The sequence below is a fragment of the Pseudomonas sp. WS 5011 genome, assembly GCF_012985775.1.
Classification (GTDB): domain Bacteria; phylum Pseudomonadota; class Gammaproteobacteria; order Pseudomonadales; family Pseudomonadaceae; genus Aquipseudomonas; species Aquipseudomonas peli.
Genome location: NZ_JAAQXA010000005.1, coordinates 54,786 through 167,518 on the forward strand (window position 1 = coordinate 54,786; position 112,733 = coordinate 167,518).

Genomic DNA, 112,733 nt, shown 5'->3' on the forward strand with positions numbered 1-112,733 from the left:
CACGATGGCCATCATCGCTTCAGCGATTGGTGTAGCGCGGATGCCCACGCACGGGTCGTGACGACCCTTGGTGATGATATCCACCGGGTTGCCGTGAACATCGATCGAGCGTCCCGGCGTGGTGATGCTCGAGGTCGGTTTGAGCGCCAAGTGCGCAACAATCGGCTGACCGCTGGAAAGCCCGCCGAGAATGCCACCGGCATTGTTCGAGAGGAAACCTTCAGGGGTCATCTCGTCACGGTGCTCGGTGCCGCGCTGCGCCACGCTGGCGAAACCCGCACCGATTTCCACGCCCTTGACCGCGTTGATGCTCATCAGCGCATGGGCCAGTTCGGCGTCCAGGCGGTCGAAAATCGGCTCGCCCAGGCCGGGCATCACGCCCTCGGCAACCACGGTGATCTTCGCCCCAACCGAATCCTGATCACGGCGCAGCTGGTCCATATAAGCTTCCAGCTCCGGCACTTTGTCCGGATCGGGGCTGAAGAAGGCGTTCTGTTCGACGCTGTCCCAGGTCTTGAACGGAATTTCAATCGGGCCGAGCTGGCTCATGTAGCCGCGAATCACGATGCCCTGAGTCGCTAGGTATTTCTTGGCAATGGCCCCGGCGGCCACACGCATGGCGGTCTCGCGCGCCGAACTGCGGCCACCACCGCGGTAGTCACGCACGCCGTACTTGTGGTGATAGGTGTAATCGGCGTGGGCCGGGCGGAAGGAGTCCTTGATCGCCGAGTAGTCTTTGGACTTCTGGTCAGTGTTGCGGATCAGCAGGCCAATCGAGCAACCGGTGGTCTTGCCCTCGAACACCCCGGCAAGTATTTCCACCTCATCGGCTTCCTGGCGCTGGGTGGTATGACGGCTGGTGCCCGGTTTGCGCCGATCAAGATCGCGCTGCAGGTCTTCCGGGCTAATCTCCACCCCCGGCGGACAGCCATCGACAATGGCGACCAACGCTGGGCCATGGCTTTCGCCGGCGGTGGTGACAGTGAACAGCTTGCCGTAGGTATTGCCGGACATGTGCAAAACGCTCCGCGAAAATCAGCTCCGAGGCTACGCCAGCCGGCGCAAAGCCTCATTTGGATAAAGGCGGCGAGTATACCCGTGGCGTCCGCACAGATCATCCTCGAACCTTCAGGGCAGATAAACGTCCAACATGCTCACCCCCGGCAGTTCTTTTCCATGACCCGAGCTCTTCTGTTGCCCCTTCTTCTCTGCAGCGCCCTGCTAAATGCAGCGCCCAACGCCGCCCACACCACCACCGCACACAGCAGCGTGCAGCAACCCATGCGCCTGCAGACCGGCCAAGGTACGCTGCATGGCACGCTGCTCAAGCCAAGCAGCACCAAGCCGGTGGCCGTGGCGTTGCTGATTGCCGGCTCAGGCCCCACCGACCGTGACGGCAACAACCCCGAAGGCGGCCAGAGCGACAGCCTCAAACGCCTGGCGCAAAGTCTGGCCAAACAGGGCATCGCCAGCCTGCGCTATGACAAACGCGGTGTAGCCGCGAGCCGCGCCGCCACCCCGGATGAACGCGACCTCAGTGTCGAGGGGTATGTCAGCGATGCCGTGAGCTGGGCACAGCTGCTCAGGGCTGATCCGGCGTTTGACCGACTGATTCTGATCGGCCACAGCGAAGGTGCGCTGATTGCCAGCTTGGCGGCCGAACAGGCCCAGGCCGATGCCCTGGTGGCGATTGCCGGCAGCTCGCGGCCGATTGATCAGTTATTACGTGAGCAACTCGCCGCTCGCTTGCCCCCACATCTCATGGCGCAGAGCAATCACCTGCTTGACCGCCTATTGGTCGGGCAACTCACCCCGCAAGTGCCCAAAGACTTGCAGGTGCTGTTTCGCCCCAGTGTGCAGCCCTATTTGATTTCGCTGCTGCGGCAGAACCCCGATCAGGTCTTTGCTCGCTTGCAGATTCCTGCGCTGATCGTACAGGGCAGCCACGACATTCAGGTCAGTGTCGCCGATGCCCATGCCTTGCAGGCGGCCAAGCCTGATGCCGAGTTGCTGATCATCCCCGGGATGAACCATCTGCTGCGCATCAGCGCGCTGGATTTACCGGCGCAACTGGCCAGCTACGACAATCCTCGGCTACCGTTGGCACAGGGGCTGGGCGAGCAGATCGCCCAGTTCATCCAGCGCAGCGGCAAAAAGCCAGCCTCCAGTTAGCCGAGCGGCGGCCGATAAGCGCATCAGACGACACCTGAAGATGTCGCGCACAGGATCGCCGTGTATGACTGACAACCCAGAACAACAGAACGATACCGACGCCGCTTCGCAGGAGGTCGTCGAGCAAGCCCACCCGTGGGCCGATCTTGCGCCCGAGCACTTTCGCCTCTTGCGCCTGACCGCCTTGCCCACCGACCGCCACACTGGCGCACGCCCCTTGCGCTTTATCCAGTTCGGCCGCGTCGAGCGGCTGGGCAAGCAACACAGTTTGCTGCGTTTAACCTTGCAGCTCCCCGGACAGCGGGTGCGCAAGGAGCAGAATATTCTCGAAGTCTGGGCCGATCACGAACAACGCCTGCTCAGTTTCGGCCCCGACAGCGCACTGCAGGTGCAGCCGGAAAACCGAGGTTTAGGGCGCTTTATGCTGGCCCAGGGGATTAGCTGGGCACGTCAGCACTTCGCCCATTATCAAGTGGCCAACACCACGCTGCCCAGCAAGGACGCCTTCAGTGAAGAAGCCCGTGCGCGGCGCGACCACTGTCTGCAGGCCCAGGGCTTTGTCGTCGAGTACCTCGACCCACTGAAGATCAAGGCGCATTGCGTCGCACCACGGGTCAGCTCACTGCATGGCGACTGGCATACGGAAAAAGTGCAGATCGTCGAATTGCTGGACGCCGCCAGCATGCTGCAGCAGGCTGACCAGAGCCTGCGCGAGCAAGAGGTGAAAGTACGCAAACTGGAAGAGCGCATTGAGGTTTTCAAACGCGAAGACAACGGCCTGCGCTTCACCATTACCTGCCTGGTGGCCTTCTGCGTGTTTCAGGCGGGGTTGCTGATCTGGATTGCCACGCGCTAGAGGATGGCGCGGGCCTGGCGATACTGCCCTGGCGCCACGCCATAGGCCTGTTTGAACTGCCGGCTAAGATGGCTCTGGTCGGCAAACCCCAGCTGCATCGCCACACTCAGCGGCGCACAGCCATTCCTTAATAACGCCCGAGCCTGTTCCAGGCGGCGCTGCATCAGCCAGCTATGCGGCGGCAGGCCGGTGGCGCGGCGGAATACGCGCGCGAAATGAAATGGTGACAAGCCCACCGCCTGCGCCAGCTCCTCCAATGACGGGGGCGACGCCAGCTGGCTGCTGAGTAATTCCTTGGCGCGGCTGACCGCATGCGGCTCATGGCCTGGTGCCAGGACCTCAGGCAGACGCGCATGGCGCTGAAACAGCAGCAGAATCGCCTCACGCCAGGCAGTTTGCAGCTGCAGCGCCGACGCCTGGCTGTCCAGTAATTGATGCAAGGTGACGAACTGGTGATGCAGCTGTGGATCATGCAGCACGCTGAGCGCGAATGACGGCATGCCCTGCTGACCCCACTCCAGCTCCGCGAGCACGCCGCATACCTGCGTATTGTCCGGGTAAAAACCGCGGTAGTGCCAACCCAGATCATGGGCTTTGGAGCCGGTGTGCAGCTCGTCCGGGTTGATCAGTACCATGCTGCCGGCCGGCGCAAGATGATCGCTGCCGCGATGACGAAAGCGCTGCGCACCATGTTCAATCACGGTAAAGACAAACCCTTCATGCACATGCGGGGAAAAACGCTGCTCAACATAATGCGCCTGCAACAGCTCTACCCCGCCCAACTCGCGTGATTGCCAGAACCGTGTCTGCTCGCTGCGTGCCTGCGCCATGAGTCAACCGCTGAAACGCGCCTCCAGCTGCTGCTTGATCGCCGGCCAGTCGTGATCCGTGATGCTGTACAGCACGCTGTCATCCAGTCGCCCGTCGGCAAGGCGGCGATGGTTTCGCAGCAGACCTTCGCGCTGCGCGCCGAGCTTTTCGATGGCACGTTGCGAGCGTAGGTTACTCGCAGCGGTTTTTAGCTGAACGCGGACCAGCCCCCAGTGCTCAAAAGCGTGCTTGAGCATCAGGTACTTGATGGTGGTATTGAGGCCCGTGCCATGCTGGCTGCGATCCAGCCAGGTCCAGCCAATCTCCGCGGCGGGCAAGCTGTTCATAAAGTCGCCGAAACGGGTAGTGCCCACCAGCTGGTCGCCCAGGCGAATCACAAAGGGCAAGGCCCGCCCTTCGCGCTGATCAAGCAACCCTAGGCGGTACCAGTCCAATCGCTGGCTGCCACTCATGTAGATCAATTCTTGGCGATTGGCTTCGGCCAGGCTGATCAAAGCCGGGATATCGGCATCGACCATTGGCTCGATGCGCAAACCACCACGTTGCAGGGTAATCAGTTGCGGCTTGAACATAGGGTCCCTCCTCGGACAGAGTCGCAGGCGCGACACGCTAACAGGGCCAACACGTGTGCACAATCCACAACAGCAACAGGTTCTACGCCAGTGCGACCTTGGTCGTGCCTGACGCATCGCGACTTTGCTGCGAGACTGACACCCATCATCTGCCGTCGACGCTGATGCGGTAGGCTCTGGGCAGCCGCTGCGCTGCCAGATAAGACCCCGGCAGCCCCCTATAGTTTGTTTTCGGAGTTTGCATGACCCTGTCTAGCGGGCTGATCGCCGCGGTTGCGCTGATTTACATGGCCCTTCTGTTCGCCATCGCCTTCTACGGCGACCGCCGCGCCACGCCCATGCATCCGAAGGTTCGCGCCTGGGTGTACAGCCTGTCGCTGGCGGTGTACTGCACCAGCTGGACGTTTTTCGGCGCGGTAGGCCAGGCCGCTGAGCAGCTGTGGTCATTCCTGCCGATTTATCTGGGCCCAATCATCGTTCTGGTCTTCACCCCCTGGGTGCTGCAGAAGATGGTGATGATCAGCAAACAGGAAAACATCACCTCGATTGCTGACTTTATCGCCGCGCGCTACGGCAAATCCCAGACGTTGGCTGTAGTAGTGGCACTGGTTTGCCTGGTGGGCGTATTGCCCTATATCGCCTTGCAACTCAAAGGCATCGTGCTCGGGGTCAACCTGCTCAGCGGCGCAGGCGCCGGCGCCAATGGCACCGGCGCTCAGGACACCGCGTTGATCGTCTCACTGGTGCTGGCACTGTTCACAATATTGTTCGGCACTCGCAACCTGGATGTCACCGAACACCACCGCGGCATGGTCCTGGCAATTGCCTTCGAGTCACTGGTCAAACTGCTGGCCTTCCTCGCCGTCGGCACGTTTGTGACTTACGGTTTGTACAACGGTTTTGGCGACTTGTTCAGCCAGGCCAAAGCCAGCACTGAACTGGCGGGCTTCTGGGCAGAAACCGTGAACTGGCCGGCGATGATGACCCAGACGGGGCTGGCGATGATTGCTATCATCGCCCTGCCGCGTCAGTTTCATGTGGCCGTGGTGGAAAACATCGAGCCCAAGGATCTGCGCCTGGCGCGCTGGGTGTTCCCCGCCTACCTGATCCTCGCCGCGTTGTTTGTGGTGCCTATTGCCTTGGCCGGGCAGATGCTGCTGCCGGCCGGTATCACCCCCGACTCCTTCGTGATCAGCCTGCCGCTGGCCGAAGCCCATCCAGCGCTGGCCATGCTGGCCTTTATCGGCGGCGCATCGGCGGCCACCGGCATGGTAATTGTCGCGTCAGTGGCGCTGTCGACGATGATTTCCAACGACATGCTGCTGCCTTGGCTGCTGCGCCGGCAGAACACCGAACGGCCCTTTGAAGCCTTCCGTTACTGGATGCTCACCGCGCGACGGGTAAGCATCGTAGTGATTCTGCTGTTGGCCTATGTGTGCTACCGCCTACTCGGCTCCAACGCCAGCCTGGCAACCATCGGCCAGGTCTCCTTCGCCGCCATCGGCCAGCTGGCCCCGGCGATGTTCGGCGCACTGGTGTGGAAGCAGGCTAACCGCCAGGGCGTATTCGCCGGTCTGCTCGTGGGCGCGCTGATCTGGTTCTACACCCTGGTCATGCCGCTGGTATCGCGCAGCCTGGGCTGGCCGGTGGATGCCTTACCGGGCATACACACCCTGCTGTACGGGCCGATTGGTTTTCAGGTCGACCCGCTGACCCGTGGGGTGGTGCTGTCCTTGGCCGGCAACTTCCTGCTGTTTGCCTGGGTTTCCTACTTCTCGCGCACCCGCGTGGCCGAGCACTGGCAGGCCGGGCGCTTTATCGGCCATGACCTGGGCAACAAACCGAGTAACCGCAGCATGCTCGCGGTGCAGGTCGGCGACCTGTTGCTGCTGGCCAACCGTTTTGTCGGTGAAGACCGCGCGCGGCAAAGCTTTATGCGGTTTGCCTACCGCCAGGGCAAGGGCTTCGACCCCAACCAGACCGCCAACAGTGAATGGATCGCCCACACCGAACGCCTGCTGGCTGGTGTGCTCGGTGCCTCATCGACCCGCGCGGTGGTCAAGGCGGCCATCGAAGGCCGCGAGATGCAGGTCGAGGATGTGGTGCGCATCGTCGACGAAGCTTCGGAAGTGCTGCAGTTCAACCGCGCACTGCTGCAAGGCGCCATCGAGAACATCACCCAGGGCATCAGCGTGGTCGACCAATCGCTGCGCTTGGTGGCCTGGAACCACCGTTATATAGAGCTGTTCAATTACCCCGAGGGCCAGGTGTATGTCGGCCGCCCGGTGGCTGAACTGATCCGCTTCAACGCCGAACGCGGCCTGCTCGGCGGCGGAGATATCGAGGAGCACGTCAGCAAACGCCTGTACTGGATGCGCCAGGGCACGGCGCACACTTCAGAGCGACTGTTCCCCAATGGCCGGGTGATCGAGCTGATCGGCAACCCCATGCCTGGCGGCGGTTTTGTCATGAGTTTCACTGATATCACCGAGTTCCGTGAAGCCGAGCGCGCACTGAAAGACGCCAACGAAGGCCTGGAACAACGCGTTAGCGAGCGCACCCAGGAGCTGTCACAACTGAACCAAGCGCTGACCGAAGCCAAGGGCGTAGCCGAAGCCGCCAACCAGTCGAAAACCCGCTTTCTGGCCGCCGTCAGCCATGACCTGATGCAGCCGTTGAATGCTGCGCGGTTGTTCTCCGCCGCCCTGTCCCATCAGGACGACGCCCTGCCCGCCGATGCCCGTGAACTGGTGCGCCACCTAGACAGCTCGCTGCGCTCGGCCGAAGACCTGATCAGCGACCTGCTGGACATCTCGCGCTTGGAAAACGGCCGCATCACTCCGGACCGTCATGCCTTTATGCTGAACAATTTGTTCGACACCCTGGGTGCGGAGTTCAGGGTGCTGGCTGCCGAACACGGCGTGGACTTCCGCCTGCGCGGCAGCCGCCTGCGGGTCGACAGCGATATCAAACTGCTGCGGCGCATCCTGCAGAACTTCCTGACCAACGCCTTCCGCTACGCCAAAGGCCGTGTGCTGCTCGGCGTACGCCGTCAGGGGCAGCAACTGCGTCTGGAAGTCTGGGATCGCGGGCCGGGCATTCCCGAGGATAAGCGCAAGGTGATTTTCGAGGAATTCAAACGCCTGGACAGCCACCAGACCCGCGCCGAAAAAGGCCTGGGCCTGGGCCTGGCGATTGCTGACGGCCTGTGCCGAGTGCTCGGTCATCAGCTGGAAGTACGCTCTTGGCCAGGCAAAGGCAGCGTATTCAGCGTCACCATCCCCCTGGCCTTGCACGCCGAACCGCCGGAGCTGCTCAGCCAACCCGAGCAGAATGGACAAGCACTGGCCGGCATCCAGGTGCTGTGTATCGACAACGAGGACAGCATCCTCGCCGGCATGCACAGCCTGCTGTCACGTTGGGGGTGCCAGGTGTGGACGGCACGCAATCGCTTGGAGTGCGAGCACCTGCTGAGTGAAAACGTGCGGCCGCAGCTGGCACTGGTGGACTACCACCTGGATGACGGCGAAACCGGCACCGAGCTGATGGCCTGGCTAAGAACGCGCTTGGGCGAGCCGCTACCGGGTGTGGTGATCAGCGCCGACGGCCGCCCCGAGCTGATCGCTCAGGTGCATGCCGCCGGCTTGGATTACCTGCCCAAGCCAGTCAAACCGGCCGCTTTGCGCGCCCTGCTCAGCCGCCATCTAGCGCTGCGCTGAGAACCGGTTCTTAACCTTGCAGGCGCTGACGGAACAGCGCCTGATGCTCACGGCATTGCGCAGCAGCGAGCAGGAATACGCCGTGACCGCCACGCTCGAATTCCAGCCAGGTGAAATCGACTTCCGGGTACAGCGCCTCCACATGCACCTGGCTATTGCCGACTTCGATAATCAGCACGCCCTTTTCGGTCAGATGATCTGCCGCCTCGGCGAGCATGCGCCGCACCAGGTCTAGGCCATCGTCACCGCAGGCCAGGCCCAGCTCAGGCTCGTGCTGGTATTCGGCCGGCATGTCGGCGAAATCCTCAGCATCCACATAAGGCGGGTTGGATACGATCAGGTCAAAACGCTGGCCTGGCAGCCCAGCAAAACCATCGCCTTGCACGGTGTACACGCGGTCCTCAAGGCCGTGGCGCTCGATGTTCTGATTGGCCACTTCCAGCGCCTCAAACGACAGATCACCCAGCACCACTTCGGCCTCGGGAAACTCGTAGGCACAGGCAATGCCAATGCAGCCCGAGCCGGTGCACAAATCGAGAATCCGTGCCGGCTCCATCGCCAGCCAGGGCTCGAAGTGCTGCTCGATCAACTCGCCAATCGGTGAGCGTGGAATCAGCACACGCTCATCAACAATGAACGGCATGCCGCAGAACCAGGCCTCACCCAGCAGGTATGCGGTCGGTACGCGCTCATCGATGCGCCGTGCGAGCAAAGCATGCAGGTGCGCATGTTCGGCGTCTTCCAGGCGGCAATCGAGGTAGCTGTCGGCAATTTCGTAAGGCAGGTGCAGGGCACCGAGCACCAGCTGGCGGGCTTCATCCCAGGCATTGTCGGTGCCGTGGCCGAAGAACAGCTCCTCGCCATGAAACCGACTGACTGCCCAGCGAATGTAGTCGCGCACGGTACGCAGGCGGGTTGGGTAGGCATGTGTAGCGTCAGTCACGGCAGCTCTCCACAAAAAAAGAGCGCCATTCTAGCAGCCTGACGCGCGCACTCGCGCCGGGTGTAGCGCTAGTTAAGCCACGCGACGCATTAATGACTAGATAGGCCGCCACAGTCACAAAGTAGGCCTGCCCAAGCCTCATACGCATCAGTATAATTTTGTTACCAATTCCAAACCCTTCCCCTCCCTTCTCAAGACATTCCTAAAAATGGTCATAGATCCGTTCTCGATCACGGGCTTGCTCGTGCTGGCGATATTTTTGATTGGCATGACGCTAATCGTTTTTGAAGCACAACTGGAGATGGATAAGTTCAAACCGGCGATGTTCATGATGTCCGGCTTGATCGTTATCGGTGCCCACTACGCGCTTTACGACCCCAATGGTTTTCAGTTCTTTCTGCATGCGCAGAGCGAGATCAAGGAAGAACTGTTCGGTCTGATCGCCTTTATGGCGTTTATGTGGATGGTGGTCGAGCTGCTCAACGAGAGGAACGTCTTCACCGCGCTCAATGGCTACCTGATGCGTAAGGGCCTCGGTGCGCGCGGTATGTTCTGGGCCACAGGCGCGCTGTCGGCGCTGCTCTCACCGTTTCTCAATAACATCACCACGGCGATGATCTTCGGCAAGACGGTGAAAAACATATCGACCAATCAGCGCTATACCCATATCTCGCTGTGCAACATCGTGGTCGCCTCCAACTCCGGGGTGTGGTTCCTTGGCACCTCGACCAGCTTGATGGTGGTGCTGGCCGGCAAGATCAGCATTGCCGGCCTGCTGTTGCTGATCCCCTCAGCCTTGATCGGCTGGTTGCTGTTTGCCGCGACCCTGCATTTCTTTTACCTGCGCAAACTCACTGGCCAGGACTTGATTCAAGTGGCTGACCAGGCCGAATCCGCACTCAAACCCGGCGGCGCAGGCCTGGCGATAGTCGGTTTCTTCGCCGTGTTTGGCGCGGTGCTGTGCAATATCGTGCTGAAAGTCAGCATCGAGTTTGCCATCGGCATCGGCCTGGGCATCGTCGCCCTGTATGCCTGGCTGCTGATGCGACGCGGGATTGAATTGCCGTGGCAGGATCAGCTGCAAAAGGTCGAGTGGAACGCGCTGCTGTTCTTTATCGGCATCATCACTTCGGTGGCCTGCCTTAACCACGTCGGCTGGCTGTCATATATCTCGCGGCTGTTCGAAGTGCTGCACCCCACCGCCGTTAACGTGGTGCTAGGGGTCGCGTCCGGTGTTATGGACAACGTGCCTGTGGAAGCGGCTGCGCTGATGTCCAACCCGCAACTGGGGCTCAATCAGTGGGCGCTGAATGCGCTGATGGTGGGGATTGGCGGCTCGCTGACGGTGGTCGGCTCCGCTGCGGGAGTCATGGCGATGTCTCTGGACAAGACCTACAGCTTCGCCGTGCACCTGAAGTTTCTGCCGGCCATTCTGGTCAACTTCTTCGGCTCGCTGGGTATCTGGTACCTGCAGTTCGAACTGTTTGGCCTCTATTAAAACGAAAGCGCCAGGGCATGCCCTGGCGTTTGTCGATGAATGCGGCGTTGGCGCACACCACCATTAGTCTCGTTTAAGGTGCAATTCGCGCAGCACAGCGATGGAAATCGCCACGGCAAACAACAGCCAGAAATGTTCGGAAAACAGTGCAATCAGGCTCATATTGCAGCTCCTTTGCTTGAAATCGCCGTTCCTCGGCAGCCCCTCGATTCTGCTCGCCGTATAGGTAGTACGCAAGATCATCGACCACAAAGGTTCACAGCAGCGCAGCACAGGCGGACAATAGACCCACTGTCCATGCCAGCCTGGAGTTCCTGCCATGTCCGCCCCTAAAACCATGTTCGCCCTCACTGGCCGCGGCCATGCCCCCGCCAGCCTGAGCAATGCGACCTTGCTGATCATTGATGCGCAAGAGGAATACCGCAGCGGCGTGTTGCAACTCCCGGGGCTGGATGCCGCGTTGGAAGAAATCGCCAAGCTGCTCGCAGCCGCTCGCGCACAAGGCAGTGCCATTGTTCACGTCAAACACCTGGGTATTCCTGACGGCCTGCTCGACCCACGCGGCCCACGTGGCCATCACCTTCCGGAAGCTGCTCCGCTGCCGGGGGAGCTGGTCATTGAGAAACGCATGCCCAACGCATTCAACGGCACCGACTTGCACGAGCGCCTACAGGCCTTGGGGCATCTGGACCTGATCGTCTGCGGCTTTATGACTCATTCGAGCATCAGCACCACCGTGCGCGCCACCAAGGACTATGGTTACCGCTGCACCGTAGTCGATGCCGCCTGTGCCACCCGTGACCTGCCAACCCCAGACGGCCACGTCATCAGCGCGGCCGACATGCACCGTGCCGAGATGATCGCCCTGGGCGACAATTTCGCGGCCGTGGTGCCGCGCGCCAGTGCGCTGATCTGATTCACCGCCAGCGCGCAGCAGTTCGCAACTTGCACAGCGGCTGAACGGCGAAGTTGAACCCCGCCAGCCCGGGCCGGTCATACCGCCGATAGCCACCGAGGAACTTGGCATGAGGAAATCGGAATGAAACACTCCGATGGTTTTGATGCACGCCGCCTGCGCCCACGCAATGCCAGCAACTGGCGCCTGCGCCTCGGCGCTGGCCTAGCAGCGTTGTTTGCCACATTCGGCATACTGTTGAGCATGGCGGGCATCGCCACCCTGCTCGGCCAACCTGCTGCGCTCGGCCCCCTGAACGAATCGCCAGCCGCCGCCAGCGTTTTTGTAGTGATTGGGCTGCTGTTGCTGACCTTCGGCGTGCTGCTCTGGCGCCGCTGCCGACGCCGCCTGCGCCGTCCCAGCGACCTGAGCATGGCCCCGCATCTGATGAAAAAGCGCGACTGAGTACCGGGCAGCTTGGTTACACTAACGGCCTTCGCGGAGATCTAGGGTCTGTTACCGTTTTGTCGCGAGCCGCGTTGCCGCGTAAAATCTCGCCAGGCTAGGCGGAGGACGCAGGTAATGGTCGCTCCCTTGCCAAGACCTCCAACACCGCATGGCGAGATTTTTCGCGCAACCCGAAGGGCCGGGCCTGTTTTAGCGCGATACTGCGTTTCTCGACACTCATTTGGAACACCAAACTTCGCGTCTCGTGCCTTGCCTCGCGCTAAAACAGGCTCCGGCGCAGCCACGACAAAACGGTAACAGACCCTAAATGCAAGACGACGATTTTTCCCTATTCAAAGCCGAGTTGCGCGGCGTCAAACCGATCAAGCATGACCGCGCCGACACCGGCAAACCAAAACCTAACCGCGCCCAGTTGGCCACCCTGCGCCAGGCGGCTACGGCGCGCGTGGATTCAATCAAGGTCGACGGCCTGTCCGACCAGTTCGTAATCGACGTCGGCGCCGAAGACCCGCTGTACTGGGCCGGCAACGGCGTACAGGACGGCCAGATGCGCAAGCTCAAGCTGGGCCAGATCAGCTTTGAGGGCAGCCTTGACCTGCACGGCATGAGCGTGGAAAAAGCCCGCGACACCCTATGGGAGTTTATCGCCGAGGCCAACAAACTGGAGGTGCGCTGCGTGCGCATTACTCACGGCAAGGCGGTGCGCATGGACGGCCGTAAGCCGATGATCAAAAGCCACGTCAACACCTGGCTGCGCCAACACCCACAAGTGCTCGGTTTCACCTCCTGCCTGGCCAAACACGGCGGCACCGGCGCGGTGTATGTGATGCTCAAGCGCACCATGATGGATGGCCGCGACGAATAAGCCACTGCGGCTGGCAGCCTGCGCACTTGCCAGCCCGACCCTCGCGGCCTAACCTGCGCCCTTCAGAAAGACCTACGAGATTGTCCATGTCCCTGGAACAGCAATACACCGAGATCCTTGGCCAACTTGGCGAAGACGTATCCCGCGAAGGCCTGCTCGATACGCCCAAGCGCGCCGCCAAAGCCATGCAGTACCTGTGCAAGGGCTATCAGCAAACGCTCGAAGAAGTCACCAACGGCGCGCTGTTCAGCTCCGACAACAGCGAAATGGTGCTGGTAAAGAACATCGAGCTGTACTCGCTGTGTGAACATCACCTGCTGCCTTTTATCGGCAAGGCCCATGTCGCCTATATCCCCAACGGCAAGGTGCTCGGCCTGTCGAAAGTCGCCCGCATCGTCGACATGTACGCACGCCGCCTGCAGATCCAGGAAAACCTCAGCCGGCAAATCGCCGAAGCCATCCAGCAGGTCACCGGCGCCCTCGGCGTTGCAGTGGTGATCGAAGCGCAGCACATGTGCATGATGATGCGTGGCGTGGAGAAGCAGAATTCCTCCATGGTCACCTCGGTGATGCTCGGCGAGTTCCGTGAAAACGCCGCCACACGCAGTGAGTTCCTCAGCCTGATCAATAACTGATCAAGCTCTGAGTCAGAAGAAACCGGCCCCACGCCGGTTTTTTTCTGCCTGCACATCCTCAAAGCAAGCGGCGAGATTCCGCCAAAAGTCGCAATAAATCCGCCCGAGCATGGCGAGATCACGCCACCTAGAGCCGTCGAGCAACCCAGTGCAACTGCGGCAGCGCGCCGCAGTCCAACGCTTTGCAGTGGCGGGCATGCTTCTTGCGATTAGCCCAGGCAACGCCAGTCGCCGCGCCTTGGGCCGCTGCCGTTATGCACACGACGCCCTGCACACCCTGCCCCGCGCCTGTCGCTCGCCGACGGGCCAGCACGCTATTGCCACACGCCTGATCCCGTGTCGGCGCAGGTCGTCACTTTGACTTCACCGATTGAAATGGTTGGTTTAATGAAAAAGCTCCTATTGACCCTGCTGTGCCTGAGCGTGATCGGCTGCGCCAAGCACCCAGAGCCGGAAAAATCCGTGGATGTTCTGCTGATTGGCGGCGGCATCATGAGTGCCAGCCTGGGCACCTACCTCAATGAACTGGAGCCCGGCTGGAGCATAGACATTTACGAACGCCTCGACCGCGTCGCTGATGAAAGCTCCAATGCTTGGAATAACGCCGGCACCGGCCACTCGGCCTTCTGCGAGCTGAACTACACCCCCGAGCTGGCCGATGGCAGCATCGATATCAGCAAGGCGGTGGCAATCAACGAATCCTTCGAGATTTCCAAACAGTTCTGGGCCTATCAGATTGAACGCAAGGTGCTGAACAATCCGCCTTCGTTTATCAACAACGTGCCGCACATGAGCTTTGTCTGGGGTGATGACAACGTCGAGTTCCTCAAGAAGCGCCATGCCGCCCTGCAAGCCAGTTCGCTGTTCCGTGGCATGGAATATTCCGAGGACCCGCAGCAGATCAAGCAGTGGGTGCCGCTGGTGATGGAAGGCCGCGAGCCTGGGCAAAAGCTTGCTGCCACCCGCGTCTCGATCGGCACCGACGTCAACTTTGGCGAAATCACCCGCCAGCTGTTCGATTCGCTGAGCCAGCAGGACAACGTCAGCCTTAACCTGCAGCATGAAGTGCGCGGTATCGAGCGCAATGCCGACAACACCTGGAACGTGCTGGTGGCCGACCTGGCCAACGGCGGCGCCGAGAAAACCATCAACGCCAAGTTTGTGTTTATCGGCGCCGGCGGCGCCGCACTGAAACTGCTGCAAATGTCCGGCATCAGCGAGGCCGAAGGCTATGCTGGCTTCCCGGTCGGCGGTTCGTTCCTGGCCACCAGCAACCCGGAAATCGTCGCGCAGCATCAGGCCAAGGTTTACGGCAAAGCTTCGGTCGGTTCGCCGCCGATGTCCGTACCGCACCTCGACACCCGTGTAATCGAGGGCCAGAAGGTGCTGCTGTTCGGACCGTTCGCCACCTTCTCCACCAAGTTTCTGAAAAACGGCTCGCTGCTCGACACCTTCAGCGCCCTGACCACCGACAACATCCTGCCGATGACCCACGCCGGCATCGATAATTTCTCGCTCAGCACCTACCTGATGGGCCAACTGATGCTCAGCCAGGAAGACCGCATGGATTCGCTGCGCGAGTACTTCCCCAATGCCAAATCGGAGGATTGGGAACTGATCCAGGCGGGTCAGCGCGTGCAGATCATCAAGAAAGACGCCGAACACGGCGGCATTCTGCAGTTCGGCACCGAAGTGGTCAGCGCCGCTGATGGCAGCATCGCCGCGCTGCTCGGTGCCTCGCCAGGCGCCTCGACCGCCGCACCGATCATGCTCTCGGTGCTGGAGAAGATCTTCAAGGACGAGATGCAGAGCCCAGAATGGCAAACCAAGCTGAAAGAAATCATCCCGTCCTACGGCCAAAAGCTGAATGACGACCTGGCGCTGACTAATCAGACCCGCGCCTGGAGCAGCGAACGCCTGCAACTGGAGTTCGTTGAAGTGCCACCGCTGGCCCTCACCCCAGAGGTCAGCCAGGCGCAGTAAAGCGCCTGCTGGGCAATGCAGATTGCCCGAAGCACTGTTTACCGTCGCTACGGCGACACACCCTGCCGCCATGGATGGCGCGCAATAAAAAACCGGCCAAAAGCCGGTTTTTTATTGCGCTGTGAAAGCCTACTGGCCCTTGAACGGCACCCGTGGTTTGGTGCGTAAAGGGTCGAGCAGACCCGACAGGCCGTTGTGGTCGATCTCCTGCATCAGCGCCAGCAGCCGGCCGATTTCACCCTGGGGGAAACCTTCACGGGCAAACCAGTTGAGGTAGTTACCAGGCAGATCGGCGAGCAAACGGCCTTTGTATTTGCCGAACGGCATTTCGCGGGTCACCAGCAATAACAGGTCTTCGGGTTTCATCGCAGGCTCGGCAGGGTCAGGCAATCGAGCGCAAATTATGCCGTTCGACCGGGAGCACGGCCAGCGCCGGGCCAATCGCAGCAAACTCGGGTAAGCTGCGCGCCCGTATTTAGCAACCCAAGGTTTGCCCCCGCATGATTATCAAGGCACTGCGCATTGGCCTCGGCCAGTTGATCATCCTCCTCGACTGGATCAGCCGTCCGGCCAAGCTTAAACGTACTCCAGAAGCTCAGGCTGCGGTCGAGCAAAGCGCCAGCAACCTCGCGCTGTACCAGTTCCACGCCTGCCCGTTCTGCGTAAAAACCCGCCGCACCCTGCACAAGCTGAATGTGCCGGTGGCCCTGCGCGACGCCAAGAACGACGCCCAGGCACGTAGTGAGCTGGAGCAACAAGGCGGCAAGATCAAGGTGCCGTGCCTGCGCATCGAAGAAAACGGCCAGAGCACCTGGCTGTACGAGTCCAAAGCGATCATCGCTTATCTCGATGAGCGCTTCGCTGCAGTCTGAACAAACAACCGGGGCCGCTTAGCGGCCCCGGTTGTTTGCGCACTATGGCTGATCACTCAGCCCAACGTATTCAGTTCGCCAGCACTCTTACCTTGCCGACCATTCCGGCCTGGTAGTGGCCGGGAATCAGGCAGGCAAAGTCGAATTCACCGACACGGTTGAAGGTCCAGATAACCTCCTCGCGCTGTCCAGGTGCCACATGCGTCATATCCGCTGATTCATGCTGCATGCCAGCAGATGTCGCCATCATCGCAGCATGCGCCTGTAACTCAGCCTGGGTGCCGAGCACGAACTCGTGCATAACCTGCCCCTCGTTGCGATGAACAAAGCGGATGGTTTCGCCCTGCTTGACGTCAAGCTGATCGGGGCTGAAACGCATCTGATCGTTCATGCTGATCTCGATGGTACGACTGACCTGCTCCGGCTCGCCGGCAATCCCCCAGGCCTTCTGCTTCTTGGCCGGCGCTGCTGCGTGATGCCCGCCGTGATGCTCGCCAGCGGCCCACGCAGCGCCGCTGTCCAACAGCAGCCCCAGACTCAACAGCAAGGCAACGGAATTTGAAGATGTACTCATGGTTACTTTCTCGAACTAAAAACTGAATAAACGCTGTGAGCAGGCCGCGCAACAGAGCAGGCCACACACAACAACACGGTGTTCAGACGAGAAATAACCGAGGCGGACGTTCGAGGGGTTCGCTGATAAAGCCGACAAACTGATCCAGTCGCGCCAGGGACGGCTCGACTGCTTGCAGTGGAGAATTACTGACAATAACCGTGCTCAGGGCCACCGCACCGACACAGAATACGCAAAGGCTGCACAGGCTGTTATCGGCGGCAGGTAGGGACTTGCTGGAGTTGTCGCCGGCGTGATGTTGGCCATGGGCAGACGCCTCAGCCGGCTGAGCCATGGCCATCGCGCCCGGGTGGTGCGCCGCCATTTGCGCATCAGCCTTGGCCATCGCCCCGATCTGCGGGGTTACCGCGCATAACTGCATGCTGAGAGCGGCCATGCTCTGCGCTGGCAAGGCGAGCATCAGCATGCAAATCAGGGCAGTTCGCAGTGAGCGCATGGCGTTGGATGTTGTCGTAGGCAAAGATATGGAGACGGATTATCCGCCCAATAACAGCTTTGTCCATGCCTGAGCATGGGCAAAAGCCCCCGCAGCTGGCTATGATCGGAGCCCATGACCAGCACCCTACCCTTGCGCCAACCCTGCCCACCCGGTGCCTGCGATTGCGGGCGCGAGCAACTGTTGCAGCAAGCCAATAGCGATTTGCGCATTCTGTTGCTCACCCGCACCGAGGAAAAGCGCCTGCTAGAGCGCCTGGAAAATCTCGAGAGCCTGGCGGACCTGGAGAAGCTGCAGCGGCGCATCTACGAACAACTCGGCGTGCGTGTCGCGGTTGCCCCAGGCTTCAATGAAGTACGCAGCATGCGCGGCATTGCCATTCAGATCGATGAGTTGCCAGGACTGTGCCGCAAAACCCGTCAATCGATCCCCACGGCCATCCGCAGAGGTCTGGAGAAACGCCCACAGATCGCCTACGACTTGCTCAACACTCATGACCTGCTGCGCGATACCTGACAGCGTCTATCATTTGCGCCCCGCCAAAACCAGCGTTGCGCCCTGAGTCTTCTGGCAATACCAGAACACCCGGCTTACCCCACGGGTGATCGCCACATAGGCCAGGCGCAAGCTTTCATCCTGCATGGCCTGGTCGTAGCTGTTGCTGAAGAAGCCCGAGTAGGCGTACAGCGCATTGCGCAGCGGGTGCGGCTCGGGTGGTTGGCAGTCATCGAGGATGATCGCAACTTCGGCCTGCAGGCCCTTGGCGCGGTGGATGGTGTAGGCCTTGACCGGCAGCTGCTTGTCCAGCTGCGCGGTAATGGCTTGCAGTGGCTCATTCCGCCGGCTCAGTAGCAGCACGGCATTCCGTTCGCGGCTGTTGCGCTCGGCGGCGTAAGCGCACTGCGCGCTGATCTGTTTGAGCAGCTCCGGCAGGCGTGCCTTGCTGTCGAAACGCTGAATCAGGCGCACGCCATGATCGCCCGGCTGCGCGGCTTTAATCGCCTGGCTGGCCTTTGCCTGTTTGTGCTGCACGTCGCCCAGCAGCGCTTCAGCGTCACGAATAATCGGCTCAATCGAACGGTAGTTGTTGGCCAGGGTCAGCACGGCGCTGCGCTTGGCTTTACCTTTCCCGGGAAAGTGCCGATCAAAGTCGATAAATAGCTCCGGCGAACTGCCGCGCCAGCCGTAGATCGACTGCCAGTCATCGCCGATGGCCATCAGACTGACCGCAGCCCCCTGCCCGGCCAGCGTGCGCTGCACGGCCTGCAGCCACTGAACGATCTGCGGCGAGATGTCCTGAAACTCATCGATCAGCAGATGGCTGAACGGCGCAAGCAGTGACGCGGCCACGCCCTGCCCGTCTGCATTCAGCCTTGCCGTCAGCTGGGCAAAGGCGGCGTTAAAGGTCAACAGCCCCTGCTCCTGCAAAGCGCGCTGGAAATAGGGCCAGAACAGCAGCAATGCCTCAAGAAACTCACGCACTGGTATTGCAGTGTCGAGGCGTTGCGGCTGCATAGTCGACAGCTCAACGCCGATGCTTTCGGCAAACCCGGCCTGGGCGTAGAACGCTTCATAGAGCGGCGCAGCACTGAATTCGCCCGACAGCTTGTAGGCATCCAACGGCGCCTTCGGCAGACGCTTACTCTCAGCCGGCGGCAAGGGTAATTGCAGCAGGCTATGCACCCGCTTGCGAAATTCCGGCTGCTCGGCATAGCACTGCTGGTAAGCCTGCTTGAGCAGACGCTGTTGGGCAGGGCGCAGCCGTCCGGCGCTCAGTGGGTTATCCAGTTCGCGGCTCGCCGCCTGCGGGTCGTCCAGCTGTTCGAACCAGCGTGGATTGTTCAGTACGCCCTTGGCCACGCTGCCCATGGCCGAGTGAAACGTACGCACAGACTGACGCGCCTGGGCGGCATCAAAGGGGTAGTTGAAGAAGCCCAACACCTTGAGCAACTGCTCACGCAGCTCGGCACAGGAGGCATTGGTAAAGGAAATCACCGTCAGCTGCTCGGGCTTGATGCCCAGGTGACAGAACATAAACACCACCCGCAGCACCAACGTGGTGGATTTGCCCGAACCGGCCCCGGCGAAGATGCGCGTAAGCGGATGATTGCTGAGGATCATCGCCCACTGTTCATCCGATGGCGCACTGAGCAGCCCCGCCGTCACCGCCTGCGCCACCTGCTCGCGCATAGCCTGAGCTTGCGCGGCATCAACTGTCAGCATGGCCGGCCCGTAAATGCCTTGAGAGCGTGGTTTACTCGCAGCGCGGCGCGGATTTGCCGGCGGTCTCGTGCCAGCAGATTGACCCTTGCTAGCGGCTTTTTTGGCCCTTGGTGCAGGCTTTTTTAACTGCGCCGCCGCCTCACGCTCGGCACGCAGATAAGCTGTGGTATGGGGAAAGTAGCGCGCCAGTGCAGCGGACAACAGCCGCTTATAGCGCTGAACAGCAGATGGCATTAGCGATCCAGCCAGAAGATAGATCGTTGAATGATAAGTGCTTTTTACGTCGAGCTGGCGACTGAGCAGTGAGAAAGCGCAGCGCCTCTCACCTCTCAGCTGATCCGACAGCTATCAGTCGAGCATACCGACATAACGCGGATGGCTGGCAACCCGCTCCAGCCAAGCGCGAATGGCCGGATAGGGCGTCAGATCAAAGCCGCCTTCATCCGCCACATGGGTGTAGGCGTACAGGGCGATATCGGCAATCGAGAAATTCTCGCCAACCAGATACGGCGTGCGCTGCAGCTGCTTCTCCATCACCTTGAGTGCCTTATGACCGCGCACATGGCACTCTTCGTACTCGCTGCGGCGCGCTTCGGGCAGGCCCTGATACAGCTGGATGAAGCGTGCCACCGCGACGTAAGGCTCGTGGCTGTATTGCTCGAAAAACTGCCACTGCAGCACCTGAGTGCGCAGACGCGGCTCGCTGGGTAGAAACGCGCTGCCGTCGGCGAGGAAGTTGAGGATGGCATTGGACTCCCACAGGCAGGTGCCGTCGTCCAGCTCAAGCACCGGGATCTTGCCGTTGGGGTTCTTGGCCAGGAAGGCGTCGCTCTGGGTTTCGCCCTTGAGGATATCAATCGGGATCCACTCATAGGGCTGATCCAGCAGGTGCAGCATCAGCTTGACCTTGTAGCAGTTGCCCGAGCGGTAATCGCCATAGACCTTATACATATCGCCCTCCTCCTAACCTGCTTAACGCGTGGACTAGCTTGCTTGTGCCTGGCGAATCACCTCGGCCAGGCGCTTGAGGCCTTCACTCAGGCGCTCCGGCGCAACGTGGCTGAAGTTAAGCCGCAAATGCCCGGGGTTAGCGTCCGGATCAATAAAGAACGGTTCGCCCGGCATAAACGCCACGTTCTGCGCCAGCGCCGGCGCCAGCAGCGTACGCGTATCCAGCGGCTGCTTGAGGGTCAGCCAGAAGAACAGCCCACCTTGAGGAATCTGCCAGTCGGCCAGGTCGCTGAAATGCTCAACCAGCACGTCCTGCATGGCATCACGGCGCACCCGGTAGAAATCACGCAATTCGGCCAAGTGTTCGCGGTAATGCCGCGTGCCCAGCCATTGCAGCGCCTGCCACTGACCAATACGGTTGGTGTGCAGGTCAGCGGACTGTTTCAACCGCAGCAAATAGGGGTACAGGTCTGGAGTGGCGATCAGGTAACCGACGCGCAGGCCAGGCAGCAGGGTTTTCGACACGGTGCCGGTGTAGATCCAGCTGGCCTGCTTAAGGCGGCTGACAATCGGCGTGGCGCTGCCATCATCAAACACCAGTTCACGGTAAGGCTCATCTTCGATCAGGGTCACGCCAAACTCATCGAGCAAGGCTGCCACCGCATCGCGCTTGGCTTCGCTGTAGCGCACCGCCGAAGGGTTCTGGAAAGTTGGGATTAAATAGGCGAAAGCCGGCTTGTGGTTCTGCAGCCGCTCGCGCAACGCATCGATCTGCGGGCCATCGGCTTCCTGCGGCACAGCGATGCAATCGGCGCCGAACAACTGAAAAGCCTGCAATGCCGCGAGGTAAGTCGGCGCCTCCAGCAACACCTCGGTACCCGGATCGATAAACAGCTTGCTGGCCAGATCCAGGGTTTGCTGCGAACCGCTGACGATCAGTACCTGGCTGGCGTCGCAGGGTACGCCCAAGGCGCGCGCCTCTTCAGCAATCGCTTCACGCAGCTCAGGCTCGCCTTCGCTGGTGCCGTATTGCCCCATGCTGGTGGGCATATCCGCCCATTCCACCCGCGGTAACATCGGCTCGGCCGGCAGACCGCCGGCAAACGACATCACTTCTGGACGCTGCGCGGCAGCCAGGATTTCACGGATCAGGGAGCTTTTCAGGCGGGCAACACGTTCGGAGAAGGCCATGGATACACCGGTAGCGAAGGCAAATAAAAATAGGTCAAACTGTTTGACCAAAGCTCTGTTTGACAGAAGCTACGACGATCAGCCTGGATACGTCAACATGCTTGACCTTAAAAATCCAAACACTCAACAGACCGCCATGGAAGCGTTCTTCTTCGGTTACCAGGCGTTTACCGCCAAGGCCGATGAGATGCTGGCGCGCCGCGGCCTGTCGCGCGTGCATCACCGCATTCTGTTCTTTATCGCCAAGTACCCCGGCCTGAGCATGAAAGAGCTGCTCGGCTACCTGGGTGTAAGCAAACAGGCGCTGAATACCCCGCTGCGCCAGCTGCTGGAAATGAACCTGGTGCAGAGCCTTGCCGCTGAAGACGACAAGCGCAAACGCCTACTCGGTTTTACTGCTGAAGGCGCCAAGCTGGAACAGGCTCTGCGCCGTGAACAGGCCAAGCTGCTGCAACGGGCGTTCAGTGAAGCCGGAGAAACAGCCGTGAGCGGCTGGTTGCAGGTCAACCAAACCCTGCACAACAGCGCAAATGAAGGCTGAGAGAGCATCCTCGGCAAAACTGTACTGACGCTGCAACCGAGCCAACTAAAACTGTACCGCCCATTGCCTGCATCGCTGTACCGCGACGCTCTGAGCATCTCCCCCTAGGCTGATCAGCACTGCTCCTGAGTGCTGCGCCATGACCACCGAACTGTTGCTCGCCTTTATCGCCTTTGCCTTTGTCACCTCGGTGACGCCGGGCCCTAACAATATGATGCTGCTCGCCAGCGGGGTGAATTTCGGCCTACGCCGCAGCCTGCCGCACATGTTCGGCATCAGCCTGGGCTTTATGCTGCTGGTGGCTTCGGTCGGTCTCGGCTTGGGCCAGCTGTTCGAACAAGTGCCGCTGCTGTATGACGTGTTGCGCTATCTGGGCGCGGCCTACCTGCTGTACCTGGCCTGGAAGATTGCCGGCTCCGGTGCACCGCAGGATGGCGGAAAGCCGGTGGGCAAGCCGTTTACCTTTTTGCAGGCAGCGGCCTTTCAGTGGGTCAACCCGAAAGCTTGGATCATGGCCATCGGCGCTATCACCACCTACACCCCGCAGGAAAACTTCGTAATCAATGTGCTGCTGATCGCGGCGCTGTTCGCCCTGGTCAACTGCCCTAGCGTCGGCCTGTGGACGGTGGCCGGCAGCCTGCTGCGCAACTGGCTGAGCAACGCCCGAGCGCTGCGCATCTTCAATATCGGCATGGCCATGCTGCTGGTAGCCTCGCTGTACCCCATCTTCGCCGACACCGGACTGCTCTGATGCACGACCTGCCGCAAACCCGCCTACGGCCGCTGGCCGACACCTCGACCTCGGCGGTAGTCGCCGGGTTTATCGCCATGCTCACCGGCTACACCAGCTCGCTGGTGCTGATGTTCCAGGCTGGCCAGGCCGCAGGGCTGACCAACGGGCAGATTTCATCGTGGATTTGGGCGCTGTCGATTGGTATGGCGATCTGCTGCATCGGCCTGTCGCTGCGCTACCGCGCGCCGATCATGATCGCCTGGTCCACCCCTGGCGCGGCCCTGCTGATCACCAGTCTGCCCGGCGTGCCGTATAGCGAGGCAATTGGCGCCTATATCTTCGCCTCCGGGCTGATTGTGCTGATCGGCCTGACGGGCACGTTTGACCGCCTCATGCGGCGCATTCCCGGTTCAATTGCGGCAGCGCTGCTGGCGGGCGTGCTGTTCAAAATCGGTCTGGAAATCTGCGTGGCCGCCGAACAGCAGCCGCTGCTGGTGGTGGCGATGTTGCTCGCTTACTTGTTGGGTAAACGGCTGCTACCGCGGTATGCGGTGCTTGCGGCACTGATTGTTGGCAGCGTGCTGGCTGCGGTCTTCGGCCTGCTCAATTTCGAGCACTTCGAGCTGCAACTGGCGGTGCCGGAATGGACCACACCGAGCTTCTCCCTGGCAGCGGTCATCAGCATCGGCATTCCACTGTTTATCGTCGCCATGGCCTCGCAGAACTTGCCGGGCATGGCTGTGCTGCGCGCCAATGGCTATGACGTTCCAGCCAGCCCGCTGCTCACCACCACCGGGCTGACATCCATGCTGCTGGCGCCCTTTGGCAGCCATGGCATTCATATGGCCGCTATCAGCGCAGCGATCTGCGCCGGCCCGGAAGCCCACGAAGACCCGAAAAAACGCTACACAGCCGCCATCTGGTGCGGGGTGTTCTACGGCATCGCCGGCATCTTCGGCGCCACCCTGGCGGCGTTGTTTGCCGCGCTACCGAAAGCCCTGATCCTGTCCATCGCAGCACTGGCGCTGTTCGCTTCAATCATCGGCGGCCTGACTCAGGCCATGAGCGAGCCGAAAGAGCGTGAAGCGGCGCTGATCACCTTTCTGGTAACCGCCTCGGGCATGACCCTGTTTTCGGTGGGCTCGGCGTTCTGGGGGATTGTTGCGGGCTTGCTGACCTTGGCGATTCTTAACTGGGGCAAGCAAGACGCGTAATTAGCAGGTATAAAAAACGGGCTTATGCATACACATAAGCCCGTTTTTGTTACAGCCGGTGCAATCAGCCGCGCTGACGCTTAGGCAGCACATCCTTAAGCTTGGCGTGCATGCCGCGCAGGGTTTTCTCGGTGCTTTCCCAATCGATGCAGGCATCGGTAATGGACACGCCGTACTTGAGCTGGCTGAGGTCCTTGGGAATCGACTGGTTGCCCCAGCCCAGGTGGCTTTCCACCATCAGGCCGACGATCGACTGGTTGCCTTCAAGAATCTGGTTGGCGACGTTGTCCATCACCAGCGGTTGCAGGGCCGGGTCCTTGTTGGAGTTGGCGTGGCTGCAATCGACCATGATGTTCGGGCGTATGCCGGCTTTGGTCAGTTCCTGCTCACAAACGGCAACACTCACCGAATCGTAGTTCGGCTTGCCGTTGCCACCGCGCAGCACTACGTGGCCGTAGGCATTGCCTTTGGTGGTGACGATGGACACGCCACCTTCCTGGTTGATGCCGAGGAAACGGTGCGGGCTGGAAACCGACTGCAGGGCGTTGATCGCTACGGTCAGGCCGCCATCGGTGCCGTTTTTGAAGCCCACCGACGAAGACAGGCCTGAGGCCATCTCGCGGTGGGTTTGCGATTCGGTGGTGCGCGCGCCGATGGCCGACCAGCTGATCAGGTCCTGCAGGTACTGCGGGGAAATCGGGTCGAGGGCTTCGGTCGCGGTCGGCAGGCCCATTTCAGCCAGGTCACGCAGCAACTGGCGACCGATATGCAGGCCATCCTGAATCTTGAACGAGTCGTCCATAAACGGATCGTTGATCAGGCCTTTCCAGCCGACAGTGGTACGCGGCTTCTCGAAATACACCCGCATAACCAGATACAGACTGTCCGAAACCTCGGCAGCCAGCGCCTTGAGGCGCTCGGCATACTCGTGGGCGGCCTTGATATCGTGGATCGAGCACGGCCCGACCACCACGAACAGGCGATGATCCTTGCCATCGAGAATATTGCGGATCACCTCACGACCGCTGGCAACCGTGCGCAGAGCAGCATCGGTCAGCGGAATTTCACGCTTGAGCTGTGCGGGGGTTATCAGGGTTTCGTTGGAGGCAACGTTCAGGTCATCAATCGGTAAATCAGCCATCGTGCTATTCATCAGTCAGAGTCATCAGGTCACGGGTGCCGGCCGCCAGCGATCCCCGTGTGGCGGAGCACAGCAATATGAGCACAGCGGGGAAGCCGAACCTTAGCGCGTATAGGCCTGGCTCGACAATGGGCTTTGCGGCTTAAGCCGCGCCGAGTGGACGATTCAACTAATTCAGGCTGGCGCGGGAAAATTCGGCGGCATGCTGGCTGATCCACTCCTGCGCCACCACCTCGACCGGCAAGCTGCAGCCCAGTTCCTGCTCGCGTTGATGGCGATAATGCTCAATCTGGCAGACCTGTTCGACCATACGCGCGCGAAACAGCGTGTCCTCATCGACAAAGGCGATACCCACCAGGTATTTGTCTTCCTGTTTGCGGCACCACGCCACCAGGCCTGGGTAACGCGCATGCTCGCCGAACAGCGGAATACGCAACTCGATGGCCGTACCGCGGCGAAAAGCACGGTTGGAGTTGCAAGCCACACCGCCGAGACTGATATTGTTCAGCCGCTGCTTGGGCACGAACGCCTGTTTACGCAGCACTAACTCAACGGGCATATCACTGGGATGACGCAAAAAGTGACGCATCTTATGACTACCTCGGATGCCATCAATTTGATACCACATTGGCCAGTATAGTGACTGAGCTGGAACTGACCGATTTAGATGCAGATCGCTATCTACTCGACTTGCCTGGCACTTCACTGCTGATATTTACCAGCATAGGTTGTGCCAGTTGCCGTTGGGCGCGACGTGAGCTGCCTAATTTGCCCCTGCCGATACAGCGCCTGGCCTGGGTCGACGCGGCCAACAGCGGCGGTTTAGTGACGCGTTATGAGGTATTTCAGCTCCCCGCGCTATTCGTAGTGCGCGATGGCCAATTTTATGGCGCACTGCAGAGCAGCCTGCAGCCCGCCGCACTTATTCAGGCGCTGGACACTGCCCTGTCGCGCCCCGCAGAGGACTTACCCTGATGACCCCAACTCCCCGTATCGGCATTATCGGCTCCGGCGCCATTGGCGGCTTCTATGGCCTGATGCTGGCCCGTGCCGGCTTTGATGTGCATTTTCTGCTGCGCAGCGAGTTCGCCGCAGTCGCCAGCCAAGGCTTGCACGTCAACAGTGCCCTACACGGCAACCTGCACCTGGATAACGTGCAGGCGTATCAGTCAGCGGCTGATATGCCGCCGTGCGACTGGCTGCTGATCGGCGCTAAAACCACCAGTAACGCCGACCTCGCTCCACTGATCAGCCAGGCCGCTGCGCCCGGCGCCAAGGTGGTGCTGATGCAGAACGGCCTGGCCGTGGAAGACGAACTGCGCCCACTGCTGCCGGACTCGCTGCACCTGCTGGGCGGCCTTTGCTATATCTGCGCCCATCGCAGCGCACCGGGGGTGGTCGAGCATCAGGCGCTGGGCAGCGTCAATCTGGGCTATCACTCAGGCCCGGCTAGTGATGCCGAGAGCCGTCAGCAGATCCTCGAACAAGGCAGCGCTCTGTTCCAGGCTGCTGGCCTTGACTCCACCGCCATGGCCGAACTGAACCAGGCACGCTGGCAGAAACTGGTGTGGAACGTGCCCTACAACGGTCTGGCCGTGCTGCTGAACAGCGCCACCACGGCGTTGATGGGCAACACCGACAGCCGCGCGCTGATCGAGGCGATCATGCAGGAAGTGGTGGATGCGGCCGGCGCCTGCGGCTATCAGCTACCTGCCGGGTTTGCCGGCAAGCTGCTGAGCGCCACCGACCGCATGCCGGATTACCTGCCGAGCATGTACCACGACTTTGCCATGCAGCGCCCACTGGAGCTGCATGCCATCTACGCCGCGCCGTTGGCCGCTGCGGCGCAGGCCGGCTGCGCCATGCCGCGCACCGAGATGCTTTATCAGACCCTGCGGTTCCTCGAACAACGCGCGCAATAGGACACAGCAATGAGCAAGGGATTAGGCGACAAACTGGTGCTGGCGATCTCCTCGCGGGCGCTGTTCGACCTGCGCGACAGCCACCAGATTTATGAAAGCCAGGGCGTCGAGGCCTATCGCCAATACCAGATTGAGCATGAGGACGAGATACTCCCGCCTGGCGATGCCTTTCCCCTGGTCGAGAAGCTGCTGGCGCTGAACACGGCCCTCAATCAGCAGCGCGTTGAGGTGATCCTGGTTTCGCGCAACAGCGCCGACACCGGTTTACGTGCGTTCAACTCAATCCAGCACTACGGGCTGGGCATATCCCGCGCAGCCTTTGTTGGCGGGCGTAGCCCCGACCCTTATCTGGCCGCATTTGGCTGCCATCTGTTTCTCTCCACCCATGCCGAAGATGTGCGCAGTGCGCTGCGGGCCGGCTTCGGGGCGGCGACCATTCTCTCCGGCGGTGCTCGGCGCGCGGCAAGTAACGAGCTGCGCATCGCCTTCGACGGCGATGCCGTGCTGTTTTCCGATGAATCCGAGCGGGTTTATCAGCAGGCCGGCCTGGAAGCCTTCCAGAGCCACGAACGTGAATCGGCCCGCGAGCTGCTCGGCGGCGGTCCATTCAAACCCTTCCTTGCCGCCCTGCACCGTCTGCAACAGGAATTTCCCGAAGAACAGTGCCCGATTCGTACCGCATTGGTTACAGCGCGTTCGGCGCCGGCCCATGAGCGGGTGATTCGCACGCTGCGCGAGTGGAATATCCGCCTGGATGAGTCGTTCTTCCTCGGTGGTCTGGAAAAAGCCGCAATTCTGGAAACCTTCGGCGCCGACGTGTTTTTCGACGACCAAACCGGCCACTGCGAAAAAGCCAACAAGGTCGTACCTACCGGCCATGTGCCACACGGCATCAGCAACGAACCGCAGCTCTAGTTCCCGCGCGAGGGCGGTCAATCGCCCTCGCCGCTAAGCACTCTCTATCTCCCTGCCTATATAACCATTCGTCCTCAAAACCTCGGCTTTCTTTGACTTATCGAGGGCACTGCTAAGCTCAGATCAGGCCTGCCAGTCTGGCAGTCAAGGAGGCCGAATGATTCGCTCGATTCTCTATGCAACCGACCTAGGCCTTTACGCCCCCTACATCCTGCAGCATGCGCTGGCACTCACACGTTCCTTCAACGCCAGCCTGTATGTGGTGCACGCCGTGGAGCCCATGGGTCTGTTTGCGGAATCAGTGCTGCAAACCTACCTGGATGAAGAGCGCCTTAAGGACCTGCGCACCAACGGCCTCAGCACAGTGATGGCGAGTATCGAGCAGCGGGTGTTAGAGGGCTTTCGCGATGAGATTGGCGAAGCGTTGCATGACTTGGATCTGATCAAGGCGGTACGCGTGGTACAGGGCGATCCCCCCTTGGTGATACTCGATGAAGCACAGCAACTCGGTGTGGATTTGTTGGTCCTAGGTAGCCACAGCCACGGCACGGATATGGACATTCCACTGGGTCGTACCGCGTCGCGCCTGGTGCAGTTGTCAGAAGTACCGGTGTACTTGGTGCCGATGCTGCAGCATCGCAGCCGAGGTGATCTTTAGAAGAAGCGCAGCACATTTCTATTTTTGGTCTAGATTTAATGCTTCAATCATCATTATGGTTATATAGAACGCCGGTAACCTGAACGGCCGTCTTTTTGCTTTGAGGGATTTTTATGAAGCTCCAGCAACTGCGCTACATCTGGGAAGTCGCGCATCACGACCTCAACGTTTCTGCCACGGCACAAAGCCTCTACACCTCACAACCCGGCATCAGCAAACAGATCCGCCTACTCGAAGACGAGCTGGGGGTTGAAGTCTTCGCCCGCAGCGGCAAGCACCTGACCCGCATCACCCCCGCCGGCGAACGCATCATCAACACCGCCGGGGAAATCCTGCGCAAGGTCGAAAGCATCAAGCAGATTGCCCAGGAGTTCTCCAACGAGAAGAAAGGCACCCTGTCCATCGCCACCACCCACACCCAGGCGCGCTATGCCCTGCCGCCGGTGATCAGTGCCTTTATCAAGCAATACCCGGATGTATCCCTGCACATGCACCAGGGCACGCCGATGCAGATCGCTGAAATGGCGGCCGACGGCACCGTCGACTTCGCCATCGCCACTGAAGGTCTGGAGCTGTTCAACGACCTGATCATGATGCCCTGCTACCGCTGGAACCGCTGCGTCGTGGTACCTCAGGGCCACCCGCTGACCAAGCTGCCGAAGCTGACCCTGGAGGCCCTGGCCGAATATTCCATCGTCACCTACGTGTTCGGTTTTACCGGCCGTTCCAAACTCGACGAAGCCTTCAGCCATCGTGGTCTGACGCCGAAAGTGGTGTTTACCGCCGCCGACGCTGACGTGATCAAAACCTACGTACGCCTGGGCCTGGGCGTGGGCATCGTGGCCAAGATGGCCGTCGATCCCAAACTAGACCCGGACCTGGTGGTGCTGGATGCCGAGGAGCTGTTCGAAGCCAGCGTGACCAAGATCGGCTTCCGTCGCGGCACCTTCCTGCGCGGTTTCATGTGCGACTTTATCGAGAAATTTGCCCCGCACCTGACCCGCGACATGATGGCCAAAGCCGTGCAGTGCCACAGCAAGGTCGAGCTGGAAGAGCTGTTCGAAGGCGTTGAACTGCCGCTGCACTGAGCCAACCTGCAGATATGAAAAAGCCCGTCCAAGTGACGGGCTTTTTCATACTCGGCGATACCTATTCAGTGGCTTTCAATTCTTTGCCATGAGCAAAGTTCACCCACCAGCCGAAGGCCGCTGCGGTAAAGAACATGATGATGCTGTAGATCGCTGCGGGGATCGACATGGTGGCGTTATTCAACAGCATCGGGCTCAGTGCCAGGGCTATCGCCAGGGTGCCGTTGTGGATGCCGATCTCCATGCCGATGGCAACCGACTGACGCAGGCTTAGCTTAAACAAACGCGGCACCCAGTAACCTACCGCCAGGCTGATCAGGTTGAACGCCAGCGCCGCACCACCCACCAGCGGCGCGTAGTCGACAAAGGTCTGCCAATCCTTGACCACCGCCAGGATGATGATGATCAACAGAAACAGCGCGGAGATGATCTTCACCGGCTTCTCCATACGTGCGGCAAACCCTGGGAAGCGGCTGCGTATCCAGATACCAATAGCCACCGGGCCGAGGACGATGACAAACACCTGCACCACCTTGGTGAACTGCAACGGCAAGGCCTGATCACCTTCCATAAAGTAGGCCAGCGACAGGTTGACGATCAGCGGCATGGTCAGCACCGCAATCACCGAATTGACCGCCGTCAGGGTGATATTCAGTGCCACATCACCATGCGCCAGGTGGCTGTACAAGTTGGCAGTGGTGCCGCCAGGCGAGGCGGCCAAGAGCATCAGACCAACTGCCAGCGCCGGGGCCAGACCAAAGGCCTTGGCCAGGAAGAAACACACTACGGGCAGCAGCAACAGTTGACAGCTCAAGCCGATCAGCACCGGTTTGGGAAACTTCACCACCCGGGTAAAATCGGCCAGGGTCAGCGACAGGCCCAGGCCAAGCATAATGATGCCCAAGGCGATGGGCAGGAACAGGGTCAATAACGGGTCAGCAGTCACGGCTTTCTTACTCCTTGATCAAAGCGCTGGGCGATCTTGAACAACGACTTAGAACACTGCAGTGACTTTAGTGGCCAACTTGGTGAAAGAAATGGCGAGGTATAAAAAAAGCGCCCAGATGGGCGCTTTTTTTATTACTGAAGGAAATCAGATGGCGGTGGCCCCGCCATCCACCGCCAGCGCGTGGCCGGTTGTGAACGCCGCATTATCGCAGCACAGGTACAGCACGGCAGTAGCGATTTCCTCGACCTTGCCAATGCGCCCGACCGGGTGCATGGCGGCGGCGAACTCGCCCTTCTTCGGGTCGGTTTCATAGGCGCGACGGAACATATCGGTGTCGATCACTGCCGGGCATACGGCGTTGACCCGCACTTTCTTCTTTGCGTATTCAACAGCAGCGGACTTGGTCAGGCCGATCACCGCATGTTTGGATGCGCTGTAGATGCTCATCTTCGGCGCAGCGCCCAAGCCGGCGACCGACGCTGTGTTGACGATGGCGCCACCTCCCTGAGCCAGCAGCAGCGGGATCTGGTGCTTCATGCACAGCCACACGCCTTTAACGTTGACGCCCATGATGGCGTCGAACTCGCTTTCGCTGCCCTCGGCCAGCTTGCCCTTCTCGATCTCGATGCCCGCATTGTTGAAGGCATAGTCCAGGCGGCCGTAGGCGCCCAGCGTACGCTCCATCAACACCTTGACCTCAGCATCGCGGGTCACGTCGCAACGTACAAACAGCGCATCGCCGCCCGCTTCACGGATCAGCGCGGCAGTTGCTTCGCCACCGTCGACATCAACGTCGGACACCACCACCTGCAGGCCTTCGTTGGCGAATGCCAGTGCCGTGGCACGACCAATACCCGCTGCACCACCGGTGACCAGGGCAACCCGGCCGGAAAAGCTCAAGCTCATCTGCGTGTCCTCGCAAGGATTAAAAACTGCATTGAGTCTAATCAGCTGCTGCGTACCAAGGCAGCACTATCAAATTGCTGGTGATAGCCCCATCGAAATGAGTGATTAACACCCCAGCATGGCTATCACTCGAATGGATTTACAAGCATTCGGCCCACGGGCAAACCTTGCCCCGCTGACCAGCACGGGCTATCAACAGGCTTTCCGTTCAGTGAGTACCTGCCATGACTGCCCCACTCAACCGCCAATTCCTGCTTGCCCAACGCCCGGTCGGTCTGCCCAGCCGCGAAACCTTCAGCTATGTCGAAACCAGCGTCGGCGAACCCGGCCCCGGCCAAATTCTGGTGAAGAACGCCTACCTGTCTCTGGACCCGGCCATGCGTGGCTGGATGAATGATGCCAAGTCCTATATTCCGCCAGTCGGCCTTGGCGAAGTGATGCGCGCCCTCGGCGTGGGTGAAGTGGTGGCCTCGCAGCACCCGGACTTTGCCGTGGGTGATCATGTAAATGGCGCCCTTGGTGTGCAGGATTATTTCCTCGGTGAGCCCAAAGGCTTCTACAAGGTCGACCCCAAGCGCGCGCCGCTGCCGCTGTACCTGTCGGCACTGGGCATGACCGGCATGACCGCCTACTTCGCTCTACTGGATGTCGGCGCGCCGAAAGCGGGTGAAACGGTGGTGATTTCCGGTGCAGCCGGCGCGGTCGGCAGCGTCGCCGGGCAGATTGCCAAGCTCAAAGGCTGCCGTGTAGTCGGCATCGCCGGCGGTGCGGACAAGTGCAAGTTCCTGGTTGATGAACTGGGCTTCGACGGCGCCATCGATTACAAAAATGAAGACGTGATCGCCGGCCTCAAGCGCGAGTGCCCGAAAGGTGTGGATGTCTACTTCGATAACGTCGGCGGCGACATTCTGGATGCCGTGCTCACCCGCTTGGCCTTCAAGGCACGTGTGGTGATCTGTGGCGCGATCAGCCAGTACAACAACAAACAGGCGGTCAAAGGCCCGGCTAACTACCTCAATCTGCTGGTCAACAGCGCACGCATGGAAGGCATGGTGGTGATGACCTACGCTCCGCGTTTTGCCGAAGCAGCGGCGGAGATGGGCGGCTGGATGGCCAGCGGCAAGCTGAAATCCAAGGAAGATATCGTCAGCGATCTGACTACCTTCCCGGAAACCTTGCTCAAGCTGTTCAGTGGCGAGAACTTCGGCAAGCTGGTGCTGAAAGTCGACTGAGGCAATTTCGTAGGAGCGGCTAAGCGCCGCTCCTACGAAAACCAGGCATCAGGCGACTGCCATTGCCTCACTGTCCTGCTTTATCGGCCGCCAGCGGCGCAGCAGCATGTACAGGGTCGGGATTACAAACAGGGTGAAGAAGGTGCCTACCAACAGGCCGCCGACAATCACCATACCGATCTGCTGACGGCTTTCCGCCCCTGCCCCGGTGGCAATCGCCAACGGCAGCGAACCCAGCACCATCGCCCCGGTCGTCATCAGAATCGGCCGCAGACGCTGCACCGACGCTTCAATCACCGCCCCTCGCAACTCATGCCCTTGTCGCAGCAGCACGTTGGCGAACTCGACGATCAGGATGCCGTGCTTGGTAATCAAGCCAATCAACGTCACCAAGCCGATCTGCGAGTAGATGTTCAAAGTGCCGCCGAACATCGTCAGGGCCAGCAAGGCGCCAGCCATCGACAGCGGCACGCTGAACAGGATGATCAGCGGGTCAGTAAAGCTTTCAAACTGCGCCGCCAACACCAGGAAGATAAACGCCAAAGCCAGCGCGAAGATCAGTGCAATGCCCGCACTGGACTCCTTGAAGTCTCGCGACGTGCCGGTGTAGTCGTACTGCGTCTCTGCCGGGAATACCGTGCGCGCTGTGCTTTCCAAGTGTGCCAGGGCTTCCCCCAGGGTGTAGCCGGAGCCCACGTTGGCACTCACAGTTACCGCACGCAGCTGGTTGAAGTGGTTGAGCTCGCGCGGCGCCACGGTTTCGCGCACCTCAATCAGATTGGACAGCTGCACCATGCTGTCATCGCGGCCGCGCACATAGACGCGGTCGAGATCCTGCGGGTTGCTGCGATCCACGTCCTGCAACTGCACCAGCACGTCGTACTGCTCACCGTTCTGCTTGAAGCGCGTCACCTGGCGGCTGCCGAACAGGCTTTCCAGGCTGCGGCCGATGGTGGCCACATCAGTGCCCACGGCTACGGCCTGTTCGCGGTTAACCGCGACCTTGAGCTGCGGTGCGTTGAGCTTCAGATCGCTGTCCAGACTTTCCAACCCAGGGTAATCGCGCAGTTGATTGAGCAACTGATCGACATAGCCCTGCAACTCGCTGTACTCCATGGACGAGCGAATCACAAAGTTCACCGGCTGGTTTCGCGCGCTCTGGCCGAGCGGTGGACGGTTGACCGGGAAAGCGCGCACCCCGGCAATATCCTGCAGTTTGGGCAGCAGCTCATTACGAATCTCGAACTGGCTGCGCGAGCGGTCCGCCCAGTCCTCCAGTTTCATAAAGGAAATGCCCTGAGCCACCGTCGGAAAGCCAGCGATGACCATGTAGCGATTGGTTTCCGGGATGCTGTCGTAGGCCGCTTCGATCTCGCGGGCATAACGCCCGGTGTAGTTGATAGTGGCGCCGTCAGGGCCGTTGAACACACCGACAATGGTGCCGGTGTCTTCGGTCGGCGCCAGCTCGGATTTAAGCCCTGAGAACAGCAGCACGCAGGCCACAATAGTCAGTAACAACACGCCCACCACCAACACCCAGGCACTCAGTGCTTTGGCCAATAGATGCTTGTAGCTGTAAGTCAGGCCATTGAGGAAATTCTCGATCAGGTTGTACACCCGGTTGTGCCGCTCACCGGCCTGATGCGGCTTAAGCAACAGAGCGCACATCATCGGCGTCAGGGTCAGGGCGACAAAACCCGACACCAGCACTGCGCCGGCCAGGGTCCAGGCGAATTCTGTAAAAAGTTTGCCGGTGGTGCCCTGCATAAAGCCGATGGGGGCAAATACGGCGGCCAGGGTCAGTGTCATGGCGATGACCGCAAAGGCAATCTCGCGACTGCCCTTGAGCGCCGCCTGCAGCGGCTGCATGCCCTCCTCGATATGCCGGTGGATGTTCTCCAGCATCACGATGGCATCGTCCACCACCAGGCCGATGGCAAGCACCATTGCCAGCAGCGTCAGGGTGTTGATGGTGAAGCCCATCAGGCTCATCAGGGCGAAGGCGCCGATCAGCGACACCGGGATGGTCACCAGCGGAATGATGGTGGCACGCAGCGAACGCAGGAAGATAAAGATGATTAGAATGACCAGCCCCACCGCTTCCCAGATGGTGATAAACACGTTGTCGATCGACTCGCGAATAAACTGCGAGTTGTCGTTGGCCACCGCCATTTCCATGCCTTCCGGCAGCAGCGCTCGTACATCGGGCATGGCCTCAGCCAGGCCGTCGGAGATATCCAACGGGTTGGCGGTAGCCTGCTTGATCATGCCCATCGACACCGCCGGCTTGCCCTTGTAGCGAACAATACTGCGTTCGTCCGCCGCGCCGATTTCGGCATAACCAACGTCAGCCAGGCGCAGCAGGTAACCGCGCGAGTCATCGAGAATCAGCTGATTAAACTGCTCCGGGGTATTCATGTCGGTTTCAGAGAGCACGGTGAATTCGCGCTGCTGCGACTCAATACGCCCCGCCGGAATCTCGACGTTCTGCCGGCGCAGGGCGTCTTCCACGTCTTGCACGGTGAGGTTGTGCGCGGCGAGCTTCTCCGGGTCGAGCCAGATGCGCATGGCAAAGGTGCGCGCGCCGCGAATCTGCACTTCGGAGACGCCAGGGATGGTCTGCAGGCGATCCTTGATCACCCGCTCCAACACGTCGGTGATCTCCATGGCGCTGTAGCGTTCGCTGTAGAAGGCGATCCAGATCACCGGCTGGGCATCGGCCTCGACCTTCTGCACAATGGGCTCGGCGATTTCATCCGGCAGCAGGCCACGCACCCGGCCCAGGCGGTCGCGTACATCGTTGGCAGCTTCATCGGAGTTGCTGCCCAGGCGGAACTGCGCGGTGATCTGGGTGTTTTCCGAACGGCTGATGGAGCTGACGAAGTCCAGCCCGTCGATGCCCGACAGCACGTCCTCGATCGGCTGGGCGACCTGGGACTCCATGATCTCCGGGCTGGCGCCCGGATAGGTAACGTTGACCGTGACAATCGGCACGTCGATATTCGGGTACTCACGCACGGCCAGGCGGTCATAGGCCATCAAGCCAAGCAGCACCACAATCAGCGACAGTACGGTGGCGAATACCGGCCGCCGGATGCAGATGTCCGACAGGGTCATGACGCTTGCTCCACCACCTTGGTGCGTACCGGCGCGCCGGCCCGAACCTTCTGCCAGCCGGCGCTGATCAGGGTTTCATCACCCTGCAGGCCTTCCAGCACCTCGACCTTGCCAGCCAGACGCTTGCCCAGTTTGACCTCACGCAGCTCGACCTTGCCCTCCACAACCAGATTGACCAGCAGCTTATCGCCCACCGGCATGATGGCTTCTTCTGGAATCACCAGAGCATTCGGCCGCTCGGCGAGGATCACCGAAACCCGCACGAACTGCCCTGGGCTCAGGCGACCATCGCTGTTGCTGATATGCGCGCGAATCGCCTGGCTGCGTCCAGCTTCGTCCAGGCGTGGGTTGATGGCGAAAATCTCACCGTTAAACCGCTCACCCGGGTAAGCATCCAGGCTGACTTCAATGAGCTGCTTGAGGCGAATCTGGCTGACGGCTTTTTGCGGAATGCGGAAATCTACCTTGAGCGGATCGAGCACTTCCAGGTTGACGATGTCCTGGCCTTCGCTGAGGTAATCGCCGGGGCTGACGGCGCGTAAACCCAGTACGCCGTCGTAGGGGGCGAGGATGCGGGTCTTGTCCAGGCGCGCCTGAGACAGCGCCAGGCTGGCGCGCGAAGCCTGTTGTTGCGCACTGGCCTCATCCAGCGCTTGAGCGTTACTGGCGCCGCGCTTGAATAGCATCTGCGCGCGCTGAAAGTTCTTTTCTGCCAGATTCAGGTTGGCTTGCGCCTGGGCCAGCTCGGCGCGGGTAATCGAATCATCCAGGCTGATCAGCAACGCACCGGCCTCAACGCGTTGGCCTTCACGAAAATGCAGCTGCGCCACTCGCCCGGCGATTTCCGGTCGGATCATCACCGACTCATCAGGGCTCAGCGAGCCAAAGGTCACCAGCTCATCGCGCACCAGGCTTCGCTCGGCCTTGACCACCTCGACCAGTGGCCCTTCGTTGGCGTGCGCGGGCACACTGGCAAGCGAACACAGCCAGAAAACTGTACCGAGAAGAGCAGGTGCGCGGGCAAACATATACAACCCCTAATTCTTTGTAGAGGCTGAGTCTAACGGCCGAGCCGCGCAGATCAGCCGTTAAAAATGTTTCCCGATGTTGGCTGCCCGGTTACTGGCGCATGCCCCGACCGCTAACCAGCAAGCGGATGCACACGCCATACAGCACAGCAGTAGCGACCAGCATAAAACCGATGGCCACGCCGATGCGGATATCGGACACCCCGAGAATGCCGTAGCGGAAGGCGTTGACCATATGCAGCACCGGGTTGGCCAAGGACACGGTTTGCCAGAACTGCGGCAGCAAGGTAATCGAATAGAACACCCCGCCCAGGTAGGTCAAAGGCGTCAGCACAAAGGTTGGAATGATCGAAATATCATCGAAGTTGCGCGCGAACACCGCGTTGATAAAACCGCCCAGGGAGAAGATGGTCGCGGTCAGCAACACCACCAGCACGGTCACGCCGAGGTGATGCACCTGCAGCTTGGTGAAGAACAGCGAAAGCAGAGTGACGATAAAACCCACCGCCAGGCCGCGCAGCACACCGCCGACCACATAGCCGGTGAGGATGATATGCGGCGACACCGGCGAGACCATCAGCTCCTCGATGGAGCGCTGGAACTTGCTGCCGAAGAAACTCGACACCACGTTGCCGTAGGAGTTGGTGATCACCGACATCATGATCAGCCCCGGCACGATGTACTCCATATAGGTGAAGCCACCCATGTCGCCGATTTGACTGCCGATCAGGTTGCCGAAGATCACGAAGTACAGAACCATGGTGATTGCCGGCGGCAGCAGGGTCTGCGGCCAGATGCGGGTAAAGCGGCGGATCTCGCGGTAGACGATAGTGCGCAGCGCTACCATGTTGGCGGTGAATTCGGAGTTCAGATAAGCCGTGCTCATACCGCCACCTTCGCCAGATTCTTCTCGACCAGGGAAACAAACAGCTCCTCCAGGCGGTTGGTTTTATTGCGCAAGCTGAGCACCTCGATGTTCTGCAAGGCCAGCTGACGGAACAGCTCGGTAATGCCCTGAGCCTTGTCCACCTGCACTTCCAGGGTATGCCCGTCGAGCAACTGCGCCGGGTAGCCGATCAGTTGCGGCGCTACTAGCAGCGCCTCTTTGAGGTCGAGAAGGAAGGTTTCTACATGCAGCTTTTTCAGCAGGTCCTTCATGCTGGTGTTCTCGACGATCCGCCCGTGGTCGATGATGCCGATATTGCGGCATAGCTGTTCGGCCTCTTCCAGGTAATGGGTGGTGAGGATGATGGTGATGCCCTGCTCGTTGAGTTCGGTGAGAAAGCTCCACATCGAACGGCGCAGTTCAATATCAACCCCGGCCGTTGGCTCATCGAGAATCAACAAACGCGGCTGATGCACCAGCGCGCGGGCGATCATCAGGCGACGCTTCATCCCGCCGGACAGTTCACGCGACGGCACATTGTGCTTACCCCACAAGCCGAGCTGGTTGAGGTACTGCTCAGCGCGCTCCTTGGCGATTTTTGCCGGGATACCGTAATAGCCGGCCTGGGTCACGACGATGTCGAAGGCCTTCTCGAACTGGTTGAAATTGAACTCCTGCGGCACCACGCCTAGGCAGCGCTTGAGTGCAGAGGGCTGTTTGTCCAGGTCGTGACCGAAGACGTTCACCGTGCCGCTGCTTTTGGTCACCAAGGTGGAAAGGATGCCGATGGTGGTGGATTTGCCGGCACCGTTGGGGCCGAGCAAGGCGAAGAAATCGCCTTCAGCCACGTCCAGGTCGATGCCATGCAGCGCCTGGAAGCCGTTGCCATAGGTCTTGGTCAACTGGCGAATGGACAGAGCAGTACTCATAAAAATGCGCACACCTGATCAGATAAAAAGAAATTCGAGAGGGGCTGCGCCTGCAGCGCGAAGTGGGCCAAGTCTAGCGCCTGGAAGCTCCCCACCACAGCATCTTTGCGCAAAACTGCCGCCCCCACAGCTAGGCAGCAGCCTACCAGCGCCAGGCGCAGATTAAACCCGGCCGTTTCCGATGGTGCTTATCAACCCTGTCGATAAATCATCCAGGCACGACCTCAGCGGCGAAGTCGCCACTGATCGACAACGCGTCATCGGCAAACAGATGTGGGTAACACGTAGCCAGATGACCGAAGAACAGCGGCTCCGGCACATCGGCAAACTGGCCGTGGTCATGCAGGTATTCCATGTACCGCTCGCCCTGCTGGTTGAACGGGTGAAATACGCTGTCGCTCAGGCCATCGAATTCCAGCGGCGCGACCTTGAATACCCGACACAGCGCCAGGTTGAACGCCGGCGTGGCCTTGACCCAGCGGTCCTCAAGGTACAACTCGGTGTAGCCGTGCATGGCGAACACTTCACTGCGCAGCATTTCCAGCAGTCGTGGAGTGGCCAGATGATTGCGTACATCGGCCAGGCCGATGCGTGCCGGGATGCCGCAATGGCGGGCGCAGGCAGCCAGCAAAGTGGCTTTGGGCACGCAGTAACTTTCGCCCGCCTGCAGTGCGTGACTGGCCTTCAGGGTGTCGGGGTCGCGGCTGAACACATAGGGGTTGTAGCGAATTTCATCGCGCACCGCGTAGTACAGATTGATCGCCTGTTGACGCGGGTCACGACTGGCCCCGCGAAACTTTTCTGCGAACTCCACCAGCGCAGGGTGGTCACTATCGATGAAGCGGCCGGGCTCGAGGTATTCACGCATCAGGGTTTCTCCATGACAGAGACCCAGTCTAACGACACGGCTCCGGCCAATGTAACGACGATTCGGCCAAGCTCACCGCTCTTGTCGCAATCAATGACGACTACGCTCGTGATGGTGCGTAACAACGCATTGTCATCATGGAGGATTCTGCATGCTCGCTCTCTGGTTACTCGCCCTACTGCTCGGCACGGCTTTTCTCGCTCACCGGCGTACCGCCCCCCTACCCGCACTTGGCCTGGTGGCCGGCTTTCTGATTCTGATGAGCACCTTCAGCCACGCTCCCGCCTGGTTGATGGGTATTTTCTGGCTGCTCCTGCTGGCCGTGGCCTTGCCACTGCTGCTGCCCGAGCAACGCCGCAATCTGTTCACTGCGCCGCTGTTTGCCTGGTTCAAGCGCGTACTGCCGCCGATGTCGGCCACCGAGCGCGACGCCATTGAAGCCGGCACGGTGTGGTGGGATGGCGAGCTGTTCAGCGGGCGCCCGGACTGGGACACCCTGCTCGCCTACCCCAAAGCCCAGCTCACTGAAGAAGAGCAGGCGTTTATCGATGGGCCCACCGAAGCGCTGTGCGCCATGGTCAGTGACTGGCAGATCGGCCAGCAGATGGACTTGCCCGCTGAGGCCTGGACGCATATCAAGCAACACGGTTTCTTCGCCCTGATCATCCCCAAGCAATACGGCGGCAAGGGCTTTTCCGCCTATGCCCACTCCCAGGTGGCGATGAAGCTGGCTACCCGCTCCGGCGACCTGGCCTCCACCGTGATGGTGCCCAACTCCCTGGGCCCGGCCGAGCTGCTGCTGCACTACGGCACCGACGCCCAGCGTGACCATTACCTGCCGCGCCTGGCCAGCGGTGAAGACATCCCCTGCTTCGCCCTCACTGGCCCCCTGGCTGGCTCTGATGCCGGCGCCATGCCGGATACCGGAATCATCTGCAAAGGCCAGTGGCAAGGCGAGGAAGTGATCGGCCTGCGTCTGAACTGGGAAAAGCGCTATATCACCCTCGGCCCGATCGCCACCCTGCTTGGCCTGGCCTTCAAGGCTTATGACCCCGAGCATCTGCTGGGTGAAGAGGAAGACCTGGGCATCAGCCTCGCTCTGGTGCCCACCGAAACGCCTGGTGTCGAAATCGGCCGCCGTCACCTGCCACTCGGCGCCGCCTTTATGAATGGCCCGAACTCCGGCAAGGATGTGTTTATCCCACTGGATTACTTGATCGGCGGCCAGGAGGTGCTCGGCAAGGGCTGGATGATGCTGATGAACTGCCTGTCCGTGGGCCGCTCCATCTCCCTGCCGGCCGTCGGCACCGGCGCTGCCAAGTTCACCAGCCTGACCACTGGCCAGTACAGCCAGGTGCGTGAGCAGTTCAACGTGCCGCTTTCAGCCTTTGAAGGCATTCAGGAAGCCCTCGCGCGTATCGGCGGCAACGCCTGGCTGATGGACAGCGCGCGCATCCTTACTGCCAATGCGGTGGATCTGGGCGAAAAGCCCTCGGTGCTCTCGGCCATCCTCAAGTACCACCTGACCGAACGCGGCCGCGAATGCATCAGCCACGCCATGGACGTGCACGGCGGCAAGGGCATCGTCATGGGCCCGAACAACTACCTGGCGCGCTCGTGGCAAGGTGCGCCGATCTTTATCACCGTGGAGGGGGCCAATATTCTCTCGCGCAACCTGATGATCTTTGGTCAGGGCGCGATTCGCTGCCACCCCTACGTACTCAAGGAAATGGCCCTGGCCAGCCGCGAAGACCAGGACCAGGCGCTGCAGGAATTCGATGAACTGCTGCTGCAACATATCGGTTTTGCCGTGAGTAACGCCGCCAGCAGCCTGCTGCTCAGCCTCGGCTTTGGCGTTTTCAGCCAGGTGCCGGGTGATCGCATCAGCCGCCCTTATTTCCGCGCGCTCAACCGCTTGGCAGCGTCCTTCGCCCTGCTCGCCGACACCAGCATGATGTTGCTCGGCGGCGAACTGAAACGCCGCGAACGCCTGTCGGCGCGGCTCGGTGATGTACTCAGCCACCTGTACCTGGCCTCGGCGGCGCTCAAGCGCTACCACGACCTCGGTTATCCCGAGCATTCACAGCCCATGCTGCGCTGGGCCGTGGAAGAAAGCTTGGGCAAGGCCGAACAAGCACTTGAAGAGCTGCTCAGCAACTTCCCCAGCAAACTGCTCGGCTGCGCTCTGCGCGTACTGGTATTGCCGCTGGGCCGCCGTCACAAAGGCCCAAGCGATGAACTGGACGCCGAAGTGGCTGGTATTATCGGCCGCAACAGCGGCGATCCGGCGCTGGAGGAACTGCTCGAAGGCTGCTATCGCCCACAAGCCGAACAGGACCCGGTGGGTGCTCTGCAATATGCGATGAATCTGCTGCAGGATGTACAGGGCCTGCAGAAAAAACTGCACAAGGCCGTCAAAGCCGGCCAGGTCCAGGAACTACCAGGGCAAAGCCTAATTGATGCCGCGTTGGCTGCTGGGGTTCTCAACCCGGAAGAGGCGCACAGCCTGCATCAGGCCGAAGCGGCGCGCCGGGTGGTGATCGATGTCGACGACTTCGCCAAGGAAGAACTGACTCTAGGCTCCGGCAAGGTGCGTTAAACCGACAGGACAGCGGGCGACGCGAGCCTTATACTTGCGCGCCCGTTTTACCTACAGGATTGCCCCATGGCCAACACCCACATCGACCATCACCTCGCCCTGCTGCAGCACCTGCGCACCATTCTGGTCGCCTTGGGCGAAGCCGAGCAGATTCTCGATGACAGCCACGCCATGTACCTGGAGCGCTACGACGAATTGCTCAGCGACCTGCCGAGCGATCCGGAAGCCAGCCTCTACCTGGGCCAGGACCTGATCAGCCAGATCTTCCAGCGCTACCCGCAAATCGCCCACCTGGTGCCGCGCGACCTGCTGTGGTTCTTCGGCGGCGACTGTTTGCACTTCATGCCGGACGAAGAAATCGAGATGTACCAGACCCTCGAAGAACGCCGCTTCTACGCCGAAGAAAACGACGAACCCTTCGACTGGAACCAGGAAAAGCAGCTGCTGGCCATGCCCGCACAAGGCAGCAAGCACTAAGCCTCAGCCAGAAACAAAAAAGCCCGCACGGCATAACCGGCGGGCTTTTTTACAGGCTTCAAAAACAGCAGATACAAAAACGCCGCTCAGTGAGCGGCGTTCTTGATTATTTGGAGCGGGAAACGAGACTCGAACTCGCGACCCCGACCTTGGCAAGGTCGTGCTCTACCAACTGAGCTATTCCCGCATACAACTTGGTACAACAAAAATGGCGTCCCCTAGGGGACTCGAACCCCTGTTACCGCCGTGAAAGGGCGGTGTCCTAGGCCACTAGACGAAGGGGACCTTGGAACTTTTCGGCTACCTGCCTGGGCAGATGACCTGAATCTGGAGCGGGAAACGAGACTCGAACTCGCGACCCCGACCTTGGCAAGGTCGTGCTCTACCAACTGAGCTATTCCCGCATACAACTTGGTTTTAAGCAGCACACTTCATAAAGAAGTGGCGTCCCCTAGGGGACTCGAACCCCTGTTACCGCCGTGAAAGGGCGGTGTCCTAGGCCACTAGACGAAGGGGACGCAGCCCGGAAACTACAACTTCTATCCGGCTTCTACACGTTTTGCCGTGAGGCATTGCGCTACGAAGTGGCGCGCATTCTATGGAGCCTTGTAAGGTCCGTCAACCTCTGTGTAAAAATTTTTATAAATCAACGACTTCAGCTCCGAATGTGAGGCAGCTCTATCAGCCTCCCGGCTAACGCACTACACTCGGACGAAAAACCGGTGATCGAGAGGCTCCACCCATGTCCCCACTCGTGATTACCATATTGATTGTTTCTGGCATCGTCGTATTGATCGCCATTGCTTACATCAATCATATGGTCGAGAACAACAAGCTGGAGAAGGCACGCATCAAGGCCGACCTCAATGATCGCCTGCGCCGCTGCACGGACCTCGCCGAAGCCCTCCCTGGTCAACTGATGTCTCCAGCCTTGAAGCTGATGCTCAGTCGCCTGCAGTTACACTTCAGTGAGCGCATGCTGCTACTGGACAAACGCAACAACGCCCTCAAGGCGCGCATTGAAGAGCTGCGCAAGCTGATCGCCCTGGGCGAGTCGATTGCCGTAAGCAACCCGCCGCAACCCATTGCCAATGAAGCCAAGGCTAAAGAAGTACGTTTCCAGCTGGAAAACCTCCACGGCCAACTGACCCGTTGCGCCAAAGACGGGATTATCCCGGCCAACGAGGCCAAGCACTGGCTCAAAGAAGTGCGCCATATGCTGACCCAGGTGCATATCGAGTTTTTCGGCAACCTCGGCCAACAGGCCTTGCAGCAGAACCAGCCGGGCCAAGCGCGCCTGGCGTTCGAGCGCGGCGTGCAATACCTGCGCAAACAACCCGATCCAACCCCTTACCAGAACGCCCTGAAGAAATTCGAAGAGCAGCTGGCACGCGCCAACGCCATGGTTCTGGAAAGCAGCAAGCCCGTCCCCGACCAGCCCAGCGAACTGGACGCCGGCCTTGAATCTCTCGGCGGTGACGACGAGTGGAAGAAGAAGAATATCTACGACTAACCCCTCCAGCGCGCAGTTTGCGCGCTACCGCCCTGCCCACGAGTGCCGCGCATGAGCCTGACCGTTTACGGTGCCCCGCTGTCGCCCTTCGTCCGTAAAGTCCGCCTGTTTCTGGCTGAAAAGAATCTGGACTACCAGCTGGAAATCATCCTGCCGTTCGGCCAACCGGCCTGGTATCGCGAGCTGAGCCCGCTGGGGCGTATTCCAGCCCTGAGGGATGGCGACTTCACCCTCGCCGACTCCAGCGTGATCTGCCAATACCTGGACGATAAGTATCCGACCCAGAGCAGCCTTCTAGGCCAGAGCGCTGAACAGCGCGCACAGGTACGCTGGCTGGAGAAATATGCTGATTATGAGCTGGCGCCACTCTGTACCTTCACGGTATTCCGTAACCGGGCACTGAAGCCCAGCATGGGGCAAGAATGCGACGAGGCGGCCGTGCAGAAAGCCCTGCTTGAAAAGCTACCGCCACACTTTGACTACCTGGAAAAATGCCTAGGCTCGGCCCATTACCTGGTGGGTGACAGTCTGACCCTGGCCGACCTGGCCCTGACTTGCCAGCTGATCAACATGCAGCATGGCGATGAGCAGGTGGACGCCCAGCGCTGGCCTAATCTGAGCGCGCACGCTGCACGCATCATGGCGCGTGATTCAGTGCAGGGCGTATTGCCCGGTGAGTTGAAAATGCTCGCCAAAATGGCCAGTAAGTCCTGAAAAACCAGTCCCATCCACTAAAAAGCCCGGTCACACCGGGCTTTTTAGTGTTTTGTGTTTGCTCATCCCTTCAGCATTCGGTCAGCTCAACGAACACCTCGACCAAGCGTTCAATACCGGCCTGATCTGCGGCACTAAAACGCGCCAGCGACGGACTGTCCAAATCCAGCACACCCAGCAGACGGCCATGCTTAAAAAACGGCACCACCAACTCACTGTTGGACGCACTGTCGCAGGCGATATGCCCGGCAAAAGCATTCACATCGTCAACCCGCTGGGTCTGCCCAGTCGCCGCGGCGGCGCCGCAGACACCGCGACCGAAAGGAATGCGCACGCAGGCTACTTTGCCCTGGAAAGGCCCGAGCACCAGCTCCTCACCACGGGCCAGGTAAAAACCTGCCCAGTTCAGGTCGCTCAGCTCCTGAAACAGAAACGCTGAGAACTGCGCTGCATTGGCAATAAAGTCGCGCTCCCCGGCCAACAGCGCCTGCAGTTGCGCCACCAGCAGTGGGTAGCCGTCGAGCCCCTGCCCGCTCTGTTGTAGATCAATCATCGTGCTTACTCAGTAGTTGCAGACCCACCCAGTCGCGGGCGAATTGATAGGCGCAGCGCCCATTACGATTACCACGCCCCAAGGCCCAGCGTATGGCCGCCTTTTCCAGCTCGTCATGCCATTGCCAAGCCAAACCGGCCTGCGCGGCATGCACCTCGACCCAGTGCCGGACCACGTCAAGGAAGTGTTCCTGGGTGAATGGATAGAACGACAGCCACAGGCCGAAACGATCAGACAGCGCGATCTTGTCTTCCACCGCCTCGTTGGGGTGCAGCTCGCCATCCACCCGTTGCCAGCTTTCGTTGTCGCTTTGTTTTTCCGGCAACAGATGGCGACGGTTGGAGGTGGCATACAGCAACACATTGTCCGGCGCACGCTCCAGTGAGCCATCGAGCACGGTTTTCAGCATGCGGTAATCACCCTCGCCGGCCTCGAACGACAAGTCATCGCAGAACAGCACAAAACGCTGCGGCAGATCGCACAACTGCTCGACGATGCGCGGCAGATCGGCCAGATGGTCACGCTCGATTTCAATCAGGCGCAGCCCCGCCGCCGCATGCTCGGCCAGCAGTGCCCGCACCAGCGATGATTTACCCGTACCACGCGCGCCCCAGAGCAATGAATGGTTGGCCGGCAGGCCCTGGATAAACTGCTGGGTATTGCGCGCCAACTGAGCACGCTGGCGATCCACACCGATCAAATCAGCCAGCTCCACATCCAGACTGACCTGCAGCGGTGCCAAATAGCCGCTGCGCCCCTCACGCTGCCAGCGGGCAGCCAAGCTTTGCTGCCAGTCGATAACCGGGCGCTGCACCGGCAGCAAAGGCTCCAGACGCGCCAACACAGCCTCAGCACGCAACAAAAAATCACTTAAACGCGAATCCACAACACACTCCAGGGTTTTCGAGTTGTTCTGCCACTGCCGTCCGGCAAAACAGATGGGCTATGCTTGGCAAGCGATTCAACATGAGATCAACCGGCCAATATGGATATAGCGCTTACCCAACGCCTGTCATTCAAACAGGCCGGTTTGACCGTATTGGTAGCCTTCATCCTCGGCACTGCGCTCAGCTTGATACAAGTGGGCATCGATTATGCCAGCGAAGATGCCTCCATCAACCGCGAGATCAACGCACTGATGGAGATCAGCCACAACCCGGCTGCGCGCATCGCCTACAACATTGACGCTGAACTGGCGCAGGAACTGGTACTGGGCCTGCTGCGCTCACCGGCCGTGATCAGCGCGCAAATCATCGACAACAATCAGCTCACCCTGGCCAGCGTTAGCCGCCCGGCCATGGAAAGTCGCTACCGGGTGCTCAGCGATTTCATGTTCGGCGAGCGCCGGCACTTTGAAACGGCCCTGTTCGTCAGCCATTCCCCCGAAGAGCCGCTGGGCAAACTGAGCCTGGAAGTCGACACCTACGCCTTTGGCAGCCACTTCCTCAATCGCTCACTGCTGACCTTGTTGACCGGTTTTGCCCGTAGCCTGCTGCTGTCACTGATCTTGCTGGTGCTCTTCTATTTCATGCTGACCAAGCCACTCACTGGCTTTATCCGTGCCCTCAGCGAACGTGACCTGCGCAGCCCCAACAACGCCAAGCTGCCCTACCCGCCCAACCATGAACGCGATGAAATCGGCGTATTGGTCGATGTCACCAACCGTCAGCTGAGCAGCATCGCCAGCGAGATCGAGCAGCGTCAGCAGGCCGAAGCCCGCCTGACTCGCTACCTGGCCGAGCTGGAAGACATGGTCTCGGCACGCACCGAACAACTGGAAGCCGCCAACAGCCGCCTGCTCGACTCCAACCGCGAACTGGAGCAGGCCAAACGCACGGCATTGGACATGGCTCAGGCGCGTTCAGCCTTCCTGGCCAATATGAGTCACGAGATCCGCACCCCACTCAATGGCCTACTCGGCATGCTCGCACTGTCATTGGACGGGCCGCTGAATAACGAGCAGCGCCAACAGCTGTCGATCGCCCATGACTCCGGTAAGGTGCTGGTCGAGCTGCTCAACGACATTCTCGACCTGTCGAAATTCGAGGCTGGGCAGCTGGAGCTGGAACACATTCCCTTTGACCTCGGCAGCATGGTCGAAGACACCGCCAACCTGCTTTCGCAGAACGCCGCACCCGGCGTTGAACTGACCTGCCTGATTGATCCCCAGCTGCCCAACCAGCTGCTCGGCGACCCAACTCGGGTTAGGCAGATTGTCAGCAACCTGCTGTCCAACGCGCTGAAATTCACCCGCTTTGGCCGCGTAGACATCAGTGTCAGCACGCATAACGATGGCGTCAGGATCATTGTGCGCGACACTGGCATCGGTATTGCCGAAGAGGCTCAAGCACGGATCTTCCAGCCGTTTGCTCAGGCCGGCGTTGGTATCACCCGGCAATTTGGCGGTACCGGCCTGGGCCTGGCCCTTACCCGCCGACTTTGCGAAGCCATGCGCGGCCAACTGAGCCTGGAGACACAGGAAGGCTTCGGCAGCACCTTCTGCGTTGACCTGCCGCTGCCCAGCCAGAACTACACCCAGCCACTTCCCGTGTTGCACGGACGCGTTATTGGCCTCAGCCCAGCGAGCTCAGGCCTGAGTGAACAGCTGAGCCGATTGCTGCCCGCTTGGGGCCTGCACTATCAGCATCAGGATGCCGACAGCGTGCTGGGCCCACTTGATGCGGACGTGCTGATCAGCGACAGCCCGCAGCGCTTGAATGAGCTGCGCGCGCACTCCAGCCTGCCCATTCTGGTGGTCAGCGCCTACGGTAATTTTCTCAGCAGCGAACAGGTGGAGAACCTTGCGCCTATCGAGCAACTGGCCCGACCGCTGTCACGCCAGGTGCTGCTGCAGGCCTTACGCCGCATTCTCGGCCAGGGCACTGCACATGCCGCCGAGCAGCACAGCGAACCGCAACGCAGCCGCCAGGCGCGCGTCTTGCTGGTGGAAGACAACCCAGTCAATCAGCTGGTAGCCAAGGGCATGCTCGGCAAGCTCGGCTGCGAGGTGTTATTGGCCAATCATGGTGGCGAAGCGCTGACCTTGCTGGAAACCCAGACGGTCGATCTGATTCTGATGGACTGCAACATGCCGGTCATGGACGGCTATGAAACCACCCGACAAATTCGCCAGAAAAGCGAATTCGCCGAGTTGCCAATCATTGCCCTCACCGCCAACGCGCTGTCCGATGAACGTGAGCGCTGCCGTGCTGCGGGGATGGACGACTACCTGGCCAAGCCCTTCCGTAAAGACGAGCTAGCGGTGCTGCTCGATCAGTGGTTAAGCGCCATAAACTGATCCAGCAACACGCCCACCTGACCGCGCAACGCCGCGACCTGATCCAGGTCAACACCGCGCTCGCACAACAACTGGCTTTTCAACGGCAGCACCTGCGCACGCAAGGCGCCGCCGGCCGGGGTCAGCGCCAAGTGCACCTCACGTTCATCACTGACAGAACGCTTGCGCATCAACAAGCCTTGCTGCTCCAGGCGCTTGAGCAGCGGCGTCAACGTGCCGGAGTCGAGCAACAAACGCTCACCCAACGCCTTGACTGTTGGCAGCGCCGGCGGTTGCTGCTGCCACTCCCACAGCACCAGCATCGCCAGGTACTGCGGGTAGGTCAGACCGAGCTGATCAAGCATCGGCTTGTAGGCGCGGATCACCGCCCGTGAAGCGGCATAGAGTTTGAAACACAGCTGGTTGTCCAGCTGCAGCTCCTCGTCCACGTGCTGACTGGCCTGGATCATTTCAACAATGCTTCGATCTCGGCAGTCAGCTCTTCAGGCTTGGTGGTCGGGGCGAAACGCTTGATCACCGTACCGTCGGCGCTGAGCAGAAACTTGGTGAAGTTCCACTTGATACCCTGACTGCCGAGCAGGCCCGGCGCGCTCTTCTTCAGGTTGACGAACAGCGGGTGGGCATCGCTGCCGTTCACATCGACCTTCTTGAACAACGGGAAGCTCACACCGAAGTTCAGCTCGCAGAACTCACTGATCGCGCCTTCATCGCCCGGCTCCTGCTTGCCAAACTGGTTGCAGGGGAAGCCCAGCACCACCAGACCTTGATCCTTGTACTGCTGCCAGACGTTTTCCAGGCCCTTGTACTGCGGGGTGAAACCGCACTTGCTGGCAGTGTTGACCACCAGCACGGCCTTGCCGCCGAAATCGGCCAGGGTTTTCTGCTCGCCCTTGATGGTGGTAACCGGAATATCGAAGAGTGCGTTGCTCATGCTGGTCATCCTGATGAGTGGGAGTTAACGCAAGATAGCGAGCAATTAAATTGCATGCAATTTAATTAAAGCAAAATAAGGCCCGCTGATAGCGGGCCTGTGCAATAGCATTAAGCCTTCGGTACTAGCTTGAGCGACGCTGAGTTGATGCAATAACGCAGCCCCGTCGGCGCCGGCCCATCAGGGAACACATGCCCCAGGTGAGCATCGCACTTGGCGCATTTGACTTCGATACGGTGCATGCCGTGATTGAAGTCATCCAGACTGGCGATGGCCTCGCTGCTGACCGGCTGAAAATAACTCGGCCAACCGCTACCAGAGTCGTACTTGGCGTCCGAATCAAACAACTCAGCCTGGCAGCAGGCGCAGTGGTAAATACCTGGCACCTTACTGTCGTGGTATTGGCCAGTAAACGCGCGCTCGGTGCCGCCCAGGCGACAGACATGAAACTGCTCCTCGGAAAGCTCTTCGCGCCAGGCTTCCAGGGGTTTTTCCAGCTTGTCCACAGGCAAGTCTCCTCTACATGAAAAAATCGCCGGGAGCGATTTTTAACGTCGCGCAGCGACGGCCCAAAGGGTGGCGGCCATGGATGGCACGCCATAAAAAAGCCCGACCAGTACCTTTGCCAAGGTCGGACTGCCACGTATCATTCGACCCCAGTCTGTCACCGGCGTTACAACCTGCCAAGGCTCGTCAGATCGCGTCTTTTTGCAGGGTAATTCAGCGGCGTCCACCATTCGGGATCACATACATGCAGTTCAGCAAATCGAACAAGCTTGCCAACGTCTGCTACGACATCCGCGGGCCGGTGCTCAAGCACGCCAAACGCCTGGAAGAGGAAGGCCATCGCATCCTCAAGCTGAACATCGGCAATCCGGCACCGTTCGGTTTTGAAGCGCCTGAAGAAATTCTGCAGGATGTGATCCGTAACCTGCCCACAGCCCAGGGCTACAGCGACTCCAAGGGTCTGTTTAGTGCGCGCAAGGCGGTCATGCAGTACTACCAGCAAAAGCAGGTAGAAGGTGTTGGTATCGAAGACATCTACCTGGGCAACGGCGTATCCGAGCTGATCGTGATGGCCATGCAGGCGCTGCTGAATAACGGTGATGAAGTACTGATCCCGGCACCGGACTACCCGCTGTGGACGGCGGCAGTGGCTCTTGCCGGTGGCAAGCCTGTGCATTACCTGTGCGACGAGCAGGCGGGCTGGTTCCCCGATATCGCCGACATGCGCGCGAAAATCACACCAAACACTAAAGCCCTGGTGCTGATCAACCCGAACAACCCGACCGGCGCGGTGTATTCCAAAGAAGTGTTGATGGACATCGTCGAACTGGCCCGTCAACACAACCTGGTGCTGTTCTCCGACGAGATCTACGACAAGATTCTCTACGACGAAGCCCAGCATATTTCTACCGCATCGCTGGCCCCAGATGTGCTCTGCCTGACGTTCAATGGCCTGTCCAAGTCCTACCGCGTGGCGGGTTTCCGCTCCGGTTGGGTGGCGATTTCCGGGCCCAAGCACCGCGCACAGAGCTACATCGAAGGCATCGACATCCTCGCCAACATGCGCCTGTGCGCCAACGTGCCAAGCCAGCATGCGATTCAGACAGCGCTGGGCGGCTACCAGAGCATCAATGACCTGGTGTTGCCGCAAGGACGCCTGCTGGAGCAGCGCAACCGCACCTGGGAACTGCTCAACGACATTCCCGGGGTCAGCTGCGTCAAACCGATGGGCGCGCTGTATGCCTTCCCGAAGATTGACCCGAAGGTCTGCCCAATCCACAACGACGAAAAGTTTGTGCTGGATCTGCTGCTCTCGGAAAAACTGCTGATCGTTCAGGGCACCGCGTTCAACTGGCCGTGGCCGGATCACTTCCGCGTGGTCACCTTGCCGCGCGTGGATGAGCTAGAAATGGCCATCGGCCGTATCGGCAGCTTCCTCAAGACTTACCAACAGTAATCGGAGCGCACATGAACCAGAGCAAACGCTACCTGCTAACCGGTGCCAGCTCTGGTATCGGTGCCGCTCTGGCCCGCGAATTGGCGGCCAAGGGTTATGACCTGGCCCTAGCCGCACGCCGCGAAGACAGCCTGCACCTCTTAGCCGCCGAACTGCAGGCGCGCTTCAAGCGCAAAGTGGTGGTCTTGCCGTTGGATGTGACCGACTACGACGCATGCCAGGACGCCGTAGGCCTGGCCGCAAACCTGCTCGGTGGTCTGGACGGAATTATTGCCAATGCCGGTATCGCACTAACCGGTAAAGCCGGCGGTGGACATTTCAAACGCGCACGTTTGACCGTGGAAACCAACCTGATCGGCGCGATTGCCTGCCTGGATGCCGCCTGCGCACTGTTTCGCCAGCAAGGCCACGGCCACCTGGTTGCCGTCGCCTCAGTCGCCGGCAAACGCGGTTTACCGCATACGGCGGCCTATTCGGCGAGCAAAGCTGGCCTGATCAGCTACATGGAAGCCACCCGCGCCGAGCTGCTGGGTAAGAACATCGACACCACCCTGCTGCTGCCGGGTTTTATCGACACCCCACTGAACAGCGATATGGCCAGCCGGCCATTTCTGATTGATGTAGAACGCGGCGCGGCGCTGATCGCCAAGCACATCGACAAACGCCATGTTAGCGCCTACGTGCCTGGCTGGCCCTGGGCGCTCCTGGGCCGCGTGCTGCCTTATCTTCCAACCTCAATGATTGGCAAATTCTGATGGACCTGCAGATCGACGACTTCTACAAGGATGCCGCCGCCGGCATGCTGACTCTGTACCAGGCGTTTCCGAGTAAATCCGCACTGTATGTCGAAGACCTGATCGGCCGCGAAGAGCCGGATGAGTTCGGCCTGCCCACACCACGCCATCAAAGTTGCCTGGGCGCCCTGCTGTGGCTGGCCGAGGAAGGCTATATCCGCTTTGACTCCACCATCGGTTACGACGCACTGGATCAGGCCGTGCTCAGCGAAAAGGGCTTTCTGCGCCTGACCCGCGGCGTGCCTCACGCCCTGCCAGAGGGTGACGCCCTGCCGCCCAGCGTGCGCCGCGTGCACGCCACCCTGGCCTTTCAGCTGCGCGAAGCGCTGGGCCAAAGGCATGGCGAGCGCATAGCCCGCCTGACTCGCCTGCTGTTCGAATCCAGCCTAAACGGCGCAAGCGACATAGTTTGAAATAGTCGCCAGGTTGAAGTGCCTGGGGGTGCGCCCTTATATAGCCGTCATATCCAAGAGTGGTCGTTGAAAACCCGGCGAAACAGCCAAAACAGGGTTTCAACGACCTTATAGAACGTTCTCGTGAGGAGTCTCAATACACCATGATGCGCATTATGCTGTTCCTGGCCACCAACATTGCGGTGTTGATCATCGCCAGCATCACCCTGAAGTTGCTCGGGGTTGACCGCTTTACCGGCCAGAACTATGGCAGCTTGCTGGTTTTCTGCGCCGTGTTCGGTTTTGCCGGCTCGCTGGTCTCGCTGTTCCTGTCCAAGTGGATGGCGAAGATGAGCACCAAGACCGAAATCATCACCCAGCCACGCACCCGCCACGAACAGTGGCTGATGCAGACCGTGGAAGAACTGTCCCGCGAAGCCGGGATCAAGATGCCAGAAGTGGGTATCTTCCCTGCCTACGAATCCAACGCCTTCGCCACCGGCTGGAACAAGAACGATGCCCTGGTAGCCGTCAGCCAGGGGCTGCTGGAGCGCTTCTCGCCTGACGAAGTACGCGCGGTACTGGCCCACGAAATCGGCCATGTGGCCAACGGCGACATGGTTACCCTGGCGCTGATTCAGGGCGTGGTAAACACCTTCGTGATGTTCTTCGCACGGATCTTCGGCAACTTTGTCGATAAGGTCATTCTGAAAAACGAAGACGGCCCAGGCATCGGTTACTTCGTTGCCACCATCTTCGCCGAGCTTGTTCTGGGCATCCTGGCGAGCATCATCGTTATGTGGTTCTCGCGTAAGCGCGAGTTCAAGGCCGACGAAGCTGGTGCACGCCTGGCCGGCACAGGTGCCATGATCGCCGCTCTGCAGCGCCTGCGCGCCGAACAGGAAGTGCCGGTCACCATGCCTAACAGCATGACCGCGTTCGGCATCAACGGTGGCCTCAAAGGCGGCCTGGCTGGCCTGCTGATGACCCACCCGCCACTGGAAGTCCGCATTGAAGCCCTGCGTCAGCGCGGCTAAGTAGCAAAAGCAAAAAGGGCGACTCTTGAGTCGCCCTTTTTTGTGGCTGTGATTCAGTCTTTACGCAGCTGATAGACCCGCTCATCCAGGCGCTCAAGGCCGCGCTTTAAAAACTTCCAGTTATCGCCCAGCACATCGCCGCACATCAGCTCCTGCAACTGCCATTCAGGCGTATACAAGCGCTGCACCTCCTCATCTGCCACAGCGAAGGGCGGGCCGTCCATCCGCGCCTGGTCATAGTCCAAGCTCACCAGTAGCCCCTGGCAGCCGCTAGGTAAGACTTGCGTCAAATGCGCCACATAACGCGCGCGCATTTCTGGCGGCAATGCAATCAGTGCGGCGCGGTCATACAGTGCGGAACAGCCATCAAGCTGCTGAGCCGTCAGGGCGAAGAAATCACCGCAGTAGATTTCCACAGCGCCAGCCCGATACAGCCTGAGCGCGCCGACCTCACTGACCTCCGGCAGCAGCTTATGCTCGTCGAAGAAATCTTCCACTGCACGCTGCGCCAGCTCAACACCGACGACGTGATAACCCTGCCCCGCCAACCAGGCCAGATCCAGGCTCTTGCCACACAGCGGCACCAGCACACGTGCGCCCTCCGGCAAACCCAGCGCCGGCCAATACTGCTGCAGATAGGGATTGACCTCAGGTAGATGAAAACCGATTTCACTGCGCGCCCAACGTGCCTGCCAAAATTCTGCGTGCATACCCACTCCTGAAAAGACTCAACGAAAGATCGTGACGCACACAGCCCATAAGGCCAAGAAGCTCCCCCGCGAAAACCATCGATTTAAGCGATTTAAATACCCAGTCTTTTACGCTTTTATGTACAGATTGGCTGATAGAAGATGCAGGAAACCGATCAGGAGCCTGTCATGTCACTGCCCAGTATATTTATCTCCCACGGCTCACCCATGCTGGCCCTGCAACCCGGCGCCAGCGGTCCAGCCCTCGCCAGCCTGGCCAGCCAACTACCAAAGCCGCGCGCGATTGCGCTGGTTTCGGCGCACTGGGAAAGTCGTGAGTTGCGGGTTGGCAGCGCCGTACACCCACAAACTTGGCATGACTTTCACGGGTTTCCCGCTGAACTGTATCAGGTGCAATACCCAGCACCAGGCGAGCCCGAGCTGGCCGCCGAGATCGCCAATCTGCTGGAGCAAGCCGGACTTCCGGCCCAGCTGGATCCTGAACGGCCGCTGGATCACGGTGCCTGGGTGCCCCTGGCGCTGATGTACCCACAGGCAGATATACCCGTGGTGCAAATCTCCCTGCCCAGCCACCAGGGTCCTGCCCTGCAGCGCCGCGTCGGCCAGGCACTGACCAGCTTACGCGCGCAAGGCGTGCTGCTGATCGGCTCGGGCAGCATCACTCACAACCTCGGCGAACTTGACTGGCATGCAGGTTCAGATGTCATCAAGCCCTGGGCGCAGGCTTTCCGCGACTGGATCGTGGATAAACTGACGAGACAGGACAACGCCACCCTCGATGATTATCGCCGGCAAGCTCCCTATGCTGCGCGCAACCACCCCAGCGATGAACACCTGCTGCCGCTGTTTTTTGCCGCAAGTGCTGGCGGGCAGTTCAAGGTCGAGCACAGCGGCTTCACCCTGGGCGCACTGGGGATGGATATCTACAGCTTCACCTAAGCCCTATGCCCACAGAGTTACAGCCATAAAAAAGCCCCGCATTGAGCGGGGCTTTTTTATTCAGCGAAGTATCAATCTTCGCGATAACGACGCAGTTTCAGCGGCTTGCCACCGACGCGGGTGTCTTTCAACTTACCCAGCAGACGATCAAGGCCTTCTTCCGGCAGCTCGACCAGGCTAAAGCTCTCGCGCACCTGAATGCGACCGATGTCTTCACGGGTCAAACCACCTTCGTTGAGGATCGCACCCAGCAGGTTCTTCGCGGCAATCCCGTCACGCGCACCCAGGGCGGTGCGGCAACGCGCGCGGCCTTCGGCCAACGGCACCGGTGCACGGCGCTCGCGGCTGACTTCACGATCAGGACGCTCACTGCGCTCGCTGCGTTCACGCGGAGCGCTGCTACCACTACCCGGAACCAACGGCTGATCACGTTGAACTTCAGCCAGGGTAAGAGCTTGGCCATTGGTGGCCTTGCGCAGGAGTGCTGCGGCCAGAGCACGTGGGCTGCAACCGATATCGGCCGTCAAGCGATCCAGCAGATCACCGTGACTGGCTTCGGCATCGGCCACCAGTGGCGCCAAGCTGTTGGTCAACTTCTTGATGCGTGCGTCCAGTACTTGCTGAGCGTCCGGCAGCTTCACCTCACCCACTTTCTGCCCGGTTACACGCTCAATCACTTGCAGCATGCGGCGCTCACGTGGCGTTACCAGCAACAGGGCGCGACCGGTACGACCCGCACGGCCAGTACGGCCGATACGGTGCACGTACGATTCTGGGTCATATGGCATGTCCACGTTCATAACGTGGGTGATACGCGGCACATCGAGACCGCGAGCAGCAACGTCGGTAGCGATGACTATGTCCAGACGGCCATCCTTCAACGACTCGATCACGCGCTCACGCTGGTTCTGGGCAATGTCACCGTTCAGTGCAGCAGCCTTGTAACCCTTGGCTTCCAGCGCAGCTGCCAGGTCCAGGGTGGCTTGTTTGGTGCGCACAAAACCGATCAGCGCGTCGAACTCTTCGACTTCCAGCAGACGCAGGACAGCCGCGTGCTTCTGGTCGGCGTGGACCATCAGGTGCGCCTGCTCAATCGCAGTCACGGTCTGGGTCTTCGAAGCGATTTTGATGTGTTGCGGATCGCGCAGGTGTTTTTCTGCGATGGCGCGGATCGAATGCGGCAGGGTCGCGGAGAACAGCACGCTCTGACGGCTGGCTGGCATGGCTTCGAAGATCACTTCGAGGTCATCCATAAAGCCCAGTTTGAGCATTTCGTCAGCTTCGTCGAGGACCAAGTACTGAATGGTCGACAAGACTTTCTCATCACGACGCAGGTGGTCAACCAGACGACCCGGCGTAGCCACGATGACCTGTGCACCCTGACGGATAGCCTTCAGCTGCGGCCCCATTGGCGCGCCGCCATAAACGGCCACCACATTCAGACCTGGCATCTGCTTGGAATAGGTTTCAAACGCGGTGGCCACTTGCAGGGCCAGCTCGCGGGTTGGCGCGAGGATCAGCGCCTGCGGCTCTTTCTTGGCCGGGTCGATTTTCGACAGGATCGGCAGCGCAAAAGCAGCGGTTTTACCGGTACCGGTCTGGGCCTGACCGATCATGTCCTGACCGGACAGAATTACGGGAATGGCCTGCGCCTGAATCGGCGACGGCTCTTCGTAACCAACGGCGGTCAGTGCAGCGAGAATATTGGAGTTGAGTCCGAGTGCGGCGAAGCCGCCGGTTTCCTGGGTCATGGGTCTGCCTCTAGTGCATCCGCAAAGACCCATGTTCCAAAGCTGCGCATGCCGTGTAAGACCCGAGAGTCACCCTGGCAGCCATGTCGGCGGGGATTTGCGAAAACGTGTGATAAATGAATCGTCAAGGATAGTCCGCAAAACGGACTAACTGCCAAAGTAAACCTTCGGGCGAGTTGTACTACCTGAACGTGGCCAAGAATTGACCGGCGCGCACTATACCGGAAAACCTGGCCGATGTGCCTGTTTTTCCATCAACCAAGTATAAAAAATGCATAAGCAGCACCTATAACGTGCCATACAGCCATCCTCTGATAGCCTGCAACTGCCATGCTGTAACGGCCTCAACCCCAGCTCACCTACCTGCGCACAAGGACTCCCAGCCATGACCCAAAGCACCAGCGGCCGCGTCAGCCGTGAAAAACGTGGCCAGATCATGTTGATCGGCCTGGACCGAGCGAGCAAACGCAACGCCTTCGATATGCCCATGTTGGATGATCTGTGCCGGGCTTACGGCGAGTTCGAGCGCGACAGCGATGCGCGTGTGGCGCTGGTATTTGCCCATGGTGAACACTTCACCGCTGGTTTGGACCTGGCAAACGTAGCGGCGCAATTTGCCGCCGGCTGGAAGATCCCTGACGACGGCTGTGACCCTTGGGGCGTGTTCGGCGGGCCGCGAGTGAGCAAACCTGTGATCGTCGCTGCTCAGGGTTACTGCTATACGATCGGTATCGAACTGATGCTGGCCTCGGATATCAACCTGTGCGCCAGCAATACCCGCTTCGCGCAGATGGAAGTGCAGCGCGGGATCTTTCCGTTCGGCGGCGCCACCTTGCGCATGCACCAGAGCGCGGGCTGGGGCAATGCCATGCGCTGGCTGCTGACCGGCGATGAGTTCGATGCTCACGAAGCCTATCGCCTAGGGTTGATCCAGCAGGTGGTAGCCAGCGAGGAGCTGCTGCCCAAGGCACTGTGGCTGGCTGAACGCATTGCCGCACAAGCCCCGCTGGGTGTGCAGGCTACCCTGGCATCGGCGCGCCAGGCGGTGGTCGAAGGCCCGGCTGCCGCAGCCGCCAGCCTGCACCCGACCGTGACTCGCTTGATGGCCAGTGAAGATGCGCAGGAAGGCGTGCGAGCGATGCTGGAACGCCGTCCGGGCGACTTTAAAGGGCGTTGAACGTGATCAGGTCGCAGGACGTACCGCTTTGATCAACGACTCCAGCGAATAACCGAACCGCGGCGCCAGCAGCTCATTGCGGCGCCGCAGTTCGGTAAAGTCGATGTTCTGCTCAAGATCCGCCGGCACCAGCAACACGACATTGCCCTCCTTCACCGGGCACTCCCAGTAATGCCGGTGGTAGAGGCCGCGCAGCAGCGGCGCACCCAGTGGTTTGCCGTCGTTGCCGGCCCACTGGTTGATGATCAGCCAGCCGCCAGGGTTAAGCTGCTTTTGGCAGTTTTCCAGAAAACGCCAGGCCAGATGCCCAGTCGCCGGGCCATGGTCGGTGTACAGATCGACAAACAGCAGGTCGGTCTTTTCCGCGCTTTCCAGCAGTTCCAGCGCATCGCCGATACGAATGGTCAGGCGCGGATCATCGGTCAGCCCCATGTGCTCCATGGCCAGGCGCGGCACATCGGCGCGCAGCTCGATCACCTCAACATCGTCCAGCGGCAGAAACTTCAGGCAGGCCTGGGTCAGGTTGCCGGCGCCAAGGCCCAGAAACAGAGCACTTTCCGGGTGTTCATGGCACAACGCGCCAAGCAGCATGGCGCGGGTGTAGTCGTACTCCAGCCAGCTGGGGTCCGGCATATAGACGCAGCTCTGCTCAATCGCCTCACCAAATTCGAGAAAGCGATACGCGCCCATTTCGACCACCTGAATCACCCCGAAGGCATCGTGCACTTCAGCGATCAACAGCGGGTCCGGCATCTGTCCAACCGGAGGTAAACCTGGCATCCCGCACACTCCACCGTGACATCCCCGACCATTTCGGCCAGAGGAAAGGCGCTAATTGTCATTGAGGCACCCTCCCCCGGTCACGCGATAATTTGCCGCAGTCGGGAGCGCCGAGTTCGTCGTTATGCGGCTACAACAATAAAAACAAATATCGAGGTTTGCCATGTACGCCATTATCGGTGCCGGCCCCATGGGGCTGTGTACAGCACGTCAACTGCACAAGTACGGTATCGACTTTGTCGGTTTCGAACTGCACGCGGATGTTGGCGGCTTATGGGATATCGATAATCCGAACAGCACCATGTACGACTCGGCGCACCTGATTTCCTCCAAGGGCACCACCCAATTCACTGAATTTCCGATGCGCGACGAGGTGGCCCCCTACCCGCATCACAGTGAGATGCGCCGCTATTTCCGCGACTACGCCGAGCACTTCGGCCTGTATGCGCACTACCAGTTCAATACCTGCGTGGTGGAAATCCAGCGCCTGGACAAAGGCTGGAAGCTGATCAGCGAGCAGAATGGCGTGCAGCGTGAATGGCTGGTCGACGGTGTGCTGATGGCCAACGGCACCCTGCACACACCCAACCAGCCGGCATTGCCGGGCGAGTTTACGGGTGAGCTGATGCACTCCAGCGACTACCGCTCAGCAGCGGTGTTCGACAGCAAGCGCGTGCTGGTGATCGGCTGCGGCAACTCGGCCTGCGATATCGCCGTGGACGCTGTGCACCGCGCCGTCTCGGTGGACCTGTCGGTGCGTCGCGGTTATTACTTCCTGCCCAAATTCACCCTGGGCCGGCCGACCGACACGCTTGGCGGCGCGATCAAGCTGCCGCGCCCGTTCAAGCAATTCCTCGATGGCCTGCTGATACGCGCACTGGTCGGCAAACCTTCGCAATACGGCCTGCCCGACCCGGATTACAAGCTCTACGAGTCACACCCGGTGATGAACTCCCTGGTGCTGCATTACCTCGGCCATGGCGATATCAAGGCGCGCCGTGATGTGGCCAAAATCGACGGTTTGCAGGTGACCTTCAGCGATGGCGAACAAGCCGAGTACGACCTAATTCTGCAAGGCACCGGCTACAAGCTCGACTACCCCTTTATCGACCGTGCGCACCTTAACTGGCCGAGCAACGCCGGCGCGCCGCAGCTGTACCTGAATGTGTTCCATCCCGAGTACGACGATCTGTTTATGCTGGGCATGGTCGAAGCCTCAGGCCTTGGCTGGCAGGGCCGTGACGAGCAGGCTGAGCTGGTGGCGCTTTATATCAAAGGACTGCAAGCCGGCAGCCAGGCGGCCAAAGACTTCCAGGTGCTCAAACGCGAACGCGCCGGCATACGCCTGGACGGCGGCTACCAGTACCTGCAACTGGAGCGCATGGCCTACTACGTGCACAAGGACAGCTATCGTCAAAGCATCGCGCAGCACAGCAATAGCCTGCGCGCCGGCCTGGCTGCGCTGCCTGCTACCGCCAGCCGCACTGTTGAAGGAAGCCTGTGATGGAGCCGGTGAATATCCAGTTCGACCCCAGCAGCCTGGTGCTGATCAACATCATCCTCGCGGTGATGATGCTCGGCGTCTCGCTGGACCTGCGCCTGGATGACTTCAAACGCATCGTCCGCGAGCCCAAGGCACCGCTGATTGGCCTGTTCGCGCAATTTGTCCTGCTGCCGGCGCTGACCTGTCTGGCCTGCTGGGCGCTGCGCATCGAGCCGATGCTGGCCCTGGGCATGATGCTGGTGGCGGCCTGCCCCGGCGGCAGCTTCTCCAACATCATGACCTGGATGGCGCGGGGCAACGTCGCGGTCTCGGTGAGCATGACGGCGGTATCCAGCCTCGCGGCCAGCGTGCTGACGCCACTGAACTTCGGCTTCTACGCCTGGCTTAATCCGCTGACCCGACCACTGCTGACGCAGATAGCCATGGATCCAGTCAGCCTGCTGCTCCTGGTATTGCTGGTGCTCGGCCTGCCGCTGATCGCCGGCATGTGGATCGGCCGGCGCTTTCCCAGCCTGTCGCTCAAGGTGGAAAAGCCGCTGCGGATCTTTGCCCTGCTGGTGATGCTGGCCTTCGTCACCCTGGCCTTCAGCCGCAACTTCGACCAATTCATCGCGCACTTCCATCTGTTCTTCTGGCTGGTGGTGGCGCACAACGCCCTGGCTTTGGCGGTGGGTTACGGCTGCGCGCGGCTGTCCGGGCTGCCGGCAGCGGATCGCCGGGCGATCACCCTGGAAGTGGGTATCCAGAACTCGGCCCTGGGCCTGGTGATCATCTTCACCTTCTTCCCGCAGGCCAGCGGCATGTTGCTGATCGCCGCGTTCTGGGGCTGCTGGCATTTGGTCAGCGGTCTGACCCTGGCCTTTATCTGGTCGCGCAGTGCGCCCATCGCCGCCTCACCCGCACCTACAGCCCTAGCCAGCGCTGGAGAAAAATAATGCCCACCATCATGATCACCGGGGCCGCCAGCGGCCTCGGCTGGCAGCTTGCGCGCGCCTATCACGGCCAAGGCTGCAACCTGCTGCTCACCGATATCAATGCAGACGGCCTGACCGCGCGGGTAAATGAGCTGGGCGCCGAGCGGGTAATCGGCCTGGCCGGCGATATCACCGACCCGCACCTGCATCAGCAATTGCTGCAAACCTGCCGCGAGCGCTTCGGCGGCCTGGATGTGCTGATCAACAACGCCGGCATCACCCACCGCTCGCCGGCCATGCAGACAGACCCAGCCGTGCTGCGCAAGGTCATGGCCGTCGATTATCAGGCGCCCGTGGAGCTGACCCTGAGCGCCCTGCCGCTGCTGCGCCAGAGCCGTGGGCAGATCATCGCCATTGGCTCCATGGCCGGCTGGATGCCGGTGCTCGGCCGTGCCGGCTATTGCGCGGCGAAAAGCGCCCTCGGCCAGTTCTTCGAGGTGCTGCGCGCTGAGGCCGCCCGCGACGGCATCAAGATGCTGCTGGTGTACCCGAGCTTTCTCGATACACCTATCGAAGAGAACGCCCTCGGCGGCGATGGCCAGCAGGCGCAGCACGGCCGTTCAACCATCGGCCAGGTACGCGGTGCCGATTGGATGGCCGCGCAGATTCTCCAAGCACAAATGCAAGGCCGCGAGCGCCTGTTCCCCGACCGTGGCAGCTGGTTGGCCAGCCTGCTCTGGCGCATCGCCCCTGGTTTCTACTACCGCAAGATGAGCGCGCGCTTCGTCGGGGAGATGGGCTGATGGAGCTTATCTGGCTGACCCTGGCCGGGTTTATCCTGCTGGCCTACACCCTGGAGGCGATCACCGGTTTCGGCAGCATCGTGATTGCCCTGTCACTGGGCGCCCTGCTGCTGCCCATCGACCAGCTGCTGCCGGTGCTGGTGCCGCTGAATATCTGCATGACCGGCTACCTGGTCTGGCGGCATCGGCAGATGATCGACCACCGCCTGCTGCTGGGCATGATCCTGCCCGGCATGCTGCTCGGCACGGCTCTCGGCTATGCCCTGCTGCCCTTTCTCGATGCTGCCCTGGCCAAGCGCCTGTTTGGCGCATTGGTGCTGTGGTTTGCCGCTCGCGAACTGTGGCGCCTGCGTCATGCGGTCGTGCAACCCGTGCGGCCCATGTGGCTTAGCCGCCTGCTCAGCCTGTGCGCGGGCATCAGTCACGGCCTGTTCGCCTCCGGCGGGCCGCTGCTGGTATTTGCCCTGGCCGGTACGCAACTGGATAAAGCGCGCCTGCGCGCCACCCTGGTCACGGTGTGGTTCACCCTCAACAGCCTGCTGACCCTGGCCTTTCTGCTCGACGGCCGCCTGCTGCCCGCCCTGCCGCAAGTCGCCAGCTACGCGCCGCTGCTGCTGGTCGGCGTGTGGCTGGGTGAACGCCTGCACCAACGCTTCAACGAACAACATTTCCGCATTGCCATCTACCTGTTGCTGCTGGTCACCGGCGGCCTGCTACTCGCGCCCTGGAGTCTGCTATGAGCCACGACATCATCATCAAGAACGGCCTGTACTTCGACGGCAGCAACCAGCCAGGGCAGCTGCGGCATATCGGCATCAAGGACGGACGCATCGATGTACTCAGCCTCAGCCCGCTGGATGAAAGCGGTTGCCCCGAGGTGCTGGATGCTGCCGGCAAGTGGGTCACCCCGGGCTTTCTGGAAATCCACTCGCACTACGACGCCGAAGTGATCGCTGCGCCAGCATTGAAGGAATCGGTGCGCCACGGCGTGACCAGCGTGACCATCGGTTCCTGCTCGATCAGCATGGTGTTGGCCGATGCCGAGGACTGCTCGGACCTGTTCACCCGCGTCGAAGCGGTGCCGCGTGAATACGTGCTGCCGATTCTTAAAGAGAAGAAAACCTGGCGCGACGCCGCCGGCTATCGCGCGTTCTACAACCAGCAGCCGCTGGGACCGAATGTCAGCTCCTTCCTTGGCCACTCCGAACTGCGCGTGGCGGTAATGGGCCTGGAGCGCGCCACCAGCCAGGTCAAACCGACCGAAGCCGAACTTGCACGCATGGAGCAACTGCTGGAAGAGGCGCTGGACGCCGGCTGCATCGGCCTATCGGTGATGACCACGCGCCTGGACAAGATGGATGGCGACCGCGCCTGGTCCAGCCCACTGCCCTCGACCTTCGCCAGCTGGACGGAGTTCTCCCGCCTGTTCGCCATCCTGCGCCGGCGTGGTGCGGTGATGCAGGGCGCACCGAACGCGGTGACCAAGGTCAATGTGTTCGCCTTCCTCTGGCAGGCCCACGGCTGGTTCCGCCAACCGCTGAAGTGTTCAATGCTGACCGCCCTGGACCTGAAATCCCAGCCGCTGCTGCATTATTTCACCCGCCTCTCTGGCTGGCTGGCCAACCGCGTGCTGGGCGGCCATTTCCGCTGGCAGACTCTTCCAGCGCCCTTCACCCTGCGCCTGGAAGGGCTGAATGTGAACGCCTTCGAGGAGTTCGGTGCGGGCGAGATCCTGCGCAACATCAAAGACCCGGACGAGCTGTACGCCAAGGTGCTGGAGCCGGAGTTCCGTGCGCTGTTCAAAAAGCAGGTCAAGGCCGTGCTGACCAAGGGTTTGTGGCACCGAGACTTCTCCGACTGCTGGGTAACCGAATGCCCGGACGCCAGCATGGTCGGCAAGAACTTCAAGCAACTCGGCGCCGCCCATGGCCTGGACCCGGTGGACGCCTACTTCGAGCTGGCCTGCCAGTACCGCGAGGCACTGAAGTGGACCACCTGCTATGGCAACCAGCGCGAGGCAGTGATGCATAAGCTGCTCTCCAGCCCCTGGACCCAGCCGGGCTTCGCTGACTCGGGCGCACACCTGCGCTCGATTGCTCAGTACAACTTTCCGCTGCGCTTCCTTAAATACGTGCGCGATGCCGAACTGGCCGGTACGCCGTTTATGGACATGGGCAGCTCCATCCACCGCCTGACTGGCGAGCTGGCGGACTTTATCGGGGTCGACGCCGGCACTATCCGCGTTGGCGACCGTGCTGATGTGGTGATCGTTAACCCAGCCGGGCTGACCGATGAGCTGGACGACATCCATGAAGCGCCGATGGAGGTGCTCGGCCTGGAGCGCGTGGTCAAACGCAATGACGCAGCGGTGGACGCCACACTGATCAACGGTCGCATCGCCTACCGCCGCGGCGCCGAGTTCCCCGACGCGCTGGGCAAGCAGCCCGGCTTTGGCAGCTTTCTGCCGGGGCGTGACGTTGCGCCGCGCACAATGCCAGCAGCAGGGTTCAAACCCACCACGGCCTGAGCCGCACGTCACCATGCAGCGGCTCTATCGCGCCTATCGGCTTGCCGGCCATGGCTTATCGGTTACCATGCCCGTCCGCCTAAATTGACTTAAGCCGAGAGCCGCAATGTCGCAACCCTGGAGCCCTGAAAGCTGGAGAGCCAAGCCGATCCAGCAACAACCGCAGTACCCGAACGCCGCGCAGCTGGCCCAGGTCGAGCAGACCCTGGCCGGTTATCCGCCGCTGGTATTTGCCGGTGAAGCCCGTGAACTGCGCCGCCAGTTTGCCGAAGTCACCCAGGGGCGCGCGTTTCTCTTGCAGGGTGGCGATTGCGCCGAGAGCTTTGCCGAGTTCAGCGCGGCAAAAATCCGCGACACCTTCAAGGTGCTGCTGCAGATGGCCATCGTCATGACCTTCGCCGCCGGCTGCCCGGTGGTCAAGGTCGGGCGCATGGCCGGCCAGTTCGCCAAGCCGCGCTCGGCCAATGATGAAACCATCGACGGCGTGACCCTGCCCGCCTACCGCGGCGATATCGTCAACGGTATCGGTTTTGACTCGGCCAGCCGCGTGCCAGACCCGGAGCGCCTGCTGCAGGCCTACCACCAGTCCACGGCTTCGTTGAACCTGCTGCGCGCCTTTGCCCAGGGCGGATTCGCCGACCTGCATCAGGTGCACCAGTGGAACCTCGACTTTATTGCCAACTCGGCGCTCGGCGAGAAGTACAGCCAGCTGGCTGACCGCATCGACGAAACCCTGGCCTTTATGCGTGCCTGCGGCATGGACGGCGCGGCGCAAGTGCGTGAAACCAGCTTTTTCACCGCCCACGAAGCATTGCTGCTGAACTACGAGCAAGCGTTTGTGCGCAAGGACAGCCTTACCGGCGGCTGGTACGACTGCTCGGCGCACATGCTGTGGATCGGCGACCGCACCCGTCAGCTGGACGGCGCGCATGTCGAGTTTCTGCGCGGCGTGGGCAACCCGATTGGGGTGAAAGTCGGCCCGAGCATGGACAGCGAAGACCTGATCCGCCTGATCGATATCCTCAACCCGGACAACGATCCCGGCCGCCTCAACTTGATCGTGCGCATGGGCGCCGACAAGGTCGAAGCCGGTCTGCCGCGCCTGATCCAGACCGTGCAACGCGAAGGTCGCCAGGTGCTGTGGAGCAGTGACCCGATGCACGGCAACACCATCAAGGCCTCAAGCGGCTACAAGACCCGCGACTTTGCGCAGATCCTTGCCGAAGTGAAGCAGTTCTTCGCCGTGCACCAGGCCGAGGGCAGCTACGCTGGCGGCATTCATATCGAGATGACCGGGCAGAACGTCACCGAATGCATCGGCGGCGCGCGGCCGATCACCGAAGACGGCCTGTCAGACCGCTACCACACCCACTGCGACCCTCGGATGAACGCCGACCAGTCGCTGGAGCTGGCCTTCCTAATCGCCGAAACCCTCAAGCAAGTCCGCCGCTAACGGCTGTCGTTCACGGACATGGGCCACTCCTACAACCTCTGTATGGCGTAGGAGCGGGCCATGCCCGCGAACAATCTCTGATCCAATCAGGCAATCAGGCGTTCACGCAAACGCCCGAGCATGCCGAGCAAACTGCCAACCTTCTCCCGATCCCGCTCTTCACGCGGCTGCTGCGCCAGGCGGGTGACGACCTGCGCCGGCTGTGCGCGCCAGATCTGCGCCTGTTCGGCCGCTGCCAACAAGCCCTTGTCGAACAGCCCGCGACGAATCGGCTTGGGCAGGTAACGGAAAATCTGCGCTTCGTTGATCAATTTGAGCAGCGCCTGGGTATCGCAGAACGGCGTAACCACCAGGCTGAGCAGACGTGGATGGGCCTGGGCTAGGCTTTTCAACAGTGGTGCAGTGTCTTCTCCAGCCACTTGCAGGTCACTGACCAGCAGATCAATCGGCTGGCTGTTAAGCAGCATCACGGCGTCGCTCAGCGAAGCCGCGCGCAGCAGACGATGACCGCCGGCCACGCAGAACTCGGCCACCACATCCAGAGTCGACGCATCCTCATCCAGGAGCAGCACATTGAGCGCCGCCGGCGGTATGACTGCCGAGACTTTCGGTGCCTGCAACTGGCGTGCAGCAATCTGCGCGGCCTGGCGCAGGGTGAAGGCCATTTCCTGCTGATCCCAGGGCTTGGTCAGGTAACGGAAGATACCGCCACTATTGAGCGCCTCTACGGCGGCATCCAGGTCTGAATAGCCGGTCAGCAGAATGCGCAGGGTATCGGGGGCAATCTCACGCGCCTGGGCCAGCAGCTCGGCACCGCTCATCTGTGGCATGCGCTGGTCGCTGACGATGATCTGCACATTCTCGCTTTTCAGCCGCTCCAGGGCGCGACGCGGGTTGCTCTCGGTCAGCACTTCATATTCACGGCGAAACTGCAGGGCCAGGCTGCGCAGAATGCGCTCTTCATCATCAACAAACAGAATACGAATCGGCTCACTCATATCAGGCACTCCGTTGTAGTGGAAGCGCCTGCGGGCGCGGCAGGCGGATCAGAAAGCGCGTACCGCGCCCAGGCTCGGACGCTGCGCGGATCTGCCCGCCGTGGTCCTGGATGATCTTGTAGCTGATCGATAGCCCCAGGCCGGTGCCCTGGCCCACCGGTTTGGTGGTAAAGAACGGATCGAAGATGCGCGCCAGCACTTCAGGTGGCATACCACGACCGGAATCCTGCACGGAAAGGCACACGGCACTGTCGTCGGCCCAGGTTTTCACCAGGATCTGACCGAAGCCGTCGATGGCCTGGGCGGCGTTGTTGAGCAGGTTGAGCAGCACCTGGTTGATCTGCGACGGCGCACAGGGAATGCGTGGCAGTTCACCCAATTGCAAGATGGTTTCGGCCTTGTCCTTGATGCCGTTACGGGCAATCACCAAGGCGCTGCGGATGCACTCATTGAGATCGACCTCCTCGCTCATGGCGCGGTCCAGGCGGGCGAAATCCTTCAGCCCGACCACCAGCTCGGCAATCTGCTCCAGGCCATAGAGGGTGTCGCTGAACAGCTGGGTAAAATCCTCCAACAGCAGTTCCGGAGCAGCTTTAGTGCGGGCTTCGGCGGCAACCTCCAGGGCCATGGCCATGTGTGCCTCATCACAGGTCGGATCGTTCAGGCAATCGCCCAGAGCAGCCTGCGCCTCGGCCAGTTCAAACAGCGGCGCACTCAGTTCGCGCAGTAGCTGCACATTGTTTTTCACATAACCCAGCGGGGTATTCAGCTCGTGGGCGACGCCGGCGACCATCTGCCCCAGGGATGCCATCTTTTCTGACTGTACCAGTTGAGCCTGCGATTCCTTGAGCTCAACAAGCGCCTTGCGCAGCACCAAATTGCGCTGGGCGATGCGCGCCTCCATGGCCTTGAGCAGATCGAGCACAGTGCCCAGACCGCGATACAGGCCTTGGGCGTCGACCAGGATAAAGTCCTCAGTAATCGGGTACTGCAACTGCCCGGTGATCTGCTTGGCCGCATCCTCCAAACTAGTCTCCAAGCTGACCACCAGCGGTGCCGCATTCATCACCTCTTGCACCGCGTGACGGCCGCGCAAATCGCGACCGAAGCGCTGCATAAAGATGTCCTGCAAGGTGGTGCGACTGACCAGGCCCAGTGGCCGGCCGGCGCTATCTACAATGGGCAGCGAGAGAAAAGCTTTGAGCTCCGGCGTCAGAAGACGATCCGCCACATCGGCGATGCTCATGTCTGCAGCCAACGGCGTAACCGGCTTGAGCAAGCGCGTGAGCGCGCTGGCAGTGGTCATGGGCAGACTCCCTGTGCGTTGGAAAGCCGCCATTCAACCAGCGCCAAGTTGCCGCCATGTGACAGTCATCACATTTAACCCCGCACGCCAGAGCCTTGCGCGCCTCCCTTCGAAACGCTGTTGCCGTTTAATTACCGACTGCCGCGCGCTATGGTGGCTGCTCAACTCTGCAAGGATGGTGTTATGACCTGGTATATCTGGCTGTTCATACTTCTGGTATTGGGCTCCATCGTGGGCGGCTTGATGGTGCTGCTGCGCACCGCCAAACCACTGCCCTTGAGCGAGGAACAGCTGACAAAGATTCACCAGCGTGAACGCGAACAGGCAGCCAAGGACGCTGACCAGCGCTAACCCCCTCACAAGGATGTTTCATGCCACTGCATCTGCGCCTGCTGCTCCCCGCCCTGTGCCTGGCAAGTGGGTTTGCCCTGGGTTATATCCACCTGGCGGGGTTGGCCGCTGGAGCCGCACTCGGTGCATGGCTGTTGTATGCCGAAAAGCACCTACACCCAGCACTGTGGACCGGACTGAGCCTGCTGGCCTGCATCGCCTTTGCCGCACACCTCGTTCCAGGCTTTAGCGCCACACCGTTATGGTCGCCACGCCAACTCAGCGTCGATGCCGCGCCATACGTACTGCGCCTGTCCTGGGACAAGTTGCTGGTCGGTGTCACGCTGCTGGCCTGGTGGCTGGGGCAGAAAACGCCGAGCAAGCCACTGTCCAAAAACGTCTGGCTCACCGCCGCACTGACGTTGCTCGGTGTACCGCTGATGGCGTTGGCGCTAGGCTTGGTGGGCTGGCAGCCGAAATGGCCAGACGGGCTTTGGCTGTGGTTGGCGGTCAACCTGGGAGTGGCCGTGCTGGCCGAAGAATTACTGTTTCGCGGCTTGTTGCAGCGCCACCTGGTCAGTTGGCTCGGTGCCTGGGCGGGGATCGGCCTAACGACGCTGCTGTTTGCCGCGGTGCACCTGCCCTTCAGTCCTTTATTCGCTGTGGTCGCCGGGGTCGCCGGACTGGGCTATGGGTTGATTTTTCACTTCAGCGGACGCATCAGCCTGGCCATCGCCCTGCATGGTGCAGTTAATGTGCTGCACCTGCTGCTGCTGAGCTATCCGTTGCGCGCGGCATGACCGCAACCTGATAGCGGCTAAAAATCGCTTCCAACTGGCCGCTATCGCGCAGCGGCTCATACAGCGCCACAAACTGCTCAGGCGTGATCGGCGACTGCGGGCGTAACAGCACGTGATGGCGATAGCGCTGGTCGGCACGCTCGGAAATTAACAACTGCCCTGCATATTGCCGATTACGCTCCAGAAAATCCCCAATGTAGGAGCGCGTGACCAGGGCGATCTCCGCCCGTTCGTGCAATACCATCAACAGATTGCTTTCGTGGGAATGGGTCAAGGTGGCGTTAAAGGTCTTGGTCAGGTGTTCAGGCGAGGAATCAAAGCCGGCAAAGGCATAGTGATAGCCATGATAGAGGGCCAAGCGCTTGTCTTTGAGCGAGTCAAAATAGTCTTGACCACGTTTCGCCTTTACGCGGGCGACAAACACTTCAGAGTCTTCCAGCCCCATGTCCAAGGCAACATGTGGGACGTTCTGCCAGCCCCAACCGGGGTTCTCGAAAATCGCCAGGTCGATACGCTGCTGCTTGAAATCACGAAAGCGCCGCTTAACCGCGGTTGGCACCATGACAAAGTGGAAATCCGTTTGGGCCTGATTCAGTGCCACGACCAACTCTTCGAGCAAGCCGGTGGAGCGCGTCTGCTCGGCTTTGAACACATAAGGTGGGAAGTACACAGAGGCCACGCGCACTTCCTGCGCGGCCATAAGTGGCCCGGCGAGCAACAACGCCAAACCCGTGCCCAGCACTCTGATTACTCTGCGTCCTAAGAACCCCATTTGACGACAACTTCCTTATTTTTTGAGTATCCGCAGCCTACCCCAGGAAAATCTGACCGAACAGAGCGTTTTCAGTCATTTATAAGTGCTGATGCGTCACGCAGATGGTAGCGATTAAGCAACTTATCCAGCTGTTTATCACGGTTGAGTTGCTCAAGCAGCAGGGCAAAAGTGTGTGGCTCTATCGTCGACTCCGGACGGAAGAGTGCTTGGTGCTGGTATATCTGATCGACTCGCTGGGAAACCAGCAATGCGCTGCTTTGCTCAGGGTAGAGCTGCTGATACGTGCGTAGGTATGAACGTGTCACGACGGCGACATCGGCGCGACCGCGCAGCAGCATGATCAGATTACTGTCGTGGGAATAGGTCAACACCGCGTTGAATGCATGGGTTAAAAACTGTTTGTCCGAGTTAAAACCGGCAAAACCATAGTGATAGCCGCTGTACAGGGCCATCCGTTTACCCGCGAACTCGTCGAAATAATGCTCATCACGACCTGGCTGCCGACGTGCCACATAGACTTCGGCATCTTCGACACGCAGGTCCAGCGCAGTGTGCGGGGTATCCTGCCAGCCCCAAACTGGGGACTCGAACAGCATCAGGTCGAAACGACCACTTTGCAGATCGCGATAACGCCGCATGGCTGAGGTCGCGACCAGGCTGAAGCGGTAGTCGCTTTGCATCTGATTGAGTGCCTGCAGCAATTCGGGCAACAGCCCACCAGGGCGCTCGCTTTCGGGTTTAATCACATAAGGCGGGAAATGGTAGGCCCCCACTCGTACATCTTCTGCGGCCTGCACAGCGCACACCGCAGAAAACATCAATCCGAGCAGTACCCACCGTAACAACGCGGCCACACAGCGAACCTCAGAAAAAACGCAGCGACTTCTTCCGTGACCTAAGACACCAGTAATCCATTGGCGCCAAAATACTATCAATAGGCCATGTAGCGTAGCTGAATTTCCTCAAGCGTCCTTTAGTACCAGCGACAGGGCCTCTTCGGCCAGTTGATCAAGAGTCATGGGGCCTTCAGGACGGAACCAGGTTGTGGTCCAACTCAGCGCACCCGTCAGCAGGCGCCGCAGAATAAACGGGTCAGCTTTGAAGTAACCGGCCGCCTTTGCCTCGCCCAACACCTGCAGCCAAAGCTGCTCATAGTTATCGCGCAGCTCCAGAATAAAGGCCTGGCCTGGCTCTGACAGCGAACGCCATTCGTACACCAGCACCGCCATGGCCTCACCGGTGCCGCCCATGATCGATTGCAACTCGCAGCGAATCAGCGCCAGCACGCGGCCGCGCAGGTCCGTCGCTTCGGCCAGCGAAGCCTGCATCAACGCGGTGTTGTAGCGGATGGTTTCTTCCATCACCGAACGCAGGATCTCGTCCTTACTCTTGAAGTGATGAAAGATGCTGCCGGACTGAATGCCCACGGCACTGGCCAGATCACGCACCGTGGTGCGTTCATAACCCTTGCTGCGAAACAGGTGTGCTGCGGTTTGCAGCAGCTTGCCACGTGCGCTGTCCGGATCGGTGATCTGTCCGCTGGCCACCAGTTGCTGCATTACCGCCTGCGCTTGTTGATCATCCACGCTAAGTACTCTCCAACTCTCTTTATGCCTCGGGCCAAGCGGCCCAGCCTGCAATTGCACGCTGGCTCTCAGCTGGTTTACCCAAGTGCTTGTCGTTATTAGTGAAATTTATGCTGCGCCAGCCACCCAAGCAAGCGCTTGGCCACACTTTAGGTTAGAAAGATTCGCCCCAGGGCTTTTCAACCAAGCGCTTGCTTGGTAGCCTTCGATTCACCTTATTCATGTGTTGCGGACCTATTCCAATGACTAAAACCGTACGCATCGGCTGCGCTTCCGCCTTCTGGGGCGACACCAGCACCGCCGCCGCCCAGCTGGTACAGGGCACCGAACTGGACTACCTGGTATTCGACTACCTGGCCGAAGTGACCATGTCGATCATGGCTGGCGCGCGGATGAAGAAGCCGGATGAAGGCTACGCCCGCGACTTTGTTGAAGTGCTGACACCGCTGCTAGGCGAGATCGCCGCGAAGAACATCCGCGTGATCAGCAACGCTGGCGGCGTCAACCCAAGCGCCTGCGCTGCTGCCCTGGCCGCTGCCTGTGAGCAAGCCGGGGTCAACCTGAAGATTGCCGTACTGCACGGCGACAACCTGCAACCCAAGCTCGGTGAGCTGGCCAAGGCTGGCACCGTGGAAATGTTCAGCGGCGCACCACTGCCCCCCTTCTGCGTCTCGGTCAACGCTTACCTGGGCGCGCCCGGCATTGTCGAAGCCCTAAAGCTGGGTGCAGATATCGTCATCACCGGCCGCGTGGTCGACAGCGCCGTGGTCAGCGCCGCGCTGGTGCATGAATTCGGTTGGCGCTGGAGCGACTACGACCATCTCGCTCAGGCCGCACTGGCCGGGCATATCATCGAATGCGGCGCGCAGTGCACCGGCGGCAACTTCACCGACTGGGAAAGCGTGCCGGACTACGAACATATCGGTTTCCCCGTGGTGGAAGTGGCAGCCGACGGCAGTTTTGTCGTGACCAAGCCGGAAGGTTCCGGCGGCTTGGTCACGCCTTTTACCGTGGGCGAGCAGATGCTCTATGAAATCGGCGACCCAAGGGCCTATTACCTGCCTGATGTGCTCTGCGATTTCACCCAGGTGCAATTGAGCCAGGTCGGCGACAACCGTGTGCAGCTGAAAGGCGCGCGCGGCCTGCCGCCAACTGATCAGTACAAAGTCAGCGCCACCCACCCGGACGGTTTCCGTTGTACCGCCAGCTGCTTGATGGCTGGTATCGATGCGGTAAAGAAAGCCCAGCGGGTCAGCCAGGCGATCATCAACAAGACCGAAGAAATGTTCGTCGAGCGCGGCTGGGGGCCTTACAAGGAAGTCAGCATCGAGCTGCTGGGTTCCGAAGCCACCTACGGCCCGCGTGGCCAGCGCACCGACACCCGCGAGATCGTGATCAAGATCGCCGTGCGCCATGCCAAGAAAGAAGCGCTGATCCTGTTCTCCCGCGAAATCGCCCAGGCAGCCACCGGCATGGCACCGGGACTGACCGGCATCGTCGGTGGTCGCCCTACGGTTTACCCGGTAATCCGCCTGTTCAGCTTTCTCACTGACAAAGGCGCCTGCGCCATGGAAGTGGAACTGAACGGCGAACGCACACCGGTCGCACTGCCGCAGATCACGGTGCTGGACAGCGCGCAGATTGCTGCCGATATCGCCGCCCCGCAGCCAAGCGGCCAGGCCGACGCCTGCGTACCGCTGATCAAGTTGGCTGTAGCGCGCTCTGGCGACAAGGGCAACCACAGCAATATTGGTGTAATGGCCAGAAAGCCCGATTACTTGGCCTGGATCGCCGCTGCGCTAACCGAGGGAGCCGTGGCCGAATGGATGCAGCACGCGCTCGACCCGCAAAACGGCAAGGTTAGCCGCTGGTATCTGCCCGGCAGCCATAGCCTGAACTTCCTGCTGGAGAACGCCCTGGGCGGCGGCGGCGTAGCCTCCTTGCGCATCGACCCGCAAGGCAAGGCCTTCGCCCAACAGTTGCTGGAATTCCCGATACCGGTGCCCAAGGCGCTGGCCGCTAGCCTCGAACAAGGACAATAACAATGAGCTACGACTCGGTGTTTAAACCCGGCCTCTTTAGCGGCCAGACCATCATGGTAACCGGTGGCGGCAGCGGCATTGGCCGTTGTACCGCCCATGAACTGGCGAACCTGGGTGCCCATGTGGTGCTGGTCGGGCGCAAGTTGGAAAAGCTCGAAGCCACCTGCGGCGAGATCATCGAAGACGGCGGCAGCGCCAGCTTTCAGGTCTGCGATATCCGTGATGAAGAAGCGGTCAAAGCCATGGTCAAAACCGTGGTCGCCGAGCGCGGGCAGATCCATCACCTGGTCAACAACGCTGGCGGCCAGTTCCCTGCGCCGCTGATCGGCATCAATCAGAAAGGCTTCGAGACCGTGGTGCGCACCAACCTGGTCGGCGGTTTTCTGATCGCCAAGGAAGTCTTTCTGCAGAGCATGAGCAAACATGGCGGCAGCATCGTCAATATGCTCGCCGATATGTGGGGCGGCATGCCCGGCATGGGCCACTCCGGCGCCGCGCGCGCCGGGATGGAGAACTTCACCAAGACCGCCGCCTACGAATGGGGCCACGCCGGGGTGCGGGTGAACGCCGTGGCACCGGGCTGGATCGCCTCAAGCGGCATGGACACCTACCCAGAATCGATGAAGAACATGATCCGCTCGCTCAAGGATCACGTACCGCTGCAACGCATTGGCAGCGAATCGGAAGTGGCCGCCGCCATCGTCTTCCTGCTCACGCCAGGCGCCAATTTCATCAGCGGCAATACCATCCGCATCGACGGCGCCGCAAGCCAGGGCACCCGTGCCTGGACCCTGGGCAAGGCGAAGAACAGCGAAACCTATAACGGCTTCCATCGGGCCTACGTGCCTGACGTACTCAAGGGCGAGGAGTAACGCCATGCCGGTTATCCACTCCGAAATTGACGTGCATGGCGAGGAGTTCGCCAAGAACCGCGAAGTCATGCTCGCTGCCGTCGACAGCTTTCGCCAGATCGAACAGAACTGCCTGAACAAGGCTGCCGAGGCCAAAGCCAAATTTGAAAAGCGCGGCCAGTTGCTGCCGCGTGAGCGCCTTAACCTGCTGCTCGACCCCGGCGCGCCCTTTCTTGAACTGTCGTCGCTGGCTGGCTACAAGTTGCATGACGACAAAGACGGCACCCAGGCCGGCGGCGGGATTATTTCCGGCATCGGCTATATCGCCGGCGTGCGCTGCCTGGTCACTGCCAGCAATAGCGCGATCAAGGGCGGTACCATCTCCCCTACCGGGCTGAAAAAGACCCTGCGCCTGCAGCAAATCGCCTTCGAGAACAAACTGCCGGTGGTGGCGCTGACCGAAAGCGGCGGCGCCAACCTCAACTACGCCGCCGATATCTTCGTCGAAGGCGCACGCGGCTTTGCCAACCAGGCGCGCATGTCAGCCATGGGTTTGCCGCAAATCACCGTGGTGCACGGTTCCAGCACTGCTGGTGGGGCCTATCAGCCAGGGCTGTCGGATTACGTGGTAGTGGTACGCGGCAAGGCCAAGATGTTCCTTGCCGGCCCGCCCTTGTTGAAAGCTGCCACCGGCGAAATCGCCACCGATGAGCAACTGGGCGGCGCCGAGATGCACGCCCAGGTCGCCGGCACCGCCGAATACCTGGCGGAAAATGACGCCGATGGCGTGCGCATCGCCCGCGAAATTCTCGCCATGCTGCCGTGGAATGCCCAACTACCGGCGCGCCCAGCCAAGGCCTACAGCGAGCCGCTGTACCCGGTCGAAGAGTTGCTCGGTTTGGTGCCGGCAGACGCCAAGAAACCCTACGACGTACGCGAAATTATCGCCCGTATCGCCGACGGTTCGGCCTTTCTCGACTTCAAGAACGAATTCGACAACCAAACCGTCTGCGGCCACTTGCAGATCGAAGGCCAGCCCTGCGGCTTTATCGGCAACAACGGCCCGATCACCCCACAAGGTGCGGCCAAGGCGGCGCAGTTTATCCAGCTGTGCGAGCAGAGCAACACACCGATCCTGTTCTTCCACAACACCACCGGCTTTATGGTCGGCACCGAGTCGGAACAGCTCGGCGTGATCAAGCACGGCTCGAAGATGATCCAGGCCGTGGCCAACGCCACCGTGCCGAAACTGACCATCGTCGTTGGTGGCTCGTATGGGGCCGGCAACTACGCCATGTGCGGCCGTGGTCTGGACCCGCGCTTTATCTTCGCCTGGCCCAACAGCAAAACCGCGGTAATGGGCGGCGCCCAGGCCGGCAAGGTGCTGCGCATCGTCACTGAGGACAAGCACGCTAAGGAAGGCAAGGAAGCCGATCCGAAGATGCTCGACATGCTCGAGCAAGTCACTGCGCAAAAACTCGACAGTCAGTCCACCGCGCTCTATGGCACCGCCAGCCTGTGGGACGACGGCCTGATCGACCCGCGCGATACGCGCAAGCTGCTCGGCTACCTGCTGGATATCTGTGCCGAAGCCGCTGTTCGCCCGCTCAAATCAAACACCTTTGGCGTAGCCCGCCTGTAACTTTTCGGAGAACAAGACATGATCTTCACCCAAGAACACGAAGAGCTGCGCCGCACGGTCCGTAACTTTGTCGACAAGGAAATCAACCCGCACGTCGAGCAATGGGAAAAGGACGGCCGCTTCCCGATCCACGATATTTTCAAGAAAGCCGGCGACCTCGGCCTGCTGGGCATCTCCAAACCGGAGAAATTCGGCGGCATGGGCCTGGACTACAGCTACTCGATCGTCGCGGCCGAAGAATTCGGCACCATCATCTGCGGCGGCATTCCGATGTCCATAGGCGTGCAGACCGATATGTGCACCCCAGCCCTGGCACGCTTCGGCTCCGATGAGCTGCGCGAAGAATTCCTCAAACCGGCAATTACCGGCGAGATGGTCGGCTGTATCGGCGTTTCCGAAGTCGGCGCCGGCTCGGATGTCGCCGGGCTGAAAACCACTGCCAAGAAAGACGGCAGTGACTATGTGATCAACGGCAGCAAGATGTGGATCACCAACTCCCCGTCCGCTGACTTTATCTGCCTGTTGGCCAATACCAGCGACGACAAACCGCACGTCAATAAATCGCTGATCATGGTGCCTATGAACACCCCAGGCATCACCCTCAGCCCGCATCTGGACAAACTCGGCATGCGCAGTTCGGAGACCGCTCAGGTGTTCTTCGACAACGTACGCGTGCCGCAGCGCAATCGCATCGGCCACGAAGGCGCAGGCTTCATGATGCAGATGCTGCAGTTCCAAGAAGAGCGCCTGTTCGGCGCGGCCAACATGATCAAGGGCCTGGAACACTGCATCAACGCCACCATCGATTACTGCAAAGAGCGCAAAACTTTCGGCAATGCGCTGATCGACAACCAGGTCATCCACTTCCGCATGGCCGAGTTGCAGACCGAAATCGAATGCCTGCGCGCCCTGGTCTACCAGGCCACTGAGCAATACGTGCGCGGCCGCGATGTAACTAACCTGGCCTCGATGGCCAAGCTCAAGGCCGGCCGCCTAGGTCGTGAAGTCACCGACAGCTGCCTGCAGTACTGGGGCGGCATGGGCTACATGTGGGAAAACCCGGTGGCCCGCGCCTACCGCGACGTACGCCTGGTGAGCATCGGCGGCGGCGCCGACGAAATCATGCTGGGCATTATCTGCAAGCTGATGGGCATTCTGCCTGGCAAGAAGAAAGGCTGAGGACGCGACCATGGCCGCTCTACCGAACTGCGAAACCCTGCTGCTAAGCCTCGACGCCGGTGTGCTGCACATCACCCTCAACCGCCCGGACAGCCGCAACGCCATGAGCCTGGCCATGGTCAGCGAATTGCGCGCGGTGCTGGAAAGCCTGCGCGTAGACCCTCGCGTGCGTGCCATTGTCCTGCGCGGTGCCGGTGGGCATTTCTGCGCCGGTGGCGATATCAAGGATATGGCCGGTGCCAGAGCGGCCGGTGGCGATGCCTACCGCAGCCTTAATCGCGCCTTCGGCAGCTTGCTGGAAGAAGCGCAAAACACGCCGCAGGTGCTGATCGCCGTGCTCGAAGGCGCAGTGCTCGGCGGCGGTTTCGGCCTGGCCTGCGTCTCGGATATCGCCATCTGCCAGCAGGACGCCAAGTTCGGCCTGCCGGAAACCACCCTGGGCATTCTCCCGGCGCAGATCGCACCCTTTGTGGTGCGGCGCATCGGCCTGACCCAGACCCGCCGTCTGGCCCTTACTGCCGCCCGCTTCAATGGCAGCGAGGCCGAACGCCTGGGTCTGGTGCATTTCAGCGAAGCCGATAGCGAAGCCGTCGACGCCCGTTTGCACCAGGTACTTAGCCAGGTGCGCCAATGCGCGCCCCAGGCCAATGCCCAGACCAAAGCCCTGCTACTGGCCGCCGAACACGAAGCCCTTGGCCCGTTACTGGACCGCGCCGCCGAACAGTTTGCCGCAGCGGTAACCGGCGCCGAAGGTATCGAGGGCACCATGGCCTTTATGCAGAAACGTGCGCCTAAGTGGGCTGCTGAATAAGCCCACTACAACATGACCTGATTGCCAGATTTACGACCCCAGCAGGAGCACACAGATGCCCGCCTTTAACAAAATCCTGATCGCCAACCGTGGGGAAATCGCCTGCCGGGTGATGCGCACCGCCCAGGACCTCGGCTACCGCACCGTGGCCGTCTACTCAGAAGCCGACGCCGGTGCACGCCATGTGCAGGAAGCCGATGAAGCTGTGTGCATCGGCCCAGCCCAGGTCAACCAGTCCTATCTCGTCATCGACAACATTATCAAGGCAGCGCAAAAAACCGGGGCCGACGCGATCCACCCTGGCTACGGCTTTCTCTCCGAGAATGCGGACTTCGCCCGCGCCTGTGAGGCGGCCGGCATCGTGTTTATCGGCCCGACCGTGGAAGCCATCCACCTGATGGGCAGCAAGCGCCTGTCGAAAATCGCCATGCTTGAAGCAGGCGTGCCGTGCATTCCCGGTTTTGAGGGCGCTGCCCAAGACGACGAAACCCTGAGCCGCGAGGCCGGGCGTATTGGCTACCCACTGATGATCAAGGCCAGTGCTGGCGGCGGTGGCCGTGGCATGCGTCTGGTACACGAATCCAGCGAGCTGCTGGCGCAGATTCGTACCGCCCGCTCCGAGGCGCAGAATGCCTTCGGCTCCGGCGAGCTGATTCTCGAGCGCGCGGTAATTCAGCCACGCCATGTGGAAATCCAGGTGTTCGGCGATCAGCACGGCAGCATCGTTTATCTCGGCGAGCGCGACTGCTCGGTGCAGCGTCGCCACCAGAAAGTGGTCGAGGAAGCGCCCTGCCCGGTGATGACACCCGAGCTGCGCCAGGCCATGGGCGAGGCGGCGGTGAAGGCTGCGGCATCAGTGAACTACGTCGGCGCCGGCACCGTGGAATTTCTCCTCGATCAGAGCGGCGAGTTCTTCTTTCTGGAAATGAACACCCGTCTACAGGTGGAGCATCCGGTCACCGAACTGATCACCGGCCAGGACCTGGTAGCCTGGCAGATTCGCGTCGCCGAAGGCCAGCCGCTACCGCTTAAGCAAGACGAGATTCGCCTTACCGGCCACGCCATGGAAGTGCGCCTGTACGCCGAAGACGCCACGCAGAATTTCCTGCCGCAAACCGGCACCGCCCTGCGCTGGGAGCCGGCGCTACGCGATGGCATTCGCATCGACCACGGCCTGGTCGAAGGCCAAGCGATTACGCCGTTCTACGACCCGATGCTGGCCAAGGTCATCGCCTATGGCGCCACCCGCGAAGAAGCGCGGCGCAAGCTGGTGCGTGCGGTTGAGGATTGCGTGCTGCTGGGCGTCAACGGCAACCAGCGCTTTCTCGCCAACCTGCTCAGCCACCCCGAGTTTGCCGCCGGCAATGCCACCACCGCGTTTATCGCCGAGCATTTCGCCAGCGACCCAAGCCTAAGCCCGCAGCCGCCCAAAGCCAGCGAACTGGCCGCCGCAGCCGCCCTGCTGTTCCAGCAATCGGCAACTGCCCGCGCGCACCAACCGGGCCTCTCCGGCTGGCGCAATGCTGGCAGCGCGCCATGGCGCTTTCTGCTCAAGCAGGGCGAACAGGCATTTACCGTGGAGCTGCAAGTGCTGGGCGACGGCCCACAGCCCAGCCTGCTGGCCACGATTGGCGAACAGCAGGTCAGCCTTAAGCTGCTGGCCAGCGACGGTCGTTGGGCCACCCTGGAGCTGGACGGCATTCGCCAGCGTCTGGCCTATCACCTAGCCGGCGAAAACCTCTGGCTGTACGGCCACAACGGCAATCTGCAGCTCACCGATATCACCCACCTGCCGGTCAGCAGCGCCGCCGGCGCCGGCTCGGGCAGCGTCAAGGCGCCGATGGATGGGGCGATTGTCGAGGTTCTGGTGGAAGAAGGCGCCAGCGTCAGCAAAGGCCAACTGCTGGTGGTGCTGGAAGCGATGAAGATGGAACACCCGCTCAAGGCCAGCATCGACGGTGTGGTACGGCGGATTGGCGTCAGCCGTGGCGATCAGGTGAAGAACCGCCAGCTGCTGGTGGAAATCGAAGCCAGCGAAGCCTGATGCCCTCGCCCATATAACAACAAGACACGGAGCACGCATTATGTCACTGCAAGGCAAAACCCTGTTTATCACCGGCGCCAGCCGCGGCATCGGCCGTGAAATCGCCCTGCGCGCTGCGCGTGAGGGGGCCAATATCGTGATTGCGGCAAAAAGCGCTGAGCCCCATACCAAGCTGCCCGGCACCATCCACTCGGTGGCCGCCGAAGTCGAGGAAGTGGGCGGCAAGGCCCTGGCCCTGCAAGTGGATGTGCGTGACGAAAACGCGGTAAAAGCCGCCATGGCCCAGGCAGCCGAGCACTTTGGCGGCATCGACGCGCTGATCAACAACGCCGGCGCCATCAAGCTGGTGGGTGTAGAGAAACTCGAAACCAAGCGTTTCGACCTGATGTTCCAGATCAACACACGCGCAGTGATGGTCTGCAGCCAGGCCGCATTGCCGTACTTGAAGCAGAGCAAGGGCCATATTCTCAGCCTGTCGCCGCCGCTTAACCTCGACCCCAAGTGGTTCGCCAACTATGGCCCCTACACCACCACCAAGTACGGCATGAGCATGCTGACCTTGGGCATGCATGAAGAATTCAAGAAGTACGGCATCAGCGTCAACTCGCTGTGGCCGAAGACGGTGATCGCCACCGCCGCCATCGAGTTCGAGGCCGGCGGCCCGGCGGTTATGAAGGCCGCACGCCTGCCGGCGATCATGGCCGATGCCGCCCATGCCATCCTGTCCAGCAGCGAACGCAGCATCAGCGGGCGCCTGCTGATCGACGAGGAAATCCTCCGTGAGCAGGGCCAGAGCGACTTCAAGCAGTACCGCTATGACCCGGCCGGCAAACTGATGACCGACCTGTTTATCGACTAGCCGCCCTTCCCCTACCATTTACCGCCATCCAAACGACATGGGGTGGAGAGCAAGCCTGAGCTAGTACCCACGTACAAATTAAATCAGGCACAATGCCATCACACGCCGTATGCAGGGAGCAACGACATGGCCGTCCCCTGCTATACCGCACACATAAAACGTGTCGTATTGCTCGCCTGGCTCTGGCCTGGCATCTCAGGGGAAACCATGAATCAAGCCTTCCGTATCGTATGGAACCACGTCCGCAATGCCTTTGTGGTGGTCGATGAACACGCCAGTGCTCGTGGCAAACGCAGTGGCGGCGGGCAAATTCTCGCAGGTGTTGGCCTCAGCTTGCTGACAACTGGCGCGCAAGCTGTTGTGTTTTCCTGCCCTGGGGCCAGTACAACCATCAGCACTGCAGAAACTGCACGGTGCAACTTACCCACCAACGGCAGCCTGAGCGTTACCAATAGCGGCAGCATTAACGTAAATGGCGATCCAGCCGTGTTCAGCTTTGACAGCTTTGGCACGATCAGCAACGCTGGCAGCATCATCAATACAGGCGGCAGCGATTATGAGGATGGCTCCGCTATTCTGTTGCGCGCAGGGGAAGGCGCGGAAAGCGGCGAAAGCTTAAACAACCTGGCTGGAGCTCTCATTCAGGGCAGCGTCGCGGGCATCACCCTGGATGCTTTCCAATACACGTTAGCCGTCGATAAAATCAGCAACGCGGGCACCATCACAGGCGGAATCGGTATCTTTGCGACAGGGGATACGACTCTCGGCGAACTCGAAAACAGCGGTTCCATTAACGGCACAGGTATCAATGGTGTCGGTATTGGCCTTGATCCCGATGCAGTCATCAGTTCGATCAGCAATAGCGGCACCATTAATGGCAGTCTGGTCGGCATTGAACTTGTGGGCGGGGCGATCGGCACACTCAATAACAGCGGCACCATATCCGGCACGGAATATGCCATTAGAGATCAAAGCCCTAGTGGTATCTCAGCTCTCAACATAACTGGTGATAGCGCACGTCTTGTGGGCGATGTTATGGCTGAAAGCAGCATCCTCACGCTCAAATCAGGTGCAGTTTTCAGCACTGAACATGCCATTAGCGTGGACCGTTTCGTCATCGAGAGTGGTGCCACACTCAAGATGGGCGCAGGAACCAGCAGCAGTCTTTTTTTGAGTGAAGGCCTTTCGACATTCAACGGTTTTAGCAACGCAGGCACCCTTAGTCTGGCCGCTGGAGCTACCGGTACCGTCCATGGCGACTACACCCAAGCTGCGAGCGGTAGGCTACAGATCGGCGTAGCCAGCGACAGCACCTACGGCAAGCTGGTGGTCGACGGCAGTGCCACTCTGGCGAGCAACGCCAAGATCGCCGTTGATGTCAGCAACCCCAGCTACAGTTTCAATGCAACGAGCCTGCAGGACGTGCTCAGTGCCACGACCCTTAACAGTGACGGCACCTTCAGCGTCAGCGACAACTCGCTGCTGTTCAACTTCGGCGCTGTGAAAGACGGCAACACCGTCGACCTGACTCTAACCAAAGCCGCCAGCGTGCTGGACAGCGTCATCAGCACTGGCAACAACCCAGCACAAGGCGCAGCCCAAGTACTCGACAATGTGCTGGGCGCAGATCCAAATGGTGAGTTGGCATCCAATTTCGTCGGTCTGACCAGCGAACAGGAAGTTTCCGACGCCGTCACCTCCACCCTGCCCACCGCCGCCGGCAATGCCAGCAATGCCACCAGCAGTACCCTTGCAGGCATCAACCGAGTGGTTCAAGCGCATCAGGACAACAACAGTGGCCTTTCCTCAGGTGACGCCATTACCGAGGGGAACCTGTGGGTCAAAACCTTCGGCTCCTGGGCCGAACAAGAAGAGCGGAGCGGTATCTCCGGTTACGACGCAAATACCAAAGGACTGGTTATCGGTGCCGATACTGCGGTGTCTGAGTTCGCCCGCCTCGGCCTGGCCTTCGCCTACGCGCAGACGGATCTGGACAACAACTCACGCATTGCTCCTCAGGATGCACAGATCGATACCTTCCAGCTGATTGGCTACGGCAGCTATGCCCTAAGCGCTGACACCGAACTGAACTTCCAGCTTGATGCTGGCCAGAATCGCACCGACGGCAAGCGCCATATGCCCTTCGCCGACGCCACCGCCAAGGCCGACTACGACGGCTACAACATTCATGCTGGGCTCGGCATTGGTCACAACATACGCCTTTCCGAACAACTGACCTTCGTGCCTTCCGCGCGCGCCGACTACACCTGGATCAGCACCGATTCCTACCATGAGAAAGGCGCTGGAGCTCTCAATCTGGATGTCGACAGCAACGACAGCGAGGAGCTGCTGCTTAGCATCGACGGTAAACTCAACTACAGCCTGAGTGAAGCCACTGTAATGAGCGCCAATATTGGTGCCGGCTATGACGTGATCGACGAAGACAGTGCTATCACCTCAACCTACGCCGGTGCACCGGGCGCGGCTTTCAGAACCCCGGGTATGGATATTGAGCCCTGGCTAGCCCGCGCCGGCCTGGGTCTGACCCATACCCTGGCCGGAGGCACTGAAGTCAGCCTGCGCTACGATGCCGAAACGCGCAGCGACTTCACCAACCAGGGCGCTTCGCTCAAGGCGCGCTGGGCGTTCTAAAGGGCTCCGTGTGAATGCAAAAGGCCACGACTCAAGTCGCGGCCTTTGCGCTTATAAGCCAGGCATACTCAATTGCCTCGAAATATCGATAACAGAAATGGCACGACAATCCATACCACCGATTGAAAGTCAGCTATTGCGCGGCCTATCTGACTTGCGCGCGATGCACGCTAGATAAGGATTTCATCCCTATATGCGCCGAAGTCACCTCCTGCTGTTGCTCGGCACAACACTACTCGCAGCCTGCGCCTCCGTGCCCAGCCCTGAAGCGCGTCGCCAGCAAGCCTCCGCACTAGCACAAGAGCAGCATTGGCAGGCGCTGCAACTGCAAGCGGGGATCTTTCGCCTGCAGGCCTATGTAACACCAACTCAAAACGAAGAGTTGACGATCTATCTGGAAGGTGACGGCTTTGCCTGGCTCAATTCTCGCCGCCCCTCAAGCGACCCAACGCCACTCGACCCCATCGCATTACGCCTGGCTCTGGCACAGCCAAGCGGCAATGCCGCCTACCTGGGAAGACCCTGTCAGTATCTGGAGGCAGAACGATCGCCCTGCCAGAAACGTTATTGGACTGACGCTCGCTTCGCCGAAGAGGTGGTACACAGCCTTGACCTGGCCGCAGACCAATTGAAAGCACAGGCCGCCGCACAGCGTCTGGTGCTGGTCGGTTATTCCGGCGGCGGAGCCCTGGCACTGCTGCTGGCAGCGCGGCGTGAGGATGTGACGCGGGTGATAACGGTCGCAGGAAATCTTGACCATGCGGCCTGGACTGACCACCACCGAGTCACGCCACTGCATAACTCGCTTAACCCGGCCACGCTTCGCGCGAGTTTGGCGAGCGTTGAGCAGATCCATCTAGCGGGTGAACAGGATCGGGTGATACCACCTACGTTGGTCAACGCCTTCGTCGCCGATTACCCATCCAACCATCGTGCCGAGGTCAAGGTGCTGCCGGGTTATAGCCATAACTGCTGCTGGGCACAGAATTGGCCACAGCTGTGGCAAATGATCACCCAGTAATCACCGGCTCAATCCAAGGAAAGACCAGTAAAACCCACGCTAAGGTAATAGCTGCTGACGAAAGAAAGCCGCGTACCCCTGCTGCGCTGCCACCTCGGTCTGCGCTCGCTCATAGAGCTGCAGATACCGCACGGCTGCGGTGCGGGAGAATGCTGAGTAGAGCTGCATGTGCTCCTTGGGCAACGGCAGCAGGCGAATGCTGTCTTGCATGCTCAGGTGTTGCACCTGATAGCGCACGGCCAAGTCGTCGGGGTAGTAGAACGCCTCCAGGCGCCCGGCCTGGAGCATTTTTAGGCTCTGGTTCAATACGTTGCTGCTGCTCAGGGTTTGCAGCTGTAAGCGTGGGTCACGCAGCATGGGCGAGCGGTAACCGTCCTGCCAGGCGCCTAAACGCAAGGGCAGCAGTTGTTCGACCGAGTCAACCCGCTGCAGAGGGTGCTCACGGGCCACCAGCAGCAACGGTTGCACCACCACAAAGGGCTGTGCCGGGTAGACCAGCGTCGCTTCACGCTCCGGAGTCTTGGCCAGGATCAGTGCCATATCCAGCTGATCACGCTGCAGCATCTGTAACAGCCGCGACAGTGGATAACGTTGATAACTCACCGCTTTAAGCTGCATACGCTCGGCAATTTTCTCGAAGTAGGCAATCGCCGTCCCTTCAGTATCGGCCTGCCCTGGCAACGGCGTATGAGGCGGCAGGTCGAAGTAGCCAACGCGCAGGCTGTCGGCACTCGCCAACGGGGCCAGCAGGATCAGCGCAAAGAGGATAAACACAGGCGTTGTAGCTGAAACACGGCGAGTTGTTCTCATGCACAAACCTTAGGGTAAACGCTGTTGAACCGAACGCTATGGATAGTCTAGCCGCAGGCCAGCTTCAGTGGCTTGCCGACCTGCAAAAACACCAATCTGGCGTTTCAGCTCAGCCGCCAGGGCGGATTCAGACGATTTTCGCCGGCGTGATAGAGACACAGCGGATTGCCATCTGGGTCCTGCAGGTAGGCCTCGCGCCATAGCCAGGGCTGGTCGGTCGGCAGCATGCTGAACACGATGCCAAGGGTCTGCAGGTGGGCGACAGTCTGATCCAGTGCAGCGCATTCAAAGTAAATCAGCGTTTGGCTGGCCGGCACCTTTTCGACCCGACTCAGGGAAAAGCTGGCCTGGCCATCCGGGCAACAGAACCGCGCATAGTCCGGCAGGCTCTCGACAATCAGTTGCAACCCCAGTTGCTGGTAAAAGCTTATCGCGCGTGGCACATCGGTGACCGCAACAGTCACTTGATTCAGGTTCATCGTCGGCTCCTCAGCATTAAGCATTCCCTGTAATGCCACACCCCGAATGGCTCGGCAACGGCCTGTACAGTTATTTGCCGAGCTGCCTTGTCCGGCATGCGCCACAGCCATGGCAGCGCTATCGGACGACGGCTAGAGTGGCACTTCGCCCCCGCAGAACAACCATAAGCGCGAGAGCCATGAGCCAGACCGATCTGATTTCCCCGCTGCGTTTTCTAACCCGCCTACCGCAGCACCTGCCGCGAGTGCCGCGTATGTTGCGCGGCCTGTATTACGCCGGTATTCGCAACCGCGAGAAGAACCTCTCCCTGGCCTGGGCACTGGAACGGGCAGCGCAGCAACATCCTGAGCGCCCGGCGCTGCTGGATGAGTCGCGCAGTCTCAGTTATGCCCAGTTCAACGCCTGGGCCAACCGCCTGGCATGGGCCTTTAAGGCCGAAGGCGTGCGTCATGGCAGCGTGGTGGCGGTGATGCTGGAAAACCGCCTGGAGCTGCTGGCGATCCTCGCGGCGTTGAGCAAACTCGGTGCGGTCGGTGCCCTGGTCAACACCACCCAACGCGGCAAGGTGCTGGCCCACAGCCTGAATCTGGTCAAACCAGGCTTTATGCTGATCGGCGAAGAACTACTCGTCGCCTTCAATGAGGTGGCCGAGCAACTCGACAACCCGCAGACGCCACGCTACTGGGTAGCCGATCAGGATTGCCTAAGCGATGCCGGCCAGGCACCGGCTGGCTGGACCAACCTGATGCAACTGGCGCGCAGCCAGGCCAGTGATAACCCGCCTGATAGCGCCAAGGTGCAGATGAAGGACCCTTGTTTTCTTATCTACACCTCCGGCACCACCGGCCTGCCCAAAGCTTCGATCATGAGCCACGGCAAATGGATCAAGGCCTACGGCGGCTTCGGTCATTCCGGGCTGACCCTGAACAACCAGGACGTGCTCTACCTGACCCTACCCTGCTACCACAACAACGCCGTCACCGTGTGCTGGAGCGCCGCGCTGGCTGGCGGCGCGGCCATCGCCCTGCGCCGCAAGTTCTCCGCCAGCGCCTTCTGGCCAGATGTGCAGCGCTATCAAGCCACCTGCTTCGGCTATATCGGCGAACTGTGTCGCTACCTGCTCAACCAGCCCGAGTGCGCTGCGGAGAAGCACAACAGCCTGCGCTGCATGATCGGCAATGGCCTGCGGCCCTCGATCTGGAGCGAGTTCAAGGCGCGCTTCGGCGTTGAGCAGATCACCGAGTTCTATGCCTCCAGCGAAGGCAATATCGGCTTTACCAACGTATTCAACTTCGACAACACCGTGGGCTTCTCCCCCGCCACCTACGCCATCGTGCGCTACGACCTGGAGAACGACTGCGCCATCCGCACCGCAAAGGGTTTTCTGCAGAAAGCCGACAAGGGCGAGCCGGGTTTGCTGATCAGCGAGATCAGCGCCAAGTGGCCGTTCGACGGCTACACCGACCCGGCCAAGAGCGAAGCGGCGATCCTGCGCAACGTGTTCAAGAAGGGTGATGCCTGGTTTAACACCGGCGACCTGATGCGCGATATCGGCTGCAAGCACGCGCAATTCGTCGACCGCCTGGGCGACACCTTCCGCTGGAAAGGCGAAAACGTCTCCACCACCGAGGTGGAGAACGTCCTCGGTGCCTTCCCAGGCGTCGAGGATGCAGTGGTCTACGGCGTGGAAATCCCTGGCACCAATGGCCGCTGCGGCATGGCCGCGCTGCGTCTGAGTGAAGGCCAGCAACTGGATAGCGCCGCCCTTGCCGCGTACCTGGATGGAGAATTACCGGTGTATGCCACGCCGCTGTTTATCCGCCTGCTGGGCGAGGTAGAAACCACCGGCACCTTCAAATATAAGAAGACCGACCTCAAGCAGGCCGCCTACAACCCCGCAGTCGTGCAGGAGCCGCTGTGGGTGCGCCTGCCAGGCGAGCAGCGCTTTACCCCACTGGATCAGACGCTGTTCGCCGCCATTGGCGAGCAAGCCTATCGCTTCTGATTGCCGGCAGCAGGCGGGCTATCAACGCTGCCTGCTACTGTTTGAACTCGAACTGCAACTGCGCGCCTTCCACCGATTGCCAGTAGTCGTCATCGCGCTCGTTGGTGATCAGCTTGCCATTGAGTTGAAAGGGCTCCTCTTTCTTATCCTTGTCGCCAAACATCGGCGGCAATAACGGGATCGACAGGTCGCTGAGCGGTGCAACCGGCTGCAGGGGATCAAACACATCAGTGCGCAGTTTCAGATCCAGCGGCGCTTTCTGTTCAGCGGGCTCGGGCTTGCTTGCAACCACAGCAGGTTTCGACTTGGTAGGTGCCGCTACCGCAGGTTTGGCTTCAACAGCCTTGGGCTGTGCAGGCTTGCTCACAACGGGCGCCGGTTCGGCCTTGTCCGCTTTGCTGGGAACCACGGTTTGCGCCGGTTGCGCCTTGGCGGTTTCAACCTTGGGCATTGCAGGAGGGTTGGTACTTTGCTCGCAGGCCACCAGTGACAGCATTGTCAGCAGCAGCGCGAGGCTTCGAATAGGCAACATGGGCAGGTACAAAGGCAGTGACACAAGCCGCTATGCTGGCCCCCCCCCCCACGCTGGCAAGCGCGCAATACGTACGGCAGGTAACAGCGCGCTAAGAGTCAGCCGACGGCCACCGGTGTCGATGGCCGCCAGCGACTTACCTATTCGGCCTTATTCAGCCGATTGCAGTTGCTGCAATTGCGCGTCGATATCCAGCTCCGGGTGCTCACGCATCAGCTGTAACAGCAAGGCATCGGCTTCATCCGTCCAACCATCACGGCGCAATTTGAGTAAGCGTTGCAACTCGCTGCGCAGTTGCTGTTCGGCCTGACTGCCAGCTGCGTCTGCGGCTTTTTCGGGGGCTGATACCGCAGGCGCACGGGCTGCTTGTGGCAGTTGCTCATGCAACGCATCGGCTGCGGACTCTTCGTGCAACAGCTGATTGGAGGCATCGGCCGAAAGCTTCTTCTCGGCCTTGGCGGCATCGGCACTGTAGCCCTGGATCACCGGTGCAGGCTGCGCCGCACGCGAGCGTTCTTCCTCATCAGCCACCACAGCGGACTCTGCCAGCGGCGCGGGCATCGGTGCAGATTGTGGGACCATCCTCGCCGCAGCCGGCGACATCGATGCGCCGCTGGGCACGGCATCGAAGGCATCCGGTGCTTGCTCGAAGGTGCGCCAAGTCAGGCTCACGACAATCCCCAGGCACGCGACCCCGGCCAACGCCACCGACCAGCGTTGCCGACCACCTGCGCCGAACAGCCAGTTGTGCAGGCGCGCGCTCAGGCCAGGTTTGGCTTCGGTTGTAGCCGCGCGGCGCGCTGCTGCGCTGGCCGCCGCGAGAATCTGCGCATCCAGTTGCGCACTGGGCGCGCCGCCGCTGTGCTGGCGGAAATGCTCCAGCATCTGCAGTTCCTGTTCATCGAGCCTATGTTGATCGTGGTTCATACGGACAACTCCTCGGCGGCCGGGTCAGCCAGCAGCCGACGTAACTTCTGCAGGGCATAGCGCAAACGGCTTTTCACCGTTTCTGTAGGTATCTGGGTCAGCTCGGCAATCTCGGTCAGTTCCAGATCACCGTGGGCGCGCAGCAGAAACACTTCGCGCTGCTCCGCTGGTAAATCCGCCAGAGCGGCCTCTAAACGCTGCTGATCGCGGCTCAGGCTGAGCTGTTGCTCAGGTCCCGGCTGCGGGTCGTGCGGGGCATGCTGCTGTTCATCGTACTCAGCATGCCCCGCCTGGTGACGACCGTGCTTGCGCCAGGTGTCGATCAACCGGTTGCGGCCGATCTGGTACAGCCAGGTCTTGAACAGCACGCTATCGCGCTGTTCGCTCTGGCTGCGGATCAAGCTCATCCAGGTGTCCTGAAACACCTCTTCGGCCAGGGCGTGGTCGCCGCACAAGCCCAATAGAAAGCGAAACAGGCCGAGCCGGTGACGCTCATACAACTCGGCAAAAGCCGCCGCATCACCGCGGCGGTAACGCCGCAACAAGGCGGCGTCGTCATCCGTGAGGGGTCGATTCACTGCTGTACTCGTGCGGTCGTGGAAAGATTCGACGCAGTTTGCAGGCTCTGCGCCAGTTCCACCAGTTGTACGAACTCGCCGCGCAGACCGAAGCGGTCATCGCCTTTGGCGTTACGCGCCAGCTCGGCGCTGTCGGCCACGCTGAAGCGCCCGGTGTAGGTATCGCCCTTGAGCTGCTGAGCAAAGGCGGCCACAGCGGCGGCAAAGCGCAGGTCTTCACTGGCCTGGCTGACGGCACGTACATCAGAGGCCTGAATCGGTTGCTCCAACAGTTTGCTGACGTCCTGCCCTGGCGTCTTGTAGCGAATGCGCAGCCAGGCCAGTTCGCCCGCCGGGCTGTCCGCCTTGGCCGCTTGCTGATAGCGCAGCGGTTCCAGCCAGCCCTTTCCGCCCACCGGCACCACTTCATACAGCGCGGTTACCGTGTGGCCCGCGCCGATTTCACCGGCATCGACTTTGTCGTTACTGAAGTCCTCACGCTTCAGCGCGCGGTTCTCGTAGCCCAGCAGACGGTACTCGCTGACCTCAGCCGGGTTGAACTCGACCTGGATCTTCACATCGCGGGCCACCGTCGCCAGGGTCGAGCTGAGCTGATCAACCAGCACCTTGCGCGCCTCGCGCAGGTTGTCGATATAGGCGTAGTTACCGTCGCCAGCGTCGGCCAGTTGCTCCATCAACTGCTCGTTGTAATTATCGGTACCAAAGCCCAGGGTGGTCATGGAGACGCCGGTTTTGCGCTTGTCGGCGGCCAGTTGCTTGAGCGCTTCGAAATCGCTGATGCCGACATTGAAGTCGCCATCGGTAGCCAGCAGGATGCGGTTGATGCCGCCGTCGATAAAGCCCTGCTGCGCCTGCTGGTAGGCCAGCTGAATGCCCGACTCGCCCGCCGTTGAACCGCCCGCCGTAAGCTGGTCGATAGCCGCGCGGATCTTGGCTTTATCACTGCCGGATGTTGGCTGCAGCACCACGCTGGATGAGCCGGCGTAAACCACCAGCGACACTTTGTCCTGGGCGCGCAGCTGCTCGACCAGCAGCTTCAAGGTGCTTTGCACCATGGGCAGGCCATCGCGGCGATCCATCGAGCCGGAGACATCCACCAGAAACACCAGATTGGCCGGCGGCAGCTCGTCTACCCGCAGATCCGAAGCCTTGATGGCGATACGCAGCAGGCGGCTCTCCGGGTTCCACGGCGTGGCCGCGAGCTCAGTGTGCACGCCAAACGGCACATCGCCCTTGGGCAGCGGATAGGCGTAGGGGAAGTAGTTGACCAGCTCCTCCAGTCGTACCGCATCTTGCGGCGGCAGCTGCCCACCATTGAGGAAACGCCGCACATTGGCGTAGCTGCCAGTGTCTACATCAATGCTGAAGGTCGACACCGGGGCCTCGGTGACGGCATGCACCGGGTTGTCGGCCAGTTTCTGATACTGCTCGCGGTTCTCCTCGCGGCTCTTCCCCAAGTAAGCAGGCGGCAAGGCATCAGCCTGTGCAGACATCGGCATAGGCGCATAGGCCACGCTGGGCATCACGGCGCCGCCCGCCACCTGGCTTTTGCGTTGCAACTCAGCGGGGGCAGCGGCCAGCTGTTCATGCAATTCGGCCCGTTCACGCTTATGGGCCTGATCGCTGAGCTTCGGGCTGCCAGCCTCGGTGGTCGGCGCTTCGGGATTGGCGGCGCTGCACGCACCAAGGATGATCAATACGCCTGCGGCAAAACCGGCAAGCAGAGGACGGGTAAGCAATACGGGATAAGCAGACATGGGCGCATCTCCTGAGCGATCGAACAAACCATTCGCTCAGGTAGACGCAGAGGTGTCGGCATACGGGTTAATGGATGATGCAAAGGCACAAACAATGCGCTGGCAATACTAGGAACTGTCACTCGAGCCGCTCGCGCTCAAAACGATGGCGTGGGTGCGTGCGATAACCCGTACTGGTTCTTAAGACGCTGCAAAAAAGCGGCTTCGTCCTGCAAAAACTGGTTGAACTGAACAATCACCTGCGGCTGCGTACGCGTGGAGAGGAAAAATTGCGGCCGATAATGCGGCATGCGTTTGTTCAACACGAGTTTGTCGCTATGCGGGACATCGTTCATGCGCTGATACCAATTGAGCGCGCTTTCTTCGTAGAAAATACCGCCCACACGGCCGTGGCGAGCCAGGGCTAAAAGGCTTTCCTGAGTGTTTGCGAACTGCAATTGGATGACACCCTTCGCGATCTCAGTTTTGTAGGGCCAGGCATCGAACCCCCTGACTGTGGCAATCGCTGCCAACTGCGCGAGCGATTTATCGCGGTTGGCCGGCAACACGAACAAGCCCTCCAGCGCCTGATAAACGGTGTCGCTGTAAGTGATGACGCTGTCCTTGCGCATATCCCGCTGCCAAAGCGGATTATCAGGGAACTTGAAGTCCAGCTCGTCTGTGGTGAAGAAGTTGCGGTACAGGCGCCTGACCGGCAGAACGACGTACTGGAAGCGGTGGCCATATTTAATGGCGAAGCGGTCCAGTACATCGCGGCCATAGCCTCGGTACTGCACCGACGTCCCGTCATAAATCGGGTAAAAGTTGATCGCCTCAACCCCAACGGTGAAGTCGTCACTACGGGCGCTCTGTAGACCAACCAACAGGCAGAGTAGCGCAACAATCGTCCTCACCAAATTCTCCGCCTAAGGTGCCTCACTGACGATTTCAAGCGTAGCGCAGCGATGGCTAAAAGGCAGGCGCTCAGGGAACAACCTGACCTTCCTGACACAGCTGCCCGGCCAGCATGCCCAGGGTCATCAGCGCGCGCTCGGCTTCGCGGTTCCACGGGATGCCGCAGTTCAGGCGGATGCAGTGGTTGAACTGCTCGGTATTACTGAAGATCAGCCCTGGCGCGATGCTGATGCCCTGCTGCAGGGCGCGCACGTGCAGGTCCTTGGTGTTGACCCGCGCCGGCAAGCTGACCCAGAGAATAAAGCCGCCCTTGGGCCGGCTCATCTGCGTGCCTTCGGGAAAATACTGCTGCACCGCCAGCTGGAAGGCGCTGAGGTTCTTACGGTACTCCTGGCGAATAAAGCGCAGGTGGCGGTCGTAACCGCCGTTCTCCAGATAGGCCGCTACCGCCATCTGCGTCACGCTGCACGCCGAGTGGGTGCTGAAGGTCTGCAGTCGCTGGATTTCATCCTGATACTTGCCGGCGACAATCCAGCCGATGCGTACACCGGGTGAGAGGGTCTTGGAGAAGCTCGAGCAATACACCACCCGCCCTTCGCGGTCATGGGATTTGAGCGCCTTGGTCGGGCCCTGCTCGAACATCAGTTCGCCATAGATATCGTCTTCGATGATCTGGATATCGTAATCACCGGCCAGACGCAGCAACTGGCGCTGACGCTCTTCGGGAATGGTGCCGCCCAGCGGGTTGCTCAGCCGCGCGGTCAGCACCAGCGCTTTGATCGGCCATTGGTTGGCAGCCAGTTGCAGGGCTTCCAGGCTGATGCCGGTGGTCGGGTCGCTGGGAATCTCGATGACCTTCAGGCCGAGCAGGTCAGCCAGTTGCAGCAGGCCGTAATAGGTCGGCGACTCGGCGGCGATCAGATCACCCGGCTTGGTCAGCACGCGCAGGCTCATCTGCAGGGCATCCACGCAGCCGTGGGTGATCACCACCTCGGTCGGGTCCACCACCACACCGGCATCACGCATGCGGATCGCCACCTGGCGGCGCAGCGGCTCAAAGCCCGGACTGAACATATAGCTAAAAGCCCGTGCACTGTGAAAACGGGTGACCTTGGCCAGTTGCTGGTGCAACGCGCGCACCGGCAGGTAATCCACATGCGGCACCGCTGCGCCGAGGGGAAACACACCCTCGCGGCGTGACTCGGTGAGCACCTGATTGATGATGCTGCTGCGCGTGACCAATCCAGGGCGCTCTACGCGGGCAATATCGGGAGTGGGCGCGGTCAGGGCTGGGGTCTGGTGGACATAGAAGCCTGACTGCGGGCGGGCGCGAATCAGGCCCTGATCTTCCAGATTGGCGTAGGCCTGCAACACCGTGGCGTGGCTGACACTGAGCTGCGCACTCATCTTACGCACCGAAGGCACACGCTCACCGGGCTGGTAGACGCCACGGCGGATGTCTTCCGCCAGCTGCTGGGCAATGCGCTGATAAAGCAACAGATTGGTCATGACCGCGTTCCTGCTTGACTGAACCGTAACAGTAAACCGGGCATTTATAATTGCACCGGTACAGCTCACTGAATTGTGGGCGATACAGTGCCAATCTGCCAGGACTGTAACGGTTCAATCATTCATTGTGCGGATTGTGCAACTTCACCTGAAAACACCCCGTAGTCGTTAACTCACCCAAATAGCAGGCAATAAAAAGCCCCGGCTAACCGAGGCTTTTAACGGCAGAAGGCTAGCGTGACGAGCCTAAGTTACCTTGCTCATCAGAGAACACGATCTCCACCCGGCGGTTCTGCGCCCGACCTTTGGCCGAGGCGTTTTCGGTGACCGGGAAGCTCTCGCCATGGCCCTGTACTTCGATACGCTTGGCATCAATGCCCAGATCGACCAACACATCGGCCACGGCCTGAGCGCGTGCGCGAGACAGTTCAAGATTTTCCTGTGCATCGCCGCGGCTGTCGGTATAGCCCTCAATGCGCACGACACGTCGAGGGTTAAGCTGAAGGAACTGCACCAGCTTCAACACGGTGCGATTGGCCGACGCCTTGAGGTCACTGTGGCCAGCATCGAACAGCACATCGCCCAGGGTCATCACCAGGCCACGTTCGCTCTGAATCGTCGCCAGGCTCACCATCTGTTCCTCAAGCCAGTTGCTCTGATCCTGCACGCTGAGCAGCTTGGCTTCACGCAAGGCCAACTGTAGGCGCTGGCGTTCCAGCTCCAATTTGACTGCACGCTCCTGGTTCAGGTTAAGCGCGCTCTTCTGCTTGGCAATCGCACTGTACTGCTGACTGAGGTAAGCATAATGGCTGACATCATCGGTACTGCCCCAGTAGCTCGACAGGCGATCGGCTTTGGCCAACGACTCGCCCGCGCGAATCAGGTCCTTAGGTGCGCTGCGCAACACATCGGCATCTTCTTTGACCTGCTGAAAGGCCGTATGCGCGGCCTGCAGAGCCTGATCACTGGAGTTATGCGATGACGCACAGCCTGCCAACAACACGGCCGCGGCAAGTCCTAACAGGCTGAGCGGAATAGGCTTCATTGCAAGCCTCCCAGCTGCTTGCGCAAACGATTGATGGCGTTGCTCAACTCAGCCAATTGCTGCTGGCTTTTTCCGGTCAGATGTTCCGCTTCGGCCAGACGCGCATCCAACTCAGCCTGCTCGGCATGCACCCGCGCTTGCTTGTAATCCTCGTCGGCCATGGCGGCTTGCGCCAACACAAGCTTTTCCTCGGCCAGACGCAATGAGGCCGATTGTTCGGCGGCCATACCCAATGCCTTGGCCTGGCTGAGGGCTTGCTCGGTCAAGCGAAGCTGCTCGTTAGGCGCAGGGTCGGATGCACAAGCGCTGAGCATGAGCGGCAGCAAGGCCGCGCAGATACGTCGATAAATCACAGGTATTCCCTACTGTTCAGTGTCAGCACTGGGTGTGAGCTGTTGATCTTTCCAGCGCTGTAGATTGCGCTGCAGCAAATCGTCCGGCAAACCACTGGCAACTGCCTCGTTCATTTTCTTCGCCAACATGCCGCGCAGCCACGCGTCATTGCAGGCCGAGTTATGCGACAGCGTCAGGTATAAGCCTTCACTGGAGATCGGCGGGTCAAGCACCAGCAAATCGTCTTGCATGCCGAGACTATCAGCCAGCGCCTGCCCCGGATAACGCTCATACAGCACGTAATCGGTGCGCCCCAGCAAAAGCTTCTGGAACGCCTGGGTCAAGCTGGCAACGCCCTCCAACGTCAGGTTGCTCTTGGCGTACGCATCAAAGGTCTGACCAAAGCTGTTATTGACCAAGGTATCGCCTGTTCGATTGCGCAGGTCATCCCAGCCGGCATAAGGGAACTCAGCACCGCGATGTACCCACACCACGCTGGGGGTGAAGTAGAACGCGGGGTGTACATAGTCCATGCTTTCCAGGCGTGGCAGCGTCAGAAATGCACCGGCAATCAGGTCAACACGCCCGGTGCGCACCTCATCCTGAGCCCGCGACCAGGGCCCGGTGTAGATGATATCCACGACAACGCCCAGCTCTTTGGCCAGGTGCTGCAACAGATCGGCATTGGCGCCAATCAGTTGCTGGGGGTTCTGCGGATCACGCCACAGGTATGGCGGATACTCCGGATTACCGGTCGCCACCAGGCGCTCGCACTTGCCTGCGGCCACGGCAAACGCTGGCATCAGCAATAAAGCGAACACTTGAAGAACCGACCTATAAAAACCACGCTCAAGCATTGGCGACTTCTCGACTTAACCTTGGATGGGCGTCTGCGGCCACACATCGGGGGGATTTCTGAATCATGCTAGCTTAATACGCATTCATACAAATTCGCGATAAAGACTAGCCATGAAAAAACTGATCGCCGCATTGGTGCTGCTGTTCGCAGGCAGTGCCGCCCTGCTCTACCTGTCGCCTGCTGCCTTGTTAACGACCCTACAACTGGTGGAGCGGCAGCGTGCCGGGCTGAGCCTTAAACAAATCAGCGTGAGCGATCTTAACATTCATTACTACGAGGGCGGCCCAAGCAGCGCACAAACCATCCTGATGGTGCACGGCTTTGCTGCCAACAAGGACAACTGGCTGCGCTTCGCCCGCTACCTCAGCCAGGATTACCGCGTTATAGCCCTCGACTTGCCAGGTTTCGGCGCCAGCGATAAACCTGCTGGCAGCTACGACGTAGGCACCCAGACCGAGCGACTGGCCAGCGTGATTGATGCACTGGGAATTGAGCAGCTGCACCTGATCGGCAACTCCATGGGTGGGCATATCAGCGCTCTGTATGCCGCACGCTACCCGCATAGAACGTTATCTCTGGCGTTACTCGACAACGCCGGCATCACATCGCCACACCCCAGCGAATTGATGCAACGATTACAGCGCGGCGAACCTAATCCGCTGGTGGTGAAAAGCCCTGAGGACTTTCAGCGCCTATTGGACTTCATCTTCGTGCAGCCGCCCTACCTGACCGAATCGCTCAAGCGCTATTTCGCCGAGCAGGCCATCGCCAACAGTGCCCACTACGACCAGATATTTGTCCATTTGATCGAGCGCTATATCCCGCTGGAGCCTGAACTACCGAAGATCCAAGCGCCAACGCTGATCATCTGGGGCGACGAAGATCGGGCCTTGCACGTCTCCAGCATCGAGGTTATGCAACCGCTGCTGCGCAAACCCAGCGTGACCATCATGGCGGATACCGGCCATGCGCCGATGATCGAACGTCCCCAGGAAACCGCCGAACACTACCGAGCCTTTCTCCAGGCCCAGCAGAACTAACGCGAAAGAGCGGGCATAAAAAAACCCGCTCAATGAGCGGGTTTTTTCTGCACTAGGGAACCCGGCTTAAACCAGTTTCTCCAGCTCAGGCACAGCTTCGAACAGGTCAGCGACCAGGCCGTAATCAGCCACCTGGAAGATCGGCGCTTCTTCGTCCTTGTTGATCGCAACGATCACTTTGGAATCTTTCATACCGGCCAGGTGCTGGATCGCGCCGGAGATACCGACAGCGATGTACAGCTGCGGGGCAACGATCTTACCGGTCTGACCGACCTGCATGTCGTTCGGCACGAAACCAGCGTCAACTGCGGCGCGCGAGGCACCAACAGCGGCGCCCAGCTTGTCAGCCAGCGCGTACAGGTGCTTGAAGTTGTCACCGTTCTGCATACCGCGGCCGCCGGAAACGACGATCTTGGCAGCGGTCAGTTCAGGACGATCAGACTTAGCCAGTTCTTCACCGACGAAAGCCGATTTGCCAGCGTCAGCTGCGCCGCCAATGGCTTCAACGGCAGCGGAACCGCCTTCAGCAGCAACCGGATCGAAACCAGTGGCACGCACGGTGATCACTTTAACGGCAGCGGAAGACTGCACGGTGGCGATGGCGTTACCGGCATAGATCGGACGCTTGAAAGTGTCGGCGCTTTCAACAGCGATGATTTCCGAGATCTGATCAACGTCCAGCGCAGCGGCAACGCGCGGCAGGATGTTCTTACCATTGCTGGTAGCAGCAGCCAGGATGTGGCTGTAGCCCTTGCCCAGTTCGGCAACCAGCGGCGCAACGTTTTCCGGCAACTGATGCGCGAAAGCAGCGTTGTCAGCAACCAGTACTTTGGCCACGCCAGCAATCTTGCCAGCAGCATCGGCAGCAGCGCCGCACGCGGAGCCGGCTACCAGAACGTGGATGTCACCACCGATCTTCGCTGCAGCTGCAACAGTGTTCAGCGTGGCAGGAGCCAGGGCGGCATTGGTGTGTTCAGCGATAACCAGGATAGTCATTTAGATTACCTTCGCCTCGTTCTTCAGTTTCTCGACCAGTTCAGCCACGGACTTGACCTTGATGCCGGCGCTGCGAGTAGCAGGCGCTTCGACTTTCAAGGTTTTCACGGTGGAAGCGGTAGAAACACCCAGGTCGCCCGGGGTAACGGTTTCCAGCGGCTTCTTCTTGGCTTTCATGATGTTCGGCAGCGACGCATAACGCGGCTCGTTCAGACGCAGGTCAGTGGTCACGATGGCCGGCAGGCTCAACGCAACGGTCTGCAGACCGCCGTCGATTTCGCGGGTTACGTTGACCTTGTCACCGGCAACTTCCACTTTGGAAGCGAAGGTGCCCTGGCCGAAACCAGTCAGCGCGCCCAGCATCTGGCCGGTCTGGTTGTTGTCGCTGTCGATGGCCTGTTTGCCCATGATCACCAACTGAGGCTGCTCTTTGTCGACCACTGCCTTGAGCAGTTTGGCCACAGCCAGAGAGTTCAGCTCGTCGGCAGACTCAACCAGGATGGCACGGTCAGCACCCAGCGCCAGCGCGGTACGCAGCTGCTCTTGAGCAGTGGCCGGGCCGATGGTTACGACAACGATCTCGCTCGCCACGCCTTTTTCTTTCAGGCGTACAGCTTCTTCCACGGCGATTTCGCAGAAAGGGTTCATCGACATCTTGACGTTGGCAAGATCAACGCCGCTGTTGTCCGCTTTGACGCGAACTTTGACGTTGTAGTCGACCACTCGTTTGACAGCTACAAGAACCTTCATGGATTCCTCGTTACTCTCCGGTGAATAAGAATGTCGCCAGAAGCGAACATGGCGGGAACTGCAGACCGGCCGGAACCGGGAGTCGACCAATAACGGCAGACACAAAACCGACCGTATCTTGACCGCACGACCTAGACTGGTCAATACAACGAAGCGGCCAATCGTCAGCGATGTAGTAAGATTCTAACAGCCCTACAGAAAATTCAAACAAACGTTTGTATTGGCCCATTCGAAGGGTCTGGATATAATGCGCCAGCATCGCTCACGGAACGAGCTCGATCGCCAAATAAAATTAGAGAGCCCTGAGTAGGAGATAGCCTGTGGAACGCGAATTTATGGAATTCGACGTCGTCATCGTCGGCGCCGGCCCAGCTGGTTTGTCCGCCGCCTGCCGACTGAAGCAGAAAGCCGCCGAAGCCGGCAAAGAAATCAGCGTCTGCGTGGTCGAAAAAGGCTCCGAAGTCGGCGCGCACATTCTTTCAGGCGCGGTGTTCGAGCCGCGCGCACTGAATGAACTGTTCCCAGATTGGAAAGAGCTCGGCGCCCCGCTGAACACTCCGGTCAAGCGTGATGACATTTACGTTCTCAAGAATGCCGAGAAAGCATCCAAGGTTCCGGACTTCTTCGTACCCAAGACCATGCACAACCATGGCAACTACATTATTTCTCTGGGCAACCTGTGCCGTTGGCTGGCGCAGCAGGCGGAAAACCTCGGCGTAGAAATCTACCCGGGCTTCGCCGCTCAGGAAGCGCTGATCAACGAAGAAGGCGCGGTCTACGGCATTCTCACTGGTGATCTGGGTGTTGACCGCGAAGGTCACCCGAAAGAGGGTTACTACACCCCAGGCATGGAACTGCGCGCCAAGTACACACTGTTCGCCGAAGGTTGCCGCGGCCATATCGGCAAGCAGCTGATTAAAAAATTCAACCTCGACTCCGAAGCCGATGCTCAGCATTACGGCATCGGCATCAAGGAAATCTGGGACATCGACCCTGCCAAGCACGAACAGGGCCTGGTAGTTCATACCGCCGGCTGGCCGCTGGATATCGTTGCCAGCGAAAACACTGGCGGCTCCTTCCTCTATCACCTGGAAAACAACCAAGTGGTAGTCGGCCTGATCGTCGACCTGTCGTACAGCAACCCGCACCTGTCGCCGTTCGATGAGTTCCAACGCTACAAGCACCACCCGGTGATTGCCCAGTACCTGGAAGGCGGCAAACGCGTAGCCTATGGTGCTCGCGCCCTGGCTAAAGGCGGCATCAACTCGCTACCGAAGATGGTCTTCAACGGCGGCGCCCTGATCGGTTGCGACCTCGGCACCATGAACGTGGCCAAGATCAAAGGCAGCCACACCGCTATGAAGTCCGGCATGCTCGCTGCTGAAGCAGTGGCTGACGCACTGTTTGCAGGCAAGGAAGGTGGCGACCAGCTGACCGGCTATGTCGATGCATTCAAGGCCAGCTGGCTGTACGACGAACTGTTCCGCACCCGTAACTTCGCGCCAGCAATGCACAAGTTCGGCCCACTGATGGGTGCTGGCTTCAACTGGCTGGATCAGAACATCTTCGGCGGCAAACTGCCCTTTACCCTGCACGACACCAAGCCGGATTACGCCTGCTTGAAACCGGCTGCAGAGACGCAGAAGATCAGCTACCCGAAACCCGATGGCAAGCTCAGCTTCGACAAGCTCAGCTCGGTATTCCTCTCCAACACCAACCATGAAGAGGAACAACCCTGCCACCTGAAGCTCACCGACCCGAGCATTCCGCTGAGCAAGAACCTGCCAATGTACGACGAACCGGCGCAGCGCTACTGCCCGGCCGGCGTTTACGAAATCGTCACCAAGGAAGATGGCGAGCAGAAGTTCCAGATCAACGCGCAGAACTGCGTGCACTGCAAAACCTGTGACATCAAGGACCCTGCCCAGAACATCAACTGGGTGGCCCCTGAAGGGACAGGCGGGCCTAACTACCCCAACATGTAAGACACAAAAAAGGCTCCCTCGGGAGCTTTTTTATTGCGCTGAATACAACCGCCAGCGGGAGAGCCGATCAGTCCGGCTGCGGCCCAATGGGGAAGAATTCACCAGCGCTCCACACACCCAGCCAGGTCTTGCCATTGATCTCGCGTGGTACCGCCAGCTCGACCAGCTGATAAAACACATTACGGTGGATCAGCGCTTCAAGATTGCTGCGTACCAATACATAGGGCGCCGGTTCTTCGGTCACAGCATCCAGATCGACCCGCAGAGGGTGTTCGGCACCTGCCACCACCTCATCCTCGACATTGGTGACAAAGCGCAGCACCTGCGCCTCGCCCTCACCTTCTACCTGCAGACTGATCGCGACAAAGGGCGCGTCATCCACCTGAATGCCGACCATCTCCACCGGCGTCACCAGCACGTACTTATCGCCATCGCGGCGAATGATGGTGGAGAACAGTTTTACCATTGGCTTGCGACCAATCGGCGTCCCCATGTAATACCAGGTGCCATCGCGGGCGATGCGCATGTCGATATCGCCACAGAACTCCGGGTGCCACAGGTGCACCGGTGGCAAGCCCTTGCCCTCGCCTTTGGGTATCTGCGCCAGCAGGTCGCCGGCCTTGCCTGAATCAGTCATCACTCAACGCCCCAAACCCAATAAACGCCGCGCATAATCTTGCAACGCTGGACCAATCAAGTCCTCAGGCTTGGCATCATAAAGCGTGAGGAAGCCTCCGCGGCTACGAATACGTGTGGTATCGACCAAATAGCGAGTATTGGTCTCGATCAGCATCAACTGAATCCCCCCGCGATCAGTACCCAGCCGATCCAGCGCCTCCTGATCTTCCCACTCCTCCACCGTGCCGATACGGTCATCGGCATAGGCGAAACGGCTGTACAGCAGGTAATGTGCACCCGCCTCGCGCGCCTCGGCCAGCGACTCGTCCAGACCTAATGGCGCCTTGGCGCGCTGCACCATGGGGAAGTACTCAACAAAGCCCTTGTAAGCTTCCTCAGCCACCACATTAGGCCGTGGATAGGCACCACCGGGCGGCACAAAATGCCCTTGGGCGATGTAGATGACGGAATCAGCCTGCAGACGCCACGGACTGGCCCGACGCGTCTGGCTGTGATCCAGCACGCCCACATCACGCAACTGATAGATCGCCTCATCCGCCAGGTCACTGGCCTTCATGCAACCACTCAGCAGCACCACACCGACTATCAGCAACACACTACGCATCACGCATCTCCCGCAGCCGGTGACAGAAAACCGGCGGATAGAGCCTAGATGCAGATTTCACGCCACCTGCTGCGCATCAAAGCCCGCGCTGCCACTCCTGACGTAACCGCGCCTGTTGCGGCTGCTCGATGGCTTGCCGTACCTGTGCCAGCAGACGCTGTTTGTCAGCGCCAAGAGTGCCCTTGAGCACCAGATAATTTGAGGCATGGTCACTGCGGAATACCGTATCGCGCAGCTCCAACCTCTGTAGCAGTCGCTCCACTTCAACAAACAGCTGCTGCTGACCGAGCGGCCGGAAGTCGGCAAACCCTTCGCGAAACCGCGCCTCACCAGTCGGAAAACTCACCACCAAGGTCGAGAGAAATTCCGGCTGCGATTCATTCATCAAACGCGCCGAATTATCCGCATGCTGCTCACTCAAGCTTGTGCCGCCGAGGCCATTGAGGATCATCACCGAACGAGTGATGCCAGCCTGGCCAAGCTTGTCCAGAGCACTGAGGCTTGACTCGTAGGTTTCGCCTTTGTTGACCCGTGCCAGCACCTCGTCATCACCCGACTCGCAGCCCACATAAGCCATGCGCAGGCCGGCGTCGGCCAGCTCCTTGAGCTCATCCACGGATTTCTTGCGCAAGTTGCGCGGCAGGCAGTAACTCGACACTCGCTCGACTTCTGGCATGTGCTCGCGAATCGCTTGCAGAATGGTCAACAAGCGTCGTGTCGGCAGCACCAAGGCATCACCATCGGCTAGAAAAACCCGCTGCACGATCATCTTCTCGCCGGTCAGGCGAATCTCGTCGAGCACCTGCGCCTCATCGCGAGCACGGAATTTCTTCTGTTCCTGAGTGTACATTTCACAGAACGTGCACTTGTTCCAAGAGCAACCATTGGTCACAGGCAGGATCAGCGAATGGGCTTCGCTGGGCGGTCGGAACACCGGCTCGATATAGCTGATAGGGAAATCTTGCATGGTCTTCACTCAAGGCAGGTGGCGTTCTTAGCCGCCAATAATCTTCATCACAGTCGCACCGCCAGAGAATGCCAGATCCTGTTTGTCGCCCAGCGCCTTGACCAACAGGCCTTGCAACGCAGGCAACGCCTGGTGGCGCGGTTTTTCGAGCAAATCGCCCACATAGTGGCGATTACTCGATGACAGGCAACCATGCAGCCAGCCGGTCGAGGACAGGCGCAGCCGCGAGCAGGTACGGCAGAACGGCACACTTTCATTGGCGATCACACCGAAGTGGCCCACTTCAGGAATGGCGAAACGCAGCGCGGTGGCATCCAGCGGCGCGTGAGCCTGAATATAGTCGTAGCGGCTGCCGATCAGCGCCAACAGCTCCGGCATGCCGACAAACTGGCGCTGGAAGCTGTTGCCGTCGCGGGCCAGGTGGCCCATACGCATCAGCTCGATAAAGCGCAGCTCGAAGCCATTGGCCAGGCAGTAGTCGAGCAGTGGCAGCACCTGATCAAGGTTCTGCCCACGCAACGGCACCATATTGACCTTGATCTGCATCCCTGCCGCGCGCGCTTGCTGCAGACCATCGAGCACTGTCGCCAGATCGCCGCCACGGGCAATGGTGCGAAATGCCGCAGCGTCGAGGGTGTCCAGAGAAATATTCAAGCGGCGGATGCCGCATTCCAGCAGCAGCGGCAGCTTGCGCGCCAGCAGCTGGCCATTGCTGGTTAAGCTGATATCGGCCAAACCGAGCTGACTGACGCCGCGCAAAAAAGCGTCGAGTTTGGGGCTGACCAGCGGCTCACCGCCGGTGATGCGCAAGCGCTCAATACCGGCGGCTTCAATCAGATAGGCCACGCCACGCAGCATGGCCTCGGCCGAGAGCTCGTCCTGAGCGGCTACCAGCCGCTTACCATCGGGCACGCAGTAGGTGCAGGCATAGTTGCAGGCGGCGGTCAGGCTGATCCGCAGATTGCGAAAACGCCTGCCCTGGCGGTCAACGATCATGCATGACTCCAGCAAAGGTAGGCGCCGAGTATAGGGGCGCCGCCAACGCAGCAGATTCGTTATCCACCCGCTGAATACCTCAGCTAGCCGGGGTGTCGCCCTCACGCTTGCGCTTATTGCCCATGCGCACGCCGATATCCATGAGGAACTGGAAGAAACCTTCCTGATCTTCCAGCACGTTGCTCCAGAACGGCGAGTGATACAGCGCCACAGCGCCGTGCACCAACGCCCAGGCGGCGCAGTAATGGAAATACGGCGGAACGTCTTCCAGCTTGCCTTCGGCGATGCGGCCCTTGATCAGCTGGGTAAGACGCTCAAAGTTGGAGGCGCGGATCTTGTGCAGCTGCTCGACCATCTCCGGCACTTGGTTGCCTTTAACCACCTTTTCTTCCAGGCGATCAAACAGGCGGTAGCGCTGCGGATCGCGCATGCGGAACTCGAAGTAGGCGCGTGACAGGGCTTCCTTGTCACGGTCGACATCGGCCGAGTGCAGCAGCTCGTTGAGATCGCGCTCATAGTCGAGCATCAGGCGCAGGTAGATCTCCGCCTTGGACTTGAAGTGTTTGTAGATGGTGCCTTTGCCAATACCAACCGTGTCGGCAATCATCTCCACAGTCACGCTGTCTTCACCCTGATCGAGGAAGAGCTTCAGTGCTGTGTCGAGAATTTCCTGTTCGCGGCGGCGAAACTCACGGACCTTGCGGGGTTCTTTATGCATAAAAGGACTACGGGGTCAAAAAAACGAAGGCGCGTATTATGCCTAACTAACGGTAAATTGCACGGATCATCCGACCATGTACGCAGTTCATGACGAGTTTCCGCAACTTCCCGGCCTGCGCTATCTGAACCACGCAGCCGTTTCTCCTTGGCCACAACGGGCAGTCGATGCGGTCAACCGCTTCGCCAGCGAGAACGCTCGCACCGGCGCCCGCGACTACCCGGCATGGCTGCAGGTCGAGCGGCGCCTGCGTGAGCGCCTACAGCGTTTGCTCAACGCGCCCTCGCATAGCGATATCGCGCTGGTGAAAAACACCTCAGAAGCCTTGTCCTTTGTCGCCTTCGGCCTGGATTGGCGGCCTGGCGATCAAGTGGTGATCAGCGACGAAGAATTCCCCTCCAACCGGATTGTCTGGGAAGCGCTCGCACCTCAGGGCGTCGAAGTCGTGCAGGTCAATCTGCATCAGGGTTATGCCGAAGCCGCCCTGCTCGCCGCCTGCGGCCCGCGCACCCGGCTGATGGCGATCAGCGCCGTGCAGTACGCCAGCGGCCTGCGTTTGGACCTGCCGCGCTTAGGCCAGGGCTGCGAGGCGCGCAGCGTGCTGCTGTGCATCGATGCGATCCAGCAGCTCGGCGCCCTGCCCTTCGATGTGCAGGCCAGCCAGTGCGCCTTTGCCATGGCCGACGGCCATAAATGGTTGCTCGGCCCGGAAGGCCTTGGGGTCTTCTATTGCCGCAGCGACCTGCGTGCGCTGCTCAAGCTGCATGAATACGGCTGGCATATGCTCGAACATGCCGGCGACTACCAGCGCACCAGCTGGGAACCCGCCCAGAGCGCTCGGCGTTTTGAATGCGGCAGCCCGAACATGCTCGGTGCGATGGCGCTGGAAGCCAGCCTTTCGCTGCTGGAAGAAGTGGGTATGACGGCGGTCGAAAACGCCCTGCAGGAGCGCATGCAATGGCTACTGGATGGGCTGAGCAAAATCTCTGGTGCGCACCTGCACAGCGCCGTGGAACGCCAGCAGCGCGCCGGCATCCTGACTTTCAGCCTGGATGGCTGGGACAATTCGGCGTTGATCAGTCAACTGAAACAGCAGCAGGTGATCTGTGCGCAACGCGGCGCGGGTATCCGCCTGTCGCCTCATTTCTACACAGAACCTCGGGTTATTGAGGAGGCATTGGCGCTGCTGCAGCAGTTGGCGACTGCTTGAGGACTCAGCAGCGCGATCTGTATTCCAAATCCGTTTAAGAATGACGGCAAACGGCCTGGACGTTCGGCAATCTTCACCAATACTGAGGATTACTGGTGTGCGGCGTATCCCCCAAGCGCCCCGCCAGGCAGGGTACCGTGGACCGCGTACCTTGATTTACTCCTAATGGTCTTAACCCGGTCTCATCCCCCAGAGGCCGGGTTTTTTTTGCCCGCAGTTTTATATGGCTACTGCTATCAAACCACACGGGCCAGCGGAAATAGGCGCTTGAAATTGGCCGTGGTCTGTTCCGCCAATTGCTCGAAGCTCACGCCACGCAGCACCGCCAGGTACTCGGCCACATCACGCACATACTCGGGCAGGTTCGGCTTACCGCGATGCGGGATCGGCGCCAGGTACGGCGAATCGGTTTCCACCAGTAGCCGATCGACCGGCACCTGGCGTGCCACTTCACGCAGCGCCTCGGCATTGCGGAAGGTAACGATGCCGGACAGCGAAATATAAAAGCCGATATCCAGAGCGGCCTTGGCCATTTCCCAGTCTTCGGTAAAGCAGTGCAGCACGCCGGCTTGCGGCAACGCCGCTTCGCGCAGCAGCGCCAGGGTGTCGGCGCGCGCTTCGCGGGTATGCACGATCACCGGTTTACCGGTGATCCGCGCCGCATCCAGGTGCAAACGAAATGACGTTTGTTGCAGCGCCGCAGACTCAGGCTCGTAGTGATAGTCCAGACCGGTTTCGCCGATGGCCACCACCTGCGGGTGGTTCAATTCGCCGAGCAGCCAATCCAACGCTGGCGCCGCACCGGGTTCAAGGTCCAGCGGGTGAACACCTACCGAGCAATCAACATCGGCATAGTGCTCAGCCAGGCCTTTGACCGCAGCGGCATTATCGGCACTGACGCCGATACACAGAAAATGGCCAACGCCGCGCGCCCGCGCAGCATCCAGCGCCGCATCGAGTGAACCGCCATGGGCGGCCAGATCAAGGCGGTCAAGGTGACAGTGGGAATCAACCAGCATGGGGAACAATCACTTGAGAATCGGTGCCGCAAATCGGGCACCGTGATACGGAGGAAAAACCAGTTACATGGTGTGAGTCGGACGATCCGACGTCAGCGCACCGGCCAGGTAGGTTTCGATCTTGTTGCGCGCGGTGTTGTCGCCATCATTGAACTGCACACCCACACCGGCAGCGCGGTTACCTTGAGCGCCTTTGGGGGTGATCCAGACCACCTTGCCGGCGACCGGAATCTTTTCCGGCTCGTCCATCAGGTTGAGCAACATGAACACTTCATCACCGAGCTTGTAGCTCTTGTTGGTTGGAATAAACAGGCCGCCGTTCTTGATAAAGGGCATGTAAGCGGCATAGAGCACGGATTTGTCCTTGATTGTCAGCGACAAAATTCCGTTACGCGGGCCCAAGTTAGGAGGCAGACTCATGCGGCATTCCTGATTTTATTCACTTAATGGCCGATTCTAGCCCGGTCCGGGCAGGCTTGCCCACTGCACCAGCAAGGCTTCGAGAAGCAAGACACGGTTAAGGTTAGCCTTGCCGAGGACTTTCTGACGCTGCGCCAATAACCAATCCTGAATGTTCAGCACTTTCGGTTGCGGCGTTTTCTCCGCCAAGTACTGCACCACCTTGCGCATATCGGTTTGCCCGAGGCCGTCTTCATCACGGGTCAGTTGGTAGCGCAGCATCAGTTGCGACCACTGGCAGAACCAGTCGAACAGCAACTGCAGAGATACCGCATTCCAGCTTTCGGCCAACTGGCTGGGGGCAATCTGCTGTTTGAGCAGCTTCTTCACCCCCTCAACCACCTGCGCACGCTGCGCGATAACGCCCTGCTCATGCATCTTCACCGCGGCTAACGGCGAGCCGGCTGCAAGGAACAGCAACTCGCGATGCTCTTCAGCGCTACAACCGGGCAACGCCTGCTGAAGCCACGCCAGGCTCATGGCCTCGCTCGGAAGCGGGCAAGCCTGCTGCACGCAGCGGCTTTTCACCGTCGGCAACAGGCGGCTGGGTTGATGGCTGATCAACAGCAATACGGTATTGCCGGATGGCTCTTCCAGGCTTTTCAGCAAGGCGTTGGCGGCGTTGACGTTCATCGACTCAGTCGGCTCGACCAGCACCACTTTGCGCCCGGCCAGCTGCGCGGTCTGCACCACAAAACTGACCAGATCACGCACCTGATCAACCTTGATCGCCTTGTCGGCTTCTTCCGGTTCCAGAATGTAGTTATCCGGGTGGGTGCCCGCCGCCAACAAATGGCAAGACTTGCACTGGCCACAGGCATCCAGACCGGCGGGTTGATGGCACAAGAGGCGCGCCATCAGCCGCTCAGCCAGCGCGCGCTTGCCGATGCCGGCCGGCCCGTGCAGCAAATAGGCATGGGCATGCTGCGCGCGACCCGCCAGTTGCTGCCAAAGAGAATCCTGCCAGGGGTAAGCGTCAGCCACGCTGCAGCTCCAGCAGTTGCGGCAGCAACTCGTCCAGCGCGCGCTGAACCTGACTCAGAGATTGCGAGGCATCAAGGATGCGGTAGCGCTGCGGCTGCTCGGCGGCGCGGCGCAAGTAGGTCTGGCGTACGGCATCGAAGAACTGCCGGCCTTCCTGCTCGAAGCGATCCAGTCGACCGCGCGCCGCAGCACGAGCCAGGCCCACCTCAATCGGCAGATCGAATACCAGTGTCAGGTCCGGGCGTAGCGAACCCTGAATGAACTCCTCCAGCAAGGCGATACGCACTTCGGAAAGACCACGGCCACCACCCTGATAGGCGTAGGTTGCATCGGTAAACCGGTCACAGAGCACCACAGCGCCACGCGCCAAGGCCGGACGAATCACCTGCGCCAGGTGCTGCGCACGCGCTGCAAACACCAACAGCAGCTCGGTGTCGGCCGCCATCGGCTCATCACTGGGCGCCAGTAGCAGCTCGCGCACCCGTTCAGCCAACGGCGTACCGCCCGGCTCGCGGGTCAACAGCACATCAAGACCGTGCTCACGCAAGCGCTCAGCCAGGTAGTCACGGTTGGTACTTTTGCCGGCGCCTTCTGGGCCTTCCAAGGTGATAAACAAACCGCTCACAGGCTGTCCTTAATGATTATTGGGCACGGCCGGGGCCGGACTGGAACGGTAATCCGCGCGACGCTTGAGCTGATACTCACGCACAGCCCGGTTGTGCTGTTCCAGGGTGTCAGAAAACACATGGCTGCCATCACCACGAGCGACGAAGTACAGGCTGCTGCCGGCAACCGGATTCAGAGCAGCATGGATGGCTTCACGGCCGACCAGGGCGATTGGCGTCGGCGGCATGCCGTCGATGGTGTAAGTGTTGTAAGCCGTCGGCTGACGCAGGTCATCACGGGTGATGCGGCCGTTGTAGCGTTCGCCCATGCCGTAAATCACGGTCGGATCCGTTTGCAGGCGCATACCAATACGCAAACGCCGCACAAACACCCCGGCAATCTCACCGCGTTCTTGCGGCACGCCGGTTTCCTTCTCGATCATCGAGGCCATGATCAACGCGTCATAAGGTTCTTTGTACGGCAGATCCTTGGCCCGCTGCGCCCATTCCTCAGCCAACACCTGTTCCAATCGTGCATGCGCCTGCTTAAGCAGCTCAAGATCGCTCATGCCACGGACAAAACTGTAGGTATCGGGGAAGAAACGCCCTTCCGGATTCAGGCCTGGCAGGCCGAGCTTCTTCATCAGCTCGGCATCGCTCAGCTCACTCAGGGTCAGCTCAAGACGGGTTTCACGTGCCAATGCCGCGCGTACCTGGCGGAAATTCCAGCCTTCAACCAGCGTCAGGCTGTATTGCAGCACTTCACCGCGCCGCCACTGACCGAGCATATCCAGCGCCGTAGTGCCGGGAACCAGGCGGTATTCGCCACTGTGCAGCGCTTCATTGCGCAGATTGAAACGCCAGTAAAGACGCAGCCAGAAGGCCTGATCCAAGATGCCGTCAGCCTCAAGACGATTGAGCACGCCACCAGGCGTCGCACCAGCCGGCACTTCCACCACAAGCTCGTCAGTGAGATTTAACGGTTGCTGCAGTGCCACATGCTGTTGCCAAGCGGCAAACGCAACCAATAAGCCAGCCAGCAGCACACTGCCTTCCAGCAGCAGCAAAAATTTGCGTATCACGAATCAGCAGTCCAGTAGATCGCGGGCAATGGCCTGCAGTTTACGGGTGAGCGGGCCGACCGGCCAGTCGTGTGCAAGTAAAGCGCGAACTGGCCACACACCATAGACGCTGTTGCACAGCATGACTTCGTCCGCCGCCAGTAATTCGGCGTAGCTGATATCACGCACCTGACACTCGATGCCCAGCGCAGCCGCCTGCTCCAACAACTCGGCGCGCATCACACCCGCAACCCCAGAACGCGACAGGTCGGCGGTCACCAGCACACCAGCGCTGACCAGCAATAGGTTGCTGTAAACGCCCTCGATCACCCGGCCGCTGCTATCCAGCATCAGGCCCTCGGCATGCTCGGCGTCCTGCCACTCGCTGCGCGCCAGTACCTGCTCCAGTCGGTTGAGATGCTTCAGACCCGCCAGCAGCGGCTGCTCGGCCAAACGCGTAGTGCAAGCAAACAGACGCACGCCCTGTTCGGCATAGGCTTCGGGATAAACCGGCTTCGCGGCCGCCTGCAGTATCACTCGAGACTGGGCGGGCTGTGGCGTCGCATAACCACGCTGCCCGTCACCGCGAGTCAGGATCAACTTGGCCACCCCCTCACCCAGCTGCTGACTGAAGGCGAGCAGCTGGCCGCGTACAGCGGGTAGGTCGAGGGGGATTTTCAGCCGCACACTACCTTCGGCCAAACGAGTCAGATGCCGCTCCAGCAGCACCGGTTGCCCTACGTTTACGGCAATGGTCTCAAACAGCCCATCGCCGTAGGCCAAGCCGCGATCCTTGACGGACAGCAGCTCGGCCGGCTGGCCATCGACCCAGCTCAGCATCAACCAGCGAACCGGCGGAACACCAGCGAGCCGTTGGTGCCACCAAACCCAAAGGAGTTGGACAGCACTACATCCAGCGCCATGGCCTTGGCCTGGTGCGCAACGAAGTCCAGATCACAGCCTTCGTCCGGGTTATCCAGGTTGATGGTGGGCGGCGCCACCTGATCACGCAGCGCGAGGATGCTGAAGATCGCCTCCACCGCACCTGCAGCGCCGAGCAGGTGGCCGGTCATGGATTTGGTCGAGCTGACGGCCAGCTTGTACGCATGCTCGCCGAACACCGACTTCACCGCCGCTACTTCAGCCTTGTCGCCGGCCGAGGTCGAGGTGCCATGAGCATTGATGTACTGCACCTGCTCAGGATTCAGCCCGGCATCGCGCAAGGCGTTGGTCATGCAGCGCGCCGCGCCTGCGCCATCTTCCGGCGGCGAGGTCATGTGGTAAGCGTCGCCGCTCATGCCAAAGCCGATCAGCTCGGCATGAATGGTCGCACCACGCGCCTTGGCGTGCTCCAACTCTTCCAGCACCAGCGCGC

General features: G+C 60.3%; 109 protein-coding genes and 4 tRNA genes (2 of these 113 cut by a window edge). 52 read left to right on the top strand and 61 right to left on the bottom strand.

Going from position 1 to position 112,733, the window contains the following annotated elements; all coding sequences use genetic code 11:
• Positions 1–1,014: the 5' portion of a chorismate synthase gene (gene aroC, locus HBN63_RS07215; protein WP_170048931.1), read on the bottom strand. It extends 78 nt beyond the left edge of the window; the window shows 1,014 of its 1,092 coding nt (coding positions 1–1,014); the start codon lies at positions 1,012–1,014; its stop codon lies beyond the left edge, outside the window.
• A 162-nt stretch (positions 1,015–1,176) separates the two neighbouring features.
• On the opposite strand from aroC, the gene HBN63_RS07220 reads away from it, so the two are divergent.
• Entirely contained in the window at positions 1,177–2,172 is a 996-nt protein-coding gene (locus HBN63_RS07220; protein ID WP_170048932.1) for an alpha/beta fold hydrolase, read from the top strand.
• A 64-nt stretch (positions 2,173–2,236) separates the two neighbouring features.
• Positions 2,237–3,028, top strand: a complete 792-nt coding sequence (locus HBN63_RS07225) for a hypothetical protein (RefSeq protein WP_170048933.1) — start codon at positions 2,237–2,239, stop codon at positions 3,026–3,028.
• Here the strand turns inward: HBN63_RS07225 and HBN63_RS07230 are convergent.
• Positions 3,025–3,858 carry an AraC family transcriptional regulator gene (locus tag HBN63_RS07230; protein ID WP_170048934.1) on the bottom strand — a complete coding sequence of 278 codons (834 nt, stop codon included), beginning with the start codon at positions 3,856–3,858 and terminating at the stop codon, positions 3,025–3,027. The genes HBN63_RS07225 and HBN63_RS07230 overlap by 4 nt on opposite strands.
• Before the next feature lie 3 nt (positions 3,859–3,861).
• Entirely contained in the window at positions 3,862–4,431 is a 570-nt protein-coding gene (locus HBN63_RS07235) for a GNAT family protein (protein ID WP_170048935.1), read from the bottom strand.
• A 242-nt stretch (positions 4,432–4,673) separates the two neighbouring features.
• Here HBN63_RS07235 and HBN63_RS07240 point away from each other — a divergent pair, with 242 nt between their 5' ends.
• On the top strand, positions 4,674–8,150 hold the full coding sequence (locus HBN63_RS07240) for a PAS domain-containing hybrid sensor histidine kinase/response regulator (protein WP_170048936.1): 3,477 nt from the start codon (positions 4,674–4,676) through the stop codon (positions 8,148–8,150).
• Positions 8,151–8,160: 10 nt separating this feature from the next.
• Here the strand turns inward: HBN63_RS07240 and prmB are convergent, their stop codons facing one another.
• Complete coding sequence (prmB, locus tag HBN63_RS07245; protein ID WP_160084823.1) at positions 8,161–9,093, bottom strand: 50S ribosomal protein L3 N(5)-glutamine methyltransferase; 933 nt, start codon at positions 9,091–9,093, stop codon at positions 8,161–8,163.
• 268 nt (positions 9,094–9,361) lie between these two features.
• Here prmB and nhaD point away from each other — a divergent pair, with 268 nt between their 5' ends.
• From nhaD to mqo, 6 genes are all read left to right on the top strand, one after another.
• The gene (gene nhaD / locus HBN63_RS07250) at positions 9,362–10,591 is read left to right on the top strand and encodes a sodium:proton antiporter NhaD (protein WP_170048937.1); all 1,230 of its coding nucleotides are present in this window, start codon (positions 9,362–9,364) and stop codon (positions 10,589–10,591) included.
• 319 nt (positions 10,592–10,910) lie between these two features.
• Positions 10,911–11,507, top strand: a complete 597-nt coding sequence (locus HBN63_RS07255; RefSeq protein WP_090247845.1) for a cysteine hydrolase family protein — start codon at positions 10,911–10,913, stop codon at positions 11,505–11,507.
• Positions 11,508–11,630: 123 nt separating this feature from the next.
• The gene (locus HBN63_RS07260; protein ID WP_170048938.1) at positions 11,631–11,951 is read left to right on the top strand and encodes an LPXTG cell wall anchor domain-containing protein; all 321 of its coding nucleotides are present in this window, start codon (positions 11,631–11,633) and stop codon (positions 11,949–11,951) included.
• 310 nt (positions 11,952–12,261) lie between these two features.
• On the top strand, positions 12,262–12,819 hold the full coding sequence (locus HBN63_RS07265) for a Smr/MutS family protein (protein WP_160084825.1): 558 nt from the start codon (positions 12,262–12,264) through the stop codon (positions 12,817–12,819).
• Between the two features lie 86 nt (positions 12,820–12,905).
• Complete coding sequence (folE, locus tag HBN63_RS07270; RefSeq protein WP_090247849.1) at positions 12,906–13,454, top strand: GTP cyclohydrolase I FolE; 549 nt, start codon at positions 12,906–12,908, stop codon at positions 13,452–13,454.
• A 387-nt stretch (positions 13,455–13,841) separates the two neighbouring features.
• Entirely contained in the window at positions 13,842–15,437 is a 1,596-nt protein-coding gene (gene mqo / locus HBN63_RS07275; protein WP_170048939.1) for a malate dehydrogenase (quinone), read from the top strand.
• A 129-nt stretch (positions 15,438–15,566) separates the two neighbouring features.
• Here the strand turns inward: mqo and HBN63_RS07280 are convergent, their stop codons facing one another.
• On the bottom strand, positions 15,567–15,803 hold the full coding sequence (locus HBN63_RS07280) for a DUF3820 family protein (RefSeq protein WP_090247851.1): 237 nt from the start codon (positions 15,801–15,803) through the stop codon (positions 15,567–15,569).
• Between the two features lie 134 nt (positions 15,804–15,937).
• On the opposite strand from HBN63_RS07280, the gene HBN63_RS07285 reads away from it, so the two are divergent.
• Entirely contained in the window at positions 15,938–16,309 is a 372-nt protein-coding gene (locus HBN63_RS07285; protein ID WP_170048940.1) for a glutaredoxin, read from the top strand.
• Positions 16,310–16,379: 70 nt separating this feature from the next.
• Here HBN63_RS07285 and HBN63_RS07290 read toward each other — a convergent pair whose 3' ends face one another.
• Entirely contained in the window at positions 16,380–16,883 is a 504-nt protein-coding gene (locus HBN63_RS07290) for a cupredoxin family protein (protein WP_170048941.1), read from the bottom strand.
• A gap of 82 nt (positions 16,884–16,965) precedes the next feature.
• Entirely contained in the window at positions 16,966–17,379 is a 414-nt protein-coding gene (locus HBN63_RS07295; protein WP_170048942.1) for a hypothetical protein, read from the bottom strand.
• A gap of 114 nt (positions 17,380–17,493) precedes the next feature.
• Here HBN63_RS07295 and HBN63_RS07300 point away from each other — a divergent pair, with 114 nt between their 5' ends.
• The gene (locus HBN63_RS07300; RefSeq protein WP_170048943.1) at positions 17,494–17,895 is read left to right on the top strand and encodes a hypothetical protein; all 402 of its coding nucleotides are present in this window, start codon (positions 17,494–17,496) and stop codon (positions 17,893–17,895) included.
• Between the two features lie 9 nt (positions 17,896–17,904).
• Here the strand turns inward: HBN63_RS07300 and HBN63_RS07305 are convergent, their stop codons facing one another.
• The 3 genes from HBN63_RS07305 to HBN63_RS07315 form a co-directional block, all read right to left on the bottom strand.
• The gene (locus HBN63_RS07305; RefSeq protein ID WP_170048944.1) at positions 17,905–19,836 is read right to left on the bottom strand and encodes a DEAD/DEAH box helicase; all 1,932 of its coding nucleotides are present in this window, start codon (positions 19,834–19,836) and stop codon (positions 17,905–17,907) included.
• 114 nt (positions 19,837–19,950) lie between these two features.
• A complete protein-coding gene (locus HBN63_RS07310) occupies positions 19,951–20,553 on the bottom strand; it encodes a glutathione S-transferase family protein (RefSeq protein WP_170048945.1) in 603 nt (200 codons plus the stop codon).
• 33 nt (positions 20,554–20,586) lie between these two features.
• Entirely contained in the window at positions 20,587–21,744 is a 1,158-nt protein-coding gene (locus HBN63_RS07315) for a PLP-dependent aminotransferase family protein (RefSeq protein ID WP_167141027.1), read from the bottom strand.
• A 97-nt stretch (positions 21,745–21,841) separates the two neighbouring features.
• Between HBN63_RS07315 and HBN63_RS07320 the strand changes: the two genes are divergently transcribed.
• The 3 genes from HBN63_RS07320 (at position 21,842) to HBN63_RS07330 (ending at position 24,232) form a co-directional block, all read left to right on the top strand.
• On the top strand, positions 21,842–22,285 hold the full coding sequence (locus tag HBN63_RS07320) for a MarR family transcriptional regulator (RefSeq protein WP_090247864.1): 444 nt from the start codon (positions 21,842–21,844) through the stop codon (positions 22,283–22,285).
• A gap of 139 nt (positions 22,286–22,424) precedes the next feature.
• Entirely contained in the window at positions 22,425–23,036 is a 612-nt protein-coding gene (locus tag HBN63_RS07325) for a LysE family translocator (protein ID WP_170048946.1), read from the top strand.
• The gene (locus tag HBN63_RS07330) at positions 23,036–24,232 is read left to right on the top strand and encodes a benzoate/H(+) symporter BenE family transporter (protein WP_167141034.1); all 1,197 of its coding nucleotides are present in this window, start codon (positions 23,036–23,038) and stop codon (positions 24,230–24,232) included. The genes HBN63_RS07325 and HBN63_RS07330 overlap by 1 nt, the downstream gene beginning before the upstream one ends.
• A 64-nt stretch (positions 24,233–24,296) precedes the next feature.
• Here HBN63_RS07330 and HBN63_RS07335 read toward each other — a convergent pair whose 3' ends face one another.
• Both HBN63_RS07335 and HBN63_RS07340 read right to left on the bottom strand, forming a co-directional pair.
• A complete protein-coding gene (locus HBN63_RS07335) occupies positions 24,297–25,373 on the bottom strand; it encodes a 3-deoxy-7-phosphoheptulonate synthase (protein ID WP_167141038.1) in 1,077 nt (358 codons plus the stop codon).
• 169 nt (positions 25,374–25,542) lie between these two features.
• Positions 25,543–25,962, bottom strand: a complete 420-nt coding sequence (locus HBN63_RS07340) for a PilZ domain-containing protein (RefSeq protein WP_160084841.1) — start codon at positions 25,960–25,962, stop codon at positions 25,543–25,545.
• A gap of 38 nt (positions 25,963–26,000) precedes the next feature.
• On the opposite strand from HBN63_RS07340, the gene HBN63_RS07345 reads away from it, so the two are divergent.
• The 5 genes from HBN63_RS07345 to cysB all read left to right on the top strand — a co-directional run bounded on the left by HBN63_RS07345 (position 26,001) and on the right by cysB (position 29,956).
• Complete coding sequence (locus tag HBN63_RS07345) at positions 26,001–26,348, top strand: thioredoxin (protein ID WP_170048947.1); 348 nt, start codon at positions 26,001–26,003, stop codon at positions 26,346–26,348.
• The gene (locus HBN63_RS07350) at positions 26,348–27,295 is read left to right on the top strand and encodes a putative 2-dehydropantoate 2-reductase (protein ID WP_170048948.1); all 948 of its coding nucleotides are present in this window, start codon (positions 26,348–26,350) and stop codon (positions 27,293–27,295) included. The genes HBN63_RS07345 and HBN63_RS07350 overlap by 1 nt, the downstream gene beginning before the upstream one ends.
• A gap of 9 nt (positions 27,296–27,304) precedes the next feature.
• A complete protein-coding gene (locus HBN63_RS07355; protein WP_170048949.1) occupies positions 27,305–28,210 on the top strand; it encodes a 5'-nucleotidase in 906 nt (301 codons plus the stop codon).
• A 157-nt stretch (positions 28,211–28,367) separates the two neighbouring features.
• Positions 28,368–28,868: a universal stress protein gene (locus HBN63_RS07360; protein WP_160084845.1), complete on the top strand. Its 501-nt coding sequence runs from the start codon at positions 28,368–28,370 to the stop codon at positions 28,866–28,868.
• A 113-nt stretch (positions 28,869–28,981) separates the two neighbouring features.
• A complete protein-coding gene (cysB, locus tag HBN63_RS07365) occupies positions 28,982–29,956 on the top strand; it encodes an HTH-type transcriptional regulator CysB (protein ID WP_170048950.1) in 975 nt (324 codons plus the stop codon).
• Between the two features lie 61 nt (positions 29,957–30,017).
• On the opposite strand, the gene HBN63_RS07370 is transcribed toward cysB, so the two are convergent.
• Together HBN63_RS07370 and HBN63_RS07375 are read right to left on the bottom strand one after the other, a co-directional pair.
• Complete coding sequence (locus HBN63_RS07370) at positions 30,018–30,902, bottom strand: bile acid:sodium symporter family protein (protein WP_170048951.1); 885 nt, start codon at positions 30,900–30,902, stop codon at positions 30,018–30,020.
• A 147-nt stretch (positions 30,903–31,049) separates the two neighbouring features.
• Positions 31,050–31,811 (bottom strand): SDR family oxidoreductase, encoded by a 762-nt coding sequence (locus HBN63_RS07375; RefSeq protein WP_170048952.1) that lies wholly within the window; start codon positions 31,809–31,811, stop codon positions 31,050–31,052.
• Between the two features lie 224 nt (positions 31,812–32,035).
• Between HBN63_RS07375 and HBN63_RS07380 the strand changes: the two genes are divergently transcribed.
• Complete coding sequence (locus HBN63_RS07380) at positions 32,036–33,043, top strand: NADP-dependent oxidoreductase (protein ID WP_170048953.1); 1,008 nt, start codon at positions 32,036–32,038, stop codon at positions 33,041–33,043.
• A 48-nt stretch (positions 33,044–33,091) separates the two neighbouring features.
• Here HBN63_RS07380 and HBN63_RS07385 read toward each other — a convergent pair whose 3' ends face one another.
• The 5 genes from HBN63_RS07385 to HBN63_RS07405 form a co-directional block, all read right to left on the bottom strand.
• Positions 33,092–36,160, bottom strand: a complete 3,069-nt coding sequence (locus HBN63_RS07385) for an efflux RND transporter permease subunit (RefSeq protein WP_170048954.1) — start codon at positions 36,158–36,160, stop codon at positions 33,092–33,094.
• Positions 36,157–37,188, bottom strand: a complete 1,032-nt coding sequence (locus HBN63_RS07390; protein WP_170048955.1) for an efflux RND transporter periplasmic adaptor subunit — start codon at positions 37,186–37,188, stop codon at positions 36,157–36,159. Before HBN63_RS07390 ends, HBN63_RS07385 begins: the two co-directional genes overlap by 4 nt.
• Before the next feature lie 91 nt (positions 37,189–37,279).
• Positions 37,280–38,059 (bottom strand): ABC transporter permease, encoded by a 780-nt coding sequence (locus HBN63_RS07395; protein WP_090251084.1) that lies wholly within the window; start codon positions 38,057–38,059, stop codon positions 37,280–37,282.
• Between the two features lie 11 nt (positions 38,060–38,070).
• Complete coding sequence (locus HBN63_RS07400; RefSeq protein WP_160084850.1) at positions 38,071–39,003, bottom strand: ABC transporter ATP-binding protein; 933 nt, start codon at positions 39,001–39,003, stop codon at positions 38,071–38,073.
• 208 nt (positions 39,004–39,211) lie between these two features.
• The gene (locus tag HBN63_RS07405) at positions 39,212–39,871 is read right to left on the bottom strand and encodes a transglutaminase family protein (RefSeq protein WP_170048956.1); all 660 of its coding nucleotides are present in this window, start codon (positions 39,869–39,871) and stop codon (positions 39,212–39,214) included.
• 151 nt (positions 39,872–40,022) lie between these two features.
• Between HBN63_RS07405 and HBN63_RS07410 the strand changes: the two genes are divergently transcribed.
• Both HBN63_RS07410 and HBN63_RS07415 read left to right on the top strand, forming a co-directional pair.
• Positions 40,023–42,470 carry an acyl-CoA dehydrogenase gene (locus tag HBN63_RS07410; RefSeq protein ID WP_170048957.1) on the top strand — a complete coding sequence of 816 codons (2,448 nt, stop codon included), beginning with the start codon at positions 40,023–40,025 and terminating at the stop codon, positions 42,468–42,470.
• A gap of 66 nt (positions 42,471–42,536) precedes the next feature.
• Complete coding sequence (locus HBN63_RS07415) at positions 42,537–42,947, top strand: PA2817 family protein (protein ID WP_170048958.1); 411 nt, start codon at positions 42,537–42,539, stop codon at positions 42,945–42,947.
• A 111-nt stretch (positions 42,948–43,058) separates the two neighbouring features.
• On the opposite strand, the gene HBN63_RS07420 is transcribed toward HBN63_RS07415, so the two are convergent.
• The 4 genes from HBN63_RS07420 to HBN63_RS07435 form a co-directional block, all read right to left on the bottom strand.
• Positions 43,059–43,134, bottom strand: a tRNA-Gly gene (locus HBN63_RS07420).
• A 22-nt stretch (positions 43,135–43,156) separates the two neighbouring features.
• Positions 43,157–43,232, bottom strand: a tRNA-Glu gene (locus tag HBN63_RS07425).
• Between the two features lie 43 nt (positions 43,233–43,275).
• Positions 43,276–43,351 (bottom strand) — tRNA-Gly (locus tag HBN63_RS07430).
• A 38-nt stretch (positions 43,352–43,389) separates the two neighbouring features.
• Positions 43,390–43,465: transfer RNA gene (locus HBN63_RS07435), tRNA-Glu, on the bottom strand.
• 224 nt (positions 43,466–43,689) lie between these two features.
• Between HBN63_RS07435 and HBN63_RS07440 the strand changes: the two genes are divergently transcribed.
• Positions 43,690–44,460 (top strand): hypothetical protein, encoded by a 771-nt coding sequence (locus HBN63_RS07440; protein ID WP_170048959.1) that lies wholly within the window; start codon positions 43,690–43,692, stop codon positions 44,458–44,460.
• A 51-nt stretch (positions 44,461–44,511) separates the two neighbouring features.
• The gene (locus HBN63_RS07445; protein WP_170048960.1) at positions 44,512–45,174 is read left to right on the top strand and encodes a glutathione S-transferase family protein; all 663 of its coding nucleotides are present in this window, start codon (positions 44,512–44,514) and stop codon (positions 45,172–45,174) included.
• 70 nt (positions 45,175–45,244) lie between these two features.
• On the opposite strand, the gene HBN63_RS07450 is transcribed toward HBN63_RS07445, so the two are convergent.
• Positions 45,245–45,727, bottom strand: coding sequence for a GAF domain-containing protein (locus tag HBN63_RS07450; RefSeq protein WP_170048961.1), 483 nt, complete (start codon positions 45,725–45,727; stop codon positions 45,245–45,247).
• Positions 45,720–46,613 carry an ATP-binding protein gene (locus HBN63_RS07455; RefSeq protein ID WP_170048962.1) on the bottom strand — a complete coding sequence of 298 codons (894 nt, stop codon included), beginning with the start codon at positions 46,611–46,613 and terminating at the stop codon, positions 45,720–45,722. The genes HBN63_RS07450 and HBN63_RS07455 overlap by 8 nt, the downstream gene beginning before the upstream one ends.
• 99 nt (positions 46,614–46,712) lie before the next feature.
• Here HBN63_RS07455 and HBN63_RS07460 point away from each other — a divergent pair, with 99 nt between their 5' ends.
• Positions 46,713–49,025 carry a response regulator gene (locus HBN63_RS07460; RefSeq protein ID WP_170048963.1) on the top strand — a complete coding sequence of 771 codons (2,313 nt, stop codon included), beginning with the start codon at positions 46,713–46,715 and terminating at the stop codon, positions 49,023–49,025.
• Here the strand turns inward: HBN63_RS07460 and HBN63_RS07465 are convergent.
• The 3 genes from HBN63_RS07465 to msrB form a co-directional block, all read right to left on the bottom strand.
• Positions 49,001–49,474 carry a MarR family transcriptional regulator gene (locus tag HBN63_RS07465; RefSeq protein ID WP_170048964.1) on the bottom strand — a complete coding sequence of 158 codons (474 nt, stop codon included), beginning with the start codon at positions 49,472–49,474 and terminating at the stop codon, positions 49,001–49,003. The genes HBN63_RS07460 and HBN63_RS07465 overlap by 25 nt on opposite strands.
• Positions 49,471–49,956 (bottom strand): glutathione peroxidase, encoded by a 486-nt coding sequence (locus tag HBN63_RS07470; RefSeq protein WP_170048965.1) that lies wholly within the window; start codon positions 49,954–49,956, stop codon positions 49,471–49,473. The genes HBN63_RS07465 and HBN63_RS07470 overlap by 4 nt, the downstream gene beginning before the upstream one ends.
• A gap of 110 nt (positions 49,957–50,066) precedes the next feature.
• Positions 50,067–50,462, bottom strand: a complete 396-nt coding sequence (gene msrB, locus HBN63_RS07475; RefSeq protein WP_170048966.1) for a peptide-methionine (R)-S-oxide reductase MsrB — start codon at positions 50,460–50,462, stop codon at positions 50,067–50,069.
• A 245-nt stretch (positions 50,463–50,707) separates the two neighbouring features.
• Here msrB and HBN63_RS07480 point away from each other — a divergent pair, with 245 nt between their 5' ends.
• The 4 genes from HBN63_RS07480 (at position 50,708) to htpX (ending at position 54,142) form a co-directional block, all read left to right on the top strand.
• Complete coding sequence (locus HBN63_RS07480; protein ID WP_090247908.1) at positions 50,708–51,919, top strand: pyridoxal phosphate-dependent aminotransferase; 1,212 nt, start codon at positions 50,708–50,710, stop codon at positions 51,917–51,919.
• An 11-nt stretch (positions 51,920–51,930) separates the two neighbouring features.
• Positions 51,931–52,674, top strand: coding sequence for an SDR family NAD(P)-dependent oxidoreductase (locus tag HBN63_RS07485; protein WP_090247909.1), 744 nt, complete (start codon positions 51,931–51,933; stop codon positions 52,672–52,674).
• On the top strand, positions 52,674–53,126 hold the full coding sequence (locus HBN63_RS07490; protein WP_160084860.1) for a hypothetical protein: 453 nt from the start codon (positions 52,674–52,676) through the stop codon (positions 53,124–53,126). The genes HBN63_RS07485 and HBN63_RS07490 overlap by 1 nt, the downstream gene beginning before the upstream one ends.
• A gap of 143 nt (positions 53,127–53,269) precedes the next feature.
• The gene (gene htpX / locus HBN63_RS07495; protein WP_170048967.1) at positions 53,270–54,142 is read left to right on the top strand and encodes a protease HtpX; all 873 of its coding nucleotides are present in this window, start codon (positions 53,270–53,272) and stop codon (positions 54,140–54,142) included.
• Between the two features lie 53 nt (positions 54,143–54,195).
• On the opposite strand, the gene HBN63_RS07500 is transcribed toward htpX, so the two are convergent.
• Complete coding sequence (locus HBN63_RS07500; RefSeq protein ID WP_170048968.1) at positions 54,196–54,852, bottom strand: thiopurine S-methyltransferase; 657 nt, start codon at positions 54,850–54,852, stop codon at positions 54,196–54,198.
• Between the two features lie 168 nt (positions 54,853–55,020).
• Between HBN63_RS07500 and HBN63_RS07505 the strand changes: the two genes are divergently transcribed.
• Positions 55,021–55,791: a class III extradiol ring-cleavage dioxygenase gene (locus HBN63_RS07505; RefSeq protein WP_170048969.1), complete on the top strand. Its 771-nt coding sequence runs from the start codon at positions 55,021–55,023 to the stop codon at positions 55,789–55,791.
• Between the two features lie 71 nt (positions 55,792–55,862).
• On the opposite strand, the gene HBN63_RS07510 is transcribed toward HBN63_RS07505, so the two are convergent.
• Positions 55,863–57,575, bottom strand: coding sequence for a DEAD/DEAH box helicase (locus tag HBN63_RS07510; RefSeq protein ID WP_170048970.1), 1,713 nt, complete (start codon positions 57,573–57,575; stop codon positions 55,863–55,865).
• A gap of 352 nt (positions 57,576–57,927) precedes the next feature.
• On the opposite strand from HBN63_RS07510, the gene HBN63_RS07515 reads away from it, so the two are divergent.
• Entirely contained in the window at positions 57,928–58,719 is a 792-nt protein-coding gene (locus HBN63_RS07515; RefSeq protein WP_090247917.1) for a crotonase/enoyl-CoA hydratase family protein, read from the top strand.
• A 6-nt stretch (positions 58,720–58,725) separates the two neighbouring features.
• On the opposite strand, the gene HBN63_RS07520 is transcribed toward HBN63_RS07515, so the two are convergent.
• The gene (locus HBN63_RS07520) at positions 58,726–59,499 is read right to left on the bottom strand and encodes a spermidine synthase (RefSeq protein WP_170048971.1); all 774 of its coding nucleotides are present in this window, start codon (positions 59,497–59,499) and stop codon (positions 58,726–58,728) included.
• A gap of 163 nt (positions 59,500–59,662) precedes the next feature.
• Between HBN63_RS07520 and HBN63_RS07525 the strand changes: the two genes are divergently transcribed.
• From HBN63_RS07525 to HBN63_RS07550, 6 genes are all read left to right on the top strand, one after another.
• Entirely contained in the window at positions 59,663–61,003 is a 1,341-nt protein-coding gene (locus HBN63_RS07525) for an NAD(P)-binding domain-containing protein (protein ID WP_170048972.1), read from the top strand.
• Entirely contained in the window at positions 61,003–61,938 is a 936-nt protein-coding gene (locus tag HBN63_RS07530; RefSeq protein WP_170048973.1) for a bile acid:sodium symporter family protein, read from the top strand. Before HBN63_RS07525 ends, HBN63_RS07530 begins: the two co-directional genes overlap by 1 nt.
• Positions 61,938–62,720, top strand: coding sequence for an SDR family NAD(P)-dependent oxidoreductase (locus HBN63_RS07535; protein WP_170048974.1), 783 nt, complete (start codon positions 61,938–61,940; stop codon positions 62,718–62,720). The genes HBN63_RS07530 and HBN63_RS07535 overlap by 1 nt, the downstream gene beginning before the upstream one ends.
• Positions 62,720–63,460 carry a sulfite exporter TauE/SafE family protein gene (locus HBN63_RS07540; protein ID WP_170048975.1) on the top strand — a complete coding sequence of 247 codons (741 nt, stop codon included), beginning with the start codon at positions 62,720–62,722 and terminating at the stop codon, positions 63,458–63,460. Before HBN63_RS07535 ends, HBN63_RS07540 begins: the two co-directional genes overlap by 1 nt.
• On the top strand, positions 63,457–65,247 hold the full coding sequence (locus HBN63_RS07545) for an N-acyl-D-glutamate amidohydrolase (RefSeq protein WP_170048976.1): 1,791 nt from the start codon (positions 63,457–63,459) through the stop codon (positions 65,245–65,247). The genes HBN63_RS07540 and HBN63_RS07545 overlap by 4 nt, the downstream gene beginning before the upstream one ends.
• Positions 65,248–65,353: 106 nt before the next feature.
• Entirely contained in the window at positions 65,354–66,700 is a 1,347-nt protein-coding gene (locus HBN63_RS07550) for a 3-deoxy-7-phosphoheptulonate synthase class II (RefSeq protein ID WP_170048977.1), read from the top strand.
• Between the two features lie 86 nt (positions 66,701–66,786).
• Here HBN63_RS07550 and HBN63_RS07555 read toward each other — a convergent pair whose 3' ends face one another.
• Positions 66,787–67,698 (bottom strand): response regulator, encoded by a 912-nt coding sequence (locus HBN63_RS07555; protein ID WP_170048978.1) that lies wholly within the window; start codon positions 67,696–67,698, stop codon positions 66,787–66,789.
• A gap of 1 nt (position 67,699) precedes the next feature.
• Positions 67,700–69,004: an ATP-binding protein gene (locus HBN63_RS07560; RefSeq protein ID WP_170048979.1), complete on the bottom strand. Its 1,305-nt coding sequence runs from the start codon at positions 69,002–69,004 to the stop codon at positions 67,700–67,702.
• Positions 69,005–69,187: 183 nt separating this feature from the next.
• Here HBN63_RS07560 and HBN63_RS07565 point away from each other — a divergent pair, with 183 nt between their 5' ends.
• Both HBN63_RS07565 and HBN63_RS07570 read left to right on the top strand, forming a co-directional pair.
• The gene (locus tag HBN63_RS07565) at positions 69,188–69,355 is read left to right on the top strand and encodes a DUF2897 family protein (protein WP_090247932.1); all 168 of its coding nucleotides are present in this window, start codon (positions 69,188–69,190) and stop codon (positions 69,353–69,355) included.
• A 20-nt stretch (positions 69,356–69,375) separates the two neighbouring features.
• Positions 69,376–70,134: a CPBP family intramembrane glutamic endopeptidase gene (locus HBN63_RS07570; protein WP_170048980.1), complete on the top strand. Its 759-nt coding sequence runs from the start codon at positions 69,376–69,378 to the stop codon at positions 70,132–70,134.
• On the opposite strand, the gene HBN63_RS07575 is transcribed toward HBN63_RS07570, so the two are convergent.
• The 3 genes from HBN63_RS07575 to HBN63_RS07585 form a co-directional block, all read right to left on the bottom strand.
• On the bottom strand, positions 70,085–70,834 hold the full coding sequence (locus HBN63_RS07575; protein ID WP_262498910.1) for an amino acid ABC transporter substrate-binding protein: 750 nt from the start codon (positions 70,832–70,834) through the stop codon (positions 70,085–70,087). The genes HBN63_RS07570 and HBN63_RS07575 overlap by 50 nt on opposite strands.
• A 143-nt stretch (positions 70,835–70,977) precedes the next feature.
• Positions 70,978–71,763: an ABC transporter substrate-binding protein gene (locus HBN63_RS07580; RefSeq protein ID WP_345940475.1), complete on the bottom strand. Its 786-nt coding sequence runs from the start codon at positions 71,761–71,763 to the stop codon at positions 70,978–70,980.
• Positions 71,764–71,871: 108 nt separating this feature from the next.
• On the bottom strand, positions 71,872–72,495 hold the full coding sequence (locus HBN63_RS07585; protein WP_179960907.1) for a TetR/AcrR family transcriptional regulator: 624 nt from the start codon (positions 72,493–72,495) through the stop codon (positions 71,872–71,874).
• A 242-nt stretch (positions 72,496–72,737) separates the two neighbouring features.
• Here HBN63_RS07585 and HBN63_RS07590 point away from each other — a divergent pair, with 242 nt between their 5' ends.
• The 9 genes from HBN63_RS07590 (at position 72,738) to HBN63_RS07630 (ending at position 85,596) form a co-directional block, all read left to right on the top strand.
• Positions 72,738–74,537 (top strand): acyclic terpene utilization AtuA family protein, encoded by a 1,800-nt coding sequence (locus HBN63_RS07590; RefSeq protein WP_170048982.1) that lies wholly within the window; start codon positions 72,738–72,740, stop codon positions 74,535–74,537.
• A gap of 2 nt (positions 74,538–74,539) precedes the next feature.
• Entirely contained in the window at positions 74,540–75,409 is an 870-nt protein-coding gene (locus HBN63_RS07595; protein ID WP_170048983.1) for an SDR family oxidoreductase, read from the top strand.
• Between the two features lie 4 nt (positions 75,410–75,413).
• Positions 75,414–77,030, top strand: a complete 1,617-nt coding sequence (gene atuC / locus HBN63_RS07600; RefSeq protein ID WP_170048984.1) for a geranyl-CoA carboxylase subunit beta — start codon at positions 75,414–75,416, stop codon at positions 77,028–77,030.
• A gap of 18 nt (positions 77,031–77,048) precedes the next feature.
• A complete protein-coding gene (gene atuD, locus HBN63_RS07605; RefSeq protein WP_170048985.1) occupies positions 77,049–78,209 on the top strand; it encodes a citronellyl-CoA dehydrogenase in 1,161 nt (386 codons plus the stop codon).
• A 10-nt stretch (positions 78,210–78,219) separates the two neighbouring features.
• Complete coding sequence (locus tag HBN63_RS07610; RefSeq protein ID WP_170048986.1) at positions 78,220–79,020, top strand: enoyl-CoA hydratase-related protein; 801 nt, start codon at positions 78,220–78,222, stop codon at positions 79,018–79,020.
• A 55-nt stretch (positions 79,021–79,075) separates the two neighbouring features.
• Positions 79,076–81,064, top strand: coding sequence for an acetyl/propionyl/methylcrotonyl-CoA carboxylase subunit alpha (locus tag HBN63_RS07615; RefSeq protein WP_170048987.1), 1,989 nt, complete (start codon positions 79,076–79,078; stop codon positions 81,062–81,064).
• Positions 81,065–81,104: 40 nt separating this feature from the next.
• Positions 81,105–81,923 (top strand): NAD(P)-dependent oxidoreductase, encoded by an 819-nt coding sequence (locus HBN63_RS07620; RefSeq protein ID WP_170048988.1) that lies wholly within the window; start codon positions 81,105–81,107, stop codon positions 81,921–81,923.
• 207 nt (positions 81,924–82,130) lie between these two features.
• Complete coding sequence (locus HBN63_RS21675) at positions 82,131–84,575, top strand: autotransporter domain-containing protein (RefSeq protein WP_170048989.1); 2,445 nt, start codon at positions 82,131–82,133, stop codon at positions 84,573–84,575.
• A gap of 193 nt (positions 84,576–84,768) precedes the next feature.
• On the top strand, positions 84,769–85,596 hold the full coding sequence (locus HBN63_RS07630; RefSeq protein ID WP_170048990.1) for a dienelactone hydrolase family protein: 828 nt from the start codon (positions 84,769–84,771) through the stop codon (positions 85,594–85,596).
• 39 nt (positions 85,597–85,635) lie between these two features.
• On the opposite strand, the gene HBN63_RS07635 is transcribed toward HBN63_RS07630, so the two are convergent.
• Together HBN63_RS07635 and HBN63_RS07640 are read right to left on the bottom strand one after the other, a co-directional pair.
• Positions 85,636–86,406 (bottom strand): transporter substrate-binding domain-containing protein, encoded by a 771-nt coding sequence (locus HBN63_RS07635; protein WP_170048991.1) that lies wholly within the window; start codon positions 86,404–86,406, stop codon positions 85,636–85,638.
• A 104-nt stretch (positions 86,407–86,510) separates the two neighbouring features.
• Positions 86,511–86,885, bottom strand: a complete 375-nt coding sequence (locus tag HBN63_RS07640) for a VOC family protein (RefSeq protein ID WP_170048992.1) — start codon at positions 86,883–86,885, stop codon at positions 86,511–86,513.
• Positions 86,886–87,064: 179 nt separating this feature from the next.
• Here HBN63_RS07640 and HBN63_RS07645 point away from each other — a divergent pair, with 179 nt between their 5' ends.
• Positions 87,065–88,891, top strand: a complete 1,827-nt coding sequence (locus tag HBN63_RS07645; protein WP_170048993.1) for a long-chain-acyl-CoA synthetase — start codon at positions 87,065–87,067, stop codon at positions 88,889–88,891.
• A gap of 34 nt (positions 88,892–88,925) precedes the next feature.
• On the opposite strand, the gene HBN63_RS07650 is transcribed toward HBN63_RS07645, so the two are convergent.
• The 9 genes from HBN63_RS07650 to HBN63_RS07690 form a co-directional block, all read right to left on the bottom strand.
• Complete coding sequence (locus HBN63_RS07650; protein ID WP_170048994.1) at positions 88,926–89,423, bottom strand: hypothetical protein; 498 nt, start codon at positions 89,421–89,423, stop codon at positions 88,926–88,928.
• 150 nt (positions 89,424–89,573) lie between these two features.
• On the bottom strand, positions 89,574–90,350 hold the full coding sequence (locus HBN63_RS07655; RefSeq protein ID WP_170048995.1) for a hypothetical protein: 777 nt from the start codon (positions 90,348–90,350) through the stop codon (positions 89,574–89,576).
• Positions 90,347–90,928 carry an RNA polymerase sigma factor gene (locus tag HBN63_RS07660; protein ID WP_170048996.1) on the bottom strand — a complete coding sequence of 194 codons (582 nt, stop codon included), beginning with the start codon at positions 90,926–90,928 and terminating at the stop codon, positions 90,347–90,349. Before HBN63_RS07660 ends, HBN63_RS07655 begins: the two co-directional genes overlap by 4 nt.
• Entirely contained in the window at positions 90,925–92,685 is a 1,761-nt protein-coding gene (locus HBN63_RS07665) for a VWA domain-containing protein (protein WP_170048997.1), read from the bottom strand. Before HBN63_RS07665 ends, HBN63_RS07660 begins: the two co-directional genes overlap by 4 nt.
• A 137-nt stretch (positions 92,686–92,822) precedes the next feature.
• Positions 92,823–93,578: a hypothetical protein gene (locus HBN63_RS07670; protein ID WP_170048998.1), complete on the bottom strand. Its 756-nt coding sequence runs from the start codon at positions 93,576–93,578 to the stop codon at positions 92,823–92,825.
• A gap of 70 nt (positions 93,579–93,648) precedes the next feature.
• A complete protein-coding gene (locus HBN63_RS07675; protein ID WP_170048999.1) occupies positions 93,649–95,088 on the bottom strand; it encodes a PLP-dependent aminotransferase family protein in 1,440 nt (479 codons plus the stop codon).
• Between the two features lie 232 nt (positions 95,089–95,320).
• Complete coding sequence (locus HBN63_RS07680) at positions 95,321–96,133, bottom strand: OmpA family protein (RefSeq protein ID WP_170049000.1); 813 nt, start codon at positions 96,131–96,133, stop codon at positions 95,321–95,323.
• A complete protein-coding gene (locus HBN63_RS07685; RefSeq protein ID WP_282875515.1) occupies positions 96,130–96,486 on the bottom strand; it encodes a DUF4398 domain-containing protein in 357 nt (118 codons plus the stop codon). Before HBN63_RS07685 ends, HBN63_RS07680 begins: the two co-directional genes overlap by 4 nt.
• A gap of 9 nt (positions 96,487–96,495) precedes the next feature.
• Positions 96,496–97,269, bottom strand: a complete 774-nt coding sequence (locus HBN63_RS07690) for a transporter substrate-binding domain-containing protein (RefSeq protein WP_256665679.1) — start codon at positions 97,267–97,269, stop codon at positions 96,496–96,498.
• A 166-nt stretch (positions 97,270–97,435) separates the two neighbouring features.
• Here HBN63_RS07690 and HBN63_RS07695 point away from each other — a divergent pair, with 166 nt between their 5' ends.
• Entirely contained in the window at positions 97,436–98,365 is a 930-nt protein-coding gene (locus HBN63_RS07695; RefSeq protein ID WP_170049001.1) for an alpha/beta hydrolase, read from the top strand.
• A gap of 66 nt (positions 98,366–98,431) precedes the next feature.
• On the opposite strand, the gene HBN63_RS07700 is transcribed toward HBN63_RS07695, so the two are convergent.
• Together HBN63_RS07700 and HBN63_RS07705 are read right to left on the bottom strand one after the other, a co-directional pair.
• Complete coding sequence (locus tag HBN63_RS07700) at positions 98,432–99,361, bottom strand: FAD-binding protein (protein WP_167141134.1); 930 nt, start codon at positions 99,359–99,361, stop codon at positions 98,432–98,434.
• Positions 99,362–100,111, bottom strand: a complete 750-nt coding sequence (locus HBN63_RS07705) for an electron transfer flavoprotein subunit beta/FixA family protein (protein WP_090247968.1) — start codon at positions 100,109–100,111, stop codon at positions 99,362–99,364. It abuts the gene before it with no gap.
• Positions 100,112–100,431: 320 nt separating this feature from the next.
• Between HBN63_RS07705 and HBN63_RS07710 the strand changes: the two genes are divergently transcribed.
• Positions 100,432–102,096, top strand: a complete 1,665-nt coding sequence (locus tag HBN63_RS07710) for an electron transfer flavoprotein-ubiquinone oxidoreductase (protein ID WP_170049002.1) — start codon at positions 100,432–100,434, stop codon at positions 102,094–102,096.
• Positions 102,097–102,163: 67 nt separating this feature from the next.
• On the opposite strand, the gene HBN63_RS07715 is transcribed toward HBN63_RS07710, so the two are convergent.
• The 5 genes from HBN63_RS07715 to HBN63_RS07735 form a co-directional block, all read right to left on the bottom strand.
• Positions 102,164–102,733 carry a DUF1285 domain-containing protein gene (locus HBN63_RS07715; protein WP_170049003.1) on the bottom strand — a complete coding sequence of 190 codons (570 nt, stop codon included), beginning with the start codon at positions 102,731–102,733 and terminating at the stop codon, positions 102,164–102,166.
• A gap of 3 nt (positions 102,734–102,736) precedes the next feature.
• Positions 102,737–103,339, bottom strand: coding sequence for a DUF4823 domain-containing protein (locus HBN63_RS07720; RefSeq protein ID WP_170049004.1), 603 nt, complete (start codon positions 103,337–103,339; stop codon positions 102,737–102,739).
• Between the two features lie 76 nt (positions 103,340–103,415).
• Complete coding sequence (locus tag HBN63_RS07725) at positions 103,416–104,306, bottom strand: radical SAM protein (RefSeq protein ID WP_170049005.1); 891 nt, start codon at positions 104,304–104,306, stop codon at positions 103,416–103,418.
• Between the two features lie 27 nt (positions 104,307–104,333).
• Positions 104,334–105,302 carry a radical SAM protein gene (locus HBN63_RS07730; RefSeq protein WP_170049006.1) on the bottom strand — a complete coding sequence of 323 codons (969 nt, stop codon included), beginning with the start codon at positions 105,300–105,302 and terminating at the stop codon, positions 104,334–104,336.
• A gap of 79 nt (positions 105,303–105,381) precedes the next feature.
• The gene (locus tag HBN63_RS07735) at positions 105,382–106,020 is read right to left on the bottom strand and encodes a TetR/AcrR family transcriptional regulator (protein ID WP_090247979.1); all 639 of its coding nucleotides are present in this window, start codon (positions 106,018–106,020) and stop codon (positions 105,382–105,384) included.
• Positions 106,021–106,096: 76 nt separating this feature from the next.
• Here HBN63_RS07735 and HBN63_RS07740 point away from each other — a divergent pair, with 76 nt between their 5' ends.
• On the top strand, positions 106,097–107,230 hold the full coding sequence (locus HBN63_RS07740; protein ID WP_170049007.1) for an aminotransferase class V-fold PLP-dependent enzyme: 1,134 nt from the start codon (positions 106,097–106,099) through the stop codon (positions 107,228–107,230).
• A gap of 236 nt (positions 107,231–107,466) precedes the next feature.
• Here the strand turns inward: HBN63_RS07740 and HBN63_RS07745 are convergent, their stop codons facing one another.
• The 7 genes from HBN63_RS07745 to fabF all read right to left on the bottom strand — a co-directional run.
• Entirely contained in the window at positions 107,467–108,249 is a 783-nt protein-coding gene (locus HBN63_RS07745; RefSeq protein ID WP_170049008.1) for a TatD family hydrolase, read from the bottom strand.
• A gap of 63 nt (positions 108,250–108,312) precedes the next feature.
• On the bottom strand, positions 108,313–108,669 hold the full coding sequence (locus tag HBN63_RS07750) for a PilZ domain-containing protein (protein ID WP_090238100.1): 357 nt from the start codon (positions 108,667–108,669) through the stop codon (positions 108,313–108,315).
• 36 nt (positions 108,670–108,705) lie between these two features.
• Positions 108,706–109,692 (bottom strand): DNA polymerase III subunit delta', encoded by a 987-nt coding sequence (locus tag HBN63_RS07755; RefSeq protein WP_170049009.1) that lies wholly within the window; start codon positions 109,690–109,692, stop codon positions 108,706–108,708.
• Positions 109,685–110,317, bottom strand: a complete 633-nt coding sequence (tmk, locus tag HBN63_RS07760) for a dTMP kinase (RefSeq protein WP_170049010.1) — start codon at positions 110,315–110,317, stop codon at positions 109,685–109,687. Before tmk ends, HBN63_RS07755 begins: the two co-directional genes overlap by 8 nt.
• Positions 110,318–110,326: 9 nt before the next feature.
• Positions 110,327–111,379 carry an endolytic transglycosylase MltG gene (gene mltG / locus HBN63_RS07765; protein ID WP_170049011.1) on the bottom strand — a complete coding sequence of 351 codons (1,053 nt, stop codon included), beginning with the start codon at positions 111,377–111,379 and terminating at the stop codon, positions 110,327–110,329.
• A gap of 3 nt (positions 111,380–111,382) precedes the next feature.
• Positions 111,383–112,198, bottom strand: a complete 816-nt coding sequence (gene pabC, locus HBN63_RS07770) for an aminodeoxychorismate lyase (RefSeq protein ID WP_170049012.1) — start codon at positions 112,196–112,198, stop codon at positions 111,383–111,385.
• A protein-coding gene (gene fabF / locus HBN63_RS07775; protein WP_170049013.1) for a beta-ketoacyl-ACP synthase II crosses the window boundary here: on the bottom strand, positions 112,198–112,733 show its 3' portion. 709 nt of this gene lie beyond the right edge of the window; 536 of the gene's 1,245 nt are visible here — the last part of the coding sequence; its start codon lies off the right edge, out of view; the stop codon is at positions 112,198–112,200. Before fabF ends, pabC begins: the two co-directional genes overlap by 1 nt.

What these genes read in the sequence shown, in the direction of transcription:
- HBN63_RS07460 (WP_170048963.1), top strand. Translation starts at nt 46,713, where the DNA reads ATGGATATAGCGCTTACCCAACGCCTGTCATTCAAACAGGCCGGTTTG.
- HBN63_RS07635 (WP_170048991.1), bottom strand. Translation starts at nt 86,406, where the DNA reads ATGAGAACAACTCGCCGTGTTTCAGCTACAACGCCTGTGTTTATCCTC.
- HBN63_RS07355 (WP_170048949.1), top strand. Translation starts at nt 27,305, where the DNA reads ATGAGCAAGGGATTAGGCGACAAACTGGTGCTGGCGATCTCCTCGCGG.
- HBN63_RS07465 (WP_170048964.1), bottom strand. Translation starts at nt 49,474, where the DNA reads ATGATCCAGGCCAGTCAGCACGTGGACGAGGAGCTGCAGCTGGACAAC.
- HBN63_RS07330 (WP_167141034.1), top strand. Translation starts at nt 23,036, where the DNA reads ATGCACGACCTGCCGCAAACCCGCCTACGGCCGCTGGCCGACACCTCG.
- HBN63_RS07325 (WP_170048946.1), top strand. Translation starts at nt 22,425, where the DNA reads ATGACCACCGAACTGTTGCTCGCCTTTATCGCCTTTGCCTTTGTCACC.
- cysB (WP_170048950.1), top strand. Translation starts at nt 28,982, where the DNA reads ATGAAGCTCCAGCAACTGCGCTACATCTGGGAAGTCGCGCATCACGAC.
- HBN63_RS07555 (WP_170048978.1), bottom strand. Translation starts at nt 67,698, where the DNA reads ATGAGTGAGCCGATTCGTATTCTGTTTGTTGATGATGAAGAGCGCATT.
- HBN63_RS07260 (WP_170048938.1), top strand. Translation starts at nt 11,631, where the DNA reads ATGAAACACTCCGATGGTTTTGATGCACGCCGCCTGCGCCCACGCAAT.
- HBN63_RS07595 (WP_170048983.1), top strand. Translation starts at nt 74,540, where the DNA reads ATGAGCTACGACTCGGTGTTTAAACCCGGCCTCTTTAGCGGCCAGACC.
- HBN63_RS07445 (WP_170048960.1), top strand. Translation starts at nt 44,512, where the DNA reads ATGAGCCTGACCGTTTACGGTGCCCCGCTGTCGCCCTTCGTCCGTAAA.
- HBN63_RS07240 (WP_170048936.1), top strand. Translation starts at nt 4,674, where the DNA reads ATGACCCTGTCTAGCGGGCTGATCGCCGCGGTTGCGCTGATTTACATG.
- HBN63_RS07505 (WP_170048969.1), top strand. Translation starts at nt 55,021, where the DNA reads ATGTCACTGCCCAGTATATTTATCTCCCACGGCTCACCCATGCTGGCC.
- HBN63_RS07380 (WP_170048953.1), top strand. Translation starts at nt 32,036, where the DNA reads ATGACTGCCCCACTCAACCGCCAATTCCTGCTTGCCCAACGCCCGGTC.
- HBN63_RS07535 (WP_170048974.1), top strand. Translation starts at nt 61,938, where the DNA reads ATGCCCACCATCATGATCACCGGGGCCGCCAGCGGCCTCGGCTGGCAG.
- HBN63_RS07680 (WP_170049000.1), bottom strand. Translation starts at nt 96,133, where the DNA reads ATGAAGCCTATTCCGCTCAGCCTGTTAGGACTTGCCGCGGCCGTGTTG.
- atuC (WP_170048984.1), top strand. Translation starts at nt 75,414, where the DNA reads ATGCCGGTTATCCACTCCGAAATTGACGTGCATGGCGAGGAGTTCGCC.
- HBN63_RS21675 (WP_170048989.1), top strand. Translation starts at nt 82,131, where the DNA reads ATGAATCAAGCCTTCCGTATCGTATGGAACCACGTCCGCAATGCCTTT.
- HBN63_RS07640 (WP_170048992.1), bottom strand. Translation starts at nt 86,885, where the DNA reads ATGAACCTGAATCAAGTGACTGTTGCGGTCACCGATGTGCCACGCGCG.
- HBN63_RS07410 (WP_170048957.1), top strand. Translation starts at nt 40,023, where the DNA reads ATGCTCGCTCTCTGGTTACTCGCCCTACTGCTCGGCACGGCTTTTCTC.
- HBN63_RS07440 (WP_170048959.1), top strand. Translation starts at nt 43,690, where the DNA reads ATGTCCCCACTCGTGATTACCATATTGATTGTTTCTGGCATCGTCGTA.
- HBN63_RS07255 (WP_090247845.1), top strand. Translation starts at nt 10,911, where the DNA reads ATGTCCGCCCCTAAAACCATGTTCGCCCTCACTGGCCGCGGCCATGCC.
- HBN63_RS07220 (WP_170048932.1), top strand. Translation starts at nt 1,177, where the DNA reads ATGACCCGAGCTCTTCTGTTGCCCCTTCTTCTCTGCAGCGCCCTGCTA.
- HBN63_RS07745 (WP_170049008.1), bottom strand. Translation starts at nt 108,249, where the DNA reads ATGCTGGTTGATTCCCACTGTCACCTTGACCGCCTTGATCTGGCCGCC.
- HBN63_RS07400 (WP_160084850.1), bottom strand. Translation starts at nt 39,003, where the DNA reads ATGAGTACTGCTCTGTCCATTCGCCAGTTGACCAAGACCTATGGCAAC.
- HBN63_RS07520 (WP_170048971.1), bottom strand. Translation starts at nt 59,499, where the DNA reads ATGCCAGGTTTACCTCCGGTTGGACAGATGCCGGACCCGCTGTTGATC.
- HBN63_RS07360 (WP_160084845.1), top strand. Translation starts at nt 28,368, where the DNA reads ATGATTCGCTCGATTCTCTATGCAACCGACCTAGGCCTTTACGCCCCC.
- HBN63_RS07485 (WP_090247909.1), top strand. Translation starts at nt 51,931, where the DNA reads ATGAACCAGAGCAAACGCTACCTGCTAACCGGTGCCAGCTCTGGTATC.
- HBN63_RS07230 (WP_170048934.1), bottom strand. Translation starts at nt 3,858, where the DNA reads ATGGCGCAGGCACGCAGCGAGCAGACACGGTTCTGGCAATCACGCGAG.
- HBN63_RS07305 (WP_170048944.1), bottom strand. Translation starts at nt 19,836, where the DNA reads ATGCCATCTGCTGTTCAGCGCTATAAGCGGCTGTTGTCCGCTGCACTG.
- HBN63_RS07500 (WP_170048968.1), bottom strand. Translation starts at nt 54,852, where the DNA reads ATGCACGCAGAATTTTGGCAGGCACGTTGGGCGCGCAGTGAAATCGGT.
- HBN63_RS07620 (WP_170048988.1), top strand. Translation starts at nt 81,105, where the DNA reads ATGTCACTGCAAGGCAAAACCCTGTTTATCACCGGCGCCAGCCGCGGC.
- HBN63_RS07645 (WP_170048993.1), top strand. Translation starts at nt 87,065, where the DNA reads ATGAGCCAGACCGATCTGATTTCCCCGCTGCGTTTTCTAACCCGCCTA.
- HBN63_RS07480 (WP_090247908.1), top strand. Translation starts at nt 50,708, where the DNA reads ATGCAGTTCAGCAAATCGAACAAGCTTGCCAACGTCTGCTACGACATC.
- HBN63_RS07730 (WP_170049006.1), bottom strand. Translation starts at nt 105,302, where the DNA reads ATGATCGTTGACCGCCAGGGCAGGCGTTTTCGCAATCTGCGGATCAGC.
- HBN63_RS07550 (WP_170048977.1), top strand. Translation starts at nt 65,354, where the DNA reads ATGTCGCAACCCTGGAGCCCTGAAAGCTGGAGAGCCAAGCCGATCCAG.
- mqo (WP_170048939.1), top strand. Translation starts at nt 13,842, where the DNA reads ATGAAAAAGCTCCTATTGACCCTGCTGTGCCTGAGCGTGATCGGCTGC.
- HBN63_RS07695 (WP_170049001.1), top strand. Translation starts at nt 97,436, where the DNA reads ATGAAAAAACTGATCGCCGCATTGGTGCTGCTGTTCGCAGGCAGTGCC.
- HBN63_RS07350 (WP_170048948.1), top strand. Translation starts at nt 26,348, where the DNA reads ATGACCCCAACTCCCCGTATCGGCATTATCGGCTCCGGCGCCATTGGC.
- HBN63_RS07290 (WP_170048941.1), bottom strand. Translation starts at nt 16,883, where the DNA reads ATGAGTACATCTTCAAATTCCGTTGCCTTGCTGTTGAGTCTGGGGCTG.
- HBN63_RS07740 (WP_170049007.1), top strand. Translation starts at nt 106,097, where the DNA reads ATGTACGCAGTTCATGACGAGTTTCCGCAACTTCCCGGCCTGCGCTAT.
- HBN63_RS07655 (WP_170048995.1), bottom strand. Translation starts at nt 90,350, where the DNA reads ATGAACCACGATCAACATAGGCTCGATGAACAGGAACTGCAGATGCTG.
- HBN63_RS07705 (WP_090247968.1), bottom strand. Translation starts at nt 100,111, where the DNA reads ATGAAGGTTCTTGTAGCTGTCAAACGAGTGGTCGACTACAACGTCAAA.
- HBN63_RS07525 (WP_170048972.1), top strand. Translation starts at nt 59,663, where the DNA reads ATGTACGCCATTATCGGTGCCGGCCCCATGGGGCTGTGTACAGCACGT.
- HBN63_RS07390 (WP_170048955.1), bottom strand. Translation starts at nt 37,188, where the DNA reads ATGTTTGCCCGCGCACCTGCTCTTCTCGGTACAGTTTTCTGGCTGTGT.
- HBN63_RS07300 (WP_170048943.1), top strand. Translation starts at nt 17,494, where the DNA reads ATGACCAGCACCCTACCCTTGCGCCAACCCTGCCCACCCGGTGCCTGC.
- HBN63_RS07545 (WP_170048976.1), top strand. Translation starts at nt 63,457, where the DNA reads ATGAGCCACGACATCATCATCAAGAACGGCCTGTACTTCGACGGCAGC.
- HBN63_RS07590 (WP_170048982.1), top strand. Translation starts at nt 72,738, where the DNA reads ATGACTAAAACCGTACGCATCGGCTGCGCTTCCGCCTTCTGGGGCGAC.
- HBN63_RS07490 (WP_160084860.1), top strand. Translation starts at nt 52,674, where the DNA reads ATGGACCTGCAGATCGACGACTTCTACAAGGATGCCGCCGCCGGCATG.
- HBN63_RS07715 (WP_170049003.1), bottom strand. Translation starts at nt 102,733, where the DNA reads ATGACTGATTCAGGCAAGGCCGGCGACCTGCTGGCGCAGATACCCAAA.
- HBN63_RS07470 (WP_170048965.1), bottom strand. Translation starts at nt 49,956, where the DNA reads ATGAGCAACGCACTCTTCGATATTCCGGTTACCACCATCAAGGGCGAG.
- HBN63_RS07405 (WP_170048956.1), bottom strand. Translation starts at nt 39,871, where the DNA reads ATGCGTGAATACCTCGAGCCCGGCCGCTTCATCGATAGTGACCACCCT.
- HBN63_RS07750 (WP_090238100.1), bottom strand. Translation starts at nt 108,669, where the DNA reads ATGAGTCTGCCTCCTAACTTGGGCCCGCGTAACGGAATTTTGTCGCTG.
- HBN63_RS07415 (WP_170048958.1), top strand. Translation starts at nt 42,537, where the DNA reads ATGGCCAACACCCACATCGACCATCACCTCGCCCTGCTGCAGCACCTG.
- HBN63_RS07610 (WP_170048986.1), top strand. Translation starts at nt 78,220, where the DNA reads ATGGCCGCTCTACCGAACTGCGAAACCCTGCTGCTAAGCCTCGACGCC.
- HBN63_RS07285 (WP_170048940.1), top strand. Translation starts at nt 15,938, where the DNA reads ATGATTATCAAGGCACTGCGCATTGGCCTCGGCCAGTTGATCATCCTC.
- HBN63_RS07320 (WP_090247864.1), top strand. Translation starts at nt 21,842, where the DNA reads ATGCTTGACCTTAAAAATCCAAACACTCAACAGACCGCCATGGAAGCG.
- HBN63_RS07700 (WP_167141134.1), bottom strand. Translation starts at nt 99,361, where the DNA reads ATGACTATCCTGGTTATCGCTGAACACACCAATGCCGCCCTGGCTCCT.
- HBN63_RS07650 (WP_170048994.1), bottom strand. Translation starts at nt 89,423, where the DNA reads ATGTTGCCTATTCGAAGCCTCGCGCTGCTGCTGACAATGCTGTCACTG.
- HBN63_RS07615 (WP_170048987.1), top strand. Translation starts at nt 79,076, where the DNA reads ATGCCCGCCTTTAACAAAATCCTGATCGCCAACCGTGGGGAAATCGCC.
- HBN63_RS07630 (WP_170048990.1), top strand. Translation starts at nt 84,769, where the DNA reads ATGCGCCGAAGTCACCTCCTGCTGTTGCTCGGCACAACACTACTCGCA.
- HBN63_RS07295 (WP_170048942.1), bottom strand. Translation starts at nt 17,379, where the DNA reads ATGCGCTCACTGCGAACTGCCCTGATTTGCATGCTGATGCTCGCCTTG.
- HBN63_RS07375 (WP_170048952.1), bottom strand. Translation starts at nt 31,811, where the DNA reads ATGAGCTTGAGCTTTTCCGGCCGGGTTGCCCTGGTCACCGGTGGTGCA.
- HBN63_RS07235 (WP_170048935.1), bottom strand. Translation starts at nt 4,431, where the DNA reads ATGTTCAAGCCGCAACTGATTACCCTGCAACGTGGTGGTTTGCGCATC.
- HBN63_RS07565 (WP_090247932.1), top strand. Translation starts at nt 69,188, where the DNA reads ATGACCTGGTATATCTGGCTGTTCATACTTCTGGTATTGGGCTCCATC.
- HBN63_RS07530 (WP_170048973.1), top strand. Translation starts at nt 61,003, where the DNA reads ATGGAGCCGGTGAATATCCAGTTCGACCCCAGCAGCCTGGTGCTGATC.
- HBN63_RS07510 (WP_170048970.1), bottom strand. Translation starts at nt 57,575, where the DNA reads ATGGGTCTTTGCGGATGCACTAGAGGCAGACCCATGACCCAGGAAACC.
- HBN63_RS07280 (WP_090247851.1), bottom strand. Translation starts at nt 15,803, where the DNA reads ATGAAACCCGAAGACCTGTTATTGCTGGTGACCCGCGAAATGCCGTTC.
- HBN63_RS07315 (WP_167141027.1), bottom strand. Translation starts at nt 21,744, where the DNA reads ATGGCCTTCTCCGAACGTGTTGCCCGCCTGAAAAGCTCCCTGATCCGT.
- HBN63_RS07690 (WP_256665679.1), bottom strand. Translation starts at nt 97,269, where the DNA reads ATGCCAGCGTTTGCCGTGGCCGCAGGCAAGTGCGAGCGCCTGGTGGCG.
- HBN63_RS07450 (WP_170048961.1), bottom strand. Translation starts at nt 45,727, where the DNA reads ATGATTGATCTACAACAGAGCGGGCAGGGGCTCGACGGCTACCCACTG.
- HBN63_RS07340 (WP_160084841.1), bottom strand. Translation starts at nt 25,962, where the DNA reads ATGCGTCACTTTTTGCGTCATCCCAGTGATATGCCCGTTGAGTTAGTG.
- HBN63_RS07225 (WP_170048933.1), top strand. Translation starts at nt 2,237, where the DNA reads ATGACTGACAACCCAGAACAACAGAACGATACCGACGCCGCTTCGCAG.
- htpX (WP_170048967.1), top strand. Translation starts at nt 53,270, where the DNA reads ATGATGCGCATTATGCTGTTCCTGGCCACCAACATTGCGGTGTTGATC.
- HBN63_RS07385 (WP_170048954.1), bottom strand. Translation starts at nt 36,160, where the DNA reads ATGACCCTGTCGGACATCTGCATCCGGCGGCCGGTATTCGCCACCGTA.
- HBN63_RS07665 (WP_170048997.1), bottom strand. Translation starts at nt 92,685, where the DNA reads ATGTCTGCTTATCCCGTATTGCTTACCCGTCCTCTGCTTGCCGGTTTT.
- HBN63_RS07560 (WP_170048979.1), bottom strand. Translation starts at nt 69,004, where the DNA reads ATGACCACTGCCAGCGCGCTCACGCGCTTGCTCAAGCCGGTTACGCCG.
- HBN63_RS07675 (WP_170048999.1), bottom strand. Translation starts at nt 95,088, where the DNA reads ATGACCAATCTGTTGCTTTATCAGCGCATTGCCCAGCAGCTGGCGGAA.
- folE (WP_090247849.1), top strand. Translation starts at nt 12,906, where the DNA reads ATGTCCCTGGAACAGCAATACACCGAGATCCTTGGCCAACTTGGCGAA.
- HBN63_RS07575 (WP_262498910.1), bottom strand. Translation starts at nt 70,834, where the DNA reads ATGGCCGCGCAGGAAGTGCGCGTGGCCTCTGTGTACTTCCCACCTTAT.
- HBN63_RS07570 (WP_170048980.1), top strand. Translation starts at nt 69,376, where the DNA reads ATGCCACTGCATCTGCGCCTGCTGCTCCCCGCCCTGTGCCTGGCAAGT.
- HBN63_RS07725 (WP_170049005.1), bottom strand. Translation starts at nt 104,306, where the DNA reads ATGCAAGATTTCCCTATCAGCTATATCGAGCCGGTGTTCCGACCGCCC.
- HBN63_RS07735 (WP_090247979.1), bottom strand. Translation starts at nt 106,020, where the DNA reads ATGCATAAAGAACCCCGCAAGGTCCGTGAGTTTCGCCGCCGCGAACAG.
- HBN63_RS07265 (WP_160084825.1), top strand. Translation starts at nt 12,262, where the DNA reads ATGCAAGACGACGATTTTTCCCTATTCAAAGCCGAGTTGCGCGGCGTC.
- HBN63_RS07310 (WP_170048945.1), bottom strand. Translation starts at nt 20,553, where the DNA reads ATGTATAAGGTCTATGGCGATTACCGCTCGGGCAACTGCTACAAGGTC.
- HBN63_RS07540 (WP_170048975.1), top strand. Translation starts at nt 62,720, where the DNA reads ATGGAGCTTATCTGGCTGACCCTGGCCGGGTTTATCCTGCTGGCCTAC.
- HBN63_RS07720 (WP_170049004.1), bottom strand. Translation starts at nt 103,339, where the DNA reads ATGCGTAGTGTGTTGCTGATAGTCGGTGTGGTGCTGCTGAGTGGTTGC.
- HBN63_RS07515 (WP_090247917.1), top strand. Translation starts at nt 57,928, where the DNA reads ATGACCCAAAGCACCAGCGGCCGCGTCAGCCGTGAAAAACGTGGCCAG.
- atuD (WP_170048985.1), top strand. Translation starts at nt 77,049, where the DNA reads ATGATCTTCACCCAAGAACACGAAGAGCTGCGCCGCACGGTCCGTAAC.
- nhaD (WP_170048937.1), top strand. Translation starts at nt 9,362, where the DNA reads ATGACGCTAATCGTTTTTGAAGCACAACTGGAGATGGATAAGTTCAAA.
- pabC (WP_170049012.1), bottom strand. Translation starts at nt 112,198, where the DNA reads ATGCTGAGCTGGGTCGATGGCCAGCCGGCCGAGCTGCTGTCCGTCAAG.
- HBN63_RS07335 (WP_167141038.1), bottom strand. Translation starts at nt 25,373, where the DNA reads ATGGCTGATTTACCGATTGATGACCTGAACGTTGCCTCCAACGAAACC.